The sequence below is a fragment of the Mycobacterium sp. GA-1199 genome, assembly GCF_001500045.1.
Taxonomy (GTDB): Bacteria; Actinomycetota; Actinomycetes; order Mycobacteriales; family Mycobacteriaceae; genus Mycobacterium.
The window spans coordinates 1-112,804 of the sequence record NZ_LQIX01000006.1; the positions used below are offsets into that span (position 1 = coordinate 1).

At 66.3% G+C, this 112,804-nt stretch carries 119 protein-coding genes and 1 pseudogene (1 of these 120 cut by a window edge); 69 read left to right on the forward strand and 51 right to left on the reverse strand.

The features are described from left to right. Positions 1-1,166: amidohydrolase (locus AU198_RS05740; protein WP_064346557.1), on the reverse strand; the 1,166-nt coding region annotated here is incomplete at its 3' end. A 101-nt stretch (positions 1,167-1,267) separates the two neighbouring features. On the opposite strand from AU198_RS05740, the gene AU198_RS05745 reads away from it, so the two are divergent. Further along, a complete protein-coding gene (locus AU198_RS05745) occupies positions 1,268-1,885 on the forward strand; it encodes a YdcF family protein (protein ID WP_231744582.1) in 618 nt (205 codons plus the stop codon). Between the two features lie 36 nt (positions 1,886-1,921). Here the strand turns inward: AU198_RS05745 and AU198_RS05750 are convergent, their stop codons facing one another. From AU198_RS05750 to AU198_RS05760, 3 genes are all read right to left on the reverse strand, one after another. Then, positions 1,922-2,860, reverse strand: a complete 939-nt coding sequence (locus tag AU198_RS05750; RefSeq protein ID WP_064346558.1) for a R2-like ligand-binding oxidase — start codon at positions 2,858-2,860, stop codon at positions 1,922-1,924. Further along, positions 2,857-3,537, reverse strand: a complete 681-nt coding sequence (locus tag AU198_RS05755; protein WP_064346710.1) for a TetR/AcrR family transcriptional regulator — start codon at positions 3,535-3,537, stop codon at positions 2,857-2,859. The genes AU198_RS05750 and AU198_RS05755 overlap by 4 nt, the downstream gene beginning before the upstream one ends. A 96-nt stretch (positions 3,538-3,633) precedes the next feature. Next, positions 3,634-4,995, reverse strand: a complete 1,362-nt coding sequence (locus AU198_RS05760) for an NAD(P)/FAD-dependent oxidoreductase (protein WP_064346711.1) — start codon at positions 4,993-4,995, stop codon at positions 3,634-3,636. A 188-nt stretch (positions 4,996-5,183) separates the two neighbouring features. Here AU198_RS05760 and AU198_RS05765 point away from each other — a divergent pair, with 188 nt between their 5' ends. After that, positions 5,184-6,044: a formate/nitrite transporter family protein gene (locus tag AU198_RS05765; protein ID WP_064346713.1), complete on the forward strand. Its 861-nt coding sequence runs from the start codon at positions 5,184-5,186 to the stop codon at positions 6,042-6,044. Further along, positions 6,041-6,490: a cyanase gene (cynS, locus tag AU198_RS05770; protein WP_064346559.1), complete on the forward strand. Its 450-nt coding sequence runs from the start codon at positions 6,041-6,043 to the stop codon at positions 6,488-6,490. Before AU198_RS05765 ends, cynS begins: the two co-directional genes overlap by 4 nt. Positions 6,491-6,495: 5 nt before the next feature. Here the strand turns inward: cynS and AU198_RS05775 are convergent, their stop codons facing one another. Next, the gene (locus AU198_RS05775; RefSeq protein WP_197416030.1) at positions 6,496-8,025 is read right to left on the reverse strand and encodes a C39 family peptidase; all 1,530 of its coding nucleotides are present in this window, start codon (positions 8,023-8,025) and stop codon (positions 6,496-6,498) included. Positions 8,026-8,173: 148 nt separating this feature from the next. Between AU198_RS05775 and AU198_RS26090 the strand changes: the two genes are divergently transcribed. After that, a complete protein-coding gene (locus tag AU198_RS26090) occupies positions 8,174-8,968 on the forward strand; it encodes a hypothetical protein (RefSeq protein WP_064346561.1) in 795 nt (264 codons plus the stop codon). 84 nt (positions 8,969-9,052) lie between these two features. Here the strand turns inward: AU198_RS26090 and AU198_RS05785 are convergent, their stop codons facing one another. Next, positions 9,053-9,727: a LuxR C-terminal-related transcriptional regulator gene (locus AU198_RS05785; RefSeq protein WP_064346562.1), complete on the reverse strand. Its 675-nt coding sequence runs from the start codon at positions 9,725-9,727 to the stop codon at positions 9,053-9,055. Positions 9,728-9,954: 227 nt separating this feature from the next. After that, on the reverse strand, positions 9,955-10,290 hold the full coding sequence (locus AU198_RS05790; protein ID WP_064346563.1) for a hypothetical protein: 336 nt from the start codon (positions 10,288-10,290) through the stop codon (positions 9,955-9,957). Positions 10,291-10,483: 193 nt separating this feature from the next. On the opposite strand from AU198_RS05790, the pseudogene AU198_RS05795 reads away from it, so the two are divergent. Next, a pseudogene (locus AU198_RS05795) lies at positions 10,484-11,839 on the forward strand (acetamidase/formamidase family protein). A gap of 22 nt (positions 11,840-11,861) precedes the next feature. On the opposite strand, the gene AU198_RS05800 reads toward AU198_RS05795, so the two are convergent. Beyond that, entirely contained in the window at positions 11,862-12,356 is a 495-nt protein-coding gene (locus tag AU198_RS05800; RefSeq protein WP_064346564.1) for an SRPBCC family protein, read from the reverse strand. 45 nt (positions 12,357-12,401) lie between these two features. Continuing rightward, positions 12,402-12,725 carry an ArsR/SmtB family transcription factor gene (locus AU198_RS05805; RefSeq protein WP_064346565.1) on the reverse strand — a complete coding sequence of 108 codons (324 nt, stop codon included), beginning with the start codon at positions 12,723-12,725 and terminating at the stop codon, positions 12,402-12,404. 66 nt (positions 12,726-12,791) lie between these two features. Between AU198_RS05805 and AU198_RS05810 the strand changes: the two genes are divergently transcribed. Beyond that, positions 12,792-13,445: an SDR family oxidoreductase gene (locus AU198_RS05810; RefSeq protein ID WP_064346566.1), complete on the forward strand. Its 654-nt coding sequence runs from the start codon at positions 12,792-12,794 to the stop codon at positions 13,443-13,445. 250 nt (positions 13,446-13,695) lie between these two features. Next, positions 13,696-14,034: a DUF732 domain-containing protein gene (locus tag AU198_RS05815; protein ID WP_064346567.1), complete on the forward strand. Its 339-nt coding sequence runs from the start codon at positions 13,696-13,698 to the stop codon at positions 14,032-14,034. Here AU198_RS05815 and AU198_RS05820 read toward each other — a convergent pair. From AU198_RS05820 to ectA, 7 genes are all read right to left on the reverse strand, one after another. Next, entirely contained in the window at positions 13,983-14,687 is a 705-nt protein-coding gene (locus AU198_RS05820) for a Type 1 glutamine amidotransferase-like domain-containing protein (protein WP_064346715.1), read from the reverse strand. The two genes, AU198_RS05815 and AU198_RS05820, sit on opposite strands and share 52 nt — an antisense overlap. Further along, entirely contained in the window at positions 14,684-15,361 is a 678-nt protein-coding gene (locus AU198_RS05825; RefSeq protein WP_231744583.1) for a hypothetical protein, read from the reverse strand. Before AU198_RS05825 ends, AU198_RS05820 begins: the two co-directional genes overlap by 4 nt. A 104-nt stretch (positions 15,362-15,465) precedes the next feature. After that, entirely contained in the window at positions 15,466-16,896 is a 1,431-nt protein-coding gene (locus tag AU198_RS05830; RefSeq protein ID WP_064346568.1) for a hypothetical protein, read from the reverse strand. Positions 16,897-17,508: 612 nt separating this feature from the next. Beyond that, positions 17,509-18,423 carry an ectoine hydroxylase gene (gene thpD, locus AU198_RS05835; RefSeq protein ID WP_064346569.1) on the reverse strand — a complete coding sequence of 305 codons (915 nt, stop codon included), beginning with the start codon at positions 18,421-18,423 and terminating at the stop codon, positions 17,509-17,511. After that, on the reverse strand, positions 18,420-18,815 hold the full coding sequence (locus AU198_RS05840; RefSeq protein ID WP_064346570.1) for an ectoine synthase: 396 nt from the start codon (positions 18,813-18,815) through the stop codon (positions 18,420-18,422). The genes thpD and AU198_RS05840 overlap by 4 nt, the downstream gene beginning before the upstream one ends. A gap of 26 nt (positions 18,816-18,841) precedes the next feature. Next, positions 18,842-20,131 (reverse strand): diaminobutyrate--2-oxoglutarate transaminase, encoded by a 1,290-nt coding sequence (gene ectB, locus AU198_RS05845; protein WP_064346571.1) that lies wholly within the window; start codon positions 20,129-20,131, stop codon positions 18,842-18,844. A gap of 17 nt (positions 20,132-20,148) precedes the next feature. Beyond that, a complete protein-coding gene (gene ectA, locus AU198_RS05850) occupies positions 20,149-20,688 on the reverse strand; it encodes a diaminobutyrate acetyltransferase (RefSeq protein WP_064346718.1) in 540 nt (179 codons plus the stop codon). Between the two features lie 416 nt (positions 20,689-21,104). On the opposite strand from ectA, the gene AU198_RS05855 reads away from it, so the two are divergent. From AU198_RS05855 to AU198_RS05890, 8 genes are all read left to right on the forward strand, one after another. Beyond that, positions 21,105-21,386 carry a DUF732 domain-containing protein gene (locus AU198_RS05855; RefSeq protein ID WP_064346572.1) on the forward strand — a complete coding sequence of 94 codons (282 nt, stop codon included), beginning with the start codon at positions 21,105-21,107 and terminating at the stop codon, positions 21,384-21,386. Positions 21,387-21,494: 108 nt separating this feature from the next. Next, on the forward strand, positions 21,495-22,439 hold the full coding sequence (locus AU198_RS05860; RefSeq protein ID WP_286141437.1) for an esterase family protein: 945 nt from the start codon (positions 21,495-21,497) through the stop codon (positions 22,437-22,439). Between the two features lie 49 nt (positions 22,440-22,488). Continuing rightward, on the forward strand, positions 22,489-23,196 hold the full coding sequence (locus AU198_RS05865; protein WP_082690882.1) for a GAF and ANTAR domain-containing protein: 708 nt from the start codon (positions 22,489-22,491) through the stop codon (positions 23,194-23,196). A 152-nt stretch (positions 23,197-23,348) separates the two neighbouring features. Next, the gene (locus AU198_RS05870) at positions 23,349-23,696 is read left to right on the forward strand and encodes an STAS domain-containing protein (RefSeq protein ID WP_064346574.1); all 348 of its coding nucleotides are present in this window, start codon (positions 23,349-23,351) and stop codon (positions 23,694-23,696) included. Positions 23,697-23,728: 32 nt separating this feature from the next. Further along, the gene (locus AU198_RS05875) at positions 23,729-24,178 is read left to right on the forward strand and encodes an ATP-binding protein (RefSeq protein ID WP_064346575.1); all 450 of its coding nucleotides are present in this window, start codon (positions 23,729-23,731) and stop codon (positions 24,176-24,178) included. 171 nt (positions 24,179-24,349) lie between these two features. Beyond that, positions 24,350-24,757 (forward strand): STAS domain-containing protein, encoded by a 408-nt coding sequence (locus tag AU198_RS05880; RefSeq protein WP_064346576.1) that lies wholly within the window; start codon positions 24,350-24,352, stop codon positions 24,755-24,757. Positions 24,758-25,155: 398 nt separating this feature from the next. Further along, on the forward strand, positions 25,156-26,157 hold the full coding sequence (locus AU198_RS05885; RefSeq protein ID WP_231744584.1) for an MmpL3/TtfA transport complex stabilizer: 1,002 nt from the start codon (positions 25,156-25,158) through the stop codon (positions 26,155-26,157). Between the two features lie 111 nt (positions 26,158-26,268). Continuing rightward, the gene (locus AU198_RS05890) at positions 26,269-26,562 is read left to right on the forward strand and encodes a hypothetical protein (RefSeq protein ID WP_064346578.1); all 294 of its coding nucleotides are present in this window, start codon (positions 26,269-26,271) and stop codon (positions 26,560-26,562) included. Positions 26,563-26,618: 56 nt separating this feature from the next. Here the strand turns inward: AU198_RS05890 and AU198_RS05895 are convergent, their stop codons facing one another. Both AU198_RS05895 and AU198_RS05900 read right to left on the reverse strand, forming a co-directional pair. Beyond that, positions 26,619-26,933 (reverse strand): hypothetical protein, encoded by a 315-nt coding sequence (locus AU198_RS05895; protein WP_064346722.1) that lies wholly within the window; start codon positions 26,931-26,933, stop codon positions 26,619-26,621. Between the two features lie 18 nt (positions 26,934-26,951). After that, positions 26,952-28,154 (reverse strand): lipid-transfer protein, encoded by a 1,203-nt coding sequence (locus AU198_RS05900; protein ID WP_064346579.1) that lies wholly within the window; start codon positions 28,152-28,154, stop codon positions 26,952-26,954. A 247-nt stretch (positions 28,155-28,401) separates the two neighbouring features. On the opposite strand from AU198_RS05900, the gene AU198_RS05905 reads away from it, so the two are divergent. Then, positions 28,402-29,451: an NAD(P)H-dependent amine dehydrogenase family protein gene (locus tag AU198_RS05905; protein ID WP_064346580.1), complete on the forward strand. Its 1,050-nt coding sequence runs from the start codon at positions 28,402-28,404 to the stop codon at positions 29,449-29,451. A gap of 50 nt (positions 29,452-29,501) precedes the next feature. After that, positions 29,502-30,347, forward strand: a complete 846-nt coding sequence (locus AU198_RS05910) for a patatin-like phospholipase family protein (RefSeq protein ID WP_064346581.1) — start codon at positions 29,502-29,504, stop codon at positions 30,345-30,347. On the opposite strand, the gene AU198_RS05915 is transcribed toward AU198_RS05910, so the two are convergent. After that, entirely contained in the window at positions 30,344-31,333 is a 990-nt protein-coding gene (locus AU198_RS05915; RefSeq protein WP_064346582.1) for a patatin-like phospholipase family protein, read from the reverse strand. The genes AU198_RS05910 and AU198_RS05915 overlap by 4 nt on opposite strands. 42 nt (positions 31,334-31,375) lie before the next feature. Further along, positions 31,376-31,804 (reverse strand): lipoprotein LpqV, encoded by a 429-nt coding sequence (locus tag AU198_RS05920; protein ID WP_156431503.1) that lies wholly within the window; start codon positions 31,802-31,804, stop codon positions 31,376-31,378. A 264-nt stretch (positions 31,805-32,068) separates the two neighbouring features. On the opposite strand from AU198_RS05920, the gene AU198_RS05925 reads away from it, so the two are divergent. Further along, positions 32,069-32,614: a cysteine dioxygenase gene (locus AU198_RS05925; RefSeq protein ID WP_064346583.1), complete on the forward strand. Its 546-nt coding sequence runs from the start codon at positions 32,069-32,071 to the stop codon at positions 32,612-32,614. Positions 32,615-32,616: 2 nt separating this feature from the next. After that, positions 32,617-32,985, forward strand: coding sequence for a rhodanese-like domain-containing protein (locus AU198_RS05930; protein WP_064346584.1), 369 nt, complete (start codon positions 32,617-32,619; stop codon positions 32,983-32,985). Here the strand turns inward: AU198_RS05930 and AU198_RS05935 are convergent. Genes AU198_RS05935 through AU198_RS05945 form a run of 3 tightly spaced genes read right to left on the reverse strand, consistent with a single transcriptional unit; the run spans position 32,982 to position 36,538 of the window. Next, positions 32,982-34,694 carry an alpha/beta hydrolase gene (locus tag AU198_RS05935; protein WP_064346585.1) on the reverse strand — a complete coding sequence of 571 codons (1,713 nt, stop codon included), beginning with the start codon at positions 34,692-34,694 and terminating at the stop codon, positions 32,982-32,984. The genes AU198_RS05930 and AU198_RS05935 overlap by 4 nt on opposite strands. Before the next feature lie 9 nt (positions 34,695-34,703). Beyond that, positions 34,704-35,489, reverse strand: a complete 786-nt coding sequence (locus AU198_RS05940) for an enoyl-CoA hydratase (RefSeq protein WP_064346586.1) — start codon at positions 35,487-35,489, stop codon at positions 34,704-34,706. Further along, a complete protein-coding gene (locus AU198_RS05945; protein WP_064346587.1) occupies positions 35,486-36,538 on the reverse strand; it encodes an enoyl-CoA hydratase/isomerase family protein in 1,053 nt (350 codons plus the stop codon). Before AU198_RS05945 ends, AU198_RS05940 begins: the two co-directional genes overlap by 4 nt. Positions 36,539-36,703: 165 nt before the next feature. On the opposite strand from AU198_RS05945, the gene AU198_RS05950 reads away from it, so the two are divergent. After that, complete coding sequence (locus AU198_RS05950) at positions 36,704-37,552, forward strand: Bax inhibitor-1/YccA family protein (RefSeq protein ID WP_064346588.1); 849 nt, start codon at positions 36,704-36,706, stop codon at positions 37,550-37,552. A 187-nt stretch (positions 37,553-37,739) separates the two neighbouring features. Continuing rightward, on the forward strand, positions 37,740-38,606 hold the full coding sequence (locus tag AU198_RS05955; RefSeq protein ID WP_064346589.1) for a type IV toxin-antitoxin system AbiEi family antitoxin: 867 nt from the start codon (positions 37,740-37,742) through the stop codon (positions 38,604-38,606). A gap of 91 nt (positions 38,607-38,697) precedes the next feature. On the opposite strand, the gene AU198_RS05960 is transcribed toward AU198_RS05955, so the two are convergent. Both AU198_RS05960 and AU198_RS05965 read right to left on the reverse strand, forming a co-directional pair. Beyond that, the gene (locus AU198_RS05960; RefSeq protein ID WP_064346590.1) at positions 38,698-39,915 is read right to left on the reverse strand and encodes an acetyl-CoA C-acetyltransferase; all 1,218 of its coding nucleotides are present in this window, start codon (positions 39,913-39,915) and stop codon (positions 38,698-38,700) included. A gap of 34 nt (positions 39,916-39,949) precedes the next feature. Then, positions 39,950-40,960 (reverse strand): SGNH/GDSL hydrolase family protein, encoded by a 1,011-nt coding sequence (locus tag AU198_RS05965; RefSeq protein ID WP_064346591.1) that lies wholly within the window; start codon positions 40,958-40,960, stop codon positions 39,950-39,952. Between the two features lie 205 nt (positions 40,961-41,165). On the opposite strand from AU198_RS05965, the gene AU198_RS05970 reads away from it, so the two are divergent. The 4 genes from AU198_RS05970 to AU198_RS05985 all read left to right on the forward strand — a co-directional run bounded on the left by AU198_RS05970 (position 41,166) and on the right by AU198_RS05985 (position 45,345). After that, the gene (locus AU198_RS05970; RefSeq protein WP_064346592.1) at positions 41,166-42,227 is read left to right on the forward strand and encodes an alpha/beta hydrolase; all 1,062 of its coding nucleotides are present in this window, start codon (positions 41,166-41,168) and stop codon (positions 42,225-42,227) included. 41 nt (positions 42,228-42,268) lie between these two features. Next, positions 42,269-43,669: a cystathionine beta-synthase gene (locus tag AU198_RS05975; RefSeq protein WP_064346593.1), complete on the forward strand. Its 1,401-nt coding sequence runs from the start codon at positions 42,269-42,271 to the stop codon at positions 43,667-43,669. A 179-nt stretch (positions 43,670-43,848) separates the two neighbouring features. Beyond that, entirely contained in the window at positions 43,849-44,433 is a 585-nt protein-coding gene (locus AU198_RS05980) for an RDD family protein (RefSeq protein ID WP_064346594.1), read from the forward strand. Between the two features lie 18 nt (positions 44,434-44,451). Further along, a complete protein-coding gene (locus tag AU198_RS05985; RefSeq protein WP_064346595.1) occupies positions 44,452-45,345 on the forward strand; it encodes a YciC family protein in 894 nt (297 codons plus the stop codon). A 4-nt stretch (positions 45,346-45,349) separates the two neighbouring features. Here the strand turns inward: AU198_RS05985 and AU198_RS05990 are convergent, their stop codons facing one another. After that, positions 45,350-46,522, reverse strand: coding sequence for an acyl-CoA dehydrogenase family protein (locus AU198_RS05990; RefSeq protein WP_156431504.1), 1,173 nt, complete (start codon positions 46,520-46,522; stop codon positions 45,350-45,352). Between the two features lie 54 nt (positions 46,523-46,576). Between AU198_RS05990 and AU198_RS05995 the strand changes: the two genes are divergently transcribed. After that, positions 46,577-47,755 carry a cystathionine gamma-synthase gene (locus AU198_RS05995; protein ID WP_064346596.1) on the forward strand — a complete coding sequence of 393 codons (1,179 nt, stop codon included), beginning with the start codon at positions 46,577-46,579 and terminating at the stop codon, positions 47,753-47,755. A gap of 3 nt (positions 47,756-47,758) precedes the next feature. Here AU198_RS05995 and AU198_RS06000 read toward each other — a convergent pair whose 3' ends face one another. From AU198_RS06000 to AU198_RS06010, 3 genes are all read right to left on the reverse strand, one after another. Beyond that, the gene (locus AU198_RS06000) at positions 47,759-48,421 is read right to left on the reverse strand and encodes a GOLPH3/VPS74 family protein (protein ID WP_064346597.1); all 663 of its coding nucleotides are present in this window, start codon (positions 48,419-48,421) and stop codon (positions 47,759-47,761) included. Between the two features lie 55 nt (positions 48,422-48,476). After that, the gene (gene greA, locus AU198_RS06005; RefSeq protein ID WP_064346598.1) at positions 48,477-48,971 is read right to left on the reverse strand and encodes a transcription elongation factor GreA; all 495 of its coding nucleotides are present in this window, start codon (positions 48,969-48,971) and stop codon (positions 48,477-48,479) included. A 246-nt stretch (positions 48,972-49,217) separates the two neighbouring features. After that, complete coding sequence (locus AU198_RS06010) at positions 49,218-49,640, reverse strand: DUF4307 domain-containing protein (RefSeq protein ID WP_064346599.1); 423 nt, start codon at positions 49,638-49,640, stop codon at positions 49,218-49,220. A gap of 118 nt (positions 49,641-49,758) precedes the next feature. Between AU198_RS06010 and mca the strand changes: the two genes are divergently transcribed. The 4 genes from mca to AU198_RS06030 are packed head-to-tail and all read left to right on the forward strand — an operon-like array spanning position 49,759 to position 53,287. Continuing rightward, positions 49,759-50,628, forward strand: coding sequence for a mycothiol conjugate amidase Mca (mca, locus tag AU198_RS06015; RefSeq protein WP_064346728.1), 870 nt, complete (start codon positions 49,759-49,761; stop codon positions 50,626-50,628). Continuing rightward, positions 50,625-50,909 carry a hypothetical protein gene (locus tag AU198_RS06020; protein ID WP_064346600.1) on the forward strand — a complete coding sequence of 95 codons (285 nt, stop codon included), beginning with the start codon at positions 50,625-50,627 and terminating at the stop codon, positions 50,907-50,909. Before mca ends, AU198_RS06020 begins: the two co-directional genes overlap by 4 nt. Further along, positions 50,893-52,905, forward strand: coding sequence for a thioredoxin domain-containing protein (locus AU198_RS06025; protein WP_064346601.1), 2,013 nt, complete (start codon positions 50,893-50,895; stop codon positions 52,903-52,905). Before AU198_RS06020 ends, AU198_RS06025 begins: the two co-directional genes overlap by 17 nt. 10 nt (positions 52,906-52,915) lie before the next feature. Then, positions 52,916-53,287, forward strand: a complete 372-nt coding sequence (locus AU198_RS06030; protein ID WP_064346602.1) for a nuclear transport factor 2 family protein — start codon at positions 52,916-52,918, stop codon at positions 53,285-53,287. 70 nt (positions 53,288-53,357) lie between these two features. On the opposite strand, the gene trhA is transcribed toward AU198_RS06030, so the two are convergent. Further along, a complete protein-coding gene (gene trhA / locus AU198_RS06035; protein WP_064346603.1) occupies positions 53,358-54,098 on the reverse strand; it encodes a PAQR family membrane homeostasis protein TrhA in 741 nt (246 codons plus the stop codon). A gap of 55 nt (positions 54,099-54,153) precedes the next feature. On the opposite strand from trhA, the gene AU198_RS06040 reads away from it, so the two are divergent. From AU198_RS06040 to AU198_RS06055, 4 genes are all read left to right on the forward strand, one after another. Beyond that, the gene (locus tag AU198_RS06040; protein WP_064346604.1) at positions 54,154-54,951 is read left to right on the forward strand and encodes a (2Z,6E)-farnesyl diphosphate synthase; all 798 of its coding nucleotides are present in this window, start codon (positions 54,154-54,156) and stop codon (positions 54,949-54,951) included. Positions 54,952-54,966: 15 nt separating this feature from the next. Then, positions 54,967-56,325, forward strand: coding sequence for a hypothetical protein (locus AU198_RS06045; protein WP_064346605.1), 1,359 nt, complete (start codon positions 54,967-54,969; stop codon positions 56,323-56,325). Between the two features lie 110 nt (positions 56,326-56,435). Beyond that, positions 56,436-56,876, forward strand: coding sequence for a hypothetical protein (locus tag AU198_RS06050; RefSeq protein WP_064346606.1), 441 nt, complete (start codon positions 56,436-56,438; stop codon positions 56,874-56,876). 78 nt (positions 56,877-56,954) lie between these two features. Then, on the forward strand, positions 56,955-57,362 hold the full coding sequence (locus AU198_RS06055; protein ID WP_064346607.1) for a hypothetical protein: 408 nt from the start codon (positions 56,955-56,957) through the stop codon (positions 57,360-57,362). Positions 57,363-57,365: 3 nt separating this feature from the next. On the opposite strand, the gene coaA is transcribed toward AU198_RS06055, so the two are convergent. Further along, a complete protein-coding gene (coaA, locus tag AU198_RS06060; protein WP_064346608.1) occupies positions 57,366-58,313 on the reverse strand; it encodes a type I pantothenate kinase in 948 nt (315 codons plus the stop codon). A gap of 30 nt (positions 58,314-58,343) precedes the next feature. On the opposite strand from coaA, the gene AU198_RS06065 reads away from it, so the two are divergent. From AU198_RS06065 to phoH2, 4 genes are all read left to right on the forward strand, one after another. Next, positions 58,344-59,546, forward strand: coding sequence for a hypothetical protein (locus AU198_RS06065; protein ID WP_064346609.1), 1,203 nt, complete (start codon positions 58,344-58,346; stop codon positions 59,544-59,546). Positions 59,547-59,847: 301 nt separating this feature from the next. Then, positions 59,848-61,323 carry a glycine hydroxymethyltransferase gene (locus AU198_RS06070; RefSeq protein WP_064346610.1) on the forward strand — a complete coding sequence of 492 codons (1,476 nt, stop codon included), beginning with the start codon at positions 59,848-59,850 and terminating at the stop codon, positions 61,321-61,323. A 60-nt stretch (positions 61,324-61,383) separates the two neighbouring features. Next, positions 61,384-62,211, forward strand: coding sequence for an acyl-ACP desaturase (locus AU198_RS06075; protein ID WP_064346611.1), 828 nt, complete (start codon positions 61,384-61,386; stop codon positions 62,209-62,211). A 219-nt stretch (positions 62,212-62,430) separates the two neighbouring features. Continuing rightward, on the forward strand, positions 62,431-63,744 hold the full coding sequence (gene phoH2 / locus AU198_RS06080; protein ID WP_064346729.1) for an RNA 5'-3' helicase PhoH2: 1,314 nt from the start codon (positions 62,431-62,433) through the stop codon (positions 63,742-63,744). Positions 63,745-63,749: 5 nt separating this feature from the next. Here the strand turns inward: phoH2 and AU198_RS06085 are convergent, their stop codons facing one another. The 5 genes from AU198_RS06085 to glpX all read right to left on the reverse strand — a co-directional run bounded on the left by AU198_RS06085 (position 63,750) and on the right by glpX (position 72,111). Further along, positions 63,750-63,965 carry a hypothetical protein gene (locus AU198_RS06085; RefSeq protein ID WP_064346612.1) on the reverse strand — a complete coding sequence of 72 codons (216 nt, stop codon included), beginning with the start codon at positions 63,963-63,965 and terminating at the stop codon, positions 63,750-63,752. Between the two features lie 80 nt (positions 63,966-64,045). Further along, the gene (locus AU198_RS06090; protein WP_064346613.1) at positions 64,046-66,838 is read right to left on the reverse strand and encodes a helix-turn-helix transcriptional regulator; all 2,793 of its coding nucleotides are present in this window, start codon (positions 66,836-66,838) and stop codon (positions 64,046-64,048) included. Positions 66,839-66,886: 48 nt separating this feature from the next. Then, positions 66,887-69,613 carry an AAA family ATPase gene (locus tag AU198_RS06095; RefSeq protein ID WP_064346615.1) on the reverse strand — a complete coding sequence of 909 codons (2,727 nt, stop codon included), beginning with the start codon at positions 69,611-69,613 and terminating at the stop codon, positions 66,887-66,889. Positions 69,614-69,635: 22 nt separating this feature from the next. After that, the gene (locus tag AU198_RS06100; protein WP_064346617.1) at positions 69,636-71,060 is read right to left on the reverse strand and encodes a class II fumarate hydratase; all 1,425 of its coding nucleotides are present in this window, start codon (positions 71,058-71,060) and stop codon (positions 69,636-69,638) included. 22 nt (positions 71,061-71,082) lie between these two features. Further along, positions 71,083-72,111: a class II fructose-bisphosphatase gene (gene glpX / locus AU198_RS06105; protein WP_064346619.1), complete on the reverse strand. Its 1,029-nt coding sequence runs from the start codon at positions 72,109-72,111 to the stop codon at positions 71,083-71,085. 54 nt (positions 72,112-72,165) lie between these two features. Between glpX and AU198_RS06110 the strand changes: the two genes are divergently transcribed. After that, the gene (locus tag AU198_RS06110) at positions 72,166-72,813 is read left to right on the forward strand and encodes a DUF4245 domain-containing protein (protein ID WP_064346621.1); all 648 of its coding nucleotides are present in this window, start codon (positions 72,166-72,168) and stop codon (positions 72,811-72,813) included. Positions 72,814-72,916: 103 nt separating this feature from the next. Next, positions 72,917-73,744 carry a dienelactone hydrolase family protein gene (locus AU198_RS06115; protein ID WP_064346623.1) on the forward strand — a complete coding sequence of 276 codons (828 nt, stop codon included), beginning with the start codon at positions 72,917-72,919 and terminating at the stop codon, positions 73,742-73,744. Here the strand turns inward: AU198_RS06115 and AU198_RS06120 are convergent. From AU198_RS06120 to AU198_RS06130, 3 genes are read right to left on the reverse strand one after another with little or no spacing between them, the layout of a single operon-like run. Beyond that, complete coding sequence (locus AU198_RS06120) at positions 73,725-74,912, reverse strand: AI-2E family transporter (RefSeq protein ID WP_064346625.1); 1,188 nt, start codon at positions 74,910-74,912, stop codon at positions 73,725-73,727. The genes AU198_RS06115 and AU198_RS06120 overlap by 20 nt on opposite strands. 11 nt (positions 74,913-74,923) lie before the next feature. Next, positions 74,924-75,751 (reverse strand): SDR family oxidoreductase, encoded by an 828-nt coding sequence (locus AU198_RS06125; protein WP_064346627.1) that lies wholly within the window; start codon positions 75,749-75,751, stop codon positions 74,924-74,926. Next, positions 75,748-76,524 (reverse strand): SDR family NAD(P)-dependent oxidoreductase, encoded by a 777-nt coding sequence (locus AU198_RS06130; protein WP_064346629.1) that lies wholly within the window; start codon positions 76,522-76,524, stop codon positions 75,748-75,750. Before AU198_RS06130 ends, AU198_RS06125 begins: the two co-directional genes overlap by 4 nt. Positions 76,525-76,587: 63 nt before the next feature. Here AU198_RS06130 and AU198_RS26790 point away from each other — a divergent pair, with 63 nt between their 5' ends. Then, positions 76,588-76,722 (forward strand): hypothetical protein, encoded by a 135-nt coding sequence (locus AU198_RS26790; RefSeq protein WP_286141435.1) that lies wholly within the window; start codon positions 76,588-76,590, stop codon positions 76,720-76,722. 18 nt (positions 76,723-76,740) lie between these two features. Here AU198_RS26790 and AU198_RS06135 read toward each other — a convergent pair whose 3' ends face one another. From AU198_RS06135 to AU198_RS06155, 5 genes are all read right to left on the reverse strand, one after another. Further along, a complete protein-coding gene (locus AU198_RS06135) occupies positions 76,741-77,457 on the reverse strand; it encodes an alpha/beta fold hydrolase (protein ID WP_064346731.1) in 717 nt (238 codons plus the stop codon). 111 nt (positions 77,458-77,568) lie between these two features. After that, positions 77,569-78,681, reverse strand: a complete 1,113-nt coding sequence (locus tag AU198_RS06140; protein WP_064346632.1) for a 3-beta-hydroxysteroid dehydrogenase — start codon at positions 78,679-78,681, stop codon at positions 77,569-77,571. A 63-nt stretch (positions 78,682-78,744) separates the two neighbouring features. Then, positions 78,745-78,957, reverse strand: a complete 213-nt coding sequence (locus AU198_RS06145; protein WP_064346634.1) for an exodeoxyribonuclease VII small subunit — start codon at positions 78,955-78,957, stop codon at positions 78,745-78,747. Beyond that, on the reverse strand, positions 78,944-80,191 hold the full coding sequence (gene xseA, locus AU198_RS06150) for an exodeoxyribonuclease VII large subunit (RefSeq protein WP_064346636.1): 1,248 nt from the start codon (positions 80,189-80,191) through the stop codon (positions 78,944-78,946). Before xseA ends, AU198_RS06145 begins: the two co-directional genes overlap by 14 nt. Positions 80,192-80,213: 22 nt before the next feature. Beyond that, positions 80,214-80,798, reverse strand: a complete 585-nt coding sequence (locus AU198_RS06155; RefSeq protein ID WP_064346638.1) for a lipid droplet-associated protein — start codon at positions 80,796-80,798, stop codon at positions 80,214-80,216. 65 nt (positions 80,799-80,863) lie between these two features. Between AU198_RS06155 and AU198_RS06160 the strand changes: the two genes are divergently transcribed. Further along, positions 80,864-81,865, forward strand: a complete 1,002-nt coding sequence (locus AU198_RS06160) for a 4-hydroxy-3-methylbut-2-enyl diphosphate reductase (RefSeq protein ID WP_064346640.1) — start codon at positions 80,864-80,866, stop codon at positions 81,863-81,865. Between the two features lie 35 nt (positions 81,866-81,900). On the opposite strand, the gene AU198_RS06165 is transcribed toward AU198_RS06160, so the two are convergent. Then, on the reverse strand, positions 81,901-83,067 hold the full coding sequence (locus tag AU198_RS06165; RefSeq protein ID WP_064346642.1) for a DUF6542 domain-containing protein: 1,167 nt from the start codon (positions 83,065-83,067) through the stop codon (positions 81,901-81,903). Between the two features lie 84 nt (positions 83,068-83,151). Here AU198_RS06165 and ychF point away from each other — a divergent pair, with 84 nt between their 5' ends. The 4 genes from ychF (at position 83,152) to AU198_RS06185 (ending at position 85,291) form a co-directional block, all read left to right on the forward strand. Then, a complete protein-coding gene (ychF, locus tag AU198_RS06170; RefSeq protein WP_064346644.1) occupies positions 83,152-84,225 on the forward strand; it encodes a redox-regulated ATPase YchF in 1,074 nt (357 codons plus the stop codon). Positions 84,226-84,341: 116 nt separating this feature from the next. Further along, positions 84,342-84,650, forward strand: a complete 309-nt coding sequence (locus tag AU198_RS06175) for a hypothetical protein (protein WP_064346732.1) — start codon at positions 84,342-84,344, stop codon at positions 84,648-84,650. A 105-nt stretch (positions 84,651-84,755) separates the two neighbouring features. After that, positions 84,756-85,031 (forward strand): type II toxin-antitoxin system Phd/YefM family antitoxin, encoded by a 276-nt coding sequence (locus AU198_RS06180; RefSeq protein WP_082690883.1) that lies wholly within the window; start codon positions 84,756-84,758, stop codon positions 85,029-85,031. Between the two features lie 14 nt (positions 85,032-85,045). Then, a complete protein-coding gene (locus tag AU198_RS06185) occupies positions 85,046-85,291 on the forward strand; it encodes a type II toxin-antitoxin system RelE family toxin (protein ID WP_064346646.1) in 246 nt (81 codons plus the stop codon). 54 nt (positions 85,292-85,345) lie between these two features. Here AU198_RS06185 and AU198_RS06190 read toward each other — a convergent pair whose 3' ends face one another. Then, on the reverse strand, positions 85,346-85,936 hold the full coding sequence (locus AU198_RS06190) for an alpha/beta hydrolase (protein WP_082690884.1): 591 nt from the start codon (positions 85,934-85,936) through the stop codon (positions 85,346-85,348). Between the two features lie 300 nt (positions 85,937-86,236). Here AU198_RS06190 and AU198_RS06195 point away from each other — a divergent pair, with 300 nt between their 5' ends. After that, positions 86,237-86,602, forward strand: coding sequence for a DUF1801 domain-containing protein (locus tag AU198_RS06195; protein WP_064346649.1), 366 nt, complete (start codon positions 86,237-86,239; stop codon positions 86,600-86,602). 463 nt (positions 86,603-87,065) lie between these two features. On the opposite strand, the gene AU198_RS06200 is transcribed toward AU198_RS06195, so the two are convergent. Next, positions 87,066-87,344: a hypothetical protein gene (locus tag AU198_RS06200; protein ID WP_064346651.1), complete on the reverse strand. Its 279-nt coding sequence runs from the start codon at positions 87,342-87,344 to the stop codon at positions 87,066-87,068. A 119-nt stretch (positions 87,345-87,463) separates the two neighbouring features. Between AU198_RS06200 and AU198_RS06205 the strand changes: the two genes are divergently transcribed. The 3 genes from AU198_RS06205 to AU198_RS06215 all read left to right on the forward strand — a co-directional run bounded on the left by AU198_RS06205 (position 87,464) and on the right by AU198_RS06215 (position 89,504). After that, complete coding sequence (locus AU198_RS06205) at positions 87,464-87,949, forward strand: SRPBCC family protein (protein ID WP_064346735.1); 486 nt, start codon at positions 87,464-87,466, stop codon at positions 87,947-87,949. A gap of 154 nt (positions 87,950-88,103) precedes the next feature. Next, positions 88,104-88,379: a WGxxGxxG family protein gene (locus AU198_RS06210; protein ID WP_064346652.1), complete on the forward strand. Its 276-nt coding sequence runs from the start codon at positions 88,104-88,106 to the stop codon at positions 88,377-88,379. 303 nt (positions 88,380-88,682) lie between these two features. Next, positions 88,683-89,504: an LmeA family phospholipid-binding protein gene (locus tag AU198_RS06215; RefSeq protein ID WP_082690885.1), complete on the forward strand. Its 822-nt coding sequence runs from the start codon at positions 88,683-88,685 to the stop codon at positions 89,502-89,504. 26 nt (positions 89,505-89,530) lie between these two features. Here the strand turns inward: AU198_RS06215 and AU198_RS06220 are convergent, their stop codons facing one another. Continuing rightward, positions 89,531-90,208, reverse strand: coding sequence for a hypothetical protein (locus AU198_RS06220; RefSeq protein ID WP_064346656.1), 678 nt, complete (start codon positions 90,206-90,208; stop codon positions 89,531-89,533). 42 nt (positions 90,209-90,250) lie between these two features. On the opposite strand from AU198_RS06220, the gene AU198_RS26095 reads away from it, so the two are divergent. After that, entirely contained in the window at positions 90,251-90,427 is a 177-nt protein-coding gene (locus AU198_RS26095) for a hypothetical protein (RefSeq protein ID WP_156431506.1), read from the forward strand. Here the strand turns inward: AU198_RS26095 and AU198_RS06225 are convergent. Next, on the reverse strand, positions 90,409-91,158 hold the full coding sequence (locus AU198_RS06225; protein ID WP_064346738.1) for an adenylate/guanylate cyclase domain-containing protein: 750 nt from the start codon (positions 91,156-91,158) through the stop codon (positions 90,409-90,411). The genes AU198_RS26095 and AU198_RS06225 overlap by 19 nt on opposite strands. A gap of 61 nt (positions 91,159-91,219) precedes the next feature. Here AU198_RS06225 and AU198_RS06230 point away from each other — a divergent pair, with 61 nt between their 5' ends. Together AU198_RS06230 and AU198_RS06235 are read left to right on the forward strand one after the other, a co-directional pair. Next, positions 91,220-92,176: a hypothetical protein gene (locus tag AU198_RS06230; RefSeq protein WP_064346658.1), complete on the forward strand. Its 957-nt coding sequence runs from the start codon at positions 91,220-91,222 to the stop codon at positions 92,174-92,176. Between the two features lie 278 nt (positions 92,177-92,454). Further along, on the forward strand, positions 92,455-92,901 hold the full coding sequence (locus tag AU198_RS06235) for a DUF732 domain-containing protein (protein WP_197416032.1): 447 nt from the start codon (positions 92,455-92,457) through the stop codon (positions 92,899-92,901). 90 nt (positions 92,902-92,991) lie between these two features. Here the strand turns inward: AU198_RS06235 and AU198_RS06240 are convergent, their stop codons facing one another. Further along, on the reverse strand, positions 92,992-93,849 hold the full coding sequence (locus AU198_RS06240; RefSeq protein WP_064346739.1) for an alpha/beta fold hydrolase: 858 nt from the start codon (positions 93,847-93,849) through the stop codon (positions 92,992-92,994). 99 nt (positions 93,850-93,948) lie between these two features. On the opposite strand from AU198_RS06240, the gene AU198_RS06245 reads away from it, so the two are divergent. From AU198_RS06245 to AU198_RS06320, 16 genes are all read left to right on the forward strand, one after another. Then, positions 93,949-94,581: a TetR/AcrR family transcriptional regulator gene (locus tag AU198_RS06245; RefSeq protein WP_231744587.1), complete on the forward strand. Its 633-nt coding sequence runs from the start codon at positions 93,949-93,951 to the stop codon at positions 94,579-94,581. A 205-nt stretch (positions 94,582-94,786) separates the two neighbouring features. Further along, entirely contained in the window at positions 94,787-95,554 is a 768-nt protein-coding gene (locus AU198_RS06250; protein WP_064346663.1) for an MlaE family ABC transporter permease, read from the forward strand. Next, positions 95,551-96,405, forward strand: coding sequence for an ABC transporter permease (locus tag AU198_RS06255; protein WP_064346665.1), 855 nt, complete (start codon positions 95,551-95,553; stop codon positions 96,403-96,405). Before AU198_RS06250 ends, AU198_RS06255 begins: the two co-directional genes overlap by 4 nt. Positions 96,406-96,407: 2 nt before the next feature. Next, a complete protein-coding gene (locus AU198_RS06260; protein WP_064346666.1) occupies positions 96,408-97,868 on the forward strand; it encodes an MCE family protein in 1,461 nt (486 codons plus the stop codon). A gap of 37 nt (positions 97,869-97,905) precedes the next feature. Continuing rightward, positions 97,906-98,937, forward strand: a complete 1,032-nt coding sequence (locus tag AU198_RS06265; RefSeq protein ID WP_064346744.1) for a virulence factor Mce family protein — start codon at positions 97,906-97,908, stop codon at positions 98,935-98,937. Beyond that, complete coding sequence (locus AU198_RS06270; protein WP_064346745.1) at positions 98,934-100,286, forward strand: virulence factor Mce family protein; 1,353 nt, start codon at positions 98,934-98,936, stop codon at positions 100,284-100,286. The genes AU198_RS06265 and AU198_RS06270 overlap by 4 nt, the downstream gene beginning before the upstream one ends. Next, a complete protein-coding gene (locus tag AU198_RS06275) occupies positions 100,283-101,617 on the forward strand; it encodes a virulence factor Mce family protein (protein WP_064346668.1) in 1,335 nt (444 codons plus the stop codon). Before AU198_RS06270 ends, AU198_RS06275 begins: the two co-directional genes overlap by 4 nt. Next, positions 101,614-102,768, forward strand: coding sequence for an MCE family protein (locus AU198_RS06280; RefSeq protein WP_064346670.1), 1,155 nt, complete (start codon positions 101,614-101,616; stop codon positions 102,766-102,768). The genes AU198_RS06275 and AU198_RS06280 overlap by 4 nt, the downstream gene beginning before the upstream one ends. Before the next feature lies 1 nt (position 102,769). After that, a complete protein-coding gene (locus AU198_RS06285) occupies positions 102,770-104,269 on the forward strand; it encodes an MCE family protein (RefSeq protein ID WP_064346672.1) in 1,500 nt (499 codons plus the stop codon). A 143-nt stretch (positions 104,270-104,412) separates the two neighbouring features. Continuing rightward, positions 104,413-105,117: an Rv1363c family protein gene (locus tag AU198_RS06290; protein ID WP_064346673.1), complete on the forward strand. Its 705-nt coding sequence runs from the start codon at positions 104,413-104,415 to the stop codon at positions 105,115-105,117. Next, positions 105,114-105,920: an Rv1363c family protein gene (locus AU198_RS06295; RefSeq protein WP_082690886.1), complete on the forward strand. Its 807-nt coding sequence runs from the start codon at positions 105,114-105,116 to the stop codon at positions 105,918-105,920. Before AU198_RS06290 ends, AU198_RS06295 begins: the two co-directional genes overlap by 4 nt. A gap of 6 nt (positions 105,921-105,926) precedes the next feature. Continuing rightward, positions 105,927-106,835 (forward strand): alpha/beta fold hydrolase, encoded by a 909-nt coding sequence (locus tag AU198_RS06300; protein WP_064346675.1) that lies wholly within the window; start codon positions 105,927-105,929, stop codon positions 106,833-106,835. 10 nt (positions 106,836-106,845) lie between these two features. After that, positions 106,846-108,102, forward strand: a complete 1,257-nt coding sequence (locus AU198_RS06305; RefSeq protein ID WP_064346678.1) for a condensation domain-containing protein — start codon at positions 106,846-106,848, stop codon at positions 108,100-108,102. A gap of 187 nt (positions 108,103-108,289) precedes the next feature. Then, a complete protein-coding gene (locus AU198_RS06310; protein WP_064346679.1) occupies positions 108,290-109,705 on the forward strand; it encodes a GH1 family beta-glucosidase in 1,416 nt (471 codons plus the stop codon). Positions 109,706-109,821: 116 nt separating this feature from the next. Further along, on the forward strand, positions 109,822-110,343 hold the full coding sequence (locus AU198_RS06315; RefSeq protein WP_064346681.1) for a DoxX family protein: 522 nt from the start codon (positions 109,822-109,824) through the stop codon (positions 110,341-110,343). Positions 110,344-110,478: 135 nt separating this feature from the next. Further along, positions 110,479-112,221 carry a DUF3556 domain-containing protein gene (locus AU198_RS06320; RefSeq protein WP_064346683.1) on the forward strand — a complete coding sequence of 581 codons (1,743 nt, stop codon included), beginning with the start codon at positions 110,479-110,481 and terminating at the stop codon, positions 112,219-112,221. On the opposite strand, the gene AU198_RS06325 is transcribed toward AU198_RS06320, so the two are convergent. Continuing rightward, on the reverse strand, positions 112,218-112,804 hold the 3' portion of the coding sequence (locus tag AU198_RS06325) for a FadR/GntR family transcriptional regulator (protein WP_064346749.1). 205 nt of this gene lie beyond the right edge of the window; only the last 587 of its 792 coding nucleotides appear in the window; the start codon falls outside the window, past its right edge — the gene reads right to left on this strand; the stop codon is at positions 112,218-112,220. The genes AU198_RS06320 and AU198_RS06325 overlap by 4 nt on opposite strands.

The window sequence follows — 112,804 nt, forward strand, 5'->3', positions numbered from 1 at the left end:
GCGATGTCCTGGTCCACCCGGCCGGCCTCGGCGGCGTGCCGGTAGACGGCCGGATCGATGCCGCCGACCCCCCAGTATGTGTACGGCGCGCCGAGTGCCGTGGGGATAGCGCTGAAGTCCTCGCTGGCCGCGCCCGGCGGCAGGTCCAGACACTGATCACCGAACTCCGCGGTGAACGAGTCGCGAACCCGGCCGGTAGTAGGAATATCGTTGTCGGTCAACGGGAATCGGTCGAACAGTTCGAACTCGGGTTCTCTGGGGGACCGCGAGGCGGCGCATTCGGCATTGACGATCCGGCGCACCGCGTCGATGACGGCGCTGCGCGTGCGGCCGTTGTAGGTGCGGATGTTGAGCTGCAGCACGGCGCGGTCCGGGATCACGTTGCTCTTGCTGCCGGCGGTGATGCTGCCGATGGTCAGCACCGCGGATTCGACGGGGCTGATCTCCCGGGAGATCACGGTCTGCAACCGCACCACGATCATCGCGGCGAGCACCACAGGATCGACCGATGATTGCGGCATCGAACCGTGACTGCCGCGGCCGAATACGGTGATCCGCATGCTGTCGGCAGACGCCAGGAACGGGCCCGCGTGAATGCCGACCGTGCCGGCGGGTATGGGCAGCACATGCTGGCCCAGGCATACGTCGACGCGGGGAAGTAGCTGCGCCAGGCCGTCGTCGATCATGGTCTGCGCCCCGTCACCGGTTTCCTCGGCGGGCTGGAACAGCGCCACGGCCGTGCCGTGCCAGTGTTCGCGCCCGTCGGCCAGCAGGCGCGCGGCCCCGAGCAGCGCAGTGACGTGCATATCGTGGCCGCAGGCGTGCATCACCGGGACCTCATGTCCGTCCCTGTCGATGTCATGAACTGTGGAGGCGTAGTCCAGCCCAGTTTCCTCGTGCACTGGTAAGGCGTCCATGTCGGCGCGCAGCAACACCGTTGGGCCGGCGCCGTTTTCCAGGATCCCGACCACGCCGGTGCCCCCGATGCCCTCGTGCACGCGGTAACCGGATTCGGCGAGTACCTCGGTGACCCGCTGGGCGGTCCGGTGCTCGCGGTGGGACAGTTCGGGATGACGGTGCAGGTCGCGGTAGTAGTCCTCCTGCCACGAACGGATACCGCTCAATCCGCCGAGGACGGCCTTGGCTGCACTCAACGAGGCGGTCATCGTCTTCTCCCTGTTGCCGGCCGCTGATGCATCAGGTTTGCCGCCGCATCACACATGTAAACCGTGTGCGCCCGCTGGTCGAGGCCCAGTATCGTGACCTGGTGCGGTTAGTCGGGCCGGTCCGACGCAGACGGCTCGTCGGAGGATTGCGACGAATCGCGATAGCCCTGGTGCTGTTGGTAGCAGGTGTCCTGAGCCTTGCCATCGCTACCACCGCATTCAGCGAACGGTCGGACTCAGCGGCGGCAGATGCGGCCATCGTCCTCGGCGCGGCCGTCGACGACGACAAACCGTCGCCGGTACTCGAGGAGCGGCTTCGCCACGCGGCCGCCCTGTACGGATCGGGACAAGTCGATCGGATCGTCCTGACGGGCGGTGTCGGACAGGGAGACACGCTCTCCGAATCCGAGGCGGGCCGCGATTGGCTGATCACCGCCGGAGTTCCGGCCGACCGTCTGCTCATCGAGAACAGATCGCGCACCACCAAGCAGAATTTCGCTTTCGCCATGCCGCTGTTGGACGAACACGATGTCAATCGAATGCTCGTTGTCAGCGATCCGCTGCACATGCGCCGTGCCACCCGTATCGCCACTGATCTCGGGCTCGACGCGCACCCGTCGCCCACGCCCAGCAGCCGCTTCAGAACCCTTCACACGCAGATTCCGATGCTGCTGCGCGAGGTGTACCACAGCTTGCATTACGCCATGACGCGCCAATGAAAGTCGTCGCCGCGCCACTGAGGAGTGGTGCGCGGTCTACACCGAAGCGGCGAGCGACTTCTCGTCTTCGTCCGCGAAAGTGTCCTCCAACGTCAGCGGCGAGTAGTCCAGATCGATCTCACCGACCGGGCGGCCCCTGGCACTGCTGATGGTGCCGAATCGCCGCATTCCCTTGTCGCTCGCATACTGCTGGAACTCGTCCATCGTCAGATCGAACGGGATCTCGTCGTACAGCGCGAATGCGTCTTCGGTGTTCTTCAGCGCCAGCGGAATCAGTTCATTCATCCGTTCCTCGAACACCTTCCAGTTCGAGTCGTCAGTTGCGACGTGCCGCCGGCAGGTGAACGTGCCCCACGCCATGTGGCGGCGTTCGTCGTCGCCGATACGCCGCACCAACGCCTGCATGCCGGGCAGGATCCCACGATCAACGCAAATGCGGTGCCACGCATAGTATCCCGTCAGCGCCATCATGCCCTCGATGACGTGGTTGTACGTCACCGATGCGCGCACCTGCGCGGTGGGGGAGGGGTCGGCGGTCAGCGCATCCAGTGAACTGGGCAGCTCCTCGTAGAACATCTGGCGGTAGGCGGAAAGCTCGTCGAGGTAGTGGTGCAGGTCCTCGGTGAGTCCCACGGCGTCCAGCCACATCCGAAAGACCTGGGTGTGCTTGGCCTCCTCGAACGCGAACTGGGTCAGATACATCTCGTCACCGAGACGTCCCTCGGCGCGCATCGCCGCCATGAACGGCTGGATGTCCTGGGTGACCGCCTCCTCGCCCGCGATGAACTGGGCGCACAGTCGAGCGGCCCAGTCCCGTTCGAGTTCCGTCAGCGACTCCCAGTCCTCCCGGTCGCGGGAGAAGTCGATGTCGGCGGGATTCCAGAACTTCGCATTGCCCCCGGCGAACAGCTTCAAGGGAAGGCTGTCCCAGTTGAGGCCACCGGCATCGAGTGACGCTGAGTTCTTCCGTGTCATTGTTGGACCTCCTTGGTCGTCGTTCGGGATGGGCTGGGGCTGGAGAACGCTTCGGCCAGAACGGATACGAGCCTGCGCACCGCGAGTGCCGGCTGATCAGGCGTGGGGTCATCGAGGCCGAGAACCGGATCCATGCCGCGCACATAGGGCGCCAGCGCCATGTGGGGGAAGATCATCAGCAGCAACGACAACAGCGCGTCGGTGTCACAATCGGCACGCAGGTCGCCCCGCACGTGCGCATCGCGCACCAGCGGCCGCAGAACCTCCAGATAGTGGCGGTGGATCACCGTGTGCACGGAAACCCGTGCATCAGTGTCGATTTCAAAGGTCGACGCGGCGTGCAGGGCGCGGTCCTGCGGGTGGTCGGCGAAGTAGGCCACCCAGGTGTCGAGCAGATCGGTGAGGAACTCGAAGAAGGGCCGACTCGGGTCGAGCTCACGGATGCGGTCTTCTATGTATGAACGCACCCGCTGGCTGCCGAGGTCTGCGATGTAGGCGTAGAGATCGCGCTTGTCGGCGAAATACTGGAACAGGCTGCCCTTCGCGACACCCGCCCGACGCGCGATGACATTCAGGCTCCCCTGCGAGTAGCCGCGCGCCCCGAACTCCGCTTCTGCCGCCTCGATCACAGCGGCGCGACGGCTCGGATCGACCCGAGCCCATGTCACAGTCGGCATCGGCACCCTCCAGTGATGACCACTGGTCATATTACTGTGATCGACATCACGGTCAAGGTGAGTGGATCTTGGGTCGCCCCTTGTGCGGGCGTACGGTCACGAACGGGAAGCGCGGTGGTGCGGGGGTGCGGGTTCCGGAAGATCCCAGGTGGAATACGTGTATCGCTGGTCGGGACGATCCGCCGCGCCGAGCATGAACGCCCGGTGATAGCGACCGGCGCGTGCGATCGAGGCCAGCCAGGTCGCGACTGTGCTGATGCGGTTGCGCACGCCGGTGAGGAACGCGATGTGGATCAGCCCCCACGCCACCCAGCCGAGATAACCCGACACGCGGATTCGCCCCACTTGAAGCAGCGCGTTGCCATGGCTGATGTAGGCCGCCGATCCGAGGTCGCGGTAACGGTACGGGCGGCGCGGGCGCCCGGCGAGATCACGGCGAATGCAGGCTGCCGCGTGCAGGCCGCCCTGCATGGCGTTCTCCGCGACGCCGGGCAGCTTGTCACGCCCAGCGAGATCACCGATGACGAAGATCTCGGGGTGCCCCGCGACGCTCAGATCCGGCTCGACCTGTATCCGACCGGCGCGATCGGTTGGCGCTCCGAGGATTTCGGCAACATGGCGGGCGAACGGCACGGCCTCGACGCCTGCCGTCCACAGCACGGTCCGCGCTGCAAACTGCCGGTCGGGCCCGCCGTTCTTCGGGGTGACAGTGACGCCGTCGCGCCCGACATCGGTCACGTGCACACCGAAATGCATCTCGACGCCGAGTTCCGCCAAAGTCTGGGTGGCCTTCGCCGAAAGGTCCGGCGCGAACTTTTTCAAGACGCGCTGGCCACCGTCGAACAGCAGCACCCGCGCCTCTTGCGGCTGGATGCTGTGGAATTCGTTGGTCAGGGTGCGGGTGGCCATCTCCCGGATCTGGCCGGCCAGTTCCACTCCGGTGGGCCCGCCTCCGGCCACGGCGAAGGTCAGCCAGTCCTTGCGCTCGGGACCGGGTGGCAGAGTTTCGGCGATCTCGAATGCGGTGAAGATGCGCTGCCTGATCTCCAGCGCGTCGTCGAGGGTTTTCATACCCGGCGCCCAGTGCGCGAACTGCTCATTGCCCAGGTACGACTGCCGCATGCCTGCCGCCAGGATGAGGATGTCGTACTCGACGACGAACGTCGTTTCGTCGGGCCGGAGCGCGGTGACGGTGCGCGCCGACGGGTCGAGCAAGATCGCCTCACCCAGCAGGGTCTTGATGTTGTCGTATCGCGCGAACTCCTCGCGCAACGGACGGCTGATGTGGCCGATGCCCAGCTTCCCGGTTGCGCACTGGTAGAGCAGCGGTTGGAACAGGTGGTCGGCGGAGCGGTCGAGCAGGGTGACCTCGACATCTGCTTTTGCCAAACGACGCGCACAGAACAAGCCGCCGAAGCCACCGCCGATGATCAGGACTTTGGGTCGTTGCGAGCTCATCATCGCAACCGTATTACCCAGCTCTGCGCCCATGAAGCGTGGCGGGCGGTGACATCAGGCCGAATCTCACACAAGCGGCCCTGCAGTTGTGCGCATTCGGCAACACGGACGCATACGCGAAGTCGCGGCTTCGCAACCGCCGTGCGAAAGCGTGGACGCACGACCGTCCACCAGAAGGGTTTGTACCGATGTCCTACGTCAGCCCGTCCGAGTTCGTCGCAAAGATGATCGACGCCGGAGAGTCCAAGGCGCACATGTCCACACGCGACACCCTGATCCGGGCCTACATGGCCGGCGCGATCCTGGCGATCGCAGCCGCCTTCGCCGTCACGATCACCGTGCAGACGGGTAACGCGCTGCTCGGAGCGGTCCTGTTCCCCGTGGGCTTCTGCCTGCTCTACCTTCTCGGTTTCGACCTGCTCACCGGCGTCTTCACCCTCGTGCCGCTCGCGCTGCTGGACAAACGCCGCGGGGTCAACGTGCGCACGATGCTGCGCAACTGGGGCTGGGTGTTTTTCGGCAACTTCGCTGGTGCGCTCACCGTCGCCTTCATGATGGCCATCGTCTTCACGTATGGGTTCAGCGTCGACCCCAATGAAGTCGGACAACGACTGGGCGAGATCGGACACAGCCGCACGGTCGGCTACGCCGAACACGGCGGTCCCGGCATGCTCACCCTGTTTATCCGCGGCGTCCTGTGCAACTGGATGGTGTCCACGGGTGTGGTCGCCGCGATGATGTCCACAAGTGTCTCAGGCAAGGTCATCGCGATGTGGATGCCCATCATGCTGTTCTTCTATATGGGATTCGAGCACTCGGTGGTGAACATGTTCCTGTTCCCCTCCGGGCTGATGCTCGGCGGCGACTTCTCGATCGCCGACTATTTCATCTGGAACGAAATCCCGACGGTGGTAGGCAATCTCGTGGGCGGCTTGACGTTCGTCGGACTCACGTTGTTCGCGACGCACGCGCGTACCGGGGCGCCGAGGTTCTCGTTGCCCGCCCTTACGCCGGCGGCCGACGTCGAGGCGAATAAGGTCAGCGCATGACCCCGATCATGTCCAAGTCCGATGCCGCTGCGCTGGTGATCACCGCCAAGACCCGAAAGGGGCTGAGCTGGACCGAGATCGCCGACGCTTTGGATGCGCCTCGCGTCTGGTGTGTCGCCGCGCTGCTGGGCCAACACCCGATGTCGGAAGCACAGGCCGAACGGGCCTGTGCCTTACTCGATCTCGAAGCCGCGGTGGGCGAGAGCTTGCAGCTCCAACCCGCCCGCGGCATCGATCCGGCCCTGCTGTCCGATCCGACCATCTATCGGTTCCAGGAAGCGCTCGCCGTTTACGGACCGGCGATCAAGGAGCTCATTCACGAGGAGTTCGGCGACGGCATCATGAGCGCGATCAACTTCAAAGTCGACCTCCGGCGCCGAGAGAATCCCGACGGAGACCGCGTCGTCGTCACGTTCGACGGGAAGTTCCTCGACTATCGCTGGTGACGCCGCTACGCCACCTCGAGAAGCAACCCGGAATCAGGACTGGAAATCCGGTGGGAACCGGGTTCGGACGCAGTCGTGTTCGGCTGCTTGAGCTGCGCGATCATCGTCTCGTAGCCGTCGCTCTGCCACGCCCTCATGAAGACATCCAGCTCAACCTTCAACTTTTTCCCCTGCTCGGGGAAGCCGCTGTCGTTGAGGTAGACGACTCTTTCATCGAAGTCGATTCCGGTGACGACCACCTGATGGTCTGCGGAGGAGATGTCGGGCAGCGGCTCGCCTTCGACCGAGTTCCAGATGGTCCCGCCCTGAACGCCGACCGACACGGCTTTCTTGGGGTCCTCCAGCGCGAACGCCAACGCCCTCAGTGCGAGGTTGCCCTCGGTTTTCTCGTATTTCGTCAGGGTGGCTGTTATCCCGTACTCGGTATCCAGCAGAGCAATTGCGTCTCTGTCGGCGACCCGATCTCGGGTGTGTAGGCCCTCGTACATCTTCTCACCCGGGTTGGCAACGCTATCGGCGTCCATGGCCTTCGCGGCGATGTCCGCTTCCTCCGGTGTGGTTCCGGTGAGTTGACCGACGATCATCGCCGCCGACTGCAACACGCAGTTCTCGGCCGTCTGCACCCGCCAGTACTGCGCGCTGTCGTCCGGGTCGCCGTAGAGGCCGGTGAACACGGCCGGGGCCCTGAACCAGTCCGTCAGTCCGTGGATGAACTCTGTGACGGCGAACGAGAGGTAATTGACGAATTCGGTCACCACGACCGCTGCGGTGTTGGCGAGTTCGGAGACCACAAACGCTGCACTGGCGACGAGCGCCCCCAGCGGATTCTCCGCGTGCTGCGCTAGTTGCTCGTTGAAGGCTTCTGTGCGGGCAGCCTGCGCTTGATTGAATGCGTCGAGTCGTTGGGTTTGCGCCTTCTGGTACGCCGTGGCCCGTTCGGCTGAGGTCGGCTCCACGGTCAGCTGGTCAGGCACCGACCACGACGGGTGTTCGGGGTCAGTCCCGGAGTCGGAGTCCGCCGTCGTGGTGACGGGAACCCACTCCTCCGAGGGGGTTTCGGCGGTCAGAGTGTTTGCGACCTGCTGCGTGTCGACGGCCAACTGGTCATCGTTCATCCGCTCCAGATCGCGGCGCATCAAGTCCAGCGAGCCCACCAGTACGAGGCCCGGCAGCGGCTCCACCGGACCGTCGACTGTGGACAGCGGCGAGCCGAGGCCGACCGCCGAGAGCAGTCCCGAAACGACACCGACCGATGCTGTAGACGTGACAGGATCGGGCGCTTGGGCGACGACGGCGCCGTGGTTCTCACCACCGGAACTTCCCGACGACACCATCGGCGCCTCGATCACCAGTGTGCCTGTGCCGGCTTCGGCGACGGTCTGGACACCGGTGATTTCGCCTGACGCTGTGAGATCGGCTGCGGCCGAGCCGGTTACGTGCGCGAGGGATCGAGCGCTGTCCGGTCGGCCCGCACCCGCCACTCCCACGGTGGTCGCGGTGGGCTTCTGCGGGGTCACCGAGGACTCGGTGGACACTCGGTCCGATCGATTCTTCCTCTGCTCCCGCTCGATCGGCGCCTCGGAAACGATCGGGTCGGCCGGTGGGGCCGAAGTGTCGACCACCACAGGCGCACTGGTCGGTGGGCTACCCACGTCGCCAACTGGTGTCGAGGCGGTCTCAGCCGTGGTGGCCCCGGTCGACGACTCGGCCGCCGACTGCGTGGCCGACGAATCCGAGGACTGGCGCTCGGTCGTTGATTTTTTCGTGGACCGTGTCTCGGAGGCGTCGGGGCTGGACTTGGTGGTCGACCGTCCCGCGCCGAAGGATGTTCTCGGCTTTGTGCCCGAGACGGTCGACGTCGACGAACCGCTCGACGACTCCGAACCCGGGTCTGTGGACGAGGAGGAATTCGTCGCCCCGGACGATGTGCTCGCCGCCCCGGACGACGTGCCCGTCGACCCAGATGACGAGGTCGCCGACCCTGATGAACTGGAAGACCCCGACGATGAACTCGACGACGACTGCCCTCCGTCGTCGGCAAACGCCGACCCCATACCGCAGGTGCCGACCAAACCCGCTACGCCGAGCGAGAAGGCAACGGCCCCGACCCGTAACGCCACCCTTGCCGAATTCATCAGCGGTCCGACACCTCCGTCGGACCGCCGATCTGAGAGGGCATCAGCTGCTGAGCCAGACGTACCAGAGGCCGTCGCCGCCCTGACGGCAATCCCAGTGCCCGTAGTTGGCGTCGCCCTCGGCGATCTCGACGTTCGGGCCGTCCACATTGCAGGCTTCGAGCGTCGAGTAGGCGCCCTCCACCTGTACTTCGTCGGCGTGCGCCACGCCGACACCCAGGGCCAGCAGCCCTCCCAGCGCCAGCGCTCCCGCTGCGACCATTCTCTTCATGCTTGTACCTCCATAGCTGCTTCGGATCACCCCGCCCTGTTTGCCGACGTAAACGCCGCGCGTGGGGATTGAGAATTATTAACGCAACCGTTATGGGGTTGGCAGCATAAAGTTAGTTAGTTCATCTGTTCAGATGACGTTTGCGAGGGTAAGGACTCAGAGATCGTCGACGGACAGGATGTCGTCCTGGATCGCTCGGGCGACTAGAGCCGCCTTGGTCGGCGCCGGCCGGCCGACCGCCGCGTACTTCGCCCGCACCCGCTGCAGGTGGGTCGCGACGGTGGAGGGCTCGATGTACAGCCGCTCGGCCACCGCGTTCTTGTTCTCGGTCTGAAACCAGGCGATCAGCACCTGTTGCTCCCGACGAGTCAACTGCGGGCGGGCTTTCCGGTGGCCGCTGTGCAGCGTCGGGGACGTCCTAGGGACCACATGCGGGCGACCGCTGCGTGCGGCGTCGATGGCGGCTGCCAGCACGTGTTCGGGTTCATGTTTGCCGATACAGCCGACGGCCCCCGCATCGAGGGTGGCGTTGACGACGTCCTCGTTGACCGAGCACGTGTACACGACGACGCGGTGGCCCGCGCCGCAGATCTGGCGTAGCGCAGCTAGGTCCGGACCACCGCCATCGCAGGGCAGGTCGAACAACACCACCAGTCCCGGAGCGACCTTCGGATACGCCGCGGCAAACTCCGCTGGACTGGTGAAATGGCCGATGATCGAGGTGCCTGGGTGACTGCGCCTCAACCACGACTCGATGCCCGCGTACACGACCCGCTGATTGCCGACGACCACGACCGACGTCGAACGCTCCTCGTCGTCCGGCGGTGGCATGCCGCAGACCCCCTATGTCGTGCAGACGCCGCTGCAGTTGTTTGCTTATGAAAGCACCGCTTCGCCGCCCGCGAGTTCGGTTTGAGCTAAGTCGATCTCGTGAAACGGCGAGCGTCCGCGCATCATGCGGACGGTTGCCCATAACTCTACTGATTGAAACGCGAACGAACGCCAAGGCGCCGAGCAGCAAGGGGTAATCCCAGTGAGACTGCTACGAGCGAGCCAGCTCAGCAGAACTGGTACTCGACGTCCCAGAAGCCGGGTGAGGGGATCCAGCGGGCCGAGAACTGTCCGCCGAGGGCGGGATTGGCATCGTGGATCATTCCCGTGCCGCCGACGGCCGGGACGAAGCCGGGCGGGTCCCATGAGATCGAGACCGGCTCGCCCGGTGTTTCCGGCGTGCACCCGATCTGTTTCACGAGATAGCCATCGGTGATCGTCCACTCCGCACTGGCCTGATCCGGGCTCGGGGGAGGGGGTGATGCGTGCACGACGGCCGACGCCCCGATGGTCGCGGCGGTGATCACGCCCGCCACCGAGAGGATGAAACGTTGACCGCGCATCCGACACCTCCTTGCACACCCGACCTCCGTGACGTTAGACCGTTCGGGATCGGGCGGTTTCGTTTCGGCTCAGTCGGGATCGGCGGCCGACCGGCCCCGCGCCTGGACGTCAACGGTTTCGAACCTGACGGCAACATCCCCGCAACACCGCATGGATAGCTTCGGGCGACCGACAAACCCGGAGGTCATCTAAATGAACGAGTCGTTCGCCGCAACCGCTGCCGACACCCTCGCCAGGGGGATCGGACGACGCGATTTCGTGCGCGCTGTGGCAGCGGTGGGGGCCGGGGCGGGCATCACCGCCGTCGCGGCCGCCTGTGGGACGGGCGACACCCCCGCGGCGACCGGCGCGACGTCCGGCCGCTTCGAGATCCTCCAACCCGATCACGGCGACATCGCCGGCGACCACTATCTGCGTTCGACACCCGATTAGGTGCTGTGGGGTTATGTGCCCAACGTGCATGCCGCGCCAGTGATACGGATGCGTTCCGAGCAGACGATCACCGTGGACACCGTCTCCCACGAAGGCATCCTCGAGGATCAGGGCCGCAACCCGGTCGAGTACTTCGGGGGCAAGGGAGTCAACGAGTCAGATGTCCTGCAGGACGCCATTGCGGTCGCATCCGATTACAACCGCACACCGCGCAACTTCGACAAGGACGGTCCGCATGTGGTGACCGGCCCGGTGTTCGTCGAAGGCGCTCAACCCGGTGATGTGCTGAAAATTGAGACCCTACAGGCTATTCCGCGGGTGCCCTATGGAGTGGTCTCGAGTCGGCACGGAAAAGGCGCGCTCGCTCGCAAGGCCGACGGATCCGCGCCGGACGGCATCAGCATCGAAGAAGTGATGCCGCCGGTGGCCACTGACCGCAGGCCCAACGCAAACCCGCTCGAGTACGGCAATGTCTCCACCTTCACCGCCGTGGAGGACGGTCACGGCCTCATGTCCTACGGTGAGGCGCGGGTGCGGTTCCCCCTGTCACCTTTCATGGGCCTGATGGGTGTCGCCTTCTCCCAGGACCGGGATATGACTGCGCCGACAGCGAATTCGATCCCGCCCACCGTCGCCGGCGGCAATATCGACATCCGTCTGCTGGGCGAGGGTTCCACGCTGTACCTTCCGGTCTTCGCCGAGGGTGCGTTGTTCTACGTCGGCGATCCGCACATGGCGATGGGTGACGGTGAAGTGGCGCTCACCGCGATGGAAGGCTCGCTGCGCGGCACCTACCGCTTGACCGTGTGTAAGCCTGGATCCGGTGATGCACCATCGGTCGCATACCACTATCCGTTCGCTGAAACCGAATCCGCCTGGGTGCCAATAGGACTGTCCGACCCTGACGGGGCGGTCGGAAGTAACGGCAGCGACCTGAACATCGCGATGCGGCGGGCGGTGGTCAACGCCCTGGACTTCCTGCAGAACGACCAGCGGATGGACCGTGCCACCGCCTACGCCTACCTTTCGGCCGCATCCGATTTCGTTGTCTCCCAGGTCGTCGACCGCACCGTCGGCGTTCATGGCCAGATCTACAAGTCGCACTTCACGGTGTGAGACGGCCGCCGCGGCGATGTCGTCACTGTCGTGACAGGTGCTTGTCGAGCTTGTCCAGGCCAGCCTTGTAACCCCACTTCATGCCGAATGCAGCCATCCTGGCCTTCGCGCCGATGTTGGTGATCGTGACGTTGAGCTGGACGACTGTCATCCCGTCTTTCTCGGTGAGGATGACATCGTTGACGTGCTCGATCGTTGATCCTTCTTCCTCGCCCTCGGTCCACGACCGCGCGTCATAGGTCAGGCGCGAGCGTTCCTCGATGCGGGTGAACGTGCCGGCCATCGGCCAGCGGGTGCCCTGGTACTTGCCCATGGCCTCACCGGCCTCCATGACGATGTAGATCTTCCCGCCGACCACCAGATCGATCTCACATTCCGGCACGAACGTCTTCTCCGGGCCCCACCACTCCCGCACCATGTCGGGGTCCGTCCAAGCCCGCCAAACGGTTTCGATCGGGGCGCGGTACGAGCGTTCGAGGTTCAGCTTCTTGGTCTTCTTGAACATCTGCATCAGCATGGTGAATCCTCCTGGTGTCGATAGGGCGGTCAGGCCGTGCAGCGGTCAGTCGTCAGTGCGTTCACTGATGGACTCGAGATACCTGCCCAGCGAATCGAGGCGGGTCGACCAGAGTTGCGCGAATGATTCGGCCCAGCGGCCGATGTCCTCGAACGGTGCGGCCTCCAGGCGGTAGATCCGCCGCCGAGCCAGGGCCTGACCGGCGACGAGCCCTGAATCCCCCAACACCCGAAGGTGCTTACTGACCTGCGGCTGGCGGATTTCGAGTGCCTCGGCTATCTCGCCGACCGAAAGCGGTCCAGCGCGCAACAATTCGACGATCTTCAGGCGGCTTGGTTCGGCAAGAGCTCCGAAGACCGTCGACTGCACGGTTCGACGCTAGGACCCTGACATATTCCTGTCAAGGAATACGTCAGCAGAGGCTACGTTGGAGGTATGGCTCGCGTCCTGATCTTCGGTGGCCACGGCAAGGTGGCCCTGCACCTGTCCCGGATCCTCAGTGAGCGCGGAGACGAGGTGACCTCGGTGTTCCGCAACCCGGATCACTCCGAGGAGGTGATGGTCACCGGTGCCCAGCCGCTGGTCGGCGATATCGAGGCTCTGGAGGTCGAAGCCCTCACCGAGATCATCGCGGGGCACGACGCAGTCGTGTTCGCCGCCGGTGCCGGCGGCGGCAACCCGACGCGGACCTACGCGGTGGACCGCGACGCCGCCACCCGCATCATCGATGCTGCCGAACGTGCGGGGGTGGCTCGGTTCATCATGGTGTCGTACTTTGGTGCGAAGACCGATCACGGTGTGCCCAAGGACAATTCGTTCTTTCACTATGCCGAGGCCAAGGCCGCTGCCGATGCGCATCTGCGAGCCAGCGGTCTGCGCTGGACGATACTGGGTCCGGGCCGTCTGACCCTGGAACCGTCCACCGGACGGATCGCCGTCGGTCCCGATGCCGTCGGAGGCGAAGTCTCCCGTGAAGACGTCGCGCTCGTGGCCGCTGCCTGCCTGGCGGACGACAGCACCGTCGGACGCACCGTCGAGTTCAACAACGGCGATATCCCGATCGCCGAAGCACTGTCCCGAATCGCATGAACGGCGGCCAATGGCACCGGGAATCTCGCGGATGCTTCGCATTTCGATTTCGGGAGTTTCGGCGAATTGAAACACTTCAGATGTGTGTCATCGCAATGACGTTGACCCCATTCCATCCGGTATGGTCTAGCCAGCTCAATCGCTCGGCACAGCGTCCGTATTGCGTGCGCACAGGCTGAGTTGGTACCTAGGAGAAGACGGCTACTCGTGAAACCTTCATTTCGTATGTAGCCAGTTGCGAAATCACTCCGTGATCTATCCGGCCGTGCCACGATTCGCCGTATTCACCTCAACGACCGGAAGAACCGCCATGAAAGCAATATCCGCCGGCACCATTTTCACCGGCTTCGCAGCCTGCGCCTTGTTCATGGCACCGCTGGCGGTCGCCAGTCCCGAAGACGCATACCTGAATGTGCTCGACGAAGCGGGTGTCACCTGGCCGGGTGCCACTTCCGACAACATGATCGCCGCAGGCAAGGGCGTGTGCACGGACTGGGCCAACGGCGCAACTCTGGAGGGCGAGATTTCCAATAGCGATCAATCTTCGGCGGGGCACAACAGTGAGTGCACGACACCTGCCTCCTCGTAACGGAGTTCGTGTGCAGGATGCCGCAGTGGCTCGACGGTGGCGTCGTCGTGCACGATGATTCCGCCCCCGGAGGGAATACCGATCCCGGTAGCGGCTCCCTGCAGCGCATCGATCGCTCCCGACAACCTGGACCAGCCGGAATGCTCGTCGTGTGTGTCGATGATCGCGGGGACGAGCCCGAACACGGCGAGCAGCTCTGGTGCGACCGACTCCCTCTCGACGATGCCGTAGCGGCCGAGTTGGATCGCGCCGGCGGAAATGCCGACCAGGACGGCTCCTTGGGTAAAGCGAGTCCGGATCACATCCGCCATGCCGGTGCTCTCGAAGACGTTCCAGCCGATCCGCACATCACCGCCCGCGAGGACGATCACGCGGGCTCGCTCGAGAAAGGCGCGGTCGTCCTGGCCGAAAGACGAGTCGACCATGTGGAGGTCGGCGATTCCGACGGCGTCCATGGCAGCTTCGAAGATGTCGTAGAACTCGGGGCGATCACCGTTGGACGCGCCGATGTATGCGGCGCTCAGCGGTGCGTCTCGGGCGAGATCGTCGACCGCCGACTCGAGCAGCAGACGCTCGTGTTGCTTCCAGAACAGCAGCTGACTGTCCGCCAGAAGATAGAGCGTCCCCAGGTTGCTCTGGGGAGCCGACGTCAACTGGCGTCCCGCGACCGGGACCGACCCAGGCGCCACTTGTTCTTCTTGGGTGTCTGGTACGCATCGTGGGTCCAGGCGTCCCACATGGCCTCGGATTCCTCCTGAACCGGGCTGTTGGTCACCTGCCATCCGAGGTTGTCGATTTCGGTTGTGCACCAGCGGATCAGCGATCCGTCGGCGCCGATCTCCTGAGCGAGCAGGACTCGCTCGTCGGGGCTGAGCTTGTCGCTGAAGGCCTGCATGGTGGTCTTCAGCCGCCAGTAGGGCACAACCCCGTCGCACTGCCGGCAGAGCCCCGCAAGCTCCACTCGCGCGCGCCCGAGCAGGGATGCCGGCTCTTCTTCGGTGGTGGGGCTCGCTGTTGTCTGCGTAGCTTCGGGGCTGGGCTTCTGCGCTTCTTCGGCATCTCCGGTCAGTTGGCGGTACTTGTGACGGAGCTCTTCGAGCTCGGCCTCGACGGCCAGGGCGCGTTCACGCCACCATGCAGCGTGGTACTGCGCAAGCTTTGCTTCACAGTCCGGGCAGATCGCGCCGTCGCCCGCGGCATCGCCAAGCATCGTGGCGCTGGTGAGCGCGAGGCCACAGAGCGCCCGGCGGTCGTCGCGATTGAGGTAGTCCCCGTGGTGCACCACCGACGCCGATGTGTCCTGTACGTAGCTGTGGGGTGGTTCCACATCAGCCAAAGTAATTGAGCGGGAGCGACGTTTCCGTTGGTTCAGTGAAAACGGTCGACAGCCCCGGGGCGCCGTTGCCCCGGGGCTGTCGAGCGAGTGAAGTGTTACTTGTCGTTGTCCGAGTTCGGCTTGTTGTCGCCGTCGTTGTCACCGGGTGTGGTGCCCTGAGTCGTGCCAGTCGGCGCGGGGTTCTTGGCAGCCTCGATTTTTACGTCGACGTTCGCCCCTTCACCCGTCGGGGACTCCGTACCGGTCTTGGCGCCCGGAGAGAAGTTCTGCGACGGCCTCAGCACGTTGCGGGCCGACGGCTGCTTCTTCGGCAGCAAGTTCTTGGGCAGCAGGCCGCTAAGACCCCGGCTCTCCTGCTTGACGGGTTTCGGCTGTTCCGAGGCCTGCTTCGGACCGGTTTCGTTCTTCGCAACCTGCTCTTCCTGCAGCGCGGCTTCCGGTGCATCCGCTGCGGGGCGGGCTAGACGCTGGCTGCCCGTCGCCAAGGTGGTGACCCCCGGGCCTGCCGGGGCATCGGCGCGGACGACGACGTCTTCGATCGCGCCGTTGATTCGCTCGGTCACACTCCACAGTCCGTTGCGGAAGTTCTCGACCAGGTTGCCCGGTCCGCCGATCGGCGCCGGAAGCGCATCGCGCAGTCCGTAGAGCGCCGGGTCGGCCACCCAGAGCGGGCCGTCGACGATGTTCTCCACCGCGGTGAGCGCTGCTTCGGTGTCGCCCTGGGCGACCGCGGCCGCCACCTGAACCACGCCCACTGGACCGAGCACGGTTGCGGCGGCGAGCCGCAGTGTCGACGCAATCACGCCGCCCTCGGAGACGCGCGAGAACCCTTCGATCGGTCCTTCGACCGCGTCGTACTCGACGGGGCCGGGCCGCTCGAACGCCTCGATGGTCCCGTTGACGAAGCGCTGCACCAGCGCGCCCGGGTCCTGCAACCCCTCGTTGATCTCGAGGGTGAGCCTGTACAGCTGGTCGCGAATCGTTGCGACGAGTCCGTCCGGCCCGCCGAGCGGGGCAGGCAGCGCGTCACGCAAGGCGAACAGTGCGGGGTCGATTGCCCACAGCGGCGCGTCGACGAGGTTCTTCACGAATGCTTCGAAGCCCTCGGTGCCGTCGCCCTCGCTGATGGCTTGGGCAAGCTCGATCAGCCGAAGAGGCGCGAGCGCGGTGGAGCCGATGCGCAGCGCGGACGCGGCGAATCCCTGACCGATGCGTCCCACGCTGTCGAAGCCGGTGACCGGCCTGTAGTTGTTGACGCTGTCGGCACCGGACCGGTTGAACGCGGCGAGGGTGCCCGCGATGAATTCCTCCAACGCAGCACCGGGCGCGAACGTTTCCAGCAAAGCACGTTGCGCTTCGATCTGACGTTGGATCTCGCTGGTGTTCGCGGCCATCAGCGCCACGTCGTGCGATCTGCTCTCTGCCGAGACATTCGCTGGTGCCGATGCGATCGGACCGGCGACGATCACACCTGCCCCCACAAGTGCCACCCCGGTCGTCACATACTTTTTGGCGCTGGCCTTCATGAGCCCCTCCCCTTGTTTGCGCGCTCGTAACGAGTAGCAACCTACGCCCGCGTCGATACCTAAGGCAAGTTGCCACGAGTTCCTCGCCAAGACGGATTGCTGTCCTGGCCGGACGCTTACGTCCAGTCGGCGAAAAGCGGCTATCTACCTGCTAATACCGACACAATAAGCCGGTGGTTGATTGTGCAGGCGAAGAAACGCCTTCGCTACGACACCGAGCGACTCCAGGTCGACTCGGGCGAAGTTCGGTATGTGGCAAATCAACGCGATGCATGCACCGAGGTTGCTGGCATGTACTTGGCGGCATGTCGAAAAAGGGGGGGCGCCGTTACAAAGGGCCGGCCGCTCAGGGTAATGACGGCCGGCTGTCCAGTTTGCGAAGATCGACAGGCGGCCTGCGCCTAAGCGGGGTCATATGCGCGACGAGTCGAGGCAGGCAGAGGAAACGAGTGATAGGCAAGCAAACGCCCATAGCCACCGGATCCGTTGGCCCGGACTCGCCCATGAAAGCCGGCCGCACCAGGTGGGACATACCACCCGCGGTGGCTGCCGTCGGTAGCCGACGCGATCAATCAATGGCATGGACACCCCCTCGGGCGGCCAGCGCTAGGTTCACTGCACCAGTGACGGAGTACTGAAAGGTTGGCTGTCCCTGGCCGCCAGGTATTCGGGCCTCGGAGTCTCGGCTCGGTAGGGCGCCACGAGCCGATTCTCGACGGAGTTGAAGACCAGGAAGACGTTCGAGCGCGGCAACGGCGTGATGTTCGAGCCCGATCCGTGCATCACGTTCGAGTCGAACCACAGTGCGGTGCCCGCAGGCCCGGTGATCTGGTCGATGCCGTAACGGGCGACGGCTTCGGTGAGCGTGGCCTGGCTCGGGACGCCGATCTCCTGCTTGATCAGGGACGAGGTGTGGTTGTTGCGCGGGGTCGCCCCCACGCAGGGGTAGAACATCTTGTGTGAACCCGGCATCACCATCAGCGAGCCGTTGTAGGGGAAGTTGTCGGTCAGCGAGATCGAACACGATACGGCCCGCATGGCGGGCATGCCGTCCTCGGCGTGCCAGGTCTCGAAATCGGAATGCCAGTAGAACCCGGTTCCGGTGAATCCCGGCATCATGTTGATCCGTGCCTGGTGCAGATAGACGTCACTGCCCAGCAGTTGACGGGCCACGGGTAACACGGTGTCGAGCGTGACCACCTCGGCAATGACATCGCTGAACAGGTGGGGCTGAAACACCGACCGGATGCTGCCACCGGGTTCACGGATGATCCGAGGATCTTCCGGATCTGCTTTGGCTCCGATGTTGTCCAGTTCGTCGCGCAGCGTGGAGAGCCAGTTGTCATCCACCGCTGAACGCTTGACGAGGTAACCGTTGGCCTCGATGGACTGCAGGTCGGTCTTGTACAGCGGGCCGTCCGACTCCTGACCCCACACCGTCGGCTCCTCGCGCGGAATCGGATCGCTCGGTTCCGCCAGCCGCGTGGGATATCGATCCCTGGTGTCGGTAAATCTGTTGTCGCTCAACTTGCTTGCACCGCCGGGGGAGGGTAGGCACCGCTCTCGTCGTGGACCTCTTGCCCGGTCACGGGAGGGTTGAATACACACAGCATCCGCAGCTGAGTATGGCATGTGACGCGGTGGCGTTCATGCCCGTCGAGCAGATACATGGTGCCGGGCACAAGTGGGTGTTCCTCACCGGTCTCGTGGTTGGTGAGTGTGCCGGTGCCCTCGACCACCCACACCGCCTCGACATGGTGTCGGTAGTGGAACTCGCTGACGGAGTTCGCGTTGATCGTGGTCTCGTGGAAGGAGAAACCGACGCCGTCACCCGCCAGGATGATGCGTTTGGATCTCCAGTCCTTGGCCGACACGTCGCGTTCGGTGCCGGTGATCTCGGCAGTGGTGCGCACGATCACGTCGTGCTCCTTTCGGCGTGATGTGGTCAGGAAAGCGTTGCGGCGACCGACTCGGCCAGGATATCGATACCCGCATCGAGGTCTGACTCCGAAGTGGTCAGCGGGGGAAGCAGTTTGACGACTTCGTCCGAGGGTCCGCTGGTCTCCATGAGTACCCCTCGATCGAACGCCGCGCGGCACACGGCCGACGCCATCGGCGCATCTTCGAACTTGAGTCCTTGCGCCATTCCGCGTCCGCGCGCGGTGACACCCGGATACTTGTCGGCGATGGTTTCCAGGCGGTCTCGCATCTGCTGACCCTTGGCGATCGTGTCATCTCCGAACGTCTCGGTCTGCCAATAGATCTCGAGTGCCTTGCTGGCGGTGACGAATGCCGGATTGTGGCCACGGAACGTGCCGTTGTGCTCGCCGGGGGTCCACACGTCCAAATCCCGGCGGAACAAGGTCAATGCCATCGGAAGGCCATATCCGCTGATCGACTTGGACAGCGTGACGATGTCGGGGACGATGCCGGCCTCCTCGAAGCTGAAGAACCGACCGGTTCGCCCGCAGCCCATCTGCACATCGTCGACGATCAACAAGATCTCTCGGCGGCTGCACAATTCGGCGAGCGCCTGCAGCCACTCCATTCGCGCGACGTTGAGACCGCCCTCGCCTTGCACGGTTTCGACGATCACCGCGGCCGGATGGTTGAGCCCGCCGCCCGAGTCGTCGAGTACGCGCTCGAACCAGTGGAAGTCCTCGGTGACGCCGCCGAAGTAGTTGTCGTATGGCATCGGTGTGGCGTGCACCAGCGGGATGCCGGCACCAGCGCGTTTCATCGAGTTGCCGGTGACCGACAGCGCGCCCAGGGTCATGCCGTGAAATGCGTTCGTGAAGTTGATGATCGATTCACGACCGGTCACCTTGCGGGCCAACTTGAGCGCTGCCTCGACGGCGTTCGCGCCGGTCGGCCCCGGGAACTGCACCTTGAAGTCGAGATCGCGAGGCTTGAGGATGAGCTGCTCGAAGTTCTGCAGAAACTCCGTCTTGGCGGCCGTCGCCATATCGAGCGAGTGCACGATGTTGTCGTTGGTGAGGTAATCGATCAACGGCCGCTTCAGTTCGGGGTTGTTGTGGCCGTAATTCAAAGCGCCGGCTCCCGCGAAGAAGTCGAGGTAGCGCCGACCGGAGGTGTCGGTCAGCCACGACCCCTGGGCGACGGCCATCGTGGTCGGCCATCCACGGCAGTAGCTGCGCACTTCCGATTCGACCGAGGTGTACACCTCGGGAAGGTCGGACTCGTCGGGACGGGGGAGGGTTGCTGGCGTAGACATGTGTCCTTTCTGAGGGGTCAGTCGGCCAAAGGTGTGGTGATCGGTCCGATTCGGACAGTCGGCTCGTCCTCGTGGGACTGATCGGCCGCCAGGTGTGCGGCGGTGAAGCGGGGCTCCTCGATGAGGGGCACACCGTGTCGCCGGGCGAAAGCGCCGAAGAACGCGCGCGAAGCCGAGTTGCTCGGTGCCACCGTGGCCTCCACGGTGACCGGATGACCTCGGCGGTTCGCGCGAACACGGTGCACGAGGCCGTCGAGCATGGCGCTGGCCAGTCCCGTTCCCCGCGCAGTCGCCGAGACGGCCACCTGCCAGACGAAGAGGACTTCGGGGCGCGCCGGCGGATGGTAGCCGGTGATCAGTCCGCAGATATCGCCGTCCTTCTCCGCGACGATGGAGGTACTGGCAAAGTCCGTGGCCATCAACAGGTATGTGTACGTGGAGTTCAGATCGAGCACTTCGGTCTCGGCCACCAGACGATGCATTGCGATGGCATCGCCCTCATTCGGCGGGCGGAGATGATGCGTCCACGAATCTGGCTGCGCTGCTGGCGCTTTCACACCAGCCGTCCGCTCCTCCGGGACTGGGTCCCGGTCGCGAATGGTCACTTGCGTTGTCACCACCGAACAAAATCATCGAATCACATCAGTTACGTCATCGGCGTTACGACGGTATGCCAGCAAAAAATGACAGGCAAGTATCGACTGCTCACGCATACGACCGGGGTGCCGCCATGCACGGGAGTTACCTGCGCGGATGCCGAGGTCTGAGACGGCGATCACTTGATCAAGCCGTTATCGAAACGTGATCTATCGATGGCGTAAATGATTCGCCCGCCTAACAACGGGTACGTTATGACGCATCCGTCAATCTGGATGGAGTGCCATCGGATCACGCGGTGTCGGGGTTTCGCGCTTTGGCGCTCGGCCGATTCCGAGTGCGCCGCGGACACCAATGACCAACCGGAGGGGTTTTTGTGCGACGCATCATCGGATTGCTCATCGGCACCACCGCCGTCGCAGTCGCCTTCGCCGCACCCGCAGCGGCCGATCAGGCTGAGTTCGTGCGCAAGCTTCAGGAGCAGTACGTCTTCCTCTCGGCGGACCAGTTGATCGCCGTGGGGAACAAGGTCTGCGCCAACGCGGCGCGTGGCGTGCCCGCCGCCGACTCGATGTTGATGGTGCGCGACGAGCTCGGCGTGTCGATTCAAGCCGCAGTCGACATCGTCAGCCTCAGCATCAGCGAACTCAGCTGTTGATCCCCCGTGGCGGCACTGGCTGAGGTTTCATAACAAGCTGGTCAAGTGGTGCGTGGCACGCTGAGCATGCCGACTGGGAGTTGCTAGCTTGCCCGCGTGAAATCGTCTGTGCGCAGACTCGGGGCTGTGTTGTTCGCGCTGGTTGTGTGCGTTGGAATCCAAGCGCCGGCGGCCGATGCGTATTCGCGTGACGGGTTGCCGGTCGAGACGCTCGAGGTGCCGTCTCCGTCGATGGGCAGAAACATCCGCGTGCAGTTCCAGGGCGGTGGTCCGCACTCGGTGTATCTGCTCGACGGACTGCGCGCGCAGGAGGATGCCAACGGCTGGGACATCAACACCGGCGCGTTCGAGTGGTTCTACGATTCCGGTATCTCGGTCGTCATGCCCGTGGGTGGGCAGGCGAGCTTCTACACCGACTGGTATCAGCCGGCGGTCGGAAGTGCAGGCACTGTGACCTATAAATGGGAGACCTTCCTGACCCAGGAGCTGCCCGCGTGGTTGGCGGCCCACCGGGGTCAGGCACCGATCGGCAACGCTGTTGTGGGCCTTTCGATGTCGGGGAGCGCTGCGCTGACCCTGGCCGTATGGCATCCGCGGCAGTTCATCTTCGCCGGCTCACTGTCCGGCTACCTCAACCCGTCGAGCGGTCTGTGGCCCACGTTGATCGGCTTCTCGATGAAGGATGCCGGCGGCTACAGCGCGGCCCATATGTGGGGGCCGACGTCTGACCCGGCCTGGCGCCGCAACGACCCGATGGTCAACGTCAACACGCTGGTCGCCAACAACACCGCGCTGTGGGTCTACTGCGGAAACGGCGCGACTTCCGAACTCGACGACGGCGCCAACTTCGGTGCGCAGTACAGCGCGCAGTTCCTGGAGAACATCACGCTGTCGACGAATAAAGAGTTCCAGCGGAAGTACCTAGCGGCCGGCGGGCGAAATGCGGTGTTCAACTTCCCGACCGACGGGACGCACACCTGGGCGTATTGGGGTTCGCAGCTTCAGGCGATGAAGCCCGACCTGGTGCGCATCCTCGGAGGCGCCCGCCCCTGACAGGGTTCGGTCATACGATGGCCGGGGGAACCATAGTGTGGGGTGAGACATGACGGACACGCGCGGGGGTTTGCACGACGAGATCGCACGGTTGGCGCGAAGCCTGCACAGCCAGAAGAGCGCGGACATGGACGTCGACAATCTCGTGGACGAGGTCACCGCGACGGCGGTGCGCATCCTGCCGAATGTGCACCACGCGGGGATTTCGCTGGTGGACCCGAAGAGCCGGCGGGTGCGCTCGGTCGCGGCCACGGGTCCGGTGCCCAAGAACCTCGACACGCTGCAGGAGGAGCTTCAGCAGGGCCCCTGCATCGACGCCATCCACGAACACGTGACGGTGCGTATCAAGGATTTCCACAACGAGGATCGGTGGATCGAGTTCATCGGACGCGCCCTCGAGATCACCCCGGTGCGTTCCAGCCTGGCCATCCAGCTCTACACCCACGATTCGCAGATCGGTGCGCTGAACCTCTACTCGGAGCGGGCTTGCGTGTTCACACCCCAGCTCGAGGATCTCGCGCTGGCGGTCGCAGCGCACGCAGCGATCGGTCTGGCGACCGCGCGCCGTGACGACCAGTTCCAGACCGCTCTGGCGTCGCGCGACATCATCGGCCAGGCCAAAGGCATGATCATGGAGCGCTTCGGCGTCGACGCGCCTGCCGCGTTCAACCTCCTGGTCAGGCTTTCCCAGGAGAAGAACATCCCGCTGCATCTGATCGCGGCGCAACTGGTGGACGCCGCGCGCCCGTCCACGTAGCCACCATCGGGTCTTGAGCTGTTGACCGGCGCGGATCGGTCCCCGTTTAGGCATCGGTACGGTGAAGTCGCTACCCTATTGCGCGGGTTAAGACTGCAGCCTCGCGTGATCGGCCATGACCGCTACGGTGGTTGCCAAACAAGAGGTGAGGCTTGGACGGACAACTTTGTACCGAGAACTGGGTGGGACGCGTGGCTGTCGTCGCCGCCTCCGGTGATCTCGACATGCTCACGGCGCCGCAGCTGCGGGACGCCGTGCAGGCGGCGTTGGGCAAGGATCCGGTGGGCCTCATCGTCGACCTGACCGGCGTGGAGTTCCTGGGGTCCGCAGGCATGCAAGTGCTGATGGAGACCCACAATCAGACCGACGGCACTCAGACCCGGTTCGCCGTCGTCGCGGACGGATCCGCCACCAGCCGACCGTTGAAGATCACAGGGATCGCCGATCTGATCGACCTGTTTTCCTCGTTGGACGCCGCGCTCGACAACGTCACAGCGTGAGCTCGGGCCAGACGGGGTAAACAGAAGCCACCATGGACGCTCCAACGGAACTCGGCTTTTCCAGCAACGGCCCCGCAGATGCCCAGACCGTTGCCGAGTTTCGTGGTGCCTTCAGACACTGGCTACGGACGAATTTCGCGCTCGACGCCGACCGGCTCAGCGACATACTGCTGGCGGTGAACGAAGCGTTGACCAACTCCGCTGAGTTCGCGTACGTCCAGGCCGGCCAGGCCGGGACCATGTCGGTGACGGCCCATTACGACGCCGAGGACAGGCGTCTGGTCGCGACCGTCTCCGATCAGGGAACCTGGCTGGAGAAGGAACCCGACGGCAGGCCGAACACCCGCGGCCGCGGCATCGAGCTGATGCGCGCCCTGTCCGATCGGGCCACGATCGAGCGCTCGGCATCCGGGACCCGCGTACAGCTCGAGTTCAACGACTGTCCGCTCACGTCGCAGGAGCCTTTCGCGACTTCTGCATGATCTGTGTTTGGCCGGCGGCCGACGTGGGTAGAAGCGCATCGCTGACTTCCATCGCAGAAAGCGAGCGCAGGCATGGGCGGAAACAACGCGGGCGTCGACAGCACGCCACCCGGTATCTGCGCCGAGCGCGGAACCGAGCAGCGGTAACCCGGACGCGGTCGGGAACCGGAAATGTCCGTCGCGGCGATCTCGCGCCCGTCATTGCAGCCCAGGCGCGCGCTGTCGGTCGCCTCCAGCACGAGTGCGATCGGGGCGCCCGGGCACATCGTCGTGTCGGTGACCGGTGAAGTCGATGCCGCCAACGCCAAGGAGTTTGCGGCCGTCGTCACCGAGACGATCGCGGACGCCCGGCACGTCACGCTGGATCTCTCCTGTCTGGATTTCTTTGCCTTTGACGGGGTCGCCGCCCTTCATGCCATCAACGCCCGGCTGCTGCGGGACGGTGTGCCGTGGCGCGTGCTGCCCGGTAGCGCCGTGTCGCGGGTTCTCGCAGTGTGTGATCCCGAAGAGCTGATTCCCCTGGTTCGCGTGGAACCGCCGACACCGCCCCGCAGACCCAGGCTGCGGCTGGTGGGCTAGGCGCATCGCTTCTGTTACGGTCGTGGCTCCTGTGGTCTGTTTGCTGTCGTGTCCGGCCTGTGATTTACCGCTCACTTTGGCGGCGAAAGGTAAGAAACCGTTATACGTGCGATCGGCCACAGTATTCGGAACGCCTTGCGGCAGCGGTATTTACACAGGTCATGGCCCTCGTCCAGCCGTCGGAATCTGGTAACAATCGGGTAACGCGCGTTTTTCTAAGCGGTGTCTGAGAGGTTCACAGGTTGAGTCAGGTGCCGCTTTTCGCGGCGCGCTGGAATGTCGGAATTCGTCGCTAAACTCGATTCAGACCGCGCCGATTTGGCGCGTTACGACTTGAAATCTAGGGCCGGTGCACGCAGTGCCGGCGGAGGTACCAGATAACGATGGTTGACTTCTTCATGCCTGAACATACGCCCACCGCGTTGGGTGCGGTGAAGCTGAGCCGGGGGCCGATCGGTGATATCGCCGCAACCGGCACCGGTACGACCGTGGTGACGAACCCGGGGGATGACAGCGTGGCGGTGCTCAATGCCCGCACCCTCGCCGCCGAGGCCATCGTCGCGGTTCACGGCGAGCCGTTTGCGGTGGCAGTCCACGACGACCGCGCCTACGTGAGCACGTCGTCCTGGACCCACAAGGACGAGGTGACCGTCCTTGACACCGCCACCAAATCGGTGATCGCGTCGTACCCGCTGGCAGACAACATCACGGCGCTGGTCGTGAGCCCCGACGGCAAGCGTGTCTACGCCGGCCGAACAGGTGACGGGCGCATCGACGTCGCGGTGATCGACATCCCCGCCGACCGCATGGGCACCATTGACATCGCGACCGGCGCCGGCATCGGCATCGATGCCCTCGCGATCGACCCGAGCGGAACGCGGCTTTACGTCGCCACCACCGATGCGCGCGGCAGCGCGGTGTTGACCGTTGATCTCGAGACCGGGCGTGTCGGCGCCGCGGTGCGGATCGGTGCGCCGATACGCGACATCGCGCTCGCCGACGGCGTCGCGTTCGTCCTCAGTTCGGACCGGACCCGCGGCGGTGTGGTGCACCTGATCGAGTTGCCCTCTGGCCGTGTCACCGACGTCATCGAGATCGGCGGCGCCCCCACCCAACTGGCGATGGGCGAGGACAAGAGCAGGGCTTACATCGTCGATTATGACCACGTCGCGGTGCTGTGCACGCTCACCCTGCAGATCGTCGACACGATCACCGTCGACGGCCGGCCGTCCTGTGTGGCAGTCGACTCGCACGGTGGCCGGCTGTACGTGGCCGACTACGCGGGCGGGGTGTCGACGTTCGCCGTGAACGCATCGATGCCGCTGTTGTATTCGGAGTTCGTCGCGACGGATCCCATCATGGCCCTCGAAGCGCGCGAACTGGAGCCGGTCACCGCTTAGGTGGCGGGCGGCACATCGCCCCTCCACAGATTGTGTTGAACCTTCGTCACGGCTGTCCCGTCGTACCACCTGACGGCCACCGGGGCCTTCAGGTCACGAAGGGAGCGCAAGATGCGCGCAATACTGTTGACAATGGTCGGTTTGGCCGCTCTGGCGTGCGGTGCGATCCTGACGCCGGCGGCCATCGCGTCGGCGGCCGAATCCGCTGAACTGACCATTGCCACACTCGAGGCGCAAGGCTTCGACGTCAAAGTCAACCGCATCGGGAGCGCGCCCCTCGACGAGTGCGTCATCACCGATGTCCGAAATGCCCGTGAGCGAACCGAATTGGTGCGACGCGGCGACGATCTGATCCAGGTGGTGGCCCAGCGCACGATCACCGTCACCGCGGATTGCTCGCGCTGATGCCGCGGTTTCGGGGTGGTCGGTCGCGCGTATCGCAACCGACCACACCGAAGTGTCTAGCCTCCGCTGCAGTCCAGCGACACCGAGATCGGCTTGCTGATGGTCACGGGGAACAGCACCCCGTCCTGATTACCGCCGAGCAGCGGCACCAATTGGGTGAACTCTTGGGGATTGCGCACGCTGGTGACCACGCAGTCGGACAGCGGGGCCGTGCCGATCTTGTCGATGGTCACGTTGTACCCCTGGTCCTGCAGCTTGCTGATGACCTCCTGCGCCGATTCCTGGTCATCGGCCCACGCGGCACCCGCAGGCAGGGCGAAGGCCGCGGACACGACGGCGGCGACTCCGGCAAGGATCCCTGTGGTTCGCATGCGGTCCATGATCCCCTATCAGCGCTCGGCGCGCTGATAAGCGGTCACAACCGCGGCGCCACCGAGCCCGATGTTGTGCTGCAGTGCGGCGGTGACGCCCTCGACCTGCCGCTTGTCGGCTGCGCCGCGCAACTGCCACGTCAACTCCGCGCACTGTGCGAGGCCGGTCGCTCCGAGCGGGTGCCCCTTGGAGATCAGCCCGCCGGAGGGATTGACCACCCAACGGCCGCCGTAGGTGGTGTCGTTGTTGTCGATGAGCTTGGGCGCCTCGCCCTCGCCGCACAGCCCGAGCGCCTCATAGAGCAGTAGCTCGTTGGCCGAGAAGCAGTCATGCAGCTCGATCACCTGGAAGTCGGCCGGCCCAAGCCCGGATTGTTCGTAAACCTGCTGCGCGGCTTTGACATTCATGTCATAGCCGATGAGGTTCTTGGCGCTGCCGTCGAAGCTGGACTCGAAATCGGTGGTCATCGCCTGGCCGACGATCTCCACCGCTTGGCCCGCCAGGCCGTGTTTGTCCACGAAGTCCTCGCTGACCACGATCGCCGCACCTGACCCGTCCGACGTGGGCGAGCACTGCAGCTTGGTCAGCGGATCGGAGATCATTTTCGCGGCCAGGACGTCGTCGAGGCTGTACTCCTCCTGGAACTGCGCATACGGATTGTTCACCGAATGCTTGTGGTTCTTGTACCCGATCTTCGCGAAATGCTCTGCGGTGCTTCCATGCTGGCGCATGTGCTCGCGACCCGCGGCGCCGAACATCCACGGCGCGACGGGGAAACCGAACTCGTCGATCTCGGCCATCGCCGCGACGTGCTTGGCCATCGGGGATTCCCGATCGTCGTGGCCGCCCTTGAGGGAGCCGGGCTGCATCTTCTCGAAGCCGAGAGCGATGACGCAGTCGGCGAGCCCGCCGCGGATCGTCTGAGCGGCCAGGAACAGCGCGGTGGAACCGGTCGAGCAGTTGTTGTTGACGTTGGCGATCGGAATCCCCGTCAAGCCGAGTTCGTAGAGCGCCCGGTTGCCCGACGTGGAGTCGCCGGCGACGTAGCCGACGAACCCTTGCTGGACTTCGGAGTAGTCGATGCCCGCGTCGTCGAGCGCCTTGGTGCCCGACTCCTTGGCCATTTGAGGGTAGTCCCAACCTTCACGGCGGCCCGGCTTCTCGAACTTCGTCATACCGACACCGACGACGAAGACCCTGTTGCTTCTGGCGGTCGACATTCTTCGATCCTTTCGCTGCGCTGCGAGCTACAGAGAACATACAGCGCGCCACCTGCCTAGCGGCCGACGAAAGTGGGGCCGCCGTCGCCACGGGGCCCCGCTTCATGCGCTGACCGACCCCTAACACACCGAACCCGATCTTGATCGCGGCGATGGCGGCCATCGCGGCCATTGTGACCCGCGCGGGAGGGGTTGTGGTGTAGACCTGCAAGAGTAGAACGTGTTCTAGTTTCATGAAGGAGTCGGTATGGGCCTGCGGGTGGTGCAGTGGGCGACCGGTGGCGTCGGGGTCGCAGCGATCAAGGGTGTGCTCGAACATCCCGACCTCGAGCTCGTCGGATGCTGGGTGCACTCGCCGGGGAAGGCAGGCAAGGACGTCGGCGAGATCATCGGCACCGAGCCGGTGGGTGTGACCGCGACCAACAGCCTCGACGACATCCTCGCCCTCGACGCCGACGCGGTGATCTACTCACCGCTGTTGCCCAATCCGGATGAGGTGGCGGCGCTCTTGCGGTCCGGTAAGAACGTCGTCACCCCGGTCGGATGGGTGTATCCGTCCGGCCGGCAGGGCGCCCCTCTTCAAGAGGCGGCGATCGCGGGGAATGCCACGCTGCACGGTACCGGCATCGCGCCAGGGGGGATCAGTGAGAAGTTTCCGCTTCTGTTCTCCGCCTTCTCGACCGGCGTGACTTTCGTTCGGGCCGAGGAGTATTCCGACCTTCGCACCTATGAAGCCCCTGACGTCGTGCGGCACGTGATGGGGTTCGGTGAGGTTCCGGAGAAGGCGCTCAGCGGGCCGATGCAGAAGCTGCTCGACGGCGGCTTCATCCAGGCGGTGAAGATGATCGTCGACAAGGTGGGTTTCCGTGCCGACCCGAAAGTTCGCTCCGCTCAGGAGATCGCGGTCGCCACCGCGCCGATCGAATCGCCGATCGGCGTCATCGAGCCGGGACACGTCGCGGGCCGCAAATTCCACTGGGAGGCCCTGGTCGACGAAGAAGCGGTCGTGCGGGTCACTGTGAACTGGCTGATGGGTGAGGAAAACCTCGACCCCGCTTGGACATTCGGGCCTGAAGGGCAGCGGTACGAGATGGAGGTCCGCGGAAACCCGGATGTCAACATCGTCGTCAGGGGCTTCCAGTCGGCCGTCGGCGGAGAGGGCCCGGAGTACGGCATCGTCGGCACCGCGGCGCACTGTGTGAACTCGGTACCCGCGGTGTGCGCGGCAGAACCCGGCATCGCAACGTATCTCGACCTGCCGTTGATCAGCGGCAGGGCGGCGCAGGGGCTCGCGTAGCTTCGGGGGGCCACGCGAGCGTCGCCGCTCGCCTGGCACACTCACGGGGTGTGACGAGACGTGGACTGGTACTGGCCGGCGGCGGTGTGGCGGGGATCGCGTGGGAGACCGGCATCCTGACCGGTATTGCCGACGAGTCGCCGTCCACCGCCGATGCGTTGTTGGCGTCCGACGTTCTGGTCGGCACATCTGCGGGTTCCACGGTCGCCGCGCAAGTGGTGAGCGGGCTCGGCCTGCCCGCGTTGTTCGACCGGCAGACCGAGGCGGCATCATCGGAGATCAACCCCGGCGCGGGGATCGAGACGATCACCCAGATGTTCCTCGACGCGATGACCGCTCCCGGCTCGAAAACGGAGAAACTGCAGCGAATCGGTGCGATCGCGCTGGCCGCCGACACCGTCACCGAAGAGGTGCGTCGAAGGGTGATCGAGCAGCGACTGCCGTCGCACGACTGGCCCGACCGTGAACTGCGCATCACCGCCATCGACTCCGAAACCGGGGAACTGGTCACGTTCGACCGCGCCTCGGGCGTCTCGCTGGTCGACGCGGTCGCGGCCAGTTGCGCGGTGCCCGGCGTCTGGCCGCCGGTCACCATCGGGTCGCGCCGCTTCATGGACGGCGGTGTCGGTAGCACCGTCAACCTGGCCGTGGCCGACGACTGCGATGTGGTGGTCGCCCTTATCCCGCAGGGCCTGTCGTCGCCGTCACCGTTCGGTGCGGGCGCCAGGGACGAGGTCGCCGAGCGCAACGCTTTTGGCGTGTTCGCCGATGACGAGTCGTTGGCGGCGTTCGGCGCCAACCCGCTGGATCCCGCATGCCGGACCCCTTCGGCGCACGCGGGACGACGGCAAGGCCGCAGCGTCGCCGCCCAGATCGCCGCGCACCTCGGCCTCTAATCCCGGGCAGCGGCGGGCGTTTCGGGCTTGCTGTCGAATGCGTCCAGTGCGGCCGCCGCCAACTCGATACCGACGTCGATCACTTCGGCGGCACGATGGAACTCGAGGCTCCGGCAAGCCGAACGGGGTACCTCGATGAGCATGTCGGGCGGATAGCCGGCCAGCTGGTGGCGCGCGAGCGCGGCCTGCGCGATGTCGATCGTGCGGTTCATCACCTCGAAGCTGCCGAGCTTGGGTACCACGGACGCTTCCTTCGTAGCGTCGACGAGCTCCTCCTCGCTTTCCCCGCCTGCCGGAAAGCCCTCCGGTCCGGAGCCGAAACGGTTCAGCATCGCATTCGACTCGAACAACGACGTGGTGCTGCGCCACACCCGGGCCAGCCACTCGGTGGTCGCGCGCGGATTCTGTCCTGCGGGTTCTTCGACGCCGCCGGCCTCGCTGCCGGCCAGCGACACCGCGATGGTGAGATCGGCGTTGACGGCCGCGATCGGCGCCATGGGCAGCGGTTCGAGGATGCCGCCGTCGGCGAGCAGTCGGCCGTCGAGCACATGCGGTGCGATCACCCCCGGGATCGCGATCGACGCGCGGATGGCGGCGTCCACCGGTCCCCGCTGCAGCCATACCGACTTGCCGGCGATGAGATCGGTCGAGACCGCCGTATAGGGAATCGGGAGGTCCTCGATCCGCACCTCGCCGAGGATGTCGCGAACCGCGTCGAGGATCTTGGTCGCGCGCAGCACTCCCGCGGCGGTGATCGAGGGATCGAGCAGCCGCAGCACGGCGCCCTGGGTCAGCGACTTCGCCCAGTCGGAGAACTCGTCGAGCTTGCCCGCCGCATACAGGCCGCCGACGAGAGCGCCCATGGACGATCCGGCGATGCCGACGATCTCATGGCCGCGGTCCTGAAGTTCCTCGATCACCCCGATGTGGGCGTAGCCGCGGGCGCCACCGCTGCCCAGTGCCAGCGCGACCCGCTTGCCAGCCATACCGCCATTGTCGCCTGCCGGCACCGGTTATGGCCGCCGGTTTCAGCCGCAGAGGCCGTCGGCCGCCGCCTGCACGGCGACGATGACCGCGGCCTGACGCGGCGGCGGCAACTGCGTCCACGGCGTGTCGTACGTACCGGGGCCGGCCGAATCGGAGGTCTGCAACATGCCGAGGTAGGGCTCGATCTGTGACTTCGGGTCGCCGCCTTGTTCGTCCATCCACTGCCGGGCCGAGGTGCAGGCTTTGAAGTACTCGTCCTCGGTCGAATCCGCGGGAGCGCCGACCGCGGTGGTGACACCGCCGGGGGAGACGGCGACCGAACCCGGTGCCACGGTTGGCGTTTCCTCCGAGCTGGTTTCCGCGGGGGTCGAGTCGGCCGGCGGTTCGGAGGTGTCTTCGGTACCCGAGGAACATCCCGCGACGACACCCGCCATGACTGCGGCCGCCGCGACACCGTGACGCATGCGCATGCCCGCCAATCTAGGCAACGGCTCACCGGTGACGGACACCGGCCGCACCGATCGCCGAGGTTGCGCTCACGGTGAATCTATCCGCCGACCCCGCAAATATGCGTTTGGCCTGCGACGACGGACCGCGCGCCGGCGGGCAGCCGTCTCGGGCCGGGTCGGCCCGGCGGGGCCATGCCAGACTTGCCCTCGTGACGACCGGACGCCAGGAGTGTTGTTGGGCTTAGCGCCCCGTCCTGCCCATTTCCGGTTTCCTTTGGAGCTTTGATGGCCTCCCCCGCACTATTGCCACCTCCAGTGCCCGCAGTGTCCGCACCCACCCGGCTGCGACTGCCCGACCTGTTGCTCGCCACCGACCGCTGCGCCGACGATGTGCTCACCGGTCGTTACGGCCACCTGCTACCTGCGGGGGGACCACCGCGTGACGAACGGTGGTTCACCCGCCTCCACGGCGACGACGAGCTCGACATCTGGTTGATCAGCTGGGTGCCCGAGCGGTCGACCGAGATGCACGACCACGGCGGGTCTCTCGGTGCCCTGACCGTGATCTCCGGTGCGCTGCGCGAGACCCGTTGGGACGGCGGCGCATTGCGGCATCGCCGGCTGCACGCCGGGGATCAGGCCGCCTTCCCGCTGGGGTGGGTGCACGACGTGGTGCGAGCACCAGATGGGGACGCCTCGGCCCCGGTCGCACCCACGCTGAGCGTGCACGCCTATTCGCCGCCGCTGACTGCGATGTCGTACTACGAGGTGACGCAGCGCAATACGTTGCGCCGCAACCGGACCGAGCTGACCGACGCGCCGGAGGGGTGAGCATGACGAGCCGTATAGACCGGATCCTGGACGACGCTCGCGCCCGCCTGCACCGGCTGCCGGCGTCCGAGGTGCCCGCCGCATTGGACCGCGGCGCAATCCTGGTCGACATCCGGCCGCAAGCCCAGCGCGCCCGCGAGGGGGAGGTGACAGAAGCGCTGGTGATCGAACGCAACGTGCTCGAGTGGCGTTGCGACCCGACCAGCGAGGCGCGGCTACCGCAGGCCGTCGACGACGACGTCGAGTGGGTGGTGCTGTGTTCGGAGGGTTACACCTCGAGCCTGGCGGCAGCGTCACTGCTCGATCTGGGGCTGCATCGTTCCACCGACGTCATCGGCGGATATCACGCGTTGAAAAGCGTTCTGGCCTAATCTTTCTCATCGCTGCTCAGCAGCGGCCGAAGACGTTGGGTCTTCTCCGGCGTCCAGTCCGGCGGCTGCAGGATCGCCGCCCACGCGTTGGCCACATCCTTGACGTAGACGTGTCCGTGCCCGTCGGGCACATCCACGGCCACCGCCATGTCCGCCGACACCTGGAGGAAGGTCACCACCGGAATCCACTGCATCCGACCGGACACGTCGTATCCGCGCGGCTCCTTGAGCCAATCCGGTTCGGCGAACAGCAGATCCGGGTCGAACCAGGCGATCGGGTCCGACGCGTGCTGCAGATACACCACCCGCGGGTTGTCCCACGGTGCGTCGGGGCGGGTCAGATCCTCGGCCCGCGCGGCGAAATGCACGTTCTGGCCGGCGTCGTAGATGGGCAGCCACATCGGCGAGCCGGGGTCGCGATCGTGGGTCAGCTGGGTCCAGATCGTGTTGTTGAACGTGGGACCGCTGAACAGCGCGCCGTCGGTGCGGGCGATGAGGTTGTTGAGCGCGAGGAACGGCGCTTCACCGCCGAAGGATCCGAGGCTCTCGCCGAAGACGACCAGGCGCGGCCGCTGCGCTTCGGGCATCTCCCGGATCAGCCCGTCGACGGCCTCGAACAACGCCTGGCCCGCCTGCCGTGCGTTCTCCTTGTCCACGAGAAACGACAGCCAGCTCGGCAGGAACGAGTACTGCATCGACACGATCGCGGTGTCGCCGTTGTACATGTATTCCAACGCCGAGGCTTCCGCTTCGTTGATCCAGCCGGTGCCGGTGGTGGTGGCCACGGCGACGACTTCGCGGTCCAAGCCACCGGTGCGCAACAACTCCTGCGCCGCCAGCGCGGCGGTCGCCTTGATGCCGTCCGCGGAATGCAGACCGGCGTAGACGCGGATCGGTTCGACAGCGGGCCGGCCGTTGAACTCTGCCAACTCCTCGACCGTCGGCCCCGCCGCCACGAAGATCCGGCCCTGGTGCCCAAGGGATTCCCAGCTGGCCAGCGACTGGGGGCCGCCGGACCGCAGCGGTGAGGTGGGCGCGGCGAAATCCGGGTCGGTCTCGTCGTTGACTGCCGCGAACGTGCTGTTGATCGTGGTCATCGCGAAGCGCACCACGATGCCGTTCAGGAGCGCGATGGTGAGCGCGATGAGCAGTACCACCACGACGACCGCCGAAACCCTCGGCGGTGCAACCCGTTCGAGTTGTCGGACCAGGAAACGCACGAGCCTGCCGATCAACTGCCCGATCTCCACGAGCACGAACAGCGTCACGATGGACAGCACGGCGGTCAGTGGGTGATCCCAGAAGCCCATCCGCGGAACACCGTTGAGATCGCGGACCTCGTCCTGCCAGATGTGAAAGTAGACGATCATCAGTATCTGGCCGATGACGCCGATGACCACCAGGGCGATCCAGGCCTGTCGCGGAGCGGGCGGGCTGCTGTCCTTGGACCGCATGTAGCGCACGAGCCACACCACGAACACGCCGAGGCCGTAACCGAAAGCGCCTGCGCCGCCGCTGACCAGCCCCTGGAACAGCGGACCTCGCGGGAGTAGCGACGGCGTCATCGACAGCCACAGGAAGACCAGGCCCAGCGCGGTGCCGGTGAACGTGTAGTGGCGCACCCACCACGGGGTGTCCTTGGACGTCCCGACCGGCTCTTCCCTCGGCTCGTCGACTGTGGTGTCGGTGTCGTCGCGGGTGTCGGTCACCCCCGCAGATTAGCGGTGGCGGAAGGCCGGTGGGCGCTTCTCGGTGAACGCGTTCATGCCCTCGGTCTGGTCTTCGGTCGCGAACGCCGAGTGGAACAGCCTGCGCTCGTAGAGAAGGCCCTCGGCCAGCGTCGATTCGAAAGCACGGTTGACGGCCTCCTTGGCCATCCGCGACGCCGACAGCGACATCCCGGCGATGGTCTTGGCTACCGCGTTCGCCTCGTCGAGCAGAGTGTCGGCGGGCACCACCCGCGACACCAGGCCCGCACGTTCGGCCTCCTCGGCGTCCATGTTGCGTCCGGTGAGGATTAGGTCCATCGCCTTGGCCTTGCCGATGGCGCGGGTGAGCCGCTGTGAGCCGCCCATGCCGGGCAGCACGCCGAGCTTGATCTCGGGTTGGCCGAATTTCGCGGTGTCGGCGGCGATCAGCAGATCGCACATCATCGCCAACTCGCAGCCGCCGCCGAGCGCGTAGCCGGCCACGGCCGCGATCGTGGGGGTGCGGGTGGCGGCGAATGAGCTCCAGGCTGCGAAGAAGTCGGTTGCGAAGACATCGGCGAACGTCAGGCGCGCCATCTCCTTGATGTCGGCTCCGGCTGCGAACGCCTTCTCGTTGCCGGTGATGATGATGGCACCGATCGCCGGGTCACTGTCCAATTCTGCTGCCGCGGAGGTGACTTCGGCCATCACCTGACTGTTGAGCGCATTGAGCGCCTTGGGCCGGTTCAGCGTGATGGTCGCGACACGATCGTCACGCGTGACAACGATGGTGGAGAAGCTCGTTTCGTCGCTCATCTCTTGAACTCCAGTTCGCGATCGGCCGGCGCGAAGTAGTCCTCGACGTCGGCTGTGGTGACCGCCGCCAACGAGGCGGGCGACCATTTCGGGTTGCGGTCCTTGTCGACAACCTGGGCGCGGATGCCCTCGACGAAGTCGTGGGAGCGCAGCGCCCCGCACGACGTCCGGTATTCCTGGCGCAGCACGTCTTCGAGTGTGTCGAGTTCGGCGGCGCGGCGCAGCGCTTCGAGCGTGACGGAAACCGAGACGGGGGAGCGGCTCTCGATGAGGTCGGCCGCCGCACCGGCAGCGGCGTCGTCGTGGCCGCGCAGGGCCGCGACGATGTCGAGGACGGTCTCACCGGCATAGCAGCGGTCGATCCACTCGCGTTGCTGCAAAAGGCTACTCGGCGGTGGCTCGATGGCATGGGCGGCCAGTGCGGCATCGATACCGTCCGCCAGGATTGCGGCCTTGAAGTCGGCGAGCTTGTCGTGCGGTACGAAGTGGTCGGCGAAGCCCATCGCGATCGCGTCGGCGCCGTCGAAGTTCGCGCCGGTGAGCGCGGCGTGATAGCCGAGCAGTCCGGGTGCGCGCGAAAGGATCAGCGTGCCACCGACGTCGGGGACGAACCCGATACCGACTTCGGGCATCGCCATCTTGGTGGTGTCGGTGACGACGCGCACGCTGCCGTGGGCGCTGACGCCGACGCCGCCGCCCATCACGATGCCGTCCATCAGTGCGACATACGGTTTGCCGAACCGGCCGATCTGGGCGTTGAGCAGATATTCGTCGTACCAGAAGGCGCGCGCTTCGCGTCCTTGGTCAGGCCCCTGGACCCTGGCACTGTGATAGAGCGCGACGATGTCGCCTCCCGCACACAGGCCGCGTTCGCCGGCCCCGTCGACCACGACCGCGGTGACGGCGTCGTCGTGCGCCCATTCGTCCAGCACGCCCGACATCGTGGTGACCATGGAGTGGTTCAACGAGTTGATGGCCTTGGGGCGGTTGAGGGTGATCAAGCCGACCCCGCGGTCAACGGTTACTAGGACATCCTCGTTTTCGCCCACGGGTATGCAATGTAGAACGTTGCCCGACCTGCGATTGCGTTGGGTAGGGTTTCTTGTGAACCAGCTGGGAAAGTTGACGGCGCAGCCGGGAACCGACCAGGGACATGATTCGTTGACGGTGTGTTCGCCGATTGACGATCGACATCATCAGGAGAGGAACCCACGGTGCGGGAATCCAGCAACCCCGTATTTCGATCCCTGCCAAAGTCGCAGGGCGGATATGCGCAGTTCGGTACAGGGGCCGCCGGCTACGGTACGCAGGCGGTTCACGCCGACCCCTATGTGACGCAGTACCCGGAGCAGCGCCAGGCAGGCGTCGCCCGCCCGATGACCATCGACGATGTCGTCACCAAGACCGGCGTCACGCTGGCGGTGTTGACCGCGGTCGGCGTCGTCTCGTACTTCATCGCATCGGTCAACCTCGGCCTGGCCATGCCGCTGGCGATGGTCGGCGCGATCGGCGGCCTGATTCTTGTGCTGGTCGCCACGTTCGGCCGTAAGCAGGACAACCCGGCCATCGTGCTCAGCTACGCCGCGCTCGAGGGCCTGTTCCTGGGCGCGATCTCGTTCTTGTTCGCCAACGTCATCTCCAACGGCGGCTACGCGATGATCACGCAGGCCATCGTCGGCACCCTCGGGGTGTTCTTCGGCATGCTCGTGGTCTACAAGACCGGTGCGATCCGGGTGACCCCGAAGTTCACGCGGATGATCGTCGCCGGCCTGTTCGGCGTGTTGGCCCTGATGCTCGTCAACTTCCTGGCGGCGATCTTCGGTTTGAACGGCGGCGCCGGCCTTGGTCTGCGCGACGGCGGCATGCTCGCGATCGGCTTCTCGCTGCTCTGCATCGGCTTGGCGGCGTTCAGCTTCCTGATCGACTTCGACGCGGCCGACCAGATGATTCGCGCGGGTGCGCCGGAGAAGGCGGCGTGGGGCGTCGCGCTCGGCCTGACCGTCACGCTGGTCTGGCTGTACATCGAGATCCTGCGACTGCTGTCGTATTTCAACAGCGACTAGCAGCCTGACGAGGAGGCCCGGCACGAAAACGTGCCGGGCCTTTTCTGTTGCGTTGGATATCCCGAACCGCGGCCGTTTGCGTTGGTTATCCCCAACCGCCGCCGTTTGGGTTGGTTATCCCCAACCGCCGCCGTCACTGCACCCGCAAACGCTGTTCCTGTCCGAGCACCGGTCTTCACTGCGGACCATGGAAGTGCCGTTCCTCGGAAGCGAAGCGTTGCGCGATGGCCATGTCGCCAACAAGCATCAACTGCGGACCCGCTATCAAGCCCTGTTCCCCGGCGTGTACATCGACGACGGCGTGGTGCCGAACTTGTCGCAACGAACGATTGCCGCCTGGTTGTGGACTCGCCGGCGCGCAGTGATTGCCGGCCTCGCGGCTGCGGCGCTACACGGTTCCCAGTACGTCGCCGACGATGTCCCGATCGAGCTCATATGGTCGAACCCGCGTGCGCCGCGAGGGATCGTGACGCGACGAGATCGACTGGCTCGCAACGAATGGGAATTTGTGGCCGGCGTGCCCGTGACGACACCGGAGCGCACGGCGTTCGACCTCGCCCGGCTGACCCGCGGTGACAAGGCGGTGGCGCGTCTCGACGCGTTGGGCAATGCAACTCGTTTCGACCGTGACCTCGTCGCCGGGCTTGTCGACCGGCACCGCGGATCTCCGGGTGTGCCGCGAGTGTTGCCTGTTCTCGACCTGTACGACGCCGGCGCGGAGTCTCCACGCGAAACCTGGTTGCGTCTGCTGCTCATACGAGCCGGTTTTCCGCGCCCGCGGACGCAGATCCCCGTCTATGACGACTTCGGGCGAGCCCGCTACCGCTTGGACATGGGTTGGGGGGACGAGGTGATGATCGCCGTGGAGTACGACGGCGAATTGCACCGGCTGCCGTCGCGGCTCGGAGCCGACATCGTGCGCTCGGAGTTCATCGCGCACCGGGGTTGGACACATATTCGCGTCGGCGCGGGCGTCCATCCGGCCGACATCGTCAACCGGGTGCGGTGCGCCTGGGCCGCTAGTGTGCAATCAGATCGCGAAATTGCCTCGTAACGGCCGAATTCGCGATCTGGTTGCACACTAGACGCCGGCGGGCTGCGGTCGGCCGGTCGGCTGCGGCCGGTCGGCGGCTGCCCCTCGCGGGTCAGGACAGCCGCTCGAGCACCATCGCCATGCCCTGGCCGCCGCCGACACACATCGTCTCGAGGCCGAACGTCTTGTCGTGGGTCGTCAGGTTGTTCAGCAGCGTGGCGGTGATCCGCGCGCCGGTCATGCCGAACGGATGGCCCAGGGCGATCGCGCCGCCCGACACGTTGAGCTTGTCCTCGTCCATGCCCAGTTCGCGCGCCGAACCGAGCACCTGGACGGCGAAGGCCTCGTTGATCTCGTAGAGGTCGATGTCGCCGATCGACATCCCGGCGTTGGCGAGCGCCTTGCGCGTCGCCTCGATGGGACCGAGACCCATGATCTCCGGGGACAGCCCGCTCACCCCCGTCGAGACGATGCGCGCCAGCGGCGTCAGACCCAACTCGCGAGCTTTGGTGTCCGACATGACGATCAGCGCCGCGGCGCCGTCGTTGAGCGGGCACGCGTTGCCGGCCGTCACGGTGCCGTTCGGCCGGAACACCGGCTTGAGTTGGCTGATCTTCTCGTAGGTGGTCCCGGCCCGAGGCCCATCATCGGTGGACACGGTGGATCCATCCGGCAGCGTGACCGGGACGATCTCGCGCTCGAAGAAGCCGTTCTTGATGGCCTCCTCGGCGCGGTTCTGCGACCGGACACCCCAGTGGTCCTGGTCCTCGCGGCTGATACCGGTGTGCAGCGCGACGTTCTCCGCGGTCTGGCCCATCGCGATGTAGACGTCCGGCAGCAAGCCGTCGTCACGTGGGTCATGCCACTCCTCGGCGCCCGCGGCCGCCTGATCCGAGCGGCTCATCGCGTCGGCGAACAACGGGTTCTTGCTGTCCGGCCACCCATCCGCCGTGCCCTTCGGAAACCGCGAAACCGTCTCCACGCCAGCCGAAATGAACGCATGCCCCTCGCCGGCCTTGATCGCATGGAACGCCATGCGCGTGGTCTGCAGCGACGACGAGCAGTAGCGGTTCACCGTTGTCCCCGGCAGGAAGTCGTAACCGAGCTGCACGGCCACCGCCCTGCCGATGTTGAAGCCGGCTTCGCCTGCGGGCTGGCCGCAGCCCATGATCAGGTCGTCGATCTCCCGCGGATCCAGTGCGGGCACCTTGTCCAGCACCGCGCGCACCATCTGCGCGGCCAGGTCGTCGGGCCGGATATCGACCAGTGAACCCTTGGCGGCGCGTCCGATCGGCGACCGCGCGGTCGCGACAATGACGGCTTCTCCCATGGTGACTCCTCGCATTGACGGCTATGAGGAGAACCTAGCTCGCGGACGCCACGACGGGTGCGGGACCCCTCCCATGGCCGATGCCGGGGATCCCCCTCAGCACAGGTGCGGGGACCCCGGTCGAGCGCCGCCACAACCTGCTCAACCCGCCGACACGGGCCAGCAGCGCGAAGCCCTCACCCGATCGTGAACGCCACGGCAGCTCCGGCGCTGCACCACCGAGCCAGTCGCTCAACGCATTACACAGCGCCGGCAGCAGTTGGTTGGCCGCCAGCGCATAGCCGGCGCCGGACGGATGGAACATGTCCGGAGAGAACAGCACGTCGGGGGTGGACCGGAAGTGGGGCGCCAGCAGGTCGGCCAGCGGTACGGGAACGCCGCCTTCAGCTCGCACGGCGGCCGCCTGAGCGCGGGCCAGACGCAGTCCGCGGCTGCGTGTCACCGCGCGCAGGGGTTGCGGTATCGCGGTGATGACGCCGAAATCCGGACAGGTGCCGACCACCACGACGGCGCCCGCGGCCCGCAATCGGCGCACCGCCTTTCCCAGTCGGCGGGCCGACGGGCGGATGGCGTTCGGCCGGGTGATGTCGTTGGCGCCGATCATGATCACCGCGGCGTCGGGTGGAGGACCCGCGACGAACATCGCGTCGATCTGGCCCGACAGCCCCTTCGACGTCGCCCCGACGATCGCCTTGGTGCTCAGCCGGATCCGCTTTCCGGAGACCTCGGCCAAACCGCGCGCGAGCAGAACTCCGGGCACCTCCTCGGCGGTGGCGGCGCCATAGCCGGTCGCGGTGGAGTCACCGAAGACCATCAGGTTCAAGTCGAACGGCACGTCGCGGCGCCAGCGCTCGACGGGGCCGCGACCGGGTGCGTAGACGCCGTCGGCTCGGGGCGGGATGTCCCACGCCTGCGGAATGACGCGGCGGGCCTGGTCGGCCTGCCCGATCAGCAGGTTGCGCGCCCCGATATACGCCGAACCCAGCGAGCCGAGCGTGGCCGCGGCCGCAAACGCGATTGTGGTCGTCCGTCGCGGTGTGCCCACGCAGGCAAGTTTAAGTGGGTTTTCCGGGGCTATCCGCGTGGCGAGAAGCGATAAGGGGTCACATTGCGGTATCAACTCCGGTATCGAATATGACTCGCTGATTGTTGAATTGAACGTAAGCTGTCAAGCTAAGACGCGAGTCACGTCCAGAAAATTAGGCGTGCTCAGCACCGCGGCGGCTTGAACGTCGGAGGGGGTGGTTGTGATGACCGCACCGAGCAAGGTCGGCCATGCTCGCCGACCAGGAGTATCGCCTGTTCACGTTCGTAAACCGCGCAAGTTCCCGGTCAGTGACGGAGCGCCGGTAGAAATCGTCGAAGACGGCCCGAGCCTTGGGGGCCGGCTCGCGTCCCTTGCGGCCCTGCTAACTGTTCGACCCACGCTGGCTATTGGAAGCTATGCGCCGCGGCTGCCGTGGCCCTGGGGTCTGGTCGACTTCGTCTCGCGCGTCGCGCGGCCCGCGCCCGGCACCGTGCGGGCCACGATCTCTTTGCCGAAATGCACCGCGCAACTTGTCCGGGCGCCCGGCGTGTTGCCCGCAGACGGTAAACGCGGCGTCATCCTCTATATGCACGGCGGCGCATTCTTGACCTGCGGCGTCAATTCGCACGGCCGCCTGGTGCAGGCGCTGTCCGGCTACGCCGATTGCCCGGTGCTGGTGGTCAACTACCGGATGATCCCGAAGCATTCGGTCGGCATGGCGATCGACGACTGCTACGACGCCTACCAGTGGCTGCGGCTGCACGGGTACGAGCCTGACCAGATCGTCCTGGCTGGCGACTCCGCCGGCGGCTACCTGGCGCTCGCACTGGCCGAACGCCTGCAGCGCGAAGGCCTCGAGGGTGAGGTCCCTGCCGCGATGGTGACGATGTCGCCACTCTTCGAGATCGACAACGAGGCGCGCGCCAATCACCCGAACATCCGCACTGACGCAATGTTCCCGCCACGGGCGTTCCACGCGCTCGTCGACCTGATCGAGGATGCGGCGCGCCGTGGGCGAAAGGACGGGAAGTCTGAAGAGGTTTACGAGCCGCTCGACCACATCGAACCCGGGCTGCCCCGGACGCTGATCCACGTTTCGGGCTCCGAGGTGCTGGTAAGCGATGCGCGGAAGGCCGCGCGGCGGCTGGCGGCCGCGGGTGTGCCGGTCGAAGTCCGCGTCTGGCCAGGGCAGATGCACGTTTTCCAGATCGCGGCGCCGATCGTGCCCGAGGCGAAACGCTCGCTGCGCCAGATCGGCGACTACATTCGCGAGGCCACCTGGTAGCCCACCTGGTGAGGGCGGAAGCCGCCTGACACGATGGAGTCATGCGCATCGCTCGGCACATCAGTGAGCTCATCGGCAATACCCCCCTGGTACAGCTGAATTCCGTTGTTCCCCCGGGGGCGGGCATGGTCGCGGCCAAGATCGAGTACCTCAACCCGGGCGGTAGCTCCAAGGACCGCATCGCGATCAAGATGATCGATGCCGCGGAAGCCAGCGGTGAACTCAAGCCCGGCGGCACGATCGTCGAACCCACGTCGGGCAACACCGGGGTGGGGCTGGCCCTGATCGCCCAGCAGCGGGGCTACAAATGCATCTTCGTCTGCCCGGACAAGGTCGGCGAGGACAAGCGCAACGTGCTGCGGGCGTACGGCGCCGACGTGGTGGTGTGCCCGACCGCGGTGCCACCCGACCACCCCGACAGCTACTACAGCGTCTCCGACCGCCTGGTCGCCGAGATCGACGGTGCGTGGAAGCCCGACCAGTACTCCAACCCGATGGGGCCCGAGTCGCACTACGAGACCACCGGCCCGGAGATCTGGGCCGACACCGACGGCAAGGTCACGCATTTCGTGGCCGGTGTGGGAACCGGCGGCACCATCACCGGCGCCGGTCGTTACCTCAAGGAAGTGTCCGACGGCAAGGTGCGCGTCATCGGCGCCGATCCGGAGGGTTCGGTGTACTCGGGCGGCTCCGGACGGCCGTATCTGGTGGAGGGCGTCGGCGAGGACTTCTGGCCCAAGGCCTACGACCCCGCGGTGCCCGACGAGATCATCGCGGTCTCGGACGCCGATTCATTCGAGATGACACGCAGACTGGCGCGCGAAGAGGCGCTGCTCGTCGGCGGGTCGTGCGGTATGGCAGTGGTCGCCGCCAACAAGGTGGCCGAGCAGGCCGGCCCGGACGCACTGGTCGTGGTGCTGTTGCCCGACGGCGGAAGAGGTTATCTCGCAAAGGTTTTCAACGACGACTGGATGTCGTCTTACGGCTTCCTGCGTAGCAGGATGGACGGGTCGGTGGAGGAGTCGACGGTCGGCGAAGTGCTGCGCGGCAAGTCGGGGGCGCTGCCCGACCTCGTGCACACGCACCCGTCGGAGACTGTTCGCGACGCCATCGGGATCCTGCGCGAATACGGCGTCTCGCAGATGCCCGTCGTCGGTGCCGAACCGCCGGTGATGGCCGGGGAGGTCGCGGGCAGCGTATCCGAACGCGAACTGCTTTCCGCGGTGTTCGAGGGACGGGCCAAGCTCGCCGACGCGGTGGCCGACCACATGAGCCCGCCGTTGCCGCTGATCGGAGCCGGCGAACTGGTCAGCGCGGCAGCTAAAGAACTTCGCGAATGCGACGCGGTGATGGTGGTCGAGGAGGGTAAACCCGTCGGCGTGCTGACCCGCCACGACCTGCTCGGTTTCCTGTCCGACGGATCCAAGCGTCGGGTTCGCTAGCGCCTCACCGTCATCGGGGGCGCTGAAGGCTGGCAAACAGCCCGACCGATTGTTCGTCGCTCGCGGCCAGACGCCGAATCGGGGACGTTTCTTTTCGGTGTACAAATCGCTGCGCAAAGGCGCTTTGCGGGTAATGTAAGCACGCTTGATCCAGCTAAGAAGCAGACTGGAGTCGACCGATGACCGATCAGCCGCCCCCAGGAGGTTATCCTCCGCAGCCAGGAGGTTATCCGCCACCGCCGCCGACGGACACCAGCTATCCACCTCCGGCGCTACCGGTTCAAGCGATGCCGAAAGAGGCGTACACGCCGTGGTTCACCCGTGTTCTGGCCTGGCTGGTCGACTCGATCCCGATCTTCATCTTGTGGGGTATCGGTTACGCGCTGCTGCTTGGCACCCAGGAAACAGCGTGCATCACCGATGTTTCCGAGTATGAACTCGGCGAGTTCTGCGCGACCGGCGCCTCCACGGTCGGACAGCTCGCGATCACTGTCACCTCGATACTCGTTCTGGCATACGTGATCTGGAACTATGGGTACCGCCAAGGAACTACCGGTTCCAGCATCGGCAAGTCGATGCTGAAATTCAAAGTTGTCAGCGAAAAGAACGGGCAGCCAATCGGTTTCGGCATGTCCATCGTCCGGCAATTGGCGCATATCGTCGACGCCGCCATCTGCTATGTCGGTTATCTGTTCCCACTGTGGGACGCCAAACGGCAGACCATTGCGGATAAGCTCATCTCCACCGTCTGCTCACCCTTGTAGTCAACCGGGAAAGGTCACATGACTGATCAACCGCCTCCTCCACCGGGAAACAACCCTCCGCCGTCGCCGGGTGGCTATCCGCCGGGCGCCGGATATCCGGGGCAGGGCGGTTACCCGCCTGCAGGTGGCTATCCGCCGCCGGGCGGGCCGGGATTCGCTGACGCTCAGAGGTATAGCGTCGGTGAAGCGTTTTCGTGGGCGTGGGGCAAGTTCACCGCCAACGCAGCCGCGCTGATCGTTCCGACGCTTGTCTATGGGATCATCGTAGTTGGGTTGCAGGTTTTGTTCGGCACGCTGTCGGCTGTGGTGGACCCGGGGTCGACGAGTTACTCGTCCGACGGTGACGGGTTCTCGTTCTCGTACAACCTCGACAGTCCCGCCAGCATCGGGATCACAATCCTCGGATGGATCGTGGCGCTGGTCGTCGGCGGCATAATCCAATCCGCCTACTACAACGGCATGTTGGCCGTCGCCAACGGTCAGCCGGTGACCATCGGGTCGTTCTTCAAGCCGCGCAACGTAGGCGCCGTCATCATCGCGGGCGTGATCGTCGGACTGTTGACCTCGATCGGCTTTGCGCTGTGCTTCATTCCCGGCTTCATCGTGGCGATCTTCACGATGTTCACCGTGATCGCCCTGCTGGACCGTAACCTCTCGCCGATCGACGCGATCAAGACCAGCTTCGACATCGCGAAGAACAACTTCGGTCAGGTGCTGCTGACGTTGCTGGCGGTATTCGCCATCACCCTCGTCGGGGCGTTGCTCTGCGGCGTCGGTCTGCTTGTCGCGCTTCCGCTGGTGGCGCTCATCGAGGTGTACGCCTATCGCAAGCTCAGCGGTGGTCAGGTCGCCGACCTGAACCCGCAACCCCTGCCGCCCGGTCCGCCGCCTCAGGTCACCCCGCAGCAGTGACGGATCATCGGAAGGCGCTGACGCCGGTCAGCGCCTCTCCGATGACCAACTGATGCACTTCCGAGGTGCCTTCGTACGTCAGCACCGACTCCAGGTTGTTGGCGTGCCGAATGACCGGATACTCCAGGGTGATCCCGTTGGCGCCCAACAGGGTTCGGCACTGACGGGCGATCTGGATGGCCTCGCGGACATTGTTCAGCTTTCCGAGGCTGACCTGCTCGGGCTTGATCTTGCCCTCGTCCTTGAGCTTGCCGAGGTGAAGAGCGAGAAGTTGAGCCTTGGCGAGTTCGACGGCCATATCGGCGATCTTGGCTTGCGTCAGCTGGTAGCCCGCCAGCGGTTTGTCGAACACCTCTCGTGTGCCGATGTAGTCCAGGGCGGTCTGCAGACAGTCTCTGGCGGCGCCGACGCTGCCGAACACGATGCCGAACCGGGCCTCCGACAGGCAGCTGAGGGGCCCGGACAATCCCCGCGCCTCGGGCAGTTTCGCGGCGGCGGGCAACCGGACGTCGTCGAGGTGCAACTCGGAGGTGACCGAGGCCCGCAACGACAACTTGTGCGTCATGTCGGTCGCCGAGAATCCCGGCGTGCCGGCCGGCACGAGGAAGCCGGCCACCCCCTCGTCGGTCCGCGCCCACACGACCGCCATATCGGCGACTGACCCGTTGGTGATCCACATCTTCGACCCGCGCAGGACCCAGTCCGAGCCGTCCCGCTTCGCCGTCGTGCGCATCCCGCCGGGATTGGACCCGAAGTCGGGTTCGGTCAGCCCGAAACACCCGATGGCCTCACCGGTCGCCATCGCGGGCAGCCACTGGTTGCGCTGCTCCTCGCTGCCCCAGCGGTGAATCGCGAACATCGCCAGCGACCCCTGCACCGAGACCAGGCTGCGCAGGCCGCTGTCCACGGCCTCGAGCTCTTGACACACCAGGCCGTAGGCGGTGGCGGTCGATCCGCCGCAGCCGTAACCCTTCAGGTGCATGCCCAGAAGCCCGAGCTTGCCGAAGTCCGCGGCCAGTTCGCGCACCGGCACCTGACCGGTCTCGAACCACTCGGCGATGAACGGGCGCAGCCGTTGTTCGCCGAACCGGCGCACGGTCTGGCGTAACTCGATGTCCTCGGGCGAGAGCAGGGAATCCAGCTCGAGCATGTCATCGACGGCGGTCGCAGAACTCATGGGACATGTCTACCCGGTCGGCGTGCACTGCAGTCGTGGCTAGGCTGAACGGTGATGTCGAAGAACGAAACGCAGGGCACGTCCACGCAGGGTTTGTCCACGCAGGGCTTGTCAACCAAGGCCATCCACGCCGTCCGACCCGACCTGACCACCGGAGCCGTCAACGCACCGATCTATGCCAGTTCGACGTTCGCGCAGGACGGTGTCGGCGGACTGCGCGGCGGATACGAATACGCCAGAACGGGCAACCCCACCCGCGCGGCGCTGGAGGCCTCCCTCGCCGCTGTGGAGGCGGCCGCCTATGGCCGGGCGTTCTCCTCGGGCATGGCGGCGACGGACTGCGCGTTGCGCGCGATTCTGCGGCCGGGTGACCACGTCGTGATGCCCGACGACGCATACGGCGGGACGTTCCGGCTGATCGACAAGGTGTTCACCAAGTGGGGCATCGACTACACCGCCGTTGCGCTCGCCGATCTGGACGCGGTGCGTGCGGCGATCACGCCCAACACCCGGATGATCCTGGTGGAAACTCCGACCAACCCGCTGCTGTCGATCGCCGACATCAGCGCGATCGCCCAGATTGCGGCGACGTCGAACGTGAAAGTGTTGGTGGACAACACCTTCGCCTCACCCGCGCTGCAGCAGCCGCTGCTGCTGGGGGCCGACATCGTGCTGCACTCCACCACCAAGTACATCGGCGGACACTCTGATGTGGTGGGCGGTGCGCTGCTGACCAACGACGAGGAACTCGACGCCGCTTTCGCGTTCCTGCAGAACGGTGCGGGCGGGGTGCCCGGCCCGTTCGACGCCTACCTGACCCTGCGCGGTCTGAAGACTCTGGTGATCCGCATGCAGCGGCACAGCGCCAATGCGGCCGTCATCGCCGAGTTTCTCGACGGTCACCCCGCGATCGAGACCGTGCTCTACCCGGGACTACCCGGGCATCCGGGCCACGAGGTCGCGGCCCGGCAGATGGCCGGCTTCGGGGGCATGGTGTCCGTGCGACTGCGCGGCGGAGCGGAAGCTGCACGTAAACTCTGTTCCCGCACAAAGCTTTTCATCCTCGCCGAGTCGTTGGGTGGCGTCGAATCACTGATCGAGCACCCCGGAGCGATGACTCATGCGTCGACCGCGGGTTCCCAACTGGAGGTCCCCGATGACCTGGTGCGGCTGTCGGTCGGTATCGAAGACGTTGCGGATCTGCTGGCCGACCTCGAGCAGGCGTTGAGCTAGCGGCTAGGACAGCACCGGGCGCAGTGCCGACGCCGTGACCGCGAGGTTCATCTCGGGCAACGCGGTCGGTGACTCCTCGACCCAACTGCCCAGCGCGATCTCGCCGGCTCGGGCGTGCACCCACCGCCAGCCCCGGTCGTTGAGGCTGAGCAGTGCGCCCAGACCGTCGATCGCGTGCAGCAGCGAGATGATCGCCGCCGTGGGCGGGCTCGGCGGCCTGCGATCGAACAGCGCCGACAACAGTGCCGACCGCGCCTGGCCGACGCGGTTGCGGTTGGTCAGCGGCCATGCGAATTCGTGTCCGAACCGTTTGTCCGGCAGGGGGATACGTCGGATCTGACCGGTTCGTTCCAGATGGCCGACGATGTGGGCCTCGGTGTGCTTGGCCAGCCGCTTGACCGCCGTCTTGGGCCGCAACGGGCGACGCTGCAACAGCCGGAACGCCGGTTCTGTGACCGGGTCGGTAGCGCCCGGGGTCGACAACGCGATCAGGTGGCCCGCTTCGACCGCCTCACCGTCGACCGACGGCCGGATCCGGCAGGCCAGGGCCAGGTCGAGCAGCACCGCGGCGGCCAGCACCCGCTCTCGGCGCTGACGGTCGAGAACCGGCTGAGCCGACGCGTTGTCGAGCAGCAACAGGAACAAGTCCTCGGCGATCTGCGCCATGAGCGGATGCTAAACCGCACCCCGCCCGGGACTCGAATTCAGCTACAGGTTGCCGTCAGGCGTGATACGGCTCGGCCTCGAGCAGTTTCACCTTGACCGTGCTGCCGCTGGGCACCGTGTACGTGCGCACGTCGCCGACCTTCGCGTCGAGAAGCGCCTCGCCCAGCGGCGACTTCGGCGAGTACACCTCGAGCTTGCCGTCGCTGATGCCCTCTTGGCGGGTGGCGATCAGGAAGGTCTCGGTGTCGCTCTCGTCGTCGCCGTACTGAACCTTGACCACCGAACCGGGCAGCGCGACGCCCGACTGCTTGGGCGCCTCGCCGACCTTGGCGTTGTTGAGCAGTTCCTGAAGCTGGCGAATCCGGGCCTCCTGCTGGCCCTGCTCCTCTCGGGCGGCGTGGTATCCGCCGTTCTCGCGGAGGTCGCCCTCTTCACGGCGGTCGTTGATCTCGGCGGCGATGACGGGCCGGTTGGCGATCAGCTGGTCGAGCTCCGCCTTCAACCGGTCAAATGCCTCCTGGGTGAGCCAGGTGACCTGCGTATCGGTCATATCGTCGCGCTCCTGTCTATTTGGGTCTTGTGGGCGTTCTCGCGCTCTTCTCGCGTAAGACGTCTGGTGGTACGGCGCCGGGGCTTGACGTGTATTGCCGCGGTCAGCGCGCTCAGTCACAGCACCAAATGCAGCAATACACGGCTCCAGCAGGAACCGTGTACCCGACCATGGTAGCACCGAAGGGGCGCCTGATTTTCACGAATTCGCAGTTCGGCGTCTGCCGCACCGACGATCAATATGATTTCAATGAGTCGTCAGATACGACGGCACGTCGGTTCCGCATCCGTAAATATCCCCGATCACGGGCTGGCGGGTCGCTTTGACCGGTGCGGTCAATTGCACGGTCTGTTGTGACGACGGTGGCACCAGCACCTCCCTGCGGCCGGTCTCGGCGCCGTCGATGGAGCGGGCCCGCACGATGCAGACGACCGGCTGGGACGGGTCTTCGCGGGTGACGCTGATCGTCACCGACACCGTCTCGTCGTCGATGAGTTCGTAGGCGCCGAGCTCGCCCGTCACGGGCTCGCTCTCGAACCGCCCGAACGCCACCACCGCGACGGTCACCCCCACTGCCAGAGCGAGCAACGTGAACGCGACGGCGAGCCAACGGCGGCGGACACCGGGCAGCCGCTGGCGGCCATAGCGTGCGGCGGGGCGTTCGATCATCTAGTTTTCTAGGCTCTCGGTCGGATGGATCTGCAGAACTGGAACTATAGGGACTATTGAGAGGTCTCCGCGGGTTGATATCGCCGGAGACGACAGCGCGATGATAAGGCAGAGCAGGTTGAGCGAACTGCGGTTGATGGCGGTGCACGCACACCCGGACGACGAGTCCAGCAAGGGTGCCGCCACGATGGCTCGGTACGTGGACGAGGGTGTCCGCGTGCTCGTGGTGACGCTTACCGGCGGCGAGCGCGGCGACATCCTCAACCCGGCCATGGACCTGCCCGAGGTGCACGGGCGGATGGCCGAGATCCGCCGCGACGAGATGGCCAAGGCCGCCGAGATCCTCGGCGTCGAGCACCGCTGGCTCGGCTTCGTCGACTCAGGGCTGCCCGAAGGCGACCCGCTTCCGCCGCTGCCCGAAGGTTGCCTCGGTGTGGTGCCGCTCGAGCAACCGGTCGAGGCCCTGGTGCGCGTCGTGCGCGAGTTTCGGCCACACGTGATGACCACCTACGACGAGAACGGCGGCTACCCGCATCCGGATCACATCAGATGCCATCAGGTGTCGATGGGTGCCTACGAGGCTGCCGGTGACCACCGCCTGTTCCCCGACGCCGGCGAGCCGTGGGACGTCCAGAAGCTGTACTACACGCACGGCTTCGTGCGGCAGCGGATGCAACTGCTGCAGGACGAGTTCGCCAAGCACGGCGAGCTCGGCCCGTTCGAAAAGTGGCTCAAGCACTGGGATCCCGAGCACGACATCTTCGCCAAGCGCGTGACCACTCGCGTCGAGTGCGCAAAGTATTTCGCCCTGCGCGACGACGCGTTGCGCGCGCACGCCACCCAGATCGACCCCAACGGGGACTTCTTCCGCGCCCCGATCGAATGGCAGCAACGGCTCTGGCCCACCGAGGAGTTCGAGTTGGCCCGCTCGCGCGTACCCGTATCGCTTCCTGAGGATGACCTTTTCGCCGGGATCGAGGGCCGATGAACCTCCTGCTCGCCGTCGACTTCCTAGCCCAAGATCCGCCCCGGGACACCGGACCGGACTTCGGCAAGGCCAGCCCGCTCGGACTGCTGATCGTGGTGCTGCTCCTGATCGGCACATTCCTGCTGGTCCGGTCGATGAACCGGCAGCTGCGAAAGGTGCCGGAGTCGTTCGACCCGCAGGATTCGGACTCAGAGGAGACCACCGAGTCGCCCGACGAGCCCCAGGCGCCGATCGAAAGCGACCCGCCGCCCGACGGGACGAAACGTGAGCCCGGGGGCTAACACGCTCTCGCGGGCCACCAGCCCGTACCTGCGTCAGCACGCGGACAACCCGGTGCATTGGCGCGAGTGGACGCCGGAGGCGTTGGCCGAGGCGGCCGATCGCGACGTGCCGATCTTGCTGTCGATCGGCTACGCGGCCTGCCACTGGTGCCATGTCATGGCTCATGAGTCGTTCGACGACGCCGAAGTTGCTGCCGTCGCGAACTCTGGCTTCGTCTGCATCAAGGTCGACCGCGAGGAACGACCCGATCTCGATGCGGTGTACATGACCGCCACCGTTGCGCTCACCGGGCAGGGCGGCTGGCCGATGACCTGCTTCCTCACCCCGGACGGCAGGCCGTTCTTCTGCGGGACGTACTACCCCAAGGCGACCTTCCTCCAACTGCTGGCTGCGGTCACCGACACCTGGCGCAACCGCCGCGGCGAGGTCGAGGAGGCGTCCGACAAGATCACCGAGGAACTTCGCTCGATGGCTTCCGGTCTGCCCGGTGGGGGACCGCCCTTGCAACCGGCGCTGTGCGATCACGCCGTCGCCGCAGTGCTGCAGGACGAGGACGTCACCCGCGGTGGATTCGCCGCCAATCCCGCTGGTGCGCCCAAGTTCCCGCCATCGGCGTTACTCGAAGGATTGCTGCGTAGCCACGAGCGCACCGGTGACATCATGCCAATGGAAACCGTCGAGCGGACCTGCACGGCGATGGCCCGCGGCGGTATCTATGACCAGTTGGCGGGGGGCTTCGCCCGCTACAGCGTCGACGCGGCCTGGGTGGTTCCCCACTTCGAGAAGATGTTGTATGACAACGCCCTGCTGCTGCGGGCGTACGCGCACTGGGCGCGGCGTACCGCGAACCCCTTGGCGCACAAGGTCGCCGCCGAAACGGCCGCGTTCATGATCGACGAGCTCGGCGCCGACGGCATGTTCACCTCGTCCTTGGACGCCGATGCGGACGGCGAGGAGGGGCTGACGTACGTGTTCACGCCCGCGCAGTTGCGCGAGTTCCTCGGTGAGGACGACGGTCGTTGGGCCGCAGACCTTTTCGCGGTGACCGAGGTGGGCACGTTCGAACAGGGTGCCTCGGTGTTGCAGCTTCCGCGCGACCCCGACGATCGGGAGCGGTTCGCCAGGGTGCGGGCGGCGCTGCTGGCGGCGCGGCTCACCCGACCGCAACCCGGCCGCGACGACAAGGTCGTCACCGCATGGAACGGAATGGCGATCACCGCGCTTGCCGAAGCCGCCGTCGCGCTCGACCGGCCCGAATTGCTCGATGCCGCAACGCGATGTGCCCGCGCCGTATGGGAGCTGCACATGGTTGACGGCAGGCTGCGGCGGGCAAGCCTCGACGGTTCGGTGGGCGGGAGCGCCGCGATACTCGAAGACCACGGCGCGCTGGCCACCGGTCTGTTGACCGTTCACCAGATGACGGGTGAGCCGGTCTGGCTGGAGGCTGCGCTGACGCTGCTCGACATCGCGCTCGAGCACTTCGCCGACCCGGACCGGCCCGGCCGGTGGTTCGACACCGCCGACGACGCAGAGACGTTGATGGTGCGGCCGGCCGATCCGCTCGACGGCGCCACGCCGTCAGGAGCGTCGCTGATCGCCGAGGCGCTGCTCACCGCGGCGCACCTCGCCCCAGCGGAAAGGGCTGATCGCTATGCCGCGGCCGCCGACGCCACGCTCGCGGCGGCCACACCGATCCTGACCCGGTTCCCGCGCTCCGGTGGGCACTGGCTCGCCGTCGCGGAGGCGGCCGTGCGCGGGCCCATCCAGGTCGCGGTGGCGTGCGACCCCGCCCGCTCAGAACTGCTGGCGGTCGCGCGGCGGCTGGCGCCGGGCGGGGCGGTCGTCGTGGGCGGGGCGGTGAATTCGTCGGAGCTGCTGATCGACCGAGACCGGGTCGGCGGGGCCGACGCCGCCCACGTGTGCCGCGGAAGAACGTGCGATCTGCCGGTCATCACGGCACCGGAACTCGCTGCCGCCCTAGGCGCGTCCGTGTAGCGTTCGGCGCATGCCGACGCCGGAAGACAACGCCAAGACCGTCACCCGCTACCTCGAATTGGCCGCGCAGGGCAAGGCCGACGACATCGTCGAGCTCTACGCCGACGACGGCACCGTCGAGGATCCGGTCGGCGGCGAGGTGCACATCGGCCGCAAGGCGATCCGCGGTTTCTACGACGCGCTCCCCACGATGGGCGCCCAGGCCGAGGTCGTCACGCTGCGGGCGCTGGGCAACGAGGTGGCGTTCTTCTGGTCGCTGACCATCGACCTCGGCGACAACAAGATGCGCATCGAGATCATCAGCGTGATGACCTTCAACGAGGAGGGCAAGATCGCGTCGATGAAGGCCTACTGGACCCCGGAGAACGTCACCCAGCTCTAGCGAGCGACCGCCGAATGCCGCTTTTCGGCGGCGTGTACTGCGCAGACACGGTCGCTCGCGGAGTGGCGGGCTAGAAGACGGCGAACCACATCGCGATGTAGTGGCAGATCGCCGCCACCGCGGTGCACGCGTGGAAGAACTCGTGGTGGCCGAACACGGTCGGCCACGGATTGGGCCACTTGAGCGCGTAGAGCACGCCGCCGATGCTGTAGAGCGCGCCACCGACGATCAGCAGCACCAGCGCGGCCACTCCCGCACCGTGCGTGATCGGTCCGACGAACCACGCCGCCACCCAGCCGAGCAGGATGTAGAGCGGCACCCCGACCCACCGCGGCGCCGACGGCCAGAAGCACTTGAGCAGCACGCCGGCGATCGCACCGCCCCACACGATCCAGAACAACACCATGCCGTCGGTCTGCGGCAACGCGAGCAGGGCGAACGGTGTATAGCTGCCGGCGATGAACACGAAGATCATCGAGTGGTCGAGTCGCTTCATCCACTTGCGTGCGGTGGGCGACTTCCAGTTGACCCGGTGATACGCGCCGCTGACCGCGAACATCGCCACGATGGTGAGCGTGTAGATCAGTGTCGCGACGCCCGCGCGGGTGGACTCCACCGACCACGACACCGACACCAGCGTGGCACCGCAGATGGCCGCGATGCCCGCGGCGTAGACGTGGATCCACCCCCGCGCGCGCGGCTTGCCGATGAAATTGGCGAGACCGTCGACAACGGCTTCCGGGAAATCCTCTGCGGCGTTGTGCGGGCCGCGGGACTCATCGGAATCGGTGGTGTCGATGGATCGGGTCATGTCACCTCCACTAATGCCATGGGGGTTTTCGAACCTCACAGTAGTCTGGATCTTCGTGGAGCTCATTCCCCCGCGCCTCAAAGAGCCGGCCTATCGGCTGTATGAGATGCGGCTGCGCCAGGAGCTGGCACGGTCGAAATCCCAACTGCCGCGCCATATTGCCGTTTTGTGTGACGGCAACCGCCGGTGGGCACGTGACCTTGGACACGATGACGTCAGCGTCGGGTACCGGATGGGTGCCCGCAAGATCGCCGACATGCTGCGCTGGTGTCAAGAAACCGGCATCGAGATGGCCACGGTGTATCTGCTGTCCACCGAGAACCTGCAGCGTGCCCCCGACGAACTGTCCCCGCTGATCGAGATCATCACCGACGTCGTCGAGGAGATCTGCGCGCCCGCCAACCACTGGAGCGTGCGCACGGTCGGTGATCTGGAGCTGATCGGCGAAGAGCCCGCGCGCCGGCTGCGTGACGCCGTCGGGTCGACGCGGTCGGAGGCTGCTGCCCAGACTTTCCATGTCAACCTCGCCGTGGGCTACGGCGGGCGCCAGGAGATCGTCGACGCCGTCCGCCAGCTACTGAGCAAGGAGCTGGCCAACGGCAGCACCGGTGAACAGCTGATCGACGCCGTCACCATCGATGCGATCTCGGAGAATCTCTACACCTCCGGACAACCGGACCCCGACCTGGTCATCCGCACCTCGGGGGAGCAGCGATTGTCCGGCTTCCTGCTGTGGCAGAGCGCGTATTCCGAGATGTGGTTCACCGACGCCTACTGGCCGGCGTTCCGGCGGGTCGACTTCCTGCGCGCACTACGCGACTACACCGTGCGCCATCGCCGGTACGGAATGTGATGCCACACTGAGAACATGGCTGCGCTGTCGGCGGTGGTCTTCACGCTGAGCTGGTGGTTGGGGCTGTACCTTCTGGCCCGCGACCCGCGTAAGCCCGTGCTCGTGCTGGCCGCGACCGGGTTGACGAGTTTCGCAGCTGTCGTCGCGCTCGACGCCGTCCGGACCGTCAGCGGCGCCGACGTGCTCAGCCGCATCGAGGTCTACCTCGTCGCCGTGCCGGGCATCGCGTGGTTCGCGGTGCTCCTCGAGCTGTCCCGGCCCCGTGACACCTGGCGCAGTCGCGCGGGCGAGTTCGGATTGGTCGCCGTGGTGGCCGCGGCCGCGTTCGTCGGCGCCGCGATGGCCGGAAGCGTCGACGGACCGCTGCGCCTGGGTCACTGGGTGATGTTCGCGGCGGTCTCGCTGTCGTCGCTGGGCGCCATGGTGTACGCGGTGCTGCGCCGGTCGCAGCCGGGCCCGGTGGTCGGTTTCGTGGTGGTCGCGACGTTGTTCTTCGCATTGGGCAACGCGATCCTGATCATCCCGCTGGGGCTCGTGCCGAGCTGGTTGGCGTTGGCGGGCACCGGGTTCGACGTCGCACTGCTCGGGGTGGCCGTGGCGATCGGGGACGCCTTCGACGAGGGGCAGGCGTTGCGCGGCGACATGTTGCGCTCGTTCGCGGCGACGGCGGTGGTGGCGGTGCTGTTCGGCGGCCAGGCATTGATCGGGCTGGCGGTCACCGGCCACGACACCGCGCTGACGGTGCTGCTGTTCACCAGCCTGGCGATCGCGATCGCGATCAACGTGCTCGCCGACCCGCTGGCCGGCGCGCTCGACCGGCTGGCGTTCTCGCGCTCGCCCGCCCTGCGCGCCGACCGCGCGGCACTGCGCAGCACCGAGGCGGCGCTGCCGCTGCGCAAGGACAACCCGCTCGACGGCGTCGACGAGCAGACGTTCGTCCGACTCACCCGTCGCGCGCTCGGACACTACGGCGATCTGTCCAAGCTGATCGCCAGCCCGCTGACCAACCTGCCGATCATCGACGAGCGGTTGGCGTCGCGCGGCGCCCCCGACCAGCCGCTGGAGCGGGCGACCGAGCTCAAGGCCCTGCTAGCCGAGCGCATCGCCCGGCTCAAACCGCGCGACGGCGGCGAGTTCGGCACCACCGAGGAGTGGCGGCACTACAACTCGCTGTATTTCCCGTATGTGGTCGGGGTGCGCGCCTATGCGCAGAACGCCACCGCCGCCGGACTCGATCCCGTCGCCCGGCAGGCCTGGCAGTGGTTCGTCACCGAGGTGCCGCAGCGGTCGCTGCACAACTGGCAGAACGCCGCCGCGCGGCTGATCGCCGCCGATCTGCGGGGCAACCTGGTGGCCGCTCAGACCGACGCCTGAGCTTCAGAACCCGGAGCGCGGGGGGTTCAATGCCCGCGTGACCTGCGGTTGGCAGTAGCTGGCAGCGTTCTGCGTCGATCTGGCAGCGGCATCTGAGCACTGTCGGTGACATGACCACCGCAACCACCCACCCGGTACGGGATACCGCCGGCGACGGCGATCCCGGAAGCGACTCCCTGCTGCGCGTCGCGCTGCGTGCCGACGCGACGCTGTGCGGGGGCCTCGGCTTGATAATCGCGATGGCCGCCGACCCGCTGTCGCGGGTGAGCGGTCTGTCCGCCACCAGCGAGTGGATCGGTGGGGCCGCACTCGTCGGCTACGGCGCCGCACTGTTCCTGGCGGCCGGGGCGCCTGATGTCCGCCGCGTCGGTATCGGCGTGCTGGTCGGCAACATCGTCTTCGCGCTCGTCGTGGCCGCGGTGCTGGCGACCGGCTTGCTGCCGCTGACGGAAGCCGGCGTGGTGGGAATTGCCGGGTTCACCGCCGTCACCCTCGCATTCGCCTACGCCCAGTACCTCGGGGTGCGTCACCTGATGTCGACCCCCTCATGACTGGTCCGGAGCCGCCGTCGTCAGAGGTTGCGGCGTCGGCTCCGGAACGGTCCTCATCCCACAAGAAAGGAATCCATCATGACCGCACTCTCCGAACGGCTGAACGAGTCGACGGACGCACTGCTGCGCTTTGCCATGCGCGCCGACGCGATTCTCACCGGCCTCGCCGGTATCGCGGCTCTTCCCCTCGCGGGTTGGCTGGCCGACACGTCGGGCACCACAATCACCTTCGAGTACGGAATGGCGGCGTTCTTCATCGCCTACGGTCTGGCGGTCCTGGCCCTCGCGGCCCTGCCGTCGCTGAAGACGGCGGGCATGGCGGTGATCGTCGCCAACGTCCTGTACGCCGTTGCGGCGGTAGTGCTCGTGATCTCGAACGTGTTCCCGCTCACCACGATCGGGGTGGTCCTGACGCTTGCCACCGGCGTGTACACGCTGGCGTTCGCCGAACTGCAGTACCAGGGCTGGCGCCGGATCAACCGGTAGCCGCTACAGCTTGCGCAGGCGCAGCCGGTTGATCGAGTGGTCGGCGTCCTTGCGCAGGACGAGCGTCGCGCGCGGCCGGGTCGGGAGGATGTTCTCGATGAGGTTGGGCCGGTTGATCGAGTGCCAGATGTCGCTGGCGGCGAACACGGCCTGCTCGTCGGTCAGTGTGGCGTAGTGGTGAAAGTGCGAGGCCGGGTCGGCGAACGCCGTCGTGCGCAAGCCGAGGAACCGATCGATGTACCACTTCTCGATGTCGTCGATGCGGGCGTCGACGTAGACCGAGAAGTCGAACAGGTCGGAGACCATCAACGTCGGCCCGGTCTGCAGCACGTTGAGACCCTCGAGGATCAGGATGTCCGGATGCCGGACGATCTGCTTTTCTCCGGGCACGATGTCGTAGAGCAGGTGCGAGTACACCGGCGCGCACGCGTACTCCGCGCCGGACTTGACCGTCGTGACGAACCGCATCAGCGCACGCCGGTCATAGCTTTCCGGAAAACCCTTGCGTCCCATCAGATTCCGGCGTACCAATTCCGCATTGGGGTAGAGGAACCCGTCGGTGGTGACCAGGTCGACGCGAGGGTGGTGCTCCCAGCGCGCCAGAAGCGCCTGCAGCACACGGGCTGTCGTGGACTTGCCGACCGCGACACTGCCCGCGACGCCGATCACGAACGGCACCGGCCGGTCCGGCTGAGACTCGCTGTCTGAGTCTCCGCCCAGGAACTCGGCGGTCGTCGCGAACAACCGCTGGCGCGCGGCGACCTGGAGGTGGATCAGCCGGGCCAACGGCAGATAGACCTCTTCTACTTCGAGGAGGTCGATTTTCTCGCCGATACCGCGCAGCTTCTTCAGCTCGTCCTCGGTGAGTTTCAACGGCGTCGACATACGCAGGTTCCGCCACTGACTCCGGTCGAACTCCACATATGGGCTGGGTTCACTCAGCCGCGCCATGCGCCCAGTCTTGCATTTACGGTTGAGTTCATGGACGCCAGCACCGTGATCCGCGAGTATCTGCTGCTCGGTCTGCGCTTCGACCGCGTGGAGCAGGGCTATGTCGACTCCTTCACCGGCGACCCGGCGTTGCGCCGTGCCGTCGCCGCCGAACCGCAGCCCGATCCCGCGGACCTGGCGCGGCAGGCCGACCGTTTGCTGGGGGAGTTGACCTCGGTCGACGGGCTGGAGCGGGCGCGCAAGGACTACATCGGCGCCCACCTACGGGCGTTGGCATGCGCGGGACGCAAGTTCGCGGGCGAGCAGGTCGGCTTCGTCGACGAGGTCGAGGCGTACTTCGACGTGCACATCGGCAGGGGCGACCCGGAGCGGTACCGGCAGGCCCATCGGCGACTCGACGAGGTGCTGAGCGGGCCAGGTCCGCTCGCCGACCAGATGCAGGCCTACCGCGCGGCCGAGGAGATTCCACCCGCGCGCCTCGAAGAGTGCATTCAGGCGTTCTCCAGCGCGCTGCGCGACCGCGTGCGCGCCGAGTATCCGCTGCCCGACGCGGAGACCATCACTTATGAGGTCGTCTCCGACAAGCCGTGGTCTGGTTTCAACTACTACCACGGGGATTACAAGTCGACGGTGGCCGTCAACGCGGACCTCAAGCAGCAGATGTCGAACCTGCCCCGGCTGGTCGCGCACGAGTCGTACCCCGGCCACCACACCGAGCACTGCCGCAAGGAGGTCGGTCTGGTCGAGAACCGGGGACAGGCAGAGCAGACCATCTTCCTGGTCAACACCCCGCAGTGTCTGATGGCCGAGGGCCTCGCCGATCTCGCGCTCTACGCGGCGATCGGACCCGAATGGGGCGTATGGGCCGGGGAGATCTACGCCGACCTGGGGCTGCGGTTCGACGGGGAGCGCGCCCAGGCGGTGTCGGAGGCGACCTCCGCCCTCGCCGAGGTGCGCCAGGACGCGGCGCTGATGCTGCACGACGAGCACCGCGACGTCGACGAGGTCGTCGCGTTTCTCAAGCAGTGGCTGCTGGTCAACGACCAGCGCGCCCGTCAGATGCTGCGGTTCCTGTCCTCGCCGCTGTGGCGCGCGTACACCAGCACCTACGTCGAGGGGTACCGGTTGCTGCGGGGCTGGCTGGATGAGCGGCCCGATGACGTCAGCTTGACCCAGCGGTTCGGCACGTTGCTCGACGAGCCGTTGATTCCCTCATCGCTGCGAGCGGCCTGAGTATCACGGTCGTCGCGCCGGGCCCTATGGGGAAGCCACCGTTTCGTTGCCCAGCTCGCAGCGAATTCTTCGTTGGCAGCGAATCTTTCGCTCGTAGCTGGGCATCGAAACAGGTATCTCGGCCGGGTGCGGATGATGCCACCGTGATCGGCGAGGCTGATGTGACTGCTGTGGATAGAGGGCGCGGTGTATGGCGGACGCGGTGGGTATGGCGGAAGCGGTGGGTGAGCCCGACCCGGTGGGTATGGCGGACCCCTATGGGCTGGTCGTTGCACGATCCCGGCGTCGTAGGCTGAGGCACATGACTGCAGACCCCGTGACCTCCAACGCTGCCGCCCCCGGTGCGGAATACGCCGAGACCGCGAGTGCCGCCTACCGGGCCGCGTTGCAGGTGATCGAGTCGGTGGAGCCGCGCATCGCGGCCGCGACGCGTAAAGAGCTTGCCGATCAACGGGATTCGCTCAAGCTCATCGCCAGCGAGAACTACGCCTCGCCTGCGGTGCTGCTGACGATGGGCTCCTGGTTCTCCGACAAGTACGCCGAAGGCACGATCGGGCACCGGTTCTATGCGGGTTGCCAGAACGTCGACACCGTCGAGAGCCTCGCCGCCGAACACGCCCGCGAGCTGTTCGGAGCGCCGTATGCCTACGTACAGCCGCACTCGGGCATCGACGCCAACCTCGTTGCCTTCTGGGCGATCCTGGCCACCCGGGTCGAGGCGCCCGAACTGGCCGCGGCCGGCCTCAAGCACGTCAACGACCTGTCCGAGGCGGACTGGGAGCAGCTGCGCAACAAGCTCGGCAACCAGCGGCTGCTGGGGATGTCGCTGGACGCGGGCGGCCACCTGACCCACGGCTTCCGGCCCAACATCTCCGGCAAGATGTTCCACCAGCGGAGCTACGGCACCGACCCGAATACGGGCTTCCTCGACTACGGCGCGGTGGCCGACGCCGCCCGCGAGTTCAAGCCGCTGATCATCGTGGCCGGCTACTCGGCCTATCCGCGCCGGGTTAACTTCGCGACCATGCGCGAAATCGCCGACGAGGTCGGCGCCACGTTGATGGTCGACATGGCGCACTTCGCGGGCCTGGTCGCGGGCAAGGTGTTCACCGGCGACGAGGATCCGGTACCGCACGCCCACGTCACCACCACGACCACTCACAAGTCGCTGCGCGGGCCGCGTGGCGGGATGGTGCTCGCCCAGCCCGAGTACTCCGACGCCGTCGACAAGGGCTGCCCGATGGTGCTGGGTGGTCCGCTGTCACACGTGATGGCCGCCAAAGCGGTTGCGCTCGCCGAGGCCCGCCAACCGGCCTTCCAGGCGTACGCCCAGCGTGTCGCCGACAACGCCCAGGCCCTGGCCGACGGTTTCCTCAAGCGTGACGCCGCGCTGGTCACCGGCGGCACCGACAACCACATCGTGCTGCTCGACGTCACCTCGTTCGGCCTGACCGGCCGCCAGGCCGAATCGGCGCTGCTCGACGCGGGCATCGTCACCAACCGCAACTCCGTGCCCGCCGACCCCAACGGCGCCTGGTACACCAGCGGCATCCGGTTGGGCACCCCCGCGCTGACGACCAGGGGATTCGGGGCCGACGACTTCGACCGCGTGGCCGAGCTGATCGTGGACGTTCTGGCCAACACTCAACCTTCTGCTGCCGCAGGGGGAGTGTCGAAGGCCAAGTACACCCTGGCCGACGGCACTGCCGAGCGCGTGCACGCCGCCTCTGCCGAGCTGTTGGAGGCGAACCCCCTGTATCCGGGGCTGACGCTGTAGCCGCACGCCACGCCGGTCGGGAATTTTACGATTCCCACAGAATTGAGTTACTGTAACCGCATGGCACAGAAACCTGTACCGAATGCGCTGATCCTCGAACTCGAGCCGGTCGTGCAGCAGGAGCTGCGTCGTCACATCGACAGCGAGGATCTCTGGTACGCGCACGACTATGTGCCGTTCGACCAGGGTGAGAACTTCGCCTTTCTCGGCGGTAAGGACTGGGATCCCTCGCAGGTGACGCTGCCCAAGGATGTCACCGACGCGCTCGAGATCCTGCTCATCACCAAGGACAACCTGGCAGGCTTCCACCGCGAGTTCGTGTTCAGCTTCATCCTCGAAGAGAAGTGGGGCCGCTGGATCGGCCGGTGGACCGCCGAGGAGCACCTGCACGCGATTGCGCTGCGCAACTACCTCGTCGTCACCCGCGAGATCGATCCGGCCGCCAACGAAGACGTCCGCGTCGAACACGTGATGAAGGGCTACCGTGCCGACACCTACAGTCAGATCGAGCGGCTGGTGTTCATGGCTTTCTTCGAGCGCGCCCACGCCGTGTTCTGCCGCAACCTCGAAGCGAAGATCACCGAACCGGTGCTGAAGAACCTCATCGGTCGCATCGCCAAAGACGAGGAGCGGCACGAGGAGTTCTTCGCCAACCTGGTCTCGCACCTGTTGTCCACGAGCCGTGAGGAAACCGTCGAGGCCATCGCGCGACGCGCGGCGGAACTCGACGTCGTCGGGGGTGACATCGACGCGTACGCCGACAAGGTGCGCAACGTCGCCGAGGCCGGGATCTTCGGACCCGAGCAGCTGCGTCAGGTGATCACCGACCGAGTCGCCGCGTGGGGGCTGGCCGACGAGCCGCAGATGCGCGAGTTCACCCCCGCGTAACCGCGCGATCATCGCCGCGGACGAGCAACGGCAACACTACGGCGCGCCTGCACGGCGCATGTGCCGCAACGGGAGTAGCGTCGTTTCCGATGGCTAGCGACGTGCTTTGCTGTCCGGGCGGTACCCGATCGTTGCGATCACGAGAGGGCCGGCCCCGGCCCTGGTGCCGCAGTGTCCGCCGACGGTTCGCGGGGGACCCGCGGATACCAGGAGCGCTACGTGATCGATTCGCCTCTCCGGACCTACGTGCTCGACACCTCCGTGCTGTTGTCAGATCCCTGGGCCTGCACGCGCTTTGCCGAGCATGAGGTCGTGGTCCCGCTGGTGGTCATCAGCGAGCTCGAAGCCAAGCGACACCATCATGAGCTAGGCTGGTTCGCGCGTCAGGCCCTGCGGCTGTTCGACGATCTCCGACTCGAACACGGCCGACTCGATCAGCCGATTCCCGTTGGCACACAGGGTGGTTCGCTACACGTCGAACTGAACCACAGCGATCCGTCGGTGCTTCCCGCCGGTTTCCGCACCGACAGCAACGATGCGCGGATCCTGACGGTGGCGACCAATCTCGCCGCCGAGGGCAAGAACGTCACGTTGGTGAGCAAGGACATCCCGCTGCGCGTCAAGGCGGGTGCGGTCGGGTTGTCGGCCGACGAATACCACGCCCAGGACGTCATCACCTCCGGGTGGACGGGCATGGCCGAGGTCGAGGTCGTCTCCGACGAGATCGACGCGTTGTTCGCCGACGGGGAGATCGATCTGCAGGCGGCCCGAGACCTGCCCTGCCACACCGGCATTCGTCTGCTCGGTGGCACGTCGCACGCGCTGGGCCGGGTGACGCCCGAGAAGCGGGTGCAGTTGGTGCGCGGCGACCGGGAGGCATTCGGGCTGCGGGGCCGCTCCGCCGAACAGCGGGTGGCCTTGGATCTGTTACTCGACGAATCGGTCGGCATCGTTTCGCTCGGCGGCAAGGCGGGCACCGGCAAGTCGGCGCTGGCGCTGTGCGCGGGACTGGAGGCGGTGCTCGAACGCCGCACACAACGCAAGGTCGTGGTCTTCCGTCCGCTCTACGCGGTCGGCGGGCAGGATCTCGGCTACCTGCCGGGCAGCGAGAGCGACAAGATGGGCCCTTGGGCGCAGGCGGTCTTCGACACACTGGAAGGGCTGGCCAGCCCGGCGGTGCTCGAGGAAGTCCTCTCGCGCGGCATGCTCGAGGTGCTGCCGCTGACCCACATCCGGGGGCGCTCGCTGCACGACTCGTTCGTGATCGTCGACGAGGCCCAGTCGCTCGAGCGCAATGTGCTGCTCACCGTTCTGTCGCGTCTCGGCGCAGGTTCGCGTGTGGTGCTCACCCACGACGTCGCCCAGCGCGACAACCTGCGAGTCGGCAGGCATGACGGCGTCGCCGCGGTGATCGAAAAGCTCAAGGGCCACCCGCTGTTCGCCCACATCACGCTCTTGCGCAGCGAGCGCTCGCCGATCGCCGCGCTGGTGACCGAGATGCTCGAGGAGATCAGCCCCGGCGCCCTGCCGTGAACCGGCTAGCGGCGACGGTTGCGACGGGCCAGGTACCAACCGGCGGCCGCCGCACCGCTGAGCGCCACCACCCGGTCGGCGCGATCGCCGCGCGGCAGGTCGAGTAGCGAAACCAGGCCCAGCACCGCGAATCCGGTGCCCAGGGCGGGCTGGCTGGTGGCCGTCGTGACCAGCGCGTTGCTGTGGTCGGTCAGGGTCGCGGGAGCTTCGTCGAGACGCACCGGTCCTCCAGTCGATGGCGGGGCGGGACAGCGTTACGACGGTAAGTCCTGCGACCCGACGGGGGGAATAGGGTGTTTCCCTATGTGTGGTCCCCTCTTTGGGGTCCGCTCGGCCGCCCGACCTGTCGACCCAGTTCGGCCCGCGACTTGATTCCCAGCTTGCGGTAGATGCGCGCGAGGTTGGCTTCGACGGTCTTGGGGCTGATGAACAGCGCGGCCGCGACGTCACGGTTCTTCATTCCGCCGGCGACGAGTTCGGCCACCCGCTGCTCGGACGGTGTCAGTTCCCCGCTGCGCTGAGGTCCGGCGCTCGCCCGCGAGAACTCCGCGCGAGCCCTGGTCGCCCACAGCGGGATATTGAGACGCTCGAAGACCTCGAGGGCCTCCTGAAGGTGCGCCGACGCCGATTCCTTCTTGCGTTGCCGGCGCTCGATGTGACCCAGGGTCAGTAGGGTCCGCGCCCGCTCGAACGGCATCGGCAGACGGGTATGTGCGGCCATCGCCCGCTGCGCCGCGTCGTGGGCGGCGTCGAGGTCGCCGAGCGCGGCGAGCAGCATGGCGCGCGCCCGCGCACCGACCGCGAGCATCCACTCGCGGTCCAGCCTGCGACCGTTGTTCTCCAGCGCGGTGGTGAGCCGTTCCGCCTCGTCGAATCGCTCGAGGTGGACCAGTGCCTCGATCGCGTCGGGCAGGTAGGCGGCGTTGGGCAGTTCGGTCGGCGTGCTGTCGGGGTCGAACTGCGCGAGCATCGGTTGCAGCGCGGCCGCCGCGGCTTCATAGTCGCCCAGCGAGACCTCGAGGAACCCGAGGGTCGCCCGCACCCGATCCGCCATCCGCAATGTGCCGGTCTGCCTTGCGCATTCGAGGGCGTCTTCGATCGCCCGGCGGGCGATCTCCTCGTGGCCGGCGAACACGGCCAGTTGGGCCCGCAGGCTCTGGGTCAGGAACTGCGAGGTGTTGCCCCCGAGTTGTCGTGCCTTTTCCACGGCGTCTTCGGCAACCAGGTTGGCCGTGGCGAAGTCACCGCGCGCGATCGCGTTCGTCACCACGTGCTGAGAGACGAAGACGTGCTCGCCCTCCTCGCCCTTCTCCAGGCAGCGTGCCCGGATCTTGTCCACGACATCGCGCGCTTCGTCGAGTCGGCCGGTCCACTCCAGCAGCAGTGCGTGCTGCATGGCGGGCCGGAAGACCAACGGTGTGTGCGCCTCGGGGTCCTCCAGTCGCAGCGCCCGTTGCAAGGTCTCCTCGTCGTAGCCGTGGCCGGCGGCGAACCTCAATATGACCAGCATTCCCAGCGCCATGCTGAGCAGATGCGGCTGGTCGAGAGGCTCGGCATTCGCGACGGCCGCAGCGGCGGTGTCCAGGCCCTGCTGCAGTTGATTGGCGTGGAAAAGCGTATAGGCCAACGTGATCAGGGTCTGAACGCGCAATGCGTGGTTGTCGTGTACCTCGTCGAGCGCCTCGCGTAGCAACCGCGCGCTCTCGATGAACCCGTCGCCGTAGAGTCGCACCACCGCCAGTCGGCTCAACGCTTCGGCACGCAACGCGCCGGTGGGCAGTTGTTCGATGGCCTCTGCGAGGACGGCCGCTGCGCGCTCCTGTTCTCCGGCGTCGAAATGGTGCAGCGCCGACCGCAGTCGCCGCTCCGCGGTGTCGCCGCCGAGGCCGATGGCCAGGTCCACCAGTTCGGCCGCCGCGGCCGGCGCACCGCGCGTGCGCGCCGATTCCGCCGCCATGTCGAGGGCCGCCAGCGTGACCTCGTCACCCTTGGTAGCGGCCAGCGCCAAGTGTCGGGCCCGAAGTTCGGGTTCGTCGACGATCTCGGCGAGCCGTCGGTGCATCGACCGGCGGCGGCCGGGGGAGGCCTCGGTGTAGACCCCGCTGGCCAACAGCGGATGAGCGAACCGGATCCGGTTGCCGTCGATCGTGATGACGCCCTTGCTTTCGGCGGTCTCCAATAACTCGACCAGTTGGTCCTCGTCGCCCGTCGTCGCATTCGCTACCACCTCGATCGTCGGCACGGCAAGGCACGACGCGGCCAGCAGCGCGTCGTGGACGTCGGTGTCGAGGCTGCCCAGCCTGGTCCGCACCACGTCGGCCAGGGTGCGGGGCAGTGACGCGTCGAGGCCCGGCGCTCGTTCGTCGAGGGAGCGGGCCAACTCGATCGCGTAGAACGGGTTTCCGCCCGACACCTGGTGGATCCGGCTGATGGTGGGACGCGAGAACGCTCGTCGCAGCCGCGTGGAGACCGCACGATGCAGATCCTGGATATTCAACGGGCTCAACCGGATTCGATCCACCGCGTCGGGCCGGGACAACTGCAGCCAGTCGGCCAGCGCACGGTCGTCGGATCCGGTGCGCAAGCTGGCCAGTAGCCCCGTACGCCCCGTGAGCCTGCGCACCGCGAAGGCGATGACGTGCTTGCTCGACGGGTCGAGCCACTGCAGGTCGTCGATGGCCAGCAGGACCGGTCGGTCCTCGCTGAGTCGTTCGACCACCGACAGAAACGCGGCGGCCACGGCACGCTGATCGGTCACCGCGTCGTTGTCCGCACGCAGTAGCACCTGGTCGACCGCGAGGAGTTGCGGCGTCGGCAGGTCGGCCCAGACGCGCGCGTCGGCCTCATCCAGCAGGTCGGCCAGCGCGGTATACGCGAGCACCGACTCCGCGGCCGCCGGTCGGGTCGACAGGACGTGGAATCCTCGCTGTTGCGCCTGCTCGACCACGGCCAACCACAGCGTCGTCTTGCCGATCCCCGGCTCACCGTCGATCAGCAACGCCGACGGGCCCAGCGCCATCGCGTCCAGGAAGGCAACGATGGCGCGTTGATGTGTCGACTGGCCGATCACAGTGTTCCCCAGGTCCCCTGGCACGTCCCCCCATTACAGCTGATCCGGAAGCGGGCGACCCCTCTATACCCCTCAGCGGCCGGGCTGACCCATCACCCGGGTCAGTTCGGCGCGGGACCGGATGCCGAGCTTGCGGTACACCCGCGCGAGGGTGGCCTCGACGGTCTTTGCGCTAAGGAACAGTTCGCCCGCGACGTCGCGGTTCGTCAGGCCCGCGGCGGCCAGCTCGGCGATGCGCAGCTCCGCGGCGGTCAGCTCGGCCGGGGACGACGCGGCGGAGTGGAGTTCATCTCGGGAGGTCCTGGCGCGCTCGACCCACACCGGCGTGCCGAGGGCCTCGAAGGTTGCCAGCGCCTCGTTCAGCGTCGAAGCGGCGAGCGGGTCGCGCGCTCTGGCCTGTTGCTGCCCGAGCACCAGTTGGGTACGCGCGCGTTCGAACGGCATCGCCAACCGGTCATGGGCCTCGATCGCCCGGTGCGCCGAGCTCACGGCGTCGCGCAGATCGCCCGCCGCCGCGTGCAGCATCGCGCGGCATCGTCCCCCCACCGCCAGCATCCACGCCCGGCCGAGGCGACGCCCGTTGCGTTCCAGCGCGGCCACCAGCGGTTCCGCTTCGTTCGCACGGCCCAGCTCGACGAGCGCCTCGACGGCGTCGGGCACGAACGCCGCCGCTTGGATCTCGGTGGAGTCCGGTGCGAATCGCGACACCAGCGGCTCGAGGAGTTCCATCGCCGCACCGTAGTTTCCGAGCGAGACCTCCAGGAATCCGAGCGCGGACAACGCCCAATCCTCGTGCCACGCGGTGCCGCTGCGCCTGCAGGCGTCGATCGCGTCCGCCGCTGCCAAACGCGCCTTGCTCTCGGCACCGTCATAGGCGGCCAGCCAGGCTTGTAGCACCAGGCTGAGCATCGCAGGGAATTCACCGCCGAGTTGCCTTGCCAAGTTGGCGATTTCGTGCGCCACCCGCTTGGCCTCACCGAAGTCCGCACGCCAGATCCGGGTCAACGCGACGTAGAAGTCGACGAAGACGACTTCGCCTTCCTCTCCTCGATCGGTGCAGAGGCGAGAGATCTCCCGCATGCACTCGTAGGCGGTGTCGAGCTCACCGGTGCAGGCCAGCAACAACGCGTGTTCGACGCTCGGCCGCAACATGATCGGCGTGAAGGATTCGGTGTCTTCGAGTTCGAGGGCGCGGCGCATGGTCGCTTCATCCATGCCGCCACCGAGAAAGAACTGAATCGTCGCCCGGACTCCGAGCGCCATGCTGAGCAGACCGGGGATACCGAGATGTTCGGCGTAGGCCACCGACTCCTCTGCGCGGCGCCGGGCCGACGCAGCGTCCCCGGTCATGTACAGGCCGTACGCCAAGGTGGTGAGCATGACAGCCTTCGCCGGTCCCTCGGCTGCATCCTCCTCGAGCGCCGTCGCGAGCAGTTCGACCGCTTCGGTGTAGCCGTCGTCGATGAACCGGACGACCGCGAGCATGTGCCGGGCATCCGCACGCAGTGGTCCCGGTGCCAGGTCCTCGACCGCCCGCTCCAAGAGCGCGCGGGCCCTGGCCGGGTCGCCACCGTCAAAGCAGTACGCCGCCAACCGCATTCGCCGCTCGGCGGTGTCGCCGCCGAGTGCGACGGCGAGCTCGATCAACTCTGCGGCGGCGAAAGGGGCACCCCGCGCGTGGGCCGTTTCGGCCGCCCGCTCGAGCGCGCCGACAGTTGCGTCGTCGCCGGTGGTCGCGGCGAGTGCCAGGTGGCGCGCGTGCAACTCGGGCTCGTCGACGACGGTGGCCAGCCTGTGGTGCATCCGCCTGCGCTCCTCTGGGGAAGCGCCGGTATACACACCGGCGGCCAGTAGCGGATGTGTGAAGCGGACCCGGTTGCCTTCGATGACGATTACGCCGCGCTGTTCGGCGGCCTCGAGCAATTCGACAGCACGGTTGTGTTCGGCGTCGACCGCGGCGGCCACCAGATCGACTGCGGGATCGGCCACCGAGGCGGCGGCCAAGAGTGCTTCCAGCGTCTCCGCGTTCAGTCCGCTCAGCCTGGCCTGCACAACTGCAGCCAAGGTGTCCGGCAGCGGGGCTTCGGGCCTGTCGTCGGAGACCTTGGCCAGCTCGATCGCATAGAAGGGATTGCCGCCGGAGATCCGGTGAATACGGGTCACCTTCGCGCGCGAGAGCGGATGCTCGAGGTGTTGTGTGACGACGGCGTGGAGCATGCGCGACGTCAACGGCCGCAATGAGATTCGGTGGGTGGCATCCGGGCGCCGCAGCTGCAACCAGGTGTAGGCATCTGTGCCGTCGGTGCGCAGGGTGCCGAGGATGCCGACCGGTCCCGCCAGCCGACGTGCGGCGTACGACAACACATGTGAGCTCGACGGGTCGACCCACTGCACGTCGTCGATCGCCAACAGCAGCGGTTGTCGAGTGGCAAGACCCTCGATGACCGACAGGAACGCCGCCGCGACGGCACGGCGATCGGTAGGTGCTCCATCAGCGCGGTCGGCGCGGCGGATCCGCTCGATGGCGCTGCGCTGGGCGGCGGGCAGGTTTGCGAATTCTGCGGCGTCGACGTCGGCGAGCAGTTCGGTCAGAGTCGTATAGGCGAGGACTGATTCGGCGCTCGGGTTCCTGGCCGACAGCACGCGGAAGCCATCGCCGCGGGCGCGGTCGGACGCCGCCTGCCACAGCGTGGTCTTGCCGATTCCGGCCTCGCCCTCGATCAACAGAGCTGACGGCGCGTGCGAAGCGGACTGCAGGAAGTCCGCTACCGCCTTCTCCTCCTCCGGACGGTCCGCCAGGTACGACGGCGAACGGAAACGCTTAGCGCTCGTCGTATTTCACCTTGGCCATCGCCAACACGTCCAGGCGCTTGTCCAGTTCCTCCTCGGACAGCTTGTCGCCGATCAGGCCCCGATCGATGACGGTCTGTCGGATGGTCTTCTTCTCCTTGAGCGCCTGCTTGGCGACCGCGGCGGCCTCTTCGTAGCCGATCGCCGAGTTCAACGGCGTGACGATCGACGGGGACGACTCGGCCAGCTCACGGAGCCGGTCCTCGTTGGCCACCAGGCCGTCGATGCAGCGCTCGGCGAACAACTTCGACGAGTTGGTCAGGATCTTGAACGACTCGAGGATGTTGCGGGCCATCATCGGGATGTACACGTTCAACTCGAATGCACCGTTGCCGCCGCCCCACGCGATCGCGGCGTCGTTGCCGATCACCTGCGCGGCCACCTGCGTCACGGCCTCGGGAATCACCGGGTTCACCTTGCCCGGCATGATCGAGCTGCCCGGCTGAAGATCTGGCAGCTGGAGCTCGCCGAGCCCGGTCAGCGGTCCCGAGCCCATCCACCGGATGTCGTTGGCGATCTTGGTCAGCGACACGGCGATGGTGCGCAGCGCACCCGACGCCTCGACCAGCCCGTCGCGGGCCGCCTGAGCCTCGAAATGGTTGGCTGCGACCTGTAATTCGGCAAGGCCGGTCTGCTCGCGCAGCACGGCGACGACGCGCTCGTCGAAGTCGTCTGGCGCGTTGAGGCCGGTGCCGACCGCGGTGCCGCCGATGGCCAGTTCGCCGAGCCGGGGGAGCGTGGCCTTCACCCTTTCTATGCCGGCCTCGACCTGGCGGGCATAGCCGCTGAACTCCTGCCCCAGCGTCACGGGCACGGCGTCCATCAGGTGGGTGCGCCCGGACTTGACCACGGTGCGCCACTGCCGCGCCTTTGTGGCCAGCGACTCGTGCAGCACCTCGAGCGCCGGGATCAGGTGGCGCACAGCGGCTTCCGTCGCGGCGATGTGCGTCGCGGTCGGGAAGGTGTCGTTGGACGACTGCGACATGTTGACGTCGTCGTTGGGGTGCACGGTCACGCCGTTGCGCGCCGCGATGCCGGCGATCACCTCGTTGGTGTTCATGTTCGAGCTGGTGCCCGAACCCGTCTGGAACACGTCGATCGGGAACTGGTCGTCGTGCTGACCGTCGGCGATCTCACCGGCCGCGGCGATGATCGCGTCGGCCTTGTCGGCGGCGAGCAGGCCGAGGTCCTTGTTGACCTGCGCGCACGCGCCTTTCAACAGGCCGAGGGCCCGGATCTGGGTGCGCTCGAGGCCACGCCCGGAGATCGGGAAATTTTCCACGGCGCGCTGAGTCTGCGCGCGCCACAGCGCGTCGACCGGCACCCGGACCTCGCCCATGGTGTCGTGCTCGATGCGGTACTCGGTCCCGGTTGCGCTGTCGGAGTCGACGCTCATGAATGTCCTTACTTATCTTGTGTTACGGCAGCGGATAGACGGCGTTGCTGTCGCCGGTGAAGTCGATCGCGGAGTATTCGCTGAGTTTGGACAACCGGTGGTAGGCCTCGATCATCCGGACGGTGCCCGACTTCGAGCGCATGACGATCGACTGCGTGGTGCAGCCGCCGCTGTAGAAATGCACGCCCTTGAGCAGGTCGCCGTCGGTCACTCCGGTGGCGCAGAAGAAGACGTTGTCGCCGGAGACCAGGTCCTCGGTGGTCAGCACGCGGTCCAGGTCGTGGCCGCGATCGATGGCCTTCTGCCGTTCCTCGTCGTCCTTGGGGGCCAACTGGCCCTGGATGGCGCCACCCATGCAGCGGATCGCGGCCGCGGCGATGATGCCCTCGGGTGTACCGCCGATACCGGCCAGCATGTCGGTGCTGGTGTTGGGTCGGCACGCCGAGATCGCACCCGCGACGTCGCCGTCGGTGATCAGCCGGCACCGCGCGCCGGCCTCCCGCACGTCGGCGATCAGCTGCTGATGGCGCGGCCGGTCCAGGATGCACACGGTCAGATCGGAGACCGACACGTTCTTGGCCTTGGCCACCCGCCGGATGTTCTCCCCGATGGGGGCGGTGATGTCGATCGCGTCGACGGCCTCGGGTCCGACGGCGATCTTGCTCATGTAGAACACCGCGGATGGGTCGAACATGGTGCCGCGTTCGGAAACCGCGAGCACCGAGATGGCGTTGGACAGGCCTTTGCTCATCAACGTGGTGCCGTCGATCGGGTCCACGGCGAAATCGCACTCCGGTCCGTCCCCGTTGCCGACCTCTTCTCCGTTGTAGAGCATCGGCGCGTTGTCCTTCTCGCCCTCACCGATGACCACCACGCCGCGCATCGTCACCGAGTTCACCAGCTCGCGCATCGCATCGACGGCCGCACCGTCGCCGCCCTCCTTGTCGCCGCGGCCCACCCAGCGGCCGGCGGCCATGGCGCCTGCTTCGGTTACTCGGACGAGCTCGAGCGCGAGATTTCGATCTGGGGCTTCACCACGGGTCGGACTCATGGCCCAGATTGTCCCATTAGCCGGTCCGCGTTCGGGAGCTGGGATACTGGCTGCGTGACCACGCAACCGGCTCCCGCCCCCAAGCCCGCCAAGTCGCGGTTGCTGCATGACGGTCGGGACATGTTCTGGTCGATGGCGCCGTTGGTTCTCGCCTGCATCGTGCTGGCCGGGATGCTGGGGATGTGCTCCTTCCAGGGCGCGGGGCCAGGCGCCGGCCCGGTCCCGTCCTTCGACGCCCCCGCGGCCTTACGGGCCGATGCCGACGCGTTGAAGATCCCGATCCGGATCCCGCAACTGCCCGACGGCTGGCAGTCGAACAGTGGTAGCCGCCAAGGCATCGAGGCCGGTCGCACCGACCCCGCGACGGGGCAACCTCAGCGTGCCGTCAGCTCCACCGTCGGATTTCTCGCGCCCAGCGGGATGTATGTGAGCCTGACCCAGAGCAATGCCGACGAGGAGAAGCTGGTCGGGTCGCTCGACGCCGATGTCGTGCCCACCGGGGTGCAGGACGTCGACGGCGTGAAGTGGGTGGTCTATGAGGGCGGCGACGACGACGGCAAACCCGCCGAACCGGTGTGGACGACCCGGCTGACCGGTCCGATCGGACCGGCGCAGGTCGCGCTGACCGGCGCCGCGGACGCAGACGAATTTCGTACTCTGGCGGTGGCGACGCAGACCGCGGCGCCGCTGCCGACCCCCTAGGAGTGGGCGTGGTTCGTTCGGCGAGTTTGCACTCACGCAGCCCGCTTCCCGCACTTTCTCTGCGTGGTTTCATCTCGCGTAACGAGCGAACTGGAGGGCGTCCATGACCGCACCGGACCCTGATGTCGCCGCCGGGGCGGCTCCGGAAGCCGACCTCACCGGATGGGCCGCCGCGCCCTTCACCGCCGCCGGCTACACCCACGACGTCTACCGCAAAGGTGAGGGCCCGGGCGTGGTGCTCATCCCCGAGATGCCCGGCGCGCATCCCGGCGTGCTGGCGCTCGGCAACCACCTCGTCGAGGCCGGGTTCACCGTCGCGATTCCGTCGTTGTTCGGCACGCCCGGTGCGCCGCCGATGCGACCGGGCATGGTGCCGATCATGGTGCGCGGATGTGTGGCCAAGGAATTCGCCGCCTTCGCCACCAACGCCGACCGGCCCGTCGCGCACTACCTGCGGGCACTGGCCCGCGACCTCAACGCGCAGACCCCGGGCAAGGGGGTCGGGGTCATCGGCCAGTGTTTCACCGGCGGCTTCGCCCTGGCCGCCGCGGTCGACGACAGCGTTCTGGCGCCGGTGCTGAGCCAGCCGTCGCTGCCGTTGCCGCTGACACCGAAGCAGCGCAGGGACCCGGGGCTGTCCGAGGCCGAGCTGAAGGTCGTCGAGCGCCGCGCCGCCGACGAGGGGTTGTGCGCGCTGGGATTGCGGTTCAGCAAGGACCCGCTGGTGCCTGCCGAACGCTTCAAGACGCTCAAGGACCGGCTCGGCGACGCGTTCGAGGTGATCGAGATCGACTCGGCCAAGGGCAACGAACACGGATTCGGCGCGATGGCTCACTCGGTGCTGACGTTGGAACTGCGCCACCAGGAAGGGCATCCGACCGACGCGGCGCTCAAGCGCGTGGTCGCGTTCCTCAAGGAACGGCTGGTTTAGGTTTCTCCTGGGCCTTCGACTTGCCGCGCGCCTCCTTGATGCGACGACCCAACCACCAGAACGGGTTTCGGCGCTTGGGTTTCTCGTCGGCCGAGTCGGGCCGTCGCATGGGCACGCCCTTGTACTCCTCGAGGTAGACGCTGATTGTGGTGACGATGACGATCATCAGCACCGGTCCGATCACGATCCCCCACGCGCCGAACATGCTGATGCCGGCGAACACGGCGAGCAGCATCAGCGCGGCGTCCAGGCGGGCCTCGCGCGGCACCAGGATGGGTCGCAGGAAGTTGTCGATGTTGGTCACCACGATCAGGTGGAACAGGATCACGAACACGCCGCCGAAGATGTTGCCGAACAGGATCATTCCCACACCGAACGGGATCGTGACGATGCCGCTGCCCAACGGGATGACCGACAGCGCCGACAGCAGCACGGCGAACAGGAAGAAACCCTGATGGAAGCCCGCCAGGTAGATCGACGCGGCGCCCGCGACGCCCTGGCAGACCGCGATGACGAACTGGCCGAACACGGTGCCCTTGACCATCGCGCCCATTTTCGTCATGTAGACGTCGGTGATCCCCTCCCCGAGTGGGTTGAGTTGGCGGATGATCGCCACCACGCGTTCGCGGTTCGTCAGCAGCGACACGAACACGTACACGAACAGGATCGCGGCGGTGATTCCACCGAACAGGCCACCGGCAGCGCCCTGCAGCAGGCCGAGCAGCCACTGGCCGGCCTCCTGGGCGACCCGCGCCATCGAACTGCGCAGCGATTCCGGGGTGACCGTCGTGTCGATATACGGCACGCGGCGCAACAGGTCGTTGACGAACTGCAGCGCCCGATCCCCGAGCGCGGACAGGTCGGTGCGGCCAACCCACTCGGCCACCCGCTCGACCATGGTCGTGATCTGCACGACCGCCAGCGTGACGAACAGGCTCAGCGGCACGATCACCGCGGCGAACGCGGCCAGCACGGTCACCGCCGCCGACAGCCCGCGGCCCATCCGCTTGTTGAGCCGCGCGTACAGCGGCGAGAACAGGTACGCGGCCACCGCGGCGACCACGATGAGGATGAAGTACCCGCGCAGGAAGTAGGCGCCGAACGCGATCGCGATGACGGTCGCTATGGCCAGCGCGCGGCGTTGCGGCAGCGAGAACTCGGTACTCATTGCGGCTATGTCTACAGCGTGTCGGACCTCGCCTGCGCTTGTTTGGCGCGTTGGTCGGCGATGAATCGCATCGACACCCGGTTCATCACGGTCGGCGCGAGCCTCGCGAACATCCACTGGGCGTGCGCGATACGGGGTTTGACCAGGATCGGCTTGTTCTTCTCCACGGCGCGCAGCACGTCACGGGCCAGCCGGTCGGCGTCATAGGGTTTGCCGCCCTGGGCCTGCAGGAAGTAATCGCGGCCGACGAAGCCGCCGACGGAACCCTTGTCGAGGATCGGAGTCTCGACCGCGGCCGGGCACACCGCAAGCACCCCGACGCCGCGCGCGGCGGCCTCCGAGCGCAGCGCCAGGCTGAGCCCGACGACCGCGTGCTTGGTCATCACATAGCTGGTGACCTGCCCGGCCGCGGTGAGTCCGGCCATCGACGCGGTGTTGACGATGTGGCCGTGGCCCTGGCGCACCATCAGCGGATAGGCGGCGGCCACCCCGTGCACCACGCCGCGGATGTTGACGTCGATGATCGCGTTCCACTGATCCAGTGTCAGCAGTTCGGTGTCGCCGCCCCAGACGATCCCGGCGTTGTTGAACATCAGGTCGAGGCGCCCGGCCCGGTGGACCACATCGTCGACGGCGGCCTGTACCGCCTCCGCGTCCGTCACGTCGAGGCGGGCGGCACGAGCCCGTCCGTCCAGACCCGCCGCCGTGCGTTCGGCCGCATCACCGTCGACGTCGGTGCACACGACCTCGGCGCCCGCGTCGACCAGCGCCCGGCACAGCGCGGCGCCGATACCGGAACCGCCGCCGGTGACCAGGGCTTGCTTCCCGCTGAAACTCATTTCGGCTCAACAAGTTTCATGACGTGCCCCATCACATCGGGATAGCGCTTCAAGTGGGCGCCGCCGTTGAGGTCGAGCACCTCGCCGGTCAGCCAGGACGCCCTCGGTGAGCACAGGTACAGCACCGCTTCGGCGATGTCCTCGGGTGTGCCCGAGCGGCCCAGCGCGGTGTTCTCCACGTACTCCTCGACGACGCCGGGGACCGCGGCGGCCGGCGCGGTCAGCGGCGTGTGCACGAAGCCGGGCGCCACGGCGTTGACACGGATGCCGCGCGGCCCCCACTCGAGCGCGGCGACCTGGGTGAGCATCGACAGGCCCGCCTTGGCGGCGCAGTAGGCGCTCATCCCGGCGGCGGGCTGGCGTCCGTTGAGCGAGCTGATCGACACCAGTGCGCCGCCCTCGCGCAGGGTCCGGCCCGCGTGCTTGGCGACGATGAACGCGCCGTTGAGGCACACGTCGACGACCGCGCGGAAATCCTCGACGGCGAGGTCGGTGATCAGGCCGACATTGCTGAACCCCGCGCAGTTGACGACGACGTCCACGGGGCCGGTCTGCTCGAACAGCGCCTGTACCGAGGCCTCGTCGGTCACCTCGACGTGCGCGGCGGTGTGCGGGGCGCCGAGTTCGGCGGCGCGCGCTCGGGCGCCGTCGGCATCGCGATCGGCGAGCGTGACGCGGTCGCCTTCCGCGGCCAGCGTGCGCGCCGTCGCCCAGCCGATCCCCGACGCCGCGCCGATCACCACAGCCGCCCTGGCCGACCGCCCGTTGCTCATACAGTTGCCCTTTCGACAGCGAGTGGAACGCGTTTCAACTTAGCGGTTCGACAGGTTCAACCGGTGAGCGATCTGAAGATGAGCGGGTCCGCGGCGAATTCGGTCGCGTCGCGCGATGACGCCGATACCCGTCTAGTGTGCAACCAGATCGCTAAATCGCGGCTGTACTACGGTTTCGGCGATCCCAGCGCACACTAGACGTGTGCCGGTGGCCGCTCAGCCGTCGACGGCGTCGATGTGCGCGCGCACCAACGCCGGGTAGCGCTCGCGGTCGGGCCGGAAGATGTCGTGCGGCGAGTCGTCGAACACGTGCAGCGACGCCGAGGGGAACAGCTCCCGATAGCGGTCCCAGGCGGCGTCGGAGATCAACGGGCTGTTCGGGCTGCGCACCACCAGCAGCGGTGGTTGCCACCGCGCCAGCGGTTCCCAGAACGACTGCTTGCGCGCGGCGCCGAAGATCGCCTCTCCCGCCGCCCTGTTCACCCGGTCTCGCACCGGGGTGCCGCGCCATCGGCCGTCCAGCAGGAAAGTGGAGACCTCCTTCGGAAGCGTGATCTCCTCGGGCACGTAGTCGCCGATCGAGATCGAGCGGACCCTTTCGCGATGAGTGAGAGCCCAGGTCAGCGCGTAGGGGGTGCCCCGGGAGAACGTCATCAGGTGGACTGGACCGTCGGTGACCGCGTCCACCACTGCGCCGATGTCAGCTCCGAGAACCGCTGAGTCATAACCGCCTTCGGGTGCGCTGCTGCGTCCGTGCCCGCGCAGGTCGGCGACCACCGTCCGTCGGCCGAACAACGGCAGCACCTCGACGTAGTCGTCGGCGACGTCGGTGAAGCCGGGTATGAAGACGACCGGCGCTCCGCGGTCGGGCTCTCCGGAGTCGAGGTAGTGCAGACGAGCGCCCGCGTGGGTGGTGAACCGTGATGCGACCATCACCATCACCCTGCCCGGTGTCATCGCCCAGCGCTCGGTTATGTACGCAAATGTCGAGCGCGAACGTACGTAGCTGTGCGCTCGCGACCACGAATCGCCGCGAGGCGCGCCTCAGCCTTCCGGTGGGGCGGACGTGGCGACACTCACCGTCGGCTCCTTCGAGGCGTTCTTCATCTGGTGGAAGAGGTCGACGTAGTACGGCAGGCATTCGGCCATCGCCTGTTGCGTGGTGAACAGCGGCCGGTACCCAAGGTCGCGTTCGGCCTTGGCGATCGAGAAGTAGTTGTCGAGGTAAAGGCGTTCCACCCCAAGGGGTTCGATCATCGGCTTGGGCAGCCCGAACCGGAAATGCAGCCACTGCCACACGGTCATCGCGAACCACACCAGGCGCCCCGGTACGCGGATCTTCGGGTAGCGCTCGCCGCACGCTTCGACGACGGGCCTCGAGAACTCGAACATGTTGATCGGGTCGCCGTCGTTGATGAAGTAGGCCTGCCCGGGCGCGGTGCCGCCCGGGACGAGGTGCTGGGCGGCGAGGATGAATCCGTGGATCAGGTTGTGTACGTAGGAATTGTCGAGTTTGACGTTCTTGCCGCCGACGAGAACCTTGACGTGTCCGGCCAGCACACTCTCGAACACCTTGCGGAACATCGTCTGATCCCCGCGACCCCAGATGCCGCTGGGGCGGATCGAGCAGGTGAGCAAACCGTCGACTCCGTTGGCGGCCAGCACGAACTTCTCCGCGGCGACCTTGGTCTCGGTGTACAGGTCGTTGAATCGCTCTGTGTAGGGCAGGGTCTCGTCGCCACCCGAGATGGCCTTGCCGCCCATCACGACGCTGTTCGACGCGGTGTAGACGAAGCGCTTGACGCCGGCGGCGCGGGCCGCGCGCACGAGGAGTTCAGTGCCGGTGACGTTGATCGCGAAGCTGCGCTCGCGGCTTTGCCTGCTGACCGCGCCACCGCCCGTCAGGTCGATGATCGCCGCGGTGTGGAACACCGTGTCGATGCCGGCAACCGCGGCCGCCACCTGGTCGGGGTCGCAGATGTCGCCTTCGAGGGTCTCGAGCCCGGGCTGGGCCGGAAGCGGTGACGGCGCCCGGTCGAAGGAGCGGACCTCGTGTCCGCGCTTGAGCAGTTCTGCCACCAGGTTGGCGCCGACGAATCCCGAGCCTCCTGTGACGAGGACTCGGCCCAGTTCGGTGGTCAACGTTGAGTCACCCATGGCGAGCAGACTAACTGAAACGTGTTACAGTTTCGACCCCTCACATCGGGAATCGTTGCACTGTCAACTTTCGTCGCCGTCCTTTGAGGCCAGGGCCTCTTCGATACGCTTGTGGGCGCCAGCTAAGTGCTCTTCGCAGCGTTTGGCCAGTTCTTCGCCTCGTTCCCAGAGCTTCAGCGATGTATCCAAGTCGAGTCCGCCCTGCTCGAGCTGCTGGACGACCGCAACCAGCTCTTCGCGCGCTTCCTCATATCCCAATTCACTAATGGGCTTCATTTTCTGCCCCTTCCGGCCCCTCGCTGATCGCGGTGATCGCCCCGTCTGCCACCCGCACCCGCAGCCGAACACCTCTGGCGGCGTCCTCGGTGGTGCGCAACACGTGGGCGTCGGGCATCGTCTGCACCACGGCGTAACCGCGGGCCAGGGTGGCCGCCGGGCCCAGTGTGCTCAGCCGCGCCGCCAGATGTCCGATGCGATCGGTCTCGGTGGCCACCAGCCGGGTGACGTCGCGGCGGGCGGTCGTCCGCAGCCGGGCGACCTCGTCGGCGCGCGCGGTGATCGCCGCCAGCGGCTGCGCCAGCACGGGCCTGCTGCGCAACTGGTCCAGGGCGTGCTGCTCGCGGTGCACCCAGTTGCGCAGCGCGCGGCCACCTCGGCGGCACAGATCGGTGATGTAGGCCTGCTCGGCGGCGGCGTCGGGAACGATGCGCTTGGCGGCGTCGGTGGGCGTGGCGGCGCGCAGGTCGGCGACCAGGTCGCACAGCGGATTGTCGGGTTCGTGTCCGATCGCGCTGACCACCGGTGTCGTGCACTTGGCGATCTCGCGGCACAGCGTTTCGTCGTAGAACGGCAACAGGTCCTCGACGCTGCCGCCGCCGCGGGCGATGACGATCACGTCGACGTCGGGATCGGCGTCGAGACCGCGCAGCGCCTCGACCACCTGAGGGACCGTGTTGGGGCCCTGCACGGCGGTGTTGCGCACCGCGAACCGAACGGCGGGCCAGCGGCCGGTGGCCACCGAGATCACGTCGTGTTCGGCGTGGCTGCCGCGGCTGGTGATGAGCCCGATCATGTTGGGCAGGAACGGAATCGGCCGCTTGAGCCGCGGGTCGAAGAGACCCTCGGCGTGTAACAGCTGGCGCAGGCGTTCGATACGCGCCAACAGTTCGCCGACACCCACCGCACGAATCTGGTTGACCCGCAACGAGAACGAGCCCCGGCCCACGAAGAAGTTCGGCCGCCCGAGCATGACGACCCGGGTGCCCTCGGTGAGTTTCATCGGCGCGTTGAGCACCAGCTCGCGCGGGCAGGTGATCGACAACGACATGTCGACCGACGGGTCGCGCAGGGTGATGTATGCGGTGCTGGAGTTCGGCCGGGTCGACAGCTGAGCGACCTGCCCCTCGACCCAGACCGTGCCCAGTCGTTCGATCCAGTCTTTGATCTTCATCGACACGGAGCGGACCGGGAACGGGTGCTCCGGTGACTGGCCCTGCTCGACGTCGGTCATATTCGCAGCCCCGCTGGGCCGCTCACTTGGCTGACGCGCGGGTGATCCTGTTGGCGAGCAGCGTCTGGAACGGGGCGCGGCCCTTGGTGGCTTCCTCATAGGCCAGCAGCGCCTCGAGGTCGGCCACGCGCAGCGTGTTCAGCCGCGCGCGCAGCTGAGCCAGCGTCAGCGACTCGTAGTCGAGTTCGGTGACGATCTCGGGGGCCTCGCCGATCGCCAGTCCTTGGTCCTCGTCGTCTTGGTCGCTGCCGTTCTCTTGCGATGACGACCGCGGCTCACCGTTGCTGAACAGCGCGAAGCGGCCCTCGGTCATGCGTTCGCCGTCGCTGGCGGCGGCGGAGCTCGGCGGCTCTGAGTCGTCGACATCGTCGTCGAAGGTCGCCCACTCGGGCTGCTCGTCCTTGGGTGGGAAGATCGTCTCCAGCGTCTCGTCACCCTTGTTGACCAGGTCGGCGACGTCCTGCTGGAACTTCATCACCAGGTGCGCGAGCGAACTGACGACGGTCATCGGGTACATCAGGATGGTCTGGGGCAGCTTGCGGGTTTCCTCGATGGCGGTTACCGCCGCGCCAACCAGCAGACGGACCCCATACGGTGCGGTTGCCATGGTCACAGCCTACGGGCGACTTCTCGGCTGGTCTGGCTGGGCCGCGGATGCGTACCCTGGGAGCCATGCCGCCGACTGTCAACATGGGGATTCCGGGCGCCTCGAGCTCGGTCGCCGGTGGCGTGACCGGGAAACGCGTACTGCTGGCCGAACCGCGCGGGTACTGCGCGGGAGTAGATCGCGCCGTGGAAACCGTCGAGCGTGCGCTGGAGAAGCACGGCGCTCCGGTCTACGTGCGCCATGAGATCGTGCACAACCGGCACGTCGTCGAGACGTTGGCCAAGGCCGGAGCCGTCTTCGTCGACGAGACCGACGAGGTGCCCGAGGGTGCGATCGTGGTGTTCTCCGCGCACGGCGTCGCCCCGACCGTGCACCAGACCGCCAAGGAGCGCGATCTCAAGGTCATCGACGCGACCTGCCCACTGGTCACCAAGGTCCACAACGAGGCCAAGCGCTTCGCCAGGGACGACTTCGACATCCTGCTGATCGGCCACGAGGGGCATGAGGAGGTCATCGGGACCGCCGGCGAGGCGCCCGACCACGTCCAGCTCGTCGACGGACCGGATTCGGTGGACAACGTCACCGTGCGCGACGAGAGCAAGGTCATCTGGCTGTCGCAGACCACGCTCAGCGTCGACGAGACGATGGAGACGGTGCGTCGGCTCCGAGAGAAGTTCCCGACCCTGCAGGACCCGCCCAGCGACGACATCTGTTACGCGACCCAGAACCGCCAGGTCGCCGTCAAGGCGATGGCTCCGGAGTGTGAGCTGGTGATCGTCGTCGGTTCGCGGAACTCGTCGAATTCCGTGCGCCTGGTCGAGGTCGCGCTGGGTGCCGGATCGGACGCGGCCCACCTCGTCGACTACGCCGATGACATCGACCCCGCGTGGCTCGAGGGTGTGACGACGGTCGGCGTGACCTCCGGTGCGTCGGTGCCGGAAATCCTCGTGCGCGGCGTGCTGGAGCGGCTGGCCGAGTACGGCTACGACATGGTGCAGCCGGTGACGACGGCCAACGAGACGCTCGTGTTCGCGTTGCCCCGGGAGATCCGCCCCGCCCGCGCGTAACCCCATCGAGCGTGCGGTTCCCTGCGCGCTCGAGGCTAGATGTCGTACTCCCAGGAGTCGGCCTCCCAGCCGCGGGGGACGCGACGGCGCGTGCGGTACTCCGCGCGGTCGTCGGCTTCCTCTCCGCGGTAGCGCACCCGCGAGACCGGATGGTGGGTCCCGTTGCCCGACCCGTTGCCGTTGCTGCCGTTCCGGCCGTGCGGCTCGCGAGGCTGGTAGTCGTCGAAGCGACGGCGACGCTCGGGCCGGTCCGCGGTCCGGTCCTGACTTCTGCGGTCGTAGCCCGTGCGGCGTTCCGAGGGCGGAGGACCAGGCTGACGCGGGTTCGACGGGCGCGGCCTGCGTCGCGGCTCGGGGCCGGACGGTGGCTCGGCGTGTCTGCCGGAGCGAGCGCGGCGCGGACGCTCGGCGATCGGTTCGATGATCTCGGTGGCGGGAGGCCGCACATGGCGCGACCGCGACGGCGTACTGCGTCGGGCCGGCCGACCGCTGCGATCGGCGGCCGCCCTGCCGGTGCGCGCCGCCGCGCGGTCGGCGCGATCGGCCCGGCTCGCGCGGTCGGTCCTGCTGGCGCGGGTGGTCCGGCTGGCAGTGTCGCGGCGCTTGCGGCGTGGCCGGGCGGCGACCTCGTCGTCCTCGTCACGGGGTTGGCGCGCGAACAGCGACGAGATCTTGGCCGCCGATGCCGTCACTGCGGCCGCGACGGTCGTGGCCAATGCCGGCTTGTCCGCCTCGGTGTCCTCGGTGGCGGCGGGAGATGTGCGACGGTTCGACATTCCGACGTACCAGCGGCACATGCCGATCAGCAGCACGGCCGCGGAGGTGAAGAACATCAGGGGAAAGCGCTCGATCAGCGGATAGCCGCAATTGATCGCCAGGTCCTTGACCCCGGTGAACTGGCCGCCGGTGAAGAGGAAGTAAGAGCCCGGCACGCTGACGAACAACAGCAGCGGCGGCTGGATGACCGCGGTGAACACCGCTTGCTGGCGGACCGCGAGTACGGCAGCGAGGCAGCCGAGGACATAGCACGCGGCGAACACCGAGCTGAGTTCCCTGCTGCCCGATCCAGCGTCGAACGCGAACCCGATCGTTGTCAGGGTGACCGCGATCAGCACGCCACCCCACCCGGGCACACCGGGAAAGTTGGGATGCGCGGAGCGGTGGTCGGCGACGACGGCCGACCGTGCGCGCTGTGCTGACACAGGTAGACCGTACCGGCTTTGGCTCCGTGTGGCTGTCAGCGCGGTTCTGGCGTGCCCGTCCCGGTCTCCTAGACTCTGGACCCTGTGAGCTTGAACCTGGGAATCGTCGGCCTGCCGAACGTCGGGAAATCGACGTTGTTCAACGCGTTGACGCGCAACGACGTCCTGGCGGCCAACTACCCGTTCGCCACGATCGAACCCAACGAGGGTGTCGTTCCGCTGCCCGATCCGCGACTGGCCGAGCTCGCCAAGATGTTCGGGTCGGAAAAGATCGTTCATGCGCCGGTCACCTTCGTTGATATCGCCGGGATCGTCAAGGGCGCCTCCGAGGGCGCGGGATTGGGCAACAAGTTCCTCGCCAACATCCGCGAGAGCGATGCGATCTGCCAAGTGGTACGGGTGTTCAGCGACGACGACGTGGCGCACGTCGACGGCCGCATCGATCCGAAATCCGACATCGAGGTGATCGAGACCGAGTTGATCCTGGCGGATATGCAGACGCTGGAGAAGGCGCTGCCGCGGCTGGAGAAGGAGGCCAGGACGCACAAGGAGCGCCGACCCGCGTATGAGGCCGCCGTGGCCGCGCAGGATGTCCTCAACGAAGGAACCACGTTGTTCGCCGCAAGAGCCGACGTCGCGCCGCTGCGGGAGTTGAACCTGCTGACCACCAAACCCTTCCTGTACGTGTTCAACGCCGACGAGTCGGTGCTGACCGACGAGGCTCGCAAGGCGGAGCTGCGCGAGCTGGTCGCACCCGCCGACGCGGTCTTCCTGGACGCGAAGATCGAGGCCGAGCTGCAGGAGCTCGATGACGAGTCGGCCGCCGAGCTGCTGGAGTCCATCGGCCAAACCGAGCGGGGGCTGGATGCGTTGGCGCGGGCCGGCTTTCACACACTGAAGTTGCAGACGTTTTTGACCGCGGGACCGAAAGAGGCCCGCGCGTGGACTATTCACCAGGGCGACACCGCGCCCAAGGCGGCAGGTGTGATCCACACCGACTTCGAGAAGGGCTTCATCAAGGCCGAGATCGTCTCCTACGACGACCTGATCGAGGCCGGCTCGATGGCCGCCGCGAAGGCAGCGGGCAAGGTGCGGATGGAAGGCAAGGACTACGTCATGGCCGACGGCGACGTCGTCGAGTTCCGGTTCAACGTGTAGGGCGGTAGAGCCGCCGCTCGCTGATTCCACTGCGACCGTGGCGGCGTTAGGGTTACCCGATGATCGGTAATGAGGATGCCGATGGCGGGGGCGAGGCCGATCGGCGTACCGCTGAGATGGACAACCGCGAGCACGCCCTTGAACGACGCGAGTCTGAACAGTCGCGGCGCGAGCGGGTGTCCGACGAACGCGACCGACTAGCCGACGAACGGGACCGTATTGCCGACGATCGCGAGCAGGCGGCCGATGAGCGCGAGCAGCGTGCGGATGAGCGTGAAGGTGCCAGCGAACAGCGTGAGCGCGATCGATTGCAACGCGTCGCCGACAGGGAAAGTCGCTCCAAAGCAGCTGAGATACGGGACGAGGCCGAGATCCGGCGCGCGGTCGCAGAGACCCGGCGGTCGATCGGTGAGAGCCCGTCGTAGCGAGGCTGACGAACGGCGACGTGGTCGAGTTCCGGTTCAGTGTGTAGTGGTGTTCCAGGTGAACATCTGGTGCCGCTTGCCACGAGTCGCGCTAGAATTCTGTACATGACGACGCTGCCGTTGGCGGAAGTCCGCGCGAACCTGTCGAAGCTCGTCGATGAAGCGGTACGCACCCATCGACGTATCGAAGTGACTCGGCAGGGGCGTCGCGCGGCAGTGATACTGAGCGCCGACGATTACGACTCGATCATGGAGACGCTCGCCATCCTCAGCGACACGGATTTGATGCGCAATGTGCGAGCGGCCGAGGAAGACGACGAGATTTTCACGTTGGAAGAAGTGACTGAGGAGATGCGCGCGGCCGGCCGGCTCCCGCGTTGACGTACCGGATCGAGATGACCAGGGCGGCGAAGCGGGCTCTGACCGAAGAGCTGCCCGAATCGGTTGCTGTCGCGTGTTGGGAGTTCATCCGAGGACCACTGGCCGACAATCCCCATCGGGTAGGTAAGCCGTTGCGCGATCAGCTCGAAGGCCGATACTCGGCGCGGCGCGGCCAATTTCGGGTCATCTACCAGATATTCGAAGACCGTGTGGTCGTCCGCGTCATCCACATCACCCACCGTCGTGACGTTTATCGGTGAGGTCATCCGTCGAGTTCGAGTTCCGCTTCGACGTGTAATGGTGAGCTTATTGGCTCACAGGCCCTTATCGCTCAACCAGCCGGGGATGTGATCGGCCACCGCGTGCCAGCCTGCGTCGACCATCATGTTGTGCCCCATCCTCGGAAAAAGAACCGCCTCAGTGCTATAGGCACGTGCGGTGGAGCGAACCTCTTCGTTCGAGATCAGTCCGTCATCTTCGCCCCCTAGAACGAGGAGCGGCGTTGTGACCCGGTTCGTATCGGGCAGACTGAAGACCTGGTCGATGAAGACGGCGCGCATGCTGTCCGGCTCGACCCGATTCGCGCAGGACGCCACGATGTCAGGCGGAGTGTGTGGGGTGAAGAGAATGTCGCGTGCCAACGCCGGAGTGTTGAAGATTTCGTGTGCCTGGCCGATCGTGTTGGCGCGCATCGCAACCCACGGGTGTTTCCTCCATACCCGCAGAGACGCACGCAGGATGCCCTGTGGCGGAGTCGATGCCATCAACACGCCCGCCGGTGCGCTACGAGACTCGAGGTACTTCTGCACGAGAAAGCCGCCCGTCGAGTGGCCCACGAGGATCGGCGCGCACCCCAAGCTGCCGTGCAGCGGCCCTTGTCGATGACTTCGAGCATCGGCGGCCACCTCGCCCGTCTGGCCTGGGGGTCAGCGTCATCCTAGTGCGTGCCTACCGATGCGGCGGAAGGTCAAACAAAGACGTGCTCGAGGCTCACACGGAACGCGCTACTCGTACCGAATGCGACCGTCGGCGTGCACTTTTGGATGACGATTCCGCGGAGCAATCCGGCTTGCTCTCCGGCGACCTCAATTGCAGCCTCGTCCTCTTGTTAGCTTGGGCACTGCCGAACCTTTAGCCAGATCCGGCGTTGATGCAACGGGTGCGAGCTCTCGATTCAACGGTGGCCAGACGTTAAATTCGGGGGTATGGCTGAAGACTGGCGCATAGACCGGGTCGACGAGATTCGCTCATTGATCAAACATGCCGAACCCGATGTCGTCGAGGAGATCAAGTGGCGAAAGCCATCGAACCCCGATGGCGTTCCGGCGTTCTCGCTGGACGGGCTCATCTGCACGCTGGAGATGTACAAGGGCAAGGTCAAGGTGAACTTCGCCAAGGGCTCGTCCATCGACGACCCCGATAAGCTTTTCAACGCGAGCCTGCAGGCACCGGTGGGGCGGTCGATCGACCTACGCGAAGACGACGAATTGGATCCAAGTGCGTTCAAGGCCCTGATCAATCGGGCCGTCGAGGTCAACCGCAGCAATAAGGCGTCGAAGCGCCGCAAGTGAGGCTAGCTCTCGCGCATTCGTAGGCCAGCCGGAAACGGCCCCAGCATCGAGCTCGCAGTACTACACTCCGTAGTACGCAACAAAGGGGTTGGATGCGGTGGCGCGGGGTCAGTCACGTGGAGTTCGCGGTCTGGACTACAGGCCGTCGGCATCAACCACATCGCGCTGTGGGCGCGAAGCCGCAAAGAAGTCGACCGCTTCTACCGCGATTGCCTGCTCACACGCGATTTACCGGTCACCGGCCCGCTCCGGGAGATCCGCAGTACTGGCCCGGCTACTACGCGGTCTCCTTCGACGACCGGATCAACGGCATCCACTGGGAACTGGCGTAAGTACCCAAAATGCCGGCGCCGCACCATGTCTGGTCGTCCCACCGAGCGTTGCGGGTGTTCACCAAGTCCAGATCCGACGTGGCCAAGACCGTTCCCGGAGTCACGTGGCAAGCGCGGCAGACCCTTCCGTGCTAGTGAACACCACCGGGGATGGCCACCCGCACCGAGCCGTCGCACGCCTCAGGGGCGGCACCGGTGACACGCACGGAGCCGTCGCACAACCGCGATTGCGGACTGGTGGCGCGCACCGAACCATCCCCGGGCGCAGCGACATCCGAGTACTCGAACGTCAGCTGCGGATGCGGTGACGGGGCTGCATTGGCGGCACCCGCGGTGAGTCCCGCGGCCAGACCGATACCGCCCGACAGCAGCGCCCCGATCATCATTTCCTTCACGCTGTGGGTGTTCATGGCTGTCCTTTCGGTGAGGGCTCCGCGCCGTGTCGCGTCGCCGGTGCGATGAGTACAAGGCGCCGGGCGCGCTACCGATCCCAAGAATCGCGATCGCCGAATCGGGTTCAATATTGGTGATGAAACGCACGGATACCGCATCGCGGGTGGTCAAGGCACCGCTGAGCCGCGTCTTCGAGGCACTCGTCGACCCCGAGGCGCTCGTCGAGTGGCTGCCGCCGTCGGGGATGACCGGCCGATTCGAACACTTCGACGCCCGGCCCGGCGGTTCCTACCGGCTGATCCTGAGGTACAGCACTCCGCCCGCGCAGGGTGGCAAGAGCGACGCCGGCTCGGATGTCGTTGAGGGGCACTTCGTCGAGATAGAGCCCGATGACCGAGTCGTCCATGCCGTCGACTTCGGCTCTGCCGACGCGGCTTTCGGCGGAACGATGACGATGACGTGGACGGTGACGAGGGTGGACGGCGGTACGCGGGTCGAATTGCGCGCCGACGACGTGCCGGTCGGTATTTCGGCGGCCGATCACGCGGATGGGATGAATTCCTCGCTGGAGAACCTCGCGGCCTACCTCGACAGGCGGCAGACCGTGTTTCGCGCCGAGTGATCGGCGTGCCAAGTGATGCAAGCACGATGCATTGTGAGAATTCGCGCGCATCAGGTTTGAACGGTTTCATCGGGGTAAACACTTGCTCGCGAGCTAGGGGGGTGGACTCGATGTCCATGGTCGACTAGCTCCGACACACAAAAGGAGCAACACAATGCACAAATCACTGGCGGTTGGCGCCGTGACTCTCAGTTTGCTTTTCGGCGGCGCCGGCGTCGCGAATGCGACTGATATGACCGTGCCCGCAACGACCACCACGACGGTCGCTCAGGAAGTCGAGCACGAGCAGGAGAGCGACAACACCGGCCTGTGGGGGCTCGCGGGGCTGCTGGGCCTGCTGGGCTTGCTCGGACTGAAGAAGCGCAAGGACGCCGACTACCCGGCCGTCCGCAACACCGGCACGACGAATCCGCCGCCGCCGCGCGCGTAGCGGATCACCGATCCACGAGCCCCCGCCAGGCACGCGACCTGGCGGGGGCTTCTCGAGCGTCGATAAGGCAGAATCGCGCACGTGACGCAGCCGCCGCACCGCCCTGGTCCGCCTGACTGGCGTCGTCGTGGCGCGCCGCCACCCAACCCGGCGCAGCGGCGCCCGCCGCCGCGGCCACCGGAGCCACCCACGCAACCGTCCCCGACGCAACACGACCAGCCGACCGAACAGCTCCGCTCCCCACGGGGGCGCGCGGATGTCGGTCCGACACAACGTTTTCCGCGGCCACCCTCACCGGCCGACGTGAAGCCGACCCAGCAGATCGAGCGTCCGGAAACGCTCCCGCCGCCGCCACCGCCATCGTTCGGACCGGCGCCCGGCGCGGGCGAGAAACCGCATCGCCGGCACGGGTTGAACAAGACGACGATCGTGCTGATCGCCGTCATCGTGGTCGCGCTGCTGATCGGTGGCCTGGCCGCCGGCGAGCTCTACGCGCGGCAGCGCGCGGACAGCATCCTGACCGAGGTCGCCGAGTGTGTGACCGAGGACGGCGTCAAGATCTCCTTCGGCGTCAACCCGCCGTTCCTGTGGCAACACATCACGGGGCATTACACCAATATCTCGGTCACCACGGACGGCAACCGGGTGCAGAGCGCCGATGGGATGACCGCGGAGGTCACCCTCGCCGATGTGCGGTTGCAGGACACCGGGGACTCCAAGGGCACCATCGGGTCACTCGACGCGACCTTGAGCTGGAAGTCGGCCGGTATCAAGGACACCGTTGCCGCGAACCTGCCCGGCGTCGGCAATCTGGTGACAGGCGTGCGCACCGACCCCGCGGCGGGAACGGTGATTCTGGAGGCCGGTGACAACAGCGTCAGCGCCAAACCCGTCGTGACCGACGGCGACCTCAACCTGCAGGTCCTCGACGTCACCGGACCGCTGCCCAAGGACGCTGTGCAAACCGCGCTCAACGAGCTGACCAAGAAGCTCAATGACAACTACCCGCTCGGGATCCACGCCGACAGCGTCGAGGTCACCGAATCCGGTGTGGTCGGCACGTTCTCGAGTCGCGACGCCGCGATCCCCAAGGAGGACACCAACCCCTGCTTCGCGCGCCTCTGACCCCGATCACTGCGGGCGGTGTCGAATCAGTCCAGCGTCACGGCGATTTCGGGGCTGAGTTGATAGCCGGGAGCGAGCGGCAGCGTGTCGCCGCTCCAGAACGAGCCGGGATCGAACCAGTTGTAGTGCTTCTCCGAGGTCAGCAGACCCATTTCCTCGTAGGTGATGGCGACGGTCTCGGCGCAGTATGCGGTCTGCAGCCCCACTTGGAGCTTCTCCTGTTTTCTACGTAGCGTCGCGTCGCGAACTTTCCTGTGCACGAACGGAATTCCGCGGGTGAAGTCGCTGACGGCCAGACGCCCGCGGAACCACCGGCCGGTTAGCCGTGCGGTGCTCGGGAACGGTGTGCCGTCCATGCGGGCGACCACCTTCAGTGCCCGGTCTTCCTGCTCGCGGTTGGCATACGGCGTGAGTTGGCGCAGCCAGCAGCGCTGGTGATAGTTGGTGATCCATCGCTCCACCACCTGCCGCGCGTCGTTGAGTTGCACACCGCGCTGGTTGCGCCCGGTCCACATGTCGGTCAGCTTGTCGCCGAGTTCTGCGTGCCAGATCAGCGGTGGCAGGTCTTCGATCGCGATCGTCATCCCGACGTGGTTGACCGGACTGTTGGTCAGCGACTGAATGGCCCGGTCGGGCCCCGACCGTCCGCGAAACAGCCACAGATCGCCGGTGCGGGTCGCTTCCAGCGCCTGCTCCAACGACACGACGGTTGGTTTCACATCCGCAGCTTAGGCAGACTGAGCGCCATGCGCGGTATCTGGAAGTGGGTCGGGCTGGCGAGCGTCGCGGGTGTGGTGGCGGGTGGCGTACTGGTTGCGCGCGATCAGCGCCGCCGCAATTCCTACACGCCCGACGACATCAGGGCACGGCTGCACCAGCGGGTCGCCGAGGCCAACGCCGACGGTCAGGACGCGACCGCATAGAGCCGGTGTGATCCGCTGAATCCCTTGAGCTCGGCGTCGCGGCCGTCGTCGAACTCGATGTCCTCGACATCGGCGAGCGCGTCGCGCACCACCTCGCTCACCAGCACCTCGCCGCCGTCGGCCTCGTTCGCCACCCGTGCGGCCATCGCGACGTTGCGTCCGAACAGGTCATCGCCGCGGCGCACCGATTTGCCCATGTGGATCCCCATCCGGACGCGAATACCGTTGGGCGGCCGGCGAAGTGACCGTTGCACATCCATGCTGCACCGCACCGCATCCTCAGGCTGGGCGAACGCGACCATGAAGCCGTCGCCCTGGCTCTTCACCACGTAACCCGAATGCTTGTTGACGTGACGGCGCACCATTTTGTCGTGGCGGCCCAGCAACCGAACGAAGGCGCGGTCACCGATGCGTTCGTTGAGCGCGGTCGAGTCCTCGATGTCGGAGAACAGGATCACCATCTTGCCGCTCGGTGCAAGACGGGCCAGGTCCGGTCGCTCCACCTCGGCCCAGTCCGCGAGGTCTTCGATCGAGGACCGGACCGCCGCGCCGAAACCGTCCTTGCGCAGGATGTTCGCGGTCTGCCACACCTGTTTCACCGCTTCGCGGCCACCGCTGAGCAGCATGTTCTTGGTATCGAGACGCCGACGGATCTCGTCGAGTTCCTCACGCTGGCGGGTGTAGCGGATCCACACCACTGCGAGCGCGACACCCTCGGCCACCGCCAGCATCGCCAGTACGTACGCCACGATCTGGGTACCGGTCACCCCTCAAGTATTGGATGCTGAACCGGTGACGTCTGCGGAGCCCCCGTATTACGAGAGTCGCTACATCCGCGCCAACCACCCTGACCTGCCTCAGGCGCTGTGGCTCCGGGAGACGCTGCTGCTTCCCACGGCGGGGGAGGCGGTAGCAGATGTGTGGGTGATGGTCTTCGACCCGGCCGGCGCAGGTAACCGCGCGCTCAAGGAGCCGTACCCGATCGAGTCGGCTGACTACGGATACGAGGACTGGACCGCGCGCATCGCCGCGACCGCCCTCGACGACGGTTCGGCCGAGGGCGTAATCACCGGTGGGCACCGCTCGGCGCGGTGGGACCTGCGTATCACCCCGGGCGACGAAGCGCCGGTCCGGCTGCTCACCGACCGTGCCTACGCGGCGCGGTTCCCGACCGCCAAAACGACGGTGCGCCATCCCCTCGCACGCTTCGACGGGCTGCTCGAACTCGACGACGTCCGCCTCGTTCTCGACGGCTGGATCGGCAGCGTCAACCACAACTGGGGCACCCGGCACACGCCGTCGTACGCGTTCGGGCAGGTCTGCGGTTTCGACGACGCACCGGACACGACACTCGAAATCGTCACCGCCCGAGCGGCGTTGGGGCCGGTGCTGCTGCCGGGTGTGACGTTGTTCGTGTTCCGGCACGCCGGCCAGGAATTCGCGGTGCGCTCGATCCGCGGCAGCCTGCAGACCCACGGCCACTACCGTCCGTTCACCTGGACGTTCGGCGGGCGGGTCGGAGACCAGATGATCGAGGGCGAGATCGTGACCGATCCGTCCGACGTCATCGGGCTGACGTACACCGACACCGACGGCGCGGTGAAGTACTGCTACAACTCCGCGATAGCCAACTGCCGAATCCAGGTGGCAGGCAAGGCGTTCGAGCGCACCGAGTTGACGGCCAGCCGGCGCGCGATGTTCGAAATCCTGACAAGCGACCGCCAGGAAACGGTACCGCTGCTGGCGTGACCGCAGGACTCGCTTCGGGTCGCTCCGGCGATCGGCTAGCAATTCGCTGGCGCCGAATTGGACGCTCATGTCGGCGCCCCTTCCTGCGTCGACGCCTGAAACCATTTCGCATCGCTGCCAGCGGCTTTCGTTACACGGCCGTCAAATTGTGACGTAGTGCCCTTGCCGCGGCGACATAGGTCCCTGCCGTTGCTGGCCATCGACCCTGCTAATGCCTCGGCCCAAGGTGAAGGCTGGAAAGCGTCGGATAAGTGAGAGCGATGATCGAAGGGGGAATCATGAACACCATCGCACGTTTCGACGCAGCCAGGCGACGCCCAACCCGCGGCCCGACCCGGATGCTGGCCATCCTGGCTGCCGGCCTCGTCCTGATGTTGGGGTTGTTCGGCCAAGCGCTGACGACTGCACCGTCGGCGTCGGCAATCACCCAGGACGAGGCGCTGTTCATCAGCCTGCTCACCGAAGATGGGATCGGGCCGAGGCCGGGCTACAGCTGGAACGATCTGATCTTCGTCGGTCACGCGATCGCCTACGACCTTCGAAGCGGTGCCGATCTAGGGGCCGTGACATACGAACTCTGGAGCGACGCGCCCTATCTGGACATGGAAGGTGCCGCTAAGGTGGTCGCCGCGTCGGTGGTCGCTTTCGCTCCGGAGCTGGTGCCGATCTACACCGGTGATCCACCGGTCTACACCGACGAGCCCGGAGGGGACATGCTCGCCTGAGCGCTCCATCGGGCAGTAGCCAATCGAGGGTGTCGGAAAGTCGGCACCCTCGACCGCAGTGCGCGCCTTCGGCCCTAGGAGCCGTGCTGATCACCGGCTGACGAATTTCACCACGACTTCGGAGAACGCGTCGTTGTCGTCGCCGGCGGCGGTGTGCCCGGCCTCGGAGAGCTCGACGAACTCGGCCCGAGGCACCTTCTCCAGGAAGTCCTTTACCCCCGCGGTGCTGACCACGTCGGAAAGCTTCCCGCGGATCAACAGGATCGGGATGGTCAAGCCCATCACCGCCTGCTCGAGCTTCTCCTCGCGGACGAACCGGTCGTCGATCGGCGCAGTGAGAAACGCCGGATCCCAATGCCAGAACCAGCGTCCGTCGCGCAACCGCAGGTTCTTCTTCAAACCTTCGGGGTTGCGTGGGCGCTTGCGGTACGGCAGATACGCGGCGACCGCGTCGGCCGCCTCGTCGAGAGTCTCGAATCCGTCTATGCCGCTGGACATGAACTCGCGGATGCGGGCGCTGCCGTCCTTCTCGTACCGCGGTACCACGTCGACGAGTACGAGCTTGGTGACTTTCTCGGGTCCCGCGGCGCCGGCGGCCAACATGCCCGTCATCCCGCCCATGCTCGCGCCGATCAGAGCGACCGGACGTCCGATCTGTTCGATGACCGCCAGCGTGTCCGCACTCAACGCGTCGACGGTGTAGTTGGCGTTGGGCGCCCGGTCGCTGTCGCCGTGTCCCCGGCTGTCCAGCGCGACCACGTGCAGACCGAGACCGGCCAGGACGTGCCCGGTCTGCTTCCACGAGTAGCGGTTCTGGCCGCCGCCGTGCAGGAGCAGGACCGAGGGCTGCTCGGTCTGCGCGCCGTGGTTCCACTCGTCGGCCACCAGGGTGATGTCCTCCGACCCGCGGAACTTAACGGTCTGCGGTTCGCTGTCAGTCGCGCTCACGGCCGTCCTCTCCGGCTCGCCCCGGTGGCTCACGTTACCTACCGGGAATTTCCGTCGATCCCGGTGTCCCTGATGAGAGCGTCAATATACTTTGCGCTCGTGCAGCCCGAGTTTGCCGCCCGTGACCGTGAGCGCATCATCGAGGCTGCTTACGCCTGTTTGTCTCAACCGCACACGGGCCCCGTCCCGGTCGCTGCGATTCTGCAGCGGGCACAAGTCTCGACGCGGGCCTTCTACCGTCACTTCGAATCGAAAGACGAATTGTTCCTTGCCATGTTGCGCGAGGAGACCGACGCGTTGGCGCGGCGGCTCGACCGCGTCCACGAGGAGAAGTCAGGTGCTCCCGCCGAGCAGCTCGAAGCCTGGATCGAGGCGATGTTCGGCCTGATCCACGACGCGCAGATGCGGATGCACTTCACCGTGATCGACTCCGATGAGGTCCGCGCCGCCAAGGGCTATCGCGAGACGCGCGAGAAGGCCCATGCCGACCGTGAGCGTTCACTGGTGGAGATCCTGCGGAGGGGTCGCGCCGACGGTTCGTTCCCGTTGGCCGACCCGGAGCAGGACGCGGTCGCCATCAACGCGATCATCAGCCGTGTGCTGATCAGCCAGACCTTCGACGACCACGAGGGTCTGCGGCTGGCCAAGGCCCGGCTGCTCGACTTCGCGCTACGCGCTTTGGGCGCCCGGCAGGGCGTTGCCGAACTCGACGAAGCCGTGCGCGAAGGTTAGCCAGTGGCCCCTGAAGTGGACTAACTCGCGTGACCGACGTCGACGGTTGCTCAACCGCAAAATCCCGATATACGGTTCCCGGACGTCCGGCCGTGTGTACCCTTGCGCCACAGCCATCACGGGCGCGGGTTGTTGGTGTCAGGGAAGGTCGGCGGGCTATGGCAGTGCAGATGGCGGTGCGAGGCGCGCGGGTGGGAGCCGACTGATGGTCGCTGTCAATGCAATTGCCAAGCCCGTGCGCGCCTTCGGCGGCTTCTACTCCATGGCGCTCGACACCTTCGTGTGGATGTTCAGGCCACCTTTCGCGTGGCGTGAGTTCATCTCTCAGGCGTGGTTCGTGGCGCGGGTTTCGATCGTTCCGACGCTGTTGCTGACCATTCCCTACACGGTGTTGCTGACTTTCATCGAAACGATATTGCTTGGCGAGATCGGTGCCGCGGATTTCTCCGGTACGGGAGCCGCCCTGGGCACGGTGCGACAGATCGGGCCCATCGTGACGGTCTTGGTGGTCGCCGGCGCCGGTGCCACCGCGATGTGCGCCGACCTCGGTGCGCGGACGATTCGTGAAGAGCTCGACGCGCTGCGGGTGATGGGCATCAATCCCATTCAGGCACTTGTAGTTCCCCGGGTTCTCGCCGCCACCATCGTCTCGCTGGCACTGTCCGCCACGGTAATTCTGGTCGGCCTGTCCGGCGCGTACTTCTTCGTCGTGTACATCCAGAATGTCTCGCCCGGCGCCTTCGCCGCCGGTTTGACGCTGATCATCGGTGCGACCGACGTGATCATCGCGCTGGTGAAAGCGGCACTGTTCGGGCTCTCTGCCGGCCTGATCGCCTGCTACAAGGGAATTTCCGTGCGTGGCGGCCCGGCCGGCGTCGGTAACGCGGTGAATGAAACCGTGGTGTTCACGTTCATGGCGCTGTTCGCGATCAACATCGTCGCGACCGCGGTAGCGATCAAGATCACGCTATGACCGTTTCGCGTCCGCATTCACAATTCCCCTGGCTGAAGGCCAGGTTCCGCAGCGTGGCCGACCCGTGGAACCGCATCGGAACCCAGACCAAGTTCTACGGCCGCACGTTGCGGAACATGCACTACGTCTTGATCCATTACCGGATCGAGTTGATTCGCATCATCGCGCAGATGGGGCTTGGCGCAGGGGCGCTGATCATCATCGGCGGCACCGTCGCCATCGTCGGCTTCTTGACCGTGACAACCGGTGCGCTGGTGGCGGTCCAGGGATACAGCGACTTCTCCGAGATCGGCGTGGAGGCCCTGACCGGATTCGTGTCGGCCTACTTCAACGTGCGCCTGATCGCACCGGCGACCACCGCGATCGCACTGTCGGCGACGATCGGCGCCGGGGCCACTGCCCAGCTCGGCGCCATGCGCATCAACGAGGAAATCGACGCGTTGGAGGTGATGGGCATCCGCAGTATCGCGTTCCTCGCGTCCACCCGGGTGATCGCCGGCTTCCTCGTGGTGATCCCGCTGTACTGCGTCGGCGTGCTGATGGCGTTCTGGGCGGCGCGCTTCGGTACCACGGTGATCTACGGCCAGTCGACGGGCGTGTACGACCACTACTTCCGAACATTCCTCAACCCCACCGACCTGATGTGGTCGTTCGGCCAGTGCATCGCGTTGTCGGTGGTGATCATGCTCGTGCACACGTACTACGGCTTCACCGCTCGCGGCGGTCCGGCCGGGGTGGGGGAAGCCGTCGGGCGTGCGGTGCGCACCTCGCTGATCGTCGCCGCCTTCGTCCTGGTCATGCTCTCGCTGGCGGTGTATGGCCAGTCCGGTAACTTCAACCTGGCCGGGTGACGATGGAAGCACGAGACGAAGGCCTGCACCCCGCCTGGTGGACGTTGATCCTCGCGGTCGTGATCGCCGTCGCCCTGTGGCTGACCTATGCGCTGTTCGTCGGCTCCTTCAAGCAGACCGAAACCGTCACGCTGACCTCCGACCGTTCGGGTCTGGTGATGGAGACCAACGCCAAGGTCAAGTTGCGCGGCGTGCAAGTGGGGCGGGTCGCGTCGATCCGTGGCGGCAGTGAACCGGTGGCGTTGAAACTCGAGATCGACAGGGACAAGCTCGATTACATCCCCGCCAACGTCGAGGCGCAGATTCGGGCGACCACGGTGTTCGGCGCCAAGTTCGTCGACCTGATCTATCCCAGCGACCCCACCGCGAGGCGGCTGGAGCCCGGTCAGGTGATCAAGTCCCGCAACGTCACCGTCGAGGCCAATACGGTGTTCCAGAACGTCGTCGATGTGCTCGAGCAGGTCGACCCCGCCAAACTCAACAGTACGTTGTACGCGCTTGCCGAGGGTGTCCGAGGTCAGGGCGAGCTGATCGGGCAGGCCACCACCGACGCGAATCAGGTTCTGCTCGAACTCAATCCACGCAACGAGACAATCACCGAGGACCTGCGCGCACTCCGCGATTTCAACGACACGTACAGCGCTGCGGCACAAGACATCCTGATCACCCTCGATGGACTCAGCACCACAAGCACCACCATCACCGCTCAGGCCAGCCAGTTGGATGCGCTGCTGCTGGCCACCATCGGACTTTCCAACAGCGGGATCAACCTGCTCGCGCCGAACCAAGCGAACCTGATCAAGTCCATCAACGTGCTCGAACCGACCACCAACCTGCTGTACAAGTACAGCCCGGAGTACACCTGCCTGCTGACCGGCGCGAAGACCTTGCTGGACACCGGCGGGTACGACGCGCCCGGCGGTAACGGCCGGACACTGGTGCTCGACGTGGCGCTGGGGGTCGGCGACGACCCGTACCGGTACCCCAATCACCTGCCGATCGTCGGCGCCAAGGGCGGGCCGGGCGGCAAACCCAGTTGCGGTTCGCTGCCCGACGTCGCGCAGAATTGGCCGGTACGAAATCTCGTCACCAACACCGGGTTCGGCACCGGACTCGACTGGCGGCCCAATCCCGGCATCGGCTTCCCCGGGTACGCCAACTACCTGCCGACCACCCGCGCCGTGCCCGAACCGCCGAGTGTGCGCAACCTGTTCGGCGGACCCGCGATAGGCCCGATCCCGTATCCGGGAGCCCCGGCTTACGGTGCCGACCTGTACGCCGACGACGGCACCCCACTGTGGCCGGGCCTTCCGGCCGCCCCGCCGCCGATGGCGCCGCGTGATCCGGGACCCACGCCGGGTTCGGAGCCGTTCATCGTCCATTCGCCCGCCCAGGTGCAACCCACACCGCTACGACCGACACCCCTGCCGACCCCCGCACGACCGGGGCCTCCGTTCGGATGAACCACGACGCGATGAGAGGTGACACGCCATGTCCAGCATGAACGCCAGGGTCCGGCGAGACGCGCTGCGTCTCGCCGTGTTCCTGGCTGTGTGCCTGCTCGGCGTGTTCGGACTGTTCGCGGTCTTCGGCGAGATGCGCTTCGGGGAGGCCACCAACAGCTATGTCGCCGAGTTCACCAATGTCACCGGTCTGGAGAACGGCGATTTTGTGCGCATCGCCGGCGTCGAGGTCGGCAGCGTGGAAAAGGTTGCCATCCAACCCGATACCACCGCGCGGGTGGAGTTCACCGCGGACCAGTCGGTGGTGCTGACCGAGGGCAGCAGGGCCGTCATCCGATACGACGACCTCATCGGGGGACGTTACCTGGCACTCGAGGAGGGCGTCGGCGGAGTCAAGAAGCTCGAGCCCGGCGGCACGATTCCCTTCGCGCGCACGTCTCCCGCGCTCGACCTCGACGCGCTGATCGGCGGCTTCCGGCCGCTGTTCCGTGCGCTGGATCCAGACCAGGTCAACGCGCTGTCGAGTCAGCTGATCCAGGCGCTGCAGGGTCAGGGCGCGACCATCAACTCGTTCCTCGCCCAAACCGCGTCGCTGACAACGACTTTGGCGGATCGCGACCGGCTGATCGGCGACGTGATCGTCAACCTCAACGTGGTGCTGGGATCGCTCGGTGACCAGAACGAACAGTTCGCCAAGGCGGTCGACGCGCTCAGCCAATTGGTCGGGACGCTGGCAGAGCGCAGATCCGACATCAGCAACGGGCTGGCGTACACCAATGAAGCGGCCGGAACCGTCGCGGACCTCTTGGACCAGGCGCGGCCACCGTTCACCAAGGCGATCCAGGAGACGGACCGTGCCGCGGGGATCGTGGTGGCCGACCACGAATACTTCGACAACCTGCTGAACACATTGCCGGATGCCCATCAAGCGCTCGCGCGGCAAGGGCTCTACGGCGACTTCTTCAACTTTTATCTCTGCGACATTGTGCTCAAACTCAACGGCAAGGGCGGCCAGCCGGTGTATGTGAAAGTCGCCGGGCAGTCCACGGGGAGGTGTGCGCCGAGGTGAGGTCGTTTTCGGAACGGAACCAGACCGTCATTGGCGCCGTGGGGCTGGCGTTGACGATCGGCATCGTGCTGGGGTCGCTGAACTACGATCGACTGCCCTTCCTGCAGGGCAGCGAATACTCGGCCTACTTCGCCGAGGTGGGCGGGCTGGAAACCGGTAAGACGGTGCGGGTTTCAGGTTTCGAGGTCGGCAGCGTCAAATCCATCGAATTGGACGGTCCGCACGCGCTGGTGACGTTCACCGTCGACAGTGACATCCGGTTGGGTGATCGCACCGAGGCGGCGATCAAGACCGAGGGCCTGTTGGGTACGAAGATTCTCGAGGTCACCTCCCGCGGTGACGGCCGGCAGGAGGGCACCATCCCCCTTGATCGCACGACCTCGCCCTATGAGCTTCCCGATGCGCTGGGCGAATTGGCCGCGACGATCAGCGGTTTGAACACCGACCAGTTGTCCGACTCGCTGAGGGTGTTGTCGGAGACCTTCTCCGACACCCCGCCCGAGCTGCGGATCGCGATCGAGGGTGTGGCCCGGTTCTCCGACACGCTGAACGAACGTGACGCGCAGCTGCGCGGGCTGCTCGGCAACGCCGACAAGGCCACCAAGGTGCTGGCCGAGCGCAGCAACCAAATCGTGAGCCTGGTCAACAACACCAACGCGCTGCTGGCCGAGCTGGAAAACCAGAGCGCCGCACTGGATCAGGTGTCGGGCAACATCTCGGCGCTCAGCGGGCAGTTGCAGGGTTTCATCGGCGAGAACCGCGAAACCCTGCGACCCGCCCTGGACAAGCTCAACGGCGTGCTGACGATCATCGACAATCGCAAGGAACGCCTGCAGAAGTCGCTGTCGTTGCTGACCGACTACGTGATGTCGCTGGGTGAATCGGTGTCTGGCGGTCCGTTCTTCAAGAACTACGTCGCCAACCTGCTGCCGGGTCAGTTCCTGCAGCCGTTCATCGATGCCGCGTTCTCCGATCTCGGCCTGGATCCCAATGTGAAGCTGCCTTCGGAGCTGAGCGACCCGCAGGTCGGTCAGCCGGGAACGCCGGCGCTGCCGGTGCCGTTCCCGCGCACAGGTCAAGGCGGCGAACCACGGCTGACGGTCCCCGACGCCATCACCGGCAATCCCGGCGATCAGGCATGCGGACCGCCCGGGCTGCCGTTGCCGGGTCCTGGCTGCTATCCCTACCGCGAGCCGGTGCCGGCGCCGCCCCCCGGCGGGCCGCCTCCCGGACCGCCCGCTGAGGCACCGCCGGCCCTGCAGTCGACGCCGGACCCGACACCGTCACCGGTCGCGGTGCCCGCTCCCGGTGGGCAGGCCCACCTCTCACCTGCGGAGGCCGGACGATGACCCGCGGCGCGCGCAACATGCTGGCCGTTGCGTTGGTCGTGATACTCGCCGCGGGCGCGATCGTGTTGTTGCGCAACACCGGAGCGATCAACCGCACACACGTCGTCGCCTACTTCGACAACGCCAACGGCATCTACCCCGGTGACGACGTCAGCATCGTCGGCGTTCCCGTGGGCCAAATCGAATCCATCGAACCCCAACCCGACCGGGTCAAGATCTCGTTCTGGTACGACAGCAAGTACAAGGTGCCGGCAGACGCCAAGGCCGCGATCCTGTCACCGACGTTGGTGACCGCGCGCGCCATCCAACTGACTCCGCCCTACACCGGCGGACCGGTGATGGGCGACGACACGGTGATCCCCCAGTCGCGCACCGCCGTTCCGGTCGAGTGGGACGAGGTCCGGCAACAGTTGCAGAAGCTCGCCGAGACGCTCCAGCCGACCGAACCGGGCGGCGTGAGCCCCCTGGGGTCGGTCATCAACACCACTGCCGACAACCTGCGCGGCGAAGGTGCCAACATCCGTGACACCGTCATCAAGCTGTCGCAGGCTGTGACGGCCCTGGGCGATCACAGCACCGACATCTTCTCCACGGTCAAGAATTTGGCGACCCTGGTCTCGGCGCTGCAGGACAGCACCGACGTGATGCGTCAGCTCAACCAGAACCTCGCGTCGGTGACCGGACTGCTTGCCAACGATCCCAACGAAGTCGCCGACGCGCTGCGCGACCTCAACAACGTCGTCGGGGAAGTCCAGACGTTCGTCGCCGACAACCGCGAAGCGCTGGGCACCACGTCGGACAAGTTGGCCGGGGTGACCCAGGCGTTGACCGACAGCCTCGCCGAGGTCAAGCAGTTCCTGCACGTGGCGCCCAACACGTTGCAGAACTACGTCAACATCTGGCAGCCCGCTCAGGGTGCGGTGAGCAGCTTGCCGATGCTGAACAACTTCGCCAACCCGATTTCGTTCCTGTGCGGCGGAATTCAGGCCGCATCCCGGCTCAACGCCGAGCAGTCGGCCAAGCTGTGCGTGCAGTACATGGCGCCGATCCTGAAAAACCGCCAGTACAACTTCCTGCCCATCATGCAGAACGTCTTCGTCGGTGCCACGACGCGGCCCAATGAGCTGACCTACAGCGAGGACTGGTTGCGGCCCGACTACATTCCGCCGCAACCTGTTCCGCCGGCAGCTCCGCCGCAGTCGGCGCCGTCGGCGCAGGCGGCGCCACCCGCGCCGGCCGCCGGCCCGCCGTTGGCGGCTGAGGCGCCGGTCTCGACGAATCCGGCCGATGGTCTGCACGGGATGATGGTGCCCCAGGGGGTCGGGCCATGATGCGGCGCAATCTCATTCGCAGAGCGGCGGCGGTGGCCGTATCGGCCGCGGTGCTGTCGGGCTGTTCGGACTGGCAGGGGCTGAACTCGCTGCCGCTGCCCGGCGTCGAGGGCACCGGCCCGGGGGCGTTCACGATCCAGGCGCAGATGCCCGACGTCGACAACATCGAGCCCAATTCCCGCGTCCGAGTGGCCGATGTGAACGTCGGCACGGTGCGCAAGATCGAGCGTCAGGGTTGGCATGCGCTGGTGACGATGGAACTCAACGGTGACGTCGAACTGCCCGCGAATGCGACGGCCAAGCTGGGGCTGACGAGCCTGTTGGGGTCCTTGCACATCGAGTTGGCCCCGCCCACCGACGCGCCGCCGGCGGGCAAGCTCAAAGAAGGGTCGCTGATTCCGCTCGAGTCGTCGAGCGCCTACCCGAGTACCGAGCAGGCGCTGGCCGCAGTGGCGCTGCTGCTCAACGGCGGCGGCATCGGCAATATCTACGACATCACCGAGGCGTTGAGCGTCGCGTTCACCGGCCGCGAAAGCGACTTGCGCAGCCTCATCGAACAGCTCGACATCGCGATCGGCCATCTTGATGACCAGAAGCAGGACATCATCGAGGCCACCGAGAGCCTGAACAATCTGATGGGCCAGATCGCCGAGCAAAAGCCGGTGGTGGACAAGGCGTTACGGACCATTCCCGATGCCCTGGCCGTGCTGAGGGACCAACGGCAGAATCTGGCCGAGGTGCTGATTCAGCTGGGCAGGTTCAGCGCGCTGGCCGCCGACTCGGTCAATCAGACCAAAGACGCTCTGGTGCAAGAGCTCAAGGATCTGGGCGTGGTGCTGGAGGAGTTGGCCGACGCCGGACCCGCGTTGACCCGCGCGTTGAGCTTCTTGCCGACTTTCCCCTTCCCGAAGGAGACATTGCTCAATTGGATGCGCGGCGACTACGCGAACCTGACGTTGGTCGTCGACCTGACGTTGAGCAGGATCGATTCGAGCTTCTTCACCGGGACGCGGTTCGAGTGCAACCTGACGTGGTTGGAGCTGCAGTGGGGACGCACCATCGGCCAGTTCCCCAGCCCGTGCAACCACCACGTGCCGCCGCCGGGTGGCAACCCGTTGGTCGCTCCGTATCGCTGGGATCAGGGGCCGTAGCATGCGAATGACCCGGCAGATTCTCATCCAGATGGCGATCTTCTCCGTCATCGCGACACTCGCGTTGGGCATCATGGTGTTTGGGTACATGCGGCTGCCCAGCCTGCTCGGCGTCGGGCAGTACCGCGTCACCGTTGAATTGCCGGAGACGGGTGGGCTGTATCCGCGGGGCAACGTCACCTATCGCGGCGTGCAGGTCGGCGAGGTGAAAAGCGTCGATCTCACCGACAGGGGAGTCGAGGCGGTGCTGTCGCTGGACTCCGACGTCAGGATTCCCGCCGACCTCGAAGCCGAGGTGCACAGTGTGTCCGCCGTCGGCGAGCAGTTCGTCCAGTTGCTCCCGCGCAGCGGCGACGGTCCGGAACTCAAGGACGGCGATGTGATCCCGTTGGACCGCACCAGGGTTCCGACGGATATCAATACGGTGCTCGACGATACGGCTCGGGGCCTGCAGGCGATTCCCCAGGAGAACTTGAGGACCGTCGTCGACGAGGCCTATACCGCGGTGGGCGGGCTCGGGCCCGAGCTGCGCCGGCTGGTCCAGGGGAGCGCGACGCTGGCCATCGACGCCCGCAAGAACCTCGACCCGCTGCTCACGCTGATCGACCAGTCCAAGCCGATACTCGACACCCAGACCGAGACCGCCGGCTCCATTCAGGCGTGGGCGGCGAACCTGGCGAGCATCAGTGGCCAACTGCAGAGCCAGGATCCGGCGGTGTCGGGAATCCTGGCCAAGGGGCCGGGGGCCGCCGACGAGGTGCGCGCCCTGTTCGAACGGCTGCAGCCGACCCTTCCGATCGTGCTGGCCAACTTGGTCAGCATCGGAGAGGTCGCGCTCGCCTACCAGCCGAGCCTCGAGCAGCTGCTGGTGTTGTTGCCGCAGGGCACCGCCGTCACGCAGGCCGTGGGCGTGCACAAGCGCAACACCAAGCAGGACTACATGGGGGATTCGCTGATCTTCAACCTCAACGCGATCCTTCCCGCGTTGCCCGCGCCGCTGCCGCTGCCACCGCAGAATCTGCCGCCGCCGTGTACGACGGGGTTCCTGCCCGCGCAGCAGCAGCGCGTCCCGGTCTTCGAGGACTATCCCGACCGGCCGGTGGGCGATCTGTACTGCCGGACGCCGCAGGACGCGCCGTTCAACGTCCGTGGCGCCCGCAACCTGCCGTGTGTCACCGTGCCGGGCAAGCGGGCTCCGACGTGGCAGATGTGCGAGAGCGACGAGCAGTACGTGCCGCTCAATGACGGCTACAACTGGAAGGGCGATCCGAACGCGACCCTCTCGGGGCAACCCATCCCGCATGTGCCACCGGATGTGCCCGTCGCCATCACGCCGCCTCCTCCGGGTACGCCGCCGTTGCCCGTCGCGGCCGCCGAATACGACCCCGCGTCCGGCGAATACGTCGGACCGGACGGCAAGGTGTACACCCAGTCCAACCTGGCGAACGGTGCCGCGGGCGAGCGGCCGTGGCAGTCGATGCTGGTCCCGCCGGGAAGCTGACGCTGATCGTTGCGGTATCTGAGCCGGCAGGGATGTGGTGCCCTTCCGTGGGCAGGTTCCGACGCTATGGTGTCGAACACGTAAGTTGTAGCCGACCTGTCTACCCGACCCCGACTTGGCCCTCGGGCCGCAGAGGAACCTAGATGGCAGACGAGACCACTCCCGGCAAGGACGCCGCGGCCGAAGGTCCCGAGTCCACGACGGCTGCTTCGACGACACCGGCTGCTTCGACGACACCGGCTGCTTCGACGACACCGGCCGCTTCGACGACAGAGACCCCCGAAACGACAGGGGATGCCGAGGCCGTCGAGGATTACGACGCCGCCGACGGCGAAGCGGAGCCCGCCCCGCCCAAGGCGCCGATGTCCCACGTTCGGCTGGCGACGATCGTCGGGCTCGTGGTCGTGGTGGCCCTCGCGGCGCTGACCGGGTGGCTCGGGTACCGGGCGTACGAGTCGCGGCAGGCCGACGATCTGCGCAACCTCTATCTGCAGGTCGGGCGGCAGGGCGCGCTGAACCTCACGACGATCAGCCACGAGCACGCCGAGCAGGATGTGCAACGTGTCCTCGACTCGTCGACCGGAACGTTCTACGACGACTTCCAGGCCCGCGCGCAACCGTTCATCGAGGTCGTCAAGCAGGCGCAGTCGAAGTCGGAGGGCACGATTTCGGAGGCGGGAATCGAGTCGTTGAACGACGACGAGGCCAAGGTGCTGGTGGCCGTCACCGTCAACACGACCAACGCCGGGGCACCCGAGCAAGCGCCGCGGTCCTGGCGGATGAGGATCTCGGTGCAGAAAACCGGCGAGGACGAGGCCAAGATCTCGAATGTGGAGTTCGTACCGTGAGCAATAGACATCGACTTCCGCGGCGCAAACGAGACGACGCCACCGACGAGTCCGTCGAAAAGGGCACGACGCCGGCATCCGATGCGGTCGAGTTGACGAAATCGACAGCCGAGACGACGACGGCCGCGGAGACGACCGAATCCGCGGAGAGCACCGCATCCGCCACGACCTCCGAATCAGCCGCGGCGACCGAGTCAGCTGCGGTGACCGAGTCAGCTGCGGTGACCGAGTCGGCGGAAACCTCCGAGTCAGCCGCGGTGACCGAGTCAGCGGAGGCCTCCGAGCCCGCGGAGACGACCGAGCCCACCGGCGGACGAGGCATCAACTGGGCCCGCGTCTTCGCCTTCGGCGTGCTGCCCGCCCTCGCCCTGCTGCTGGCGGGTGCAGCGGGCTATCTGAAGTGGGTCGACAACTCGGTGCGCAACGCGGACGCGGCGCGCGCCGAGTCGGTTCAGGTTGCCAAGGACAGCACCGTGGCGATGCTGTCGTACAAGCCGGACACCGTCGAACAGCAGCTCAACGACGCACGTTCCCTGTTGACCGGCGAGTTCGAGGAGTCCTACACCGGGCTCATCAACGACGTGGTGATCCCCGGCGCGCAGCAGAAGCAGATTTCTGCGGTGGCTTCGGTGCCGGCGGCCGCATCCGTGTCGGCCGGCCCCGACGAGGCCGTGGTGTTGGTGTTCGTCAACCAGACCGTGGTCATGGGCCAGGACGCTCCGACGGATACCGCCTCGAGTGTGCGGGTGACACTGGAGAAGATCGACGGTCGCTGGCTCATCTCGAAGTTCGACCCGGTGTAGGGCGTAGTGGCCGACCCCGAACTCATCGATGTCGATGCGCCGGGCGTGCGGCTGCGCGCGCTCAGTTGGGGCACTGTCGGTGCGCCGACCGCGTTGTGCCTGCACGGTTTTCCCGATACTGCGCATGGGTGGCGCAACATCGCACCGCTGCTGGTCGATGCGGGGTGGCGGGTGGTGGCGCCGTTCATGCGAGGCTACGCACCGTCGTCGACGGCATCCGACGGGAGCTACCACGTCGGCGCGCTGATGGACGATGCGCTGAGGGTGCTCGATGCGGTCGTTCCGACGGGGCGTGACGTGCTCATCGGGCATGACTGGGGAGCGATCGCCGGTGCCGGCCTCGCCGCAATGCCGGACAGTCCCTTCTCGAAGGCTGTCATCATGTCGGTGCCGCTTGCCGCGGCGTTCCGACCCCTTGGCCGGACGCCGGACGCGGGCCGGCTCGCCGCGCAGTTGCCCCGCCAGTTGCTCCGCAGCTGGTACATCATGTACTTCCAATTGCCCGGCCTCCCTGAGCGATCCGCGTCGTGGGTGGTGCCCCGCTTGTGGCGCCAGTGGTCGCCGGGTTACGACGCCACCCAGGACGTCGCCCACGTCCTCGACGCGATCGGCGCGCCCGAGAATTGGCGGGCCGCCCTCGGCTACTACCGGGCCACCGTGCGCAACAGCAAGCCACCCGCGCAGTACGCCGAACTGCACCGGCATTGGCTGTCGGCGCCGCAGCTGCCGACGCTGTACTTGCACGGCACCGATGATGGTTGCGCCTCAGCCGATTACGTCCGATGGGTGCAGCGAGTTCTGCCCGAGGGTAGTGAGGTCGCCACCGTCGAGCGGGCCGGTCACTTCCTGCAGCTGGAACAGCCCGAAGCCGTCGCGAGCCACATCGTCGACTTCATCGGCGCGGTCCGCGCTTAGCCTGGAGGACATGGGGCGGCGACTGGCTGCGGTGGATGCGCAGACGTATTGGATGTCGGCCAAGATCCCCAGCGATCAGTTCTTGCTCTACGGTTTCGCTGGGGCCGTGGGCCTCGACGCGGCAATAGCGCTAGTCCTTGACCGGGCGCGCGGCTGCACCGAATTGCGCCTGCGGGTGCGTGACGGCAATCCGCTGACGTATCCGCAGTGGGTGACCGCGGATGTTTCACCGAACCAGTTCGTGATGCACGTCGCGGGGAGCAGTTGGGCGCAGTGTCTGGCGATCGTGGCAGGGCAGTTGAGCTCGGACCAGCTCGATCCGCGGATCATGGCGTGGCGGATCCACATCTTTCCGGCCGTCGAGAACGTTCCGGGAGCGGGACTCGGCACCGTTGCGGTGGTGCAGGTGGCGCACGCGCTCGGGGACGGTATCCGGTCATCGGCGTTGGCGGCGTGGTTGTTGGGGCGACGAGCGATCGTGCCGAATGTTCCGGCGCCGGAGCTGTTTTCGGGCGTGAGGTTGCCATGGCGCGGCTATGCGGCGGCACGGGCCCACCGCCGGCTCGTGCGCGATACCTCGGCCCGATCGGTTCCCTCGCCGGCGGATCCACGTCCGGCGTTGCGCAGCAATGCGCGACCGGAAGGCTTGCGCAGTATTCGGACGGTGGTGCTGCGGCGCGCAGAGATGCCAGGGCCGACGGTGACGGTCGGTGCGCTGGCCGCGATATCCGAGGCGTTGGCCGGGCACCTGCGGGAATTCGGTGATGACCCGTCGCTGCTGGGCGCCGAGGTACCGATGGCGAAAGCGGGAGACCGGCGCGCCCACAACCACTTCGGCAACGTGGGTGTCGGCCTGTATCCGGATCTGGCCTTCGATGCGCGAGCCTCTCGCATCACCGAGGACCTCAAGCAACGCCGACGCAGGGCCGCCCATCCGGCGATGGCTGCGGCCAACCGAGCGTCCGCCGCGGTGCCTGCCTGGTTACTGCGTTATGGCGTAGCGAAATTCGACCCGACACTGCGCTCTCCGACCGTCACGGGAAACACCGTCGTTTCCAGCGTGAACCGCGGGCCCGCCGACCTGCGCTTCGGTAATTCGCCCGTTGTCGTCACCGCCGGATTCCCAGGGCTGTCGCCGATGATGGGCGTGACGCACGGCGTGCACGGCATCGGAGACACTATCGCGGTCAGCGTGCATGCCGCCGAGTCCGCGATCGGCGACATCGACTCCTATGTCGAGAGATTGAAGGCGGCGTTGGATCGATGAGGTATCGGTCGGTGAAGCGGGGCGGTATTTCGGCGAGGGTCAGCGACACCCACGCGGCCGGCATCTGATCATGCCGTTCGGCCGCGCCGCGGCCAGAATCCCGCGACCATTACCAGGAGGGGCCCGCACCGCGGAGAGGTGAAGCGACTAGGAAAACCCCGAGGTCGCATCAGCGAGGAGGCACGTGATGCCTGGGACACCAGCAGATTCATCGGCGTCGGCCGGCCGTCGATTCCCGGACGAGTTCTTCTGGGGCACGGCTACTGCGGCCTTCCAGATCGAAGGCGCCTGGGACGAAGATGGCAAGGGTCCGTCTATCTGGGACACCTTTGGTCACGCCGGCAAGATCAGGGACGGCTCCACCGGCGACGTGGCCGTCGATCACTATCACCGGTATAAGGAAGACATCCAGCTGATGAAGGCGATCGGGGCGACGGCATACCGGTTCTCCATCTCGTGGCCCCGCATCTTTCCTGACGGGGTTGGCCAGCCGAATTCGAAGGGTTTGGACTTCTACCGTCGTCTCGTTGACGAGCTGCTCGCCAATGGAATCGAGCCGTTCGCGACGCTTTACCACTGGGACTTGCCACAGGCGCTGCAGGACAAGGGCGGATGGCAGTCGCGCGACACGGCTGAGGCGTTCGGCGATTACGCGGGCTACGTCGCGGCGCAGCTCAGCGACCGGGTGCGGCACTTCTTCACCATCAACGAGTTTTCCAGCTTCGTGGAGCTGGGACACGGCAGGGGCATGCTCGCTCCGGGCTTGCAGCTGCCGCCGGGTCAAGTCAACCAAATTCGTCATCATGCCGTGCTTGGCCACGGCCTGGCCGTTCGGTCCATTCGCGCTCAGGCCCGCCCGGCGACCAAGGTCGGGCCCGCGGAGCAGATGATCGGCACCGCTCCCATCATTGAGACGGCAGAGAACATCCGGGCCGCAGCGGCCGCATTGCGGGAGCTCAACGCGGGCTACATGACCGTGATGATGGAAGGCTGTTACACCGATACGTTCCTGGCGCAACAGGGCGCGGACGCGCCGAAGTTCACCTCCGAGGACCTGCAGATCATCAGTAGCCCGGTCGATTTCGTCGGCACCAACATCTATATGGTCCATGCCTTTGTCCAGGCATCCGACTCGGAGCCCGGGTACGAAGTGGTCGCAGGAAGCTTCATGGTGCCTCCCCCGGCACGGTCGTATCAGCCGATGCATGCCCGCGCCCAGTATCCGAACTCGGAGGTCGCGTTGATGCTCAGCCCCGAATCGATGTACTGGGGGACGCGCCTACTGGTCGACGTATGGAACGCCAAGGAAATCTTCATCACCGAGAACGGCATGCCGACGACCGCTGAGGAGGACGCCGAGGGATTCGACACGGGCCGCGTCGTATGGCTCCGGGCTTTTCTCACCGAACTGCAGCGGGCGACGGCCGACGGTGTGCCGGTTCGCGGCTACTTTCACTGGAGCCTGCTCGACAACCTCGAGTGGGGCGCGGGCATGCAGCCAAGGTTCGGGCTCTATCGGGTCGACCTTGCGACTCAGAGGCGATCACCCAAGCTCAGCGCGAATTGGTTCCGAGAGGTGGCGCGACACAATGCGGTCGTGTGAATCGCCGGCGTGCGGCGTTGGCGAATCACCACAGCTGCGCTTCTTCGGACAGCCGGCGAATCCGGTTGGGCGAGGGGGCTGGGCAGCGGCTTAACACATGGCCTAGATTTTGTTGCATGACTGCTTACGACGTCGGAGTGCTGATCCTGCGGGTGGTCCTGGGTCTGACCATGGCCGCCCACGGCTACAACAAGTTCTTCGGACCCGGAGGCCTCAGCGGTACTGCCGGGTGGTTCGACAGCATGGGGATGAAGCCTGGCAAGTTCCACGCCCGAGTCGCCGCGACGACCGAGATGGCGGCTGGCATCGGTCTCGCGGTCGGGCTGCTGACCCCGATACCCGCGGCGGGCTTTGTGGCGCTGATGCTCGTCGCGGCGTGGACCGTGCACCGGGCCAACGGCTTCTTCATCGTCAAGGAGGGGTGGGAGTACAACCTCGTGCTCGCCGCCGCAGCCGTCGGCATCGCGACGATCGGCGCGGGCAAGCTCAGCCTCGACCATCTGTTGTTCAGTTCGACGAGCTTCTACGACCTGCTGCACGGCTGGTGGGGTCTGGTCATCTCGCTCGGTCTGGGCCTGCTCGGCGGCATCGGTCAGCTGGCGATCTTCTACCGGCCGCCGGCCAAGACCGACGCCTGACGAGAGCCCACGCAGTTCGCGAACCGCACACCAGGGTCGTGAAACCTCGGCAATCGCGACCCTGTTGTAGATTTCGCGAGGCGGACGTGAGGATCTGGAGCCGTATAGCTAGAACACGTTCTAGTCTGTGTTGCCATGGGGTTCTTGAAACAGGACGCGCCCGTCGTCGACTACGAGGAGTGGAGTAAGGGCAGCCGCGCGGAGAAGATCGTGCCGATGGCCCGACACTGGGCCGAGGTGGGATTCGGGACGCCGGTGGTCCTGCACCTGTTCTACGTCGTCAAGATCCTGCTCTACATCCTCGGTGGCTGGTTGGTGGTGCTCACCACCACGGGCATCGACGGGTTCACCAACGTCGGCTCCTGGTACAACGAGCCGATCGTGTTCGAAAAGGTCGTGCTGTACACGATGCTGTTCGAGGTCGTCGGCCTCGGCTGCGGTTTCGGACCACTCAACAATCGGTTCTTCCCGCCGATGGGTTCGATCCTGTACTGGTTGCGACCCAACACGATTCGGCTGCCACCGTGGCCGACCCGCATCCCGCTGACCAGAGGCGACACCCGCACACCGTTCGACGCGCTGCTCTACGGCGCGCTCCTTGTGTTGCTCGTCGTGGCGCTGTTCTCCGACGGCACCGGACCGATACCCGAACTGGGGACGACGGTCGGCGTGCTGCCGGTATGGCAGATCGCCGCCATCCTCGGCGTCCTCGCCGTGCTCGGCCTGCGCGACAAGGTGATCTTCCTGGCCGCCCGCGGCGAGGTGTACGCCTCGCTTGCGGTCTGCTTCCTGTTCGCCGGCCCCGACATCATCATCGCGGCCAAACTGGTGTGCCTGACGATCTGGCTCGGCGCCGCGACGTCGAAGCTCAACAAACACTTCCCGTTCGTCATCTCCACGATGATGAGCAACAACCCGGTGTTCCGGCCCAAATGGATCAAACGCAAGTTCTTCGAACGGTTTCCAGACGATCTGCGGCCCGGGCGGGCGTCACGGTGGCTGGCGCACTTCAGCACGGCGGTCGAAGGGCTGGTCCCGCTGGTGCTGTTCTTCTCCCACGGCGGCTGGCCGACGTACATCGCCGCCTTCGTGATGCTGGTCTTCCACTTCGGCATCCTGTCCTCGATTCCGATGGGAGTGCCGCTGGAGTGGAACGTCTTCATGATGTTCTCGGTCCTGGCGCTCTTCGTGGGGCACGCGGATATCGGCCTCGCCGACTTGCAGAGCCCGTGGCCGATTGTGCTGTTCGTTGTCGTCGCCGGCACCGTGGTGCTGGGAAACCTGTTCCCGCGCAAGGTGTCGTTCCTGCCGGGCATGCGCTACTACGCGGGCAACTGGGACACCGGGCTGTGGTGTGTGAAACCGTCGGCCTCGGCGAAGATCGAGGAGAACGTCGTCTCGATCGCGAGCATGCCGCAGGCGCAGATGGAGCGATACTACGGCAGTCCGGAGACCGCCCAGATGTATCTCTATATGGGATACGCCTTCCGCGCGTTCAACTCTCACGGCCGTGCCATGTTCACCCTCGCTCACCGGGCGATGGCCGGCCACAACGAGGACGACTATGTGCTGACCGATGGTGAGCGCATTTGCAGCACGGCAATCGGCTGGAATTTCGGCGACGGCCATATGCACAACGAACAGCTCATCGACGCCCTGCAGAAGCGCTGCAATTTCGAACCGGGTGAGGTCATCGTCGTGCTGATCGACGGCCAACCGATCCACAAGCAGCGCCAGGAATACCGGTTGGTCGATGCGGCGACAGGAGAGTTCGAGCGGGGCTACATCCGCGTCGCCGACATGGTGACACGCCAACCGTGGGACGACACGGTCCCGGTCCACGTCACGTGGCAGAAGGACAGCGCCGAGGCTCCCTAGCCCATGACGTCGCGGACCTTGACGTCCTCGAGTCCCTGAAGGAGCAGATCGCGAGCGGTGTCGAGATGCTTGCGCCAATGCGCTTCGGCGGCCGCGCCGTCACCGGATCTCAACAGCTGCATCAACTTCCGGTAGGAGCGCATCAACTTGTCGAAATCGGAGCGGGAGACCGGCCGACGCTCCTTGAACAGGAAGGTGTTGTGGCGCACCGTGATCTCGTGCAGCATGCCGGCGATGATGGACAGCGTCGCATTGCCCGACAACTCGACGACGCGCCTGTGGAAGTCGCCCGTCGTCTCGGCAAGGGTGTCGTTCTGCCAGCCCGACGGCACGTGCTCTTCGAGCAGGCCATCGAGTTCGTCGAAGGCCTCGGCCGAACCGGACTCGGCCAGCAGTCGCACCGCCATCGGCTCGATCCCGGCGCGTGCGGTCATCAGGTCGGCGATCGTCGCGCCGGACAACTCCAGCAGTAGGCCGGCGGGACGGGCCACGATCTCGGGGCCGGGCACGCGAACGCGGGCGCCGGTGCGCGAACCCCGCCGCACCTCGACGAGGCGCTCGGACTCCAGCACGCGGACCGCCT

Bases quoted from the DNA above. Each gene is read 5' to 3' on its own strand.
- AU198_RS05750 (WP_064346558.1), bottom strand. From the start codon at position 2,860: ATGACACGGAAGAACTCAGCGTCACTCGATGCCGGTGGCCTCAACTGG.
- AU198_RS05755 (WP_064346710.1), bottom strand. From the start codon at position 3,537: ATGCCGACTGTGACATGGGCTCGGGTCGATCCGAGCCGTCGCGCCGCT.
- AU198_RS05760 (WP_064346711.1), bottom strand. From the start codon at position 4,995: ATGAGCTCGCAACGACCCAAAGTCCTGATCATCGGCGGTGGCTTCGGC.
- AU198_RS05765 (WP_064346713.1), top strand. From the start codon at position 5,184: ATGTCCTACGTCAGCCCGTCCGAGTTCGTCGCAAAGATGATCGACGCC.
- cynS (WP_064346559.1), top strand. From the start codon at position 6,041: ATGACCCCGATCATGTCCAAGTCCGATGCCGCTGCGCTGGTGATCACC.
- AU198_RS05785 (WP_064346562.1), bottom strand. From the start codon at position 9,727: ATGCCACCGCCGGACGACGAGGAGCGTTCGACGTCGGTCGTGGTCGTC.
- AU198_RS05790 (WP_064346563.1), bottom strand. From the start codon at position 10,290: ATGCGCGGTCAACGTTTCATCCTCTCGGTGGCGGGCGTGATCACCGCC.
- AU198_RS05800 (WP_064346564.1), bottom strand. From the start codon at position 12,356: ATGCTGATGCAGATGTTCAAGAAGACCAAGAAGCTGAACCTCGAACGC.
- AU198_RS05810 (WP_064346566.1), top strand. From the start codon at position 12,792: ATGGCTCGCGTCCTGATCTTCGGTGGCCACGGCAAGGTGGCCCTGCAC.
- AU198_RS05830 (WP_064346568.1), bottom strand. From the start codon at position 16,896: ATGAAGGCCAGCGCCAAAAAGTATGTGACGACCGGGGTGGCACTTGTG.
- ectB (WP_064346571.1), bottom strand. From the start codon at position 20,131: ATGTCTACGCCAGCAACCCTCCCCCGTCCCGACGAGTCCGACCTTCCC.
- AU198_RS05865 (WP_082690882.1), top strand. From the start codon at position 22,489: ATGACGGACACGCGCGGGGGTTTGCACGACGAGATCGCACGGTTGGCG.
- AU198_RS05875 (WP_064346575.1), top strand. From the start codon at position 23,729: ATGGACGCTCCAACGGAACTCGGCTTTTCCAGCAACGGCCCCGCAGAT.
- AU198_RS05880 (WP_064346576.1), top strand. From the start codon at position 24,350: ATGTCCGTCGCGGCGATCTCGCGCCCGTCATTGCAGCCCAGGCGCGCG.
- AU198_RS05885 (WP_231744584.1), top strand. From the start codon at position 25,156: ATGCCTGAACATACGCCCACCGCGTTGGGTGCGGTGAAGCTGAGCCGG.
- AU198_RS05890 (WP_064346578.1), top strand. From the start codon at position 26,269: ATGCGCGCAATACTGTTGACAATGGTCGGTTTGGCCGCTCTGGCGTGC.
- AU198_RS05895 (WP_064346722.1), bottom strand. From the start codon at position 26,933: ATGCGAACCACAGGGATCCTTGCCGGAGTCGCCGCCGTCGTGTCCGCG.
- AU198_RS05900 (WP_064346579.1), bottom strand. From the start codon at position 28,154: ATGTCGACCGCCAGAAGCAACAGGGTCTTCGTCGTCGGTGTCGGTATG.
- AU198_RS05905 (WP_064346580.1), top strand. From the start codon at position 28,402: ATGGGCCTGCGGGTGGTGCAGTGGGCGACCGGTGGCGTCGGGGTCGCA.
- AU198_RS05915 (WP_064346582.1), bottom strand. From the start codon at position 31,333: ATGGCTGGCAAGCGGGTCGCGCTGGCACTGGGCAGCGGTGGCGCCCGC.
- AU198_RS05920 (WP_156431503.1), bottom strand. From the start codon at position 31,804: ATGCGCATGCGTCACGGTGTCGCGGCGGCCGCAGTCATGGCGGGTGTC.
- AU198_RS05925 (WP_064346583.1), top strand. From the start codon at position 32,069: ATGGCCTCCCCCGCACTATTGCCACCTCCAGTGCCCGCAGTGTCCGCA.
- AU198_RS05930 (WP_064346584.1), top strand. From the start codon at position 32,617: ATGACGAGCCGTATAGACCGGATCCTGGACGACGCTCGCGCCCGCCTG.
- AU198_RS05940 (WP_064346586.1), bottom strand. From the start codon at position 35,489: ATGAGCGACGAAACGAGCTTCTCCACCATCGTTGTCACGCGTGACGAT.
- AU198_RS05955 (WP_064346589.1), top strand. From the start codon at position 37,740: ATGGAAGTGCCGTTCCTCGGAAGCGAAGCGTTGCGCGATGGCCATGTC.
- AU198_RS05960 (WP_064346590.1), bottom strand. From the start codon at position 39,915: ATGGGAGAAGCCGTCATTGTCGCGACCGCGCGGTCGCCGATCGGACGC.
- AU198_RS05970 (WP_064346592.1), top strand. From the start codon at position 41,166: ATGACCGCACCGAGCAAGGTCGGCCATGCTCGCCGACCAGGAGTATCG.
- AU198_RS05975 (WP_064346593.1), top strand. From the start codon at position 42,269: ATGCGCATCGCTCGGCACATCAGTGAGCTCATCGGCAATACCCCCCTG.
- AU198_RS05980 (WP_064346594.1), top strand. From the start codon at position 43,849: ATGACCGATCAGCCGCCCCCAGGAGGTTATCCTCCGCAGCCAGGAGGT.
- AU198_RS05985 (WP_064346595.1), top strand. From the start codon at position 44,452: ATGACTGATCAACCGCCTCCTCCACCGGGAAACAACCCTCCGCCGTCG.
- AU198_RS05990 (WP_156431504.1), bottom strand. From the start codon at position 46,522: ATGAGTTCTGCGACCGCCGTCGATGACATGCTCGAGCTGGATTCCCTG.
- AU198_RS05995 (WP_064346596.1), top strand. From the start codon at position 46,577: ATGTCGAAGAACGAAACGCAGGGCACGTCCACGCAGGGTTTGTCCACG.
- AU198_RS06000 (WP_064346597.1), bottom strand. From the start codon at position 48,421: ATGGCGCAGATCGCCGAGGACTTGTTCCTGTTGCTGCTCGACAACGCG.
- greA (WP_064346598.1), bottom strand. From the start codon at position 48,971: ATGACCGATACGCAGGTCACCTGGCTCACCCAGGAGGCATTTGACCGG.
- AU198_RS06010 (WP_064346599.1), bottom strand. From the start codon at position 49,640: ATGATCGAACGCCCCGCCGCACGCTATGGCCGCCAGCGGCTGCCCGGT.
- AU198_RS06020 (WP_064346600.1), top strand. From the start codon at position 50,625: ATGAACCTCCTGCTCGCCGTCGACTTCCTAGCCCAAGATCCGCCCCGG.
- AU198_RS06030 (WP_064346602.1), top strand. From the start codon at position 52,916: ATGCCGACGCCGGAAGACAACGCCAAGACCGTCACCCGCTACCTCGAA.
- trhA (WP_064346603.1), bottom strand. From the start codon at position 54,098: ATGACCCGATCCATCGACACCACCGATTCCGATGAGTCCCGCGGCCCG.
- AU198_RS06045 (WP_064346605.1), top strand. From the start codon at position 54,967: ATGGCTGCGCTGTCGGCGGTGGTCTTCACGCTGAGCTGGTGGTTGGGG.
- AU198_RS06050 (WP_064346606.1), top strand. From the start codon at position 56,436: ATGACCACCGCAACCACCCACCCGGTACGGGATACCGCCGGCGACGGC.
- AU198_RS06055 (WP_064346607.1), top strand. From the start codon at position 56,955: ATGACCGCACTCTCCGAACGGCTGAACGAGTCGACGGACGCACTGCTG.
- coaA (WP_064346608.1), bottom strand. From the start codon at position 58,313: ATGGCGCGGCTGAGTGAACCCAGCCCATATGTGGAGTTCGACCGGAGT.
- AU198_RS06065 (WP_064346609.1), top strand. From the start codon at position 58,344: ATGGACGCCAGCACCGTGATCCGCGAGTATCTGCTGCTCGGTCTGCGC.
- AU198_RS06070 (WP_064346610.1), top strand. From the start codon at position 59,848: ATGACTGCAGACCCCGTGACCTCCAACGCTGCCGCCCCCGGTGCGGAA.
- AU198_RS06075 (WP_064346611.1), top strand. From the start codon at position 61,384: ATGGCACAGAAACCTGTACCGAATGCGCTGATCCTCGAACTCGAGCCG.
- AU198_RS06100 (WP_064346617.1), bottom strand. From the start codon at position 71,060: ATGAGCGTCGACTCCGACAGCGCAACCGGGACCGAGTACCGCATCGAG.
- glpX (WP_064346619.1), bottom strand. From the start codon at position 72,111: ATGAGTCCGACCCGTGGTGAAGCCCCAGATCGAAATCTCGCGCTCGAG.
- AU198_RS06115 (WP_064346623.1), top strand. From the start codon at position 72,917: ATGACCGCACCGGACCCTGATGTCGCCGCCGGGGCGGCTCCGGAAGCC.
- AU198_RS06120 (WP_064346625.1), bottom strand. From the start codon at position 74,912: ATGAGTACCGAGTTCTCGCTGCCGCAACGCCGCGCGCTGGCCATAGCG.
- AU198_RS06125 (WP_064346627.1), bottom strand. From the start codon at position 75,751: ATGAGTTTCAGCGGGAAGCAAGCCCTGGTCACCGGCGGCGGTTCCGGT.
- AU198_RS06130 (WP_064346629.1), bottom strand. From the start codon at position 76,524: ATGAGCAACGGGCGGTCGGCCAGGGCGGCTGTGGTGATCGGCGCGGCG.
- AU198_RS06135 (WP_064346731.1), bottom strand. From the start codon at position 77,457: ATGGTCGCATCACGGTTCACCACCCACGCGGGCGCTCGTCTGCACTAC.
- AU198_RS06140 (WP_064346632.1), bottom strand. From the start codon at position 78,681: ATGGGTGACTCAACGTTGACCACCGAACTGGGCCGAGTCCTCGTCACA.
- AU198_RS06145 (WP_064346634.1), bottom strand. From the start codon at position 78,957: ATGAAGCCCATTAGTGAATTGGGATATGAGGAAGCGCGCGAAGAGCTG.
- xseA (WP_064346636.1), bottom strand. From the start codon at position 80,191: ATGACCGACGTCGAGCAGGGCCAGTCACCGGAGCACCCGTTCCCGGTC.
- AU198_RS06155 (WP_064346638.1), bottom strand. From the start codon at position 80,798: ATGGCAACCGCACCGTATGGGGTCCGTCTGCTGGTTGGCGCGGCGGTA.
- AU198_RS06160 (WP_064346640.1), top strand. From the start codon at position 80,864: ATGCCGCCGACTGTCAACATGGGGATTCCGGGCGCCTCGAGCTCGGTC.
- AU198_RS06175 (WP_064346732.1), top strand. From the start codon at position 84,342: ATGGACAACCGCGAGCACGCCCTTGAACGACGCGAGTCTGAACAGTCG.
- AU198_RS06180 (WP_082690883.1), top strand. From the start codon at position 84,756: ATGACGACGCTGCCGTTGGCGGAAGTCCGCGCGAACCTGTCGAAGCTC.
- AU198_RS06185 (WP_064346646.1), top strand. From the start codon at position 85,046: ATGACCAGGGCGGCGAAGCGGGCTCTGACCGAAGAGCTGCCCGAATCG.
- AU198_RS06195 (WP_064346649.1), top strand. From the start codon at position 86,237: ATGGCTGAAGACTGGCGCATAGACCGGGTCGACGAGATTCGCTCATTG.
- AU198_RS06200 (WP_064346651.1), bottom strand. From the start codon at position 87,344: ATGAACACCCACAGCGTGAAGGAAATGATGATCGGGGCGCTGCTGTCG.
- AU198_RS06205 (WP_064346735.1), top strand. From the start codon at position 87,464: ATGAAACGCACGGATACCGCATCGCGGGTGGTCAAGGCACCGCTGAGC.
- AU198_RS06210 (WP_064346652.1), top strand. From the start codon at position 88,104: ATGCACAAATCACTGGCGGTTGGCGCCGTGACTCTCAGTTTGCTTTTC.
- AU198_RS26095 (WP_156431506.1), top strand. From the start codon at position 90,251: ATGCGCGGTATCTGGAAGTGGGTCGGGCTGGCGAGCGTCGCGGGTGTG.
- AU198_RS06225 (WP_064346738.1), bottom strand. From the start codon at position 91,158: ATGCTGGCGGTGGCCGAGGGTGTCGCGCTCGCAGTGGTGTGGATCCGC.
- AU198_RS06235 (WP_197416032.1), top strand. From the start codon at position 92,455: ATGAACACCATCGCACGTTTCGACGCAGCCAGGCGACGCCCAACCCGC.
- AU198_RS06250 (WP_064346663.1), top strand. From the start codon at position 94,787: ATGGTCGCTGTCAATGCAATTGCCAAGCCCGTGCGCGCCTTCGGCGGC.
- AU198_RS06255 (WP_064346665.1), top strand. From the start codon at position 95,551: ATGACCGTTTCGCGTCCGCATTCACAATTCCCCTGGCTGAAGGCCAGG.
- AU198_RS06260 (WP_064346666.1), top strand. From the start codon at position 96,408: ATGGAAGCACGAGACGAAGGCCTGCACCCCGCCTGGTGGACGTTGATC.
- AU198_RS06265 (WP_064346744.1), top strand. From the start codon at position 97,906: ATGAACGCCAGGGTCCGGCGAGACGCGCTGCGTCTCGCCGTGTTCCTG.
- AU198_RS06275 (WP_064346668.1), top strand. From the start codon at position 100,283: ATGACCCGCGGCGCGCGCAACATGCTGGCCGTTGCGTTGGTCGTGATA.
- AU198_RS06280 (WP_064346670.1), top strand. From the start codon at position 101,614: ATGATGCGGCGCAATCTCATTCGCAGAGCGGCGGCGGTGGCCGTATCG.
- AU198_RS06285 (WP_064346672.1), top strand. From the start codon at position 102,770: ATGCGAATGACCCGGCAGATTCTCATCCAGATGGCGATCTTCTCCGTC.
- AU198_RS06290 (WP_064346673.1), top strand. From the start codon at position 104,413: ATGGCAGACGAGACCACTCCCGGCAAGGACGCCGCGGCCGAAGGTCCC.
- AU198_RS06305 (WP_064346678.1), top strand. From the start codon at position 106,846: ATGGGGCGGCGACTGGCTGCGGTGGATGCGCAGACGTATTGGATGTCG.
- AU198_RS06310 (WP_064346679.1), top strand. From the start codon at position 108,290: ATGCCTGGGACACCAGCAGATTCATCGGCGTCGGCCGGCCGTCGATTC.
- AU198_RS06315 (WP_064346681.1), top strand. From the start codon at position 109,822: ATGACTGCTTACGACGTCGGAGTGCTGATCCTGCGGGTGGTCCTGGGT.
- AU198_RS06320 (WP_064346683.1), top strand. From the start codon at position 110,479: ATGGGGTTCTTGAAACAGGACGCGCCCGTCGTCGACTACGAGGAGTGG.